Consider the following 113,245-nt stretch of genomic DNA (forward strand, 5'->3'; position numbering starts at 1 on the left):
GCAGCGTCGAGGAGCTGATCGGCACCAGCACGACCTACCGGGTCAGGCTGGCCGACGGCACCGCCGGGGCGGAGACGCTGCGCGCCGTCGGCATGGCCGTGCGGGCCGAGGCCGACCACCTCGTGGTCGACACCGACTCCCCTCCCGACCTGATCACCCGGACGCTGGCCGACCGCGGGCTCTACGTCGCCGAGCTGACCCCCGTCCGGGCCGACCTCGAGTCGGTGTTCCTCGAGCTCACCGGCGACTCCACGCTCGGGGCCGGACCCGACCTCGGGAAGCAGGCCGACCAGTGAGGCTGCTGAGGGTGGAGCTGACCCGGCTCCGCTGGCGGCGCGCGGTCGTCGTACTCCTGGCCGGGTGCCTCCTGCTGCCGGCGGTGCTCTGGGCCGGGCTGGCGTGGAACACCCGCCCGTTCTCCGAGGCCGACGTGCGGGAGGCGCAGGCCCAGCTCGACCAGGAGCTGGCCCAGCCCTACATCGACCGGGAGATCCGTCGCTGCACGCGGAACCCGCAGGACTACGGGCTGCAGGACGCTCCCGACGTCGAGGAGGCCTGCGGGGTGGCGCTCGGTCCCCAGCTGGACTGGTTCCTCTACCGGCCGCAGCTCGACGTGGCCGAGCAGGAGCGTGGCACCGGCCTCGGCGTGGTCACCGTCCTGGTCGCGCTGGTCCTGCTGCTCGGCACGACGTTCGCCGGCCACGACTGGAACAGCGGCTCGATGAGCAACCAGCTGCTGTTCGAGCCACGACGGCTCCGGTTGTGGGTGGCCAAGGCCGCGGCGGTGCTGCTGACCGGCCTGGTGGTCGGCGCGCTCGTCCTCGCGGCGTTCTGGGCGGGGGTGTGGCTGCTCGCGGAGTCCCGCGACGTCCAAGGGACGGCCGCGGCCTGGGCCTCGATCCGCGGCTCGGTGCTGCGGGCGGTGCCGCTGGTCGCCCTGGCCGGGGTGGGTGGCTACGCGCTGACGATGTTCTTCCGCAGCACGGTAGCCACCCTGGGCGTCATGTTCGCGGTGACGGTCGCGGGCAACCTGCTGGTCGCGGCCCTGCTCGGCGACGGCAGCTCCCGTTGGCTGCTGCCGGTCAACGTCGCGGCCTACCTCTTCGACGGTGTCGAGTACTACGACCCGGGCCGGTGCACCAACCCGGTCGTCGAGTGCGACCCGACGAGCATGCTCAGCCTGACCGCCGGGGGCACCTACCTCCTGGTGCTGCTGGTCGCCGCGGTGGTGCTGTCGGTGTGGTCATTCCGCCGCCGCGACGTCCCCTGAGCCTCCGCCCGAGGCGCCACCCGAGGCCTCGGAGGCGGTCCGGGCCTCGATCCGGTAGTACTCCTGCATGGCCGGGTAGTAGTCACGGTCGAAGTCGATCGCGTCCACGTCGCCGCCGCCCAGCGCGGCGACCAGCCGGTCGAGGTAGAACTCCCAGCCGGGGCCGATGCTCTCCGCGCCGACCGGGTCGATGTCGGGCTGGAGGAAGGTCAGCGTGGTGACACCGTCGAGCTCGACCAGCTCCAGGTCCAGGAGCCAGCGGGCGTCGCCGACGTGGGAGGTCAGCTTCAGGACGTGCGGCGGCTCGCACTCCCGGATCTCCATCTCCTCCTCCTGGTGCCCCTCCTCCGCGGTCATCCGAAACCTCACCTGCCCCTCCTCGGGGTCGCCGGACCAGGTGCCGATCCAGCGCTCGAGCCGGGCCGGCTCGGTGAGGGCCGCCCAGACGTCCTCCCGCGGGGCGGGGAACGCCCGGGTGAGGACCAGGGTGGGGCTCCCCACCACGTCGACGATGCGTCCGGTGGGTACGACGTTCATGCGCTCTCCTCCTGGGTGTCACGGCGGCCGGCGGCCCCCGTCGTACGGCGTTCGCGGCCGGTGCGTCGGACCTCTGTCTCCAGCGCGTCGAGGGCGCCCGCGATCCGGCCCGCCGGCGCGCCGACGGAGTCCGACCCGCGGGCCAGCTCGGCGAGCAGCGCGCTCACCGGGCCGAGACCCTCGGGGCGCAGCCGGTAGTGGCGCTCCCGGCCGCGCTCCTCGACCTCGACCACGCCGGCCTCGACCAGCAGCCGGAGGTGCCGGCTGACGGCGGGGCGGGAGACCTCCCGGCCGGCGGCCAGGTCGACCACCCGACGGGGTCCGCCGACGACCTCCCGGAGGAGGTCGCGGCGGACCGGGTCGGCGAGGGCGGCGAACGGGTCCATGGCTCGAATGGTAACGAACTGTTGACCAATTGACCAGGGTCATCGACCAGGGCTGGGCGGCCGCCCGGCCGGCCGGCGACCGATTGGGGTGCGCCTGCGCCGCCGCGTAGCATGACCAGCGTGACTTCCACACCCACCAGGCCCACCGCTCCCGACGGACGCAAGCTGCTGCGGCTCGAGGTCCGCAACGCCGAGACGCCGATCGAACGCAAGCCGGAGTGGATCAAGACCCGGGCGAAGATGGGCCCGGAGTACCAGCAGCTCCAGGCGCTGGTGAAGTCCGAGGGGCTGCACACGGTGTGCCAGGAGGCCGGGTGCCCCAACATCTTCGAGTGCTGGGAGGACCGCGAGGCGACCTTCCTCATCGGCGGCGACCAGTGCACCCGTCGCTGCGACTTCTGCCAGATCGACACCGGCAAGCCGCAGCCGCTCGACCGCGACGAGCCGCGCCGGGTGGCCGAGTCGGTCCAGAAGATGCAGCTGCGCTACGCCACGATCACCGGCGTCGCCCGCGACGACCTGCCCGACGGCGGCGCCTGGCTGTACGCCGAGACGGTCAAGCAGATCCACGAGCTGAACCCCGACACCGGCGTCGAGAACCTGATCCCCGACTTCAACGGCAAGCCCGACCTGCTCCGGGAGGTCTTCGAGTCGCGGCCCGAGGTGCTGGCCCACAACGTCGAGACGGTGCCGCGGATCTTCAAGCGGATCCGCCCGGCGTTCACCTACGAGCGCTCGCTCGACGTGATCACCCAGGCCCGCGAGTTCGGCCTGGTGACGAAGTCGAACCTGATCCTCGGCATGGGCGAGACCCGCGAGGAGGTCAGCCAGGCGCTGGCCGACCTGCACGGCGCCGGCTGCGAGCTGATCACGATCACCCAGTACCTCCGCCCCTCGGTGCGGCACCACCCCGTCGAGCGGTGGGTCAAGCCGCAGGAGTTCGTGGAGCTCGCCGACGAGGCCACCGAGATCGGCTTCTCCGGCGTGATGTCCGGGCCGCTGGTCCGTTCGTCCTACCGGGCCGGGCGGCTGTACCGTCAGGCGCTGGAGAACCGCTCCGAGCACTCCCCCGTCACCACGTCCTGAACGAAGAGGCTGCGCCGCATGTCGACCCCCGTTGAGCCCGAGAAGATGAAGCGACGTCAGCAGGTCGTCGCCACCTACCGGATGGCCAAGAAGGACGACAGGTTCCTCGGCCTCTGGCTCCTCGGTGCGTTCCTGGTCGGCGCGGCCCTCGGCTACGGCCTGTTCTGGGTGCTCCCCGGCAGCGGAGCCATCGGCCTGGCCATGTCGATCGTCGGCGCGCTGATGTTCGGCATCATGGCGGCCACGATCATCTTCGGGCGCCGCGCCCAGGCCTCGGCGTACCGGCAGATGGACGGCCGGCCCGGGTCGGCCGCCTCCGCGCTCGGCATGCTGCGCCGCGGCTGGAAGCTGGACTCCGCGGTCGGCTTCACCAAGCAGCAGGACGTCGTCCACCGCGTGGTCGGCCCGCCCGGCATCGTGCTGGTCGGCGAGGGCACCAGCTCCTCGCGGGTGCGGCAGCTGCTGACCACCGAGCGCCGCAAGCACGAGCGGGTCGCCTCGGAGGTGCCGATCCACGAGGTCGTCTGCGGCCACGGCGACGGCGAGGTGCCGCTCCCCCGGCTGGTCAAGCACGTCACCAAGCTCGGCAAGAACATCAAGGGCGCCGAGATGACCGACCTGCTCTACCGGATCAAGGCGCTTGATGCCCAGCGCGGGAGCATGCCGATCCCCAAGGGTCCGGTGCCGACCAGCATGAAGGGCCAGCGCGGCAACATGCGCGGCCGCTGAGGCCGAGCACTGGGGCATCCGGGGCATCCGGGAGATCCGGCGCATCCGGCGCCAGACGGCCCGGGCTCAGGCCTGGGGGCCGCCGGAACGCAGGTCGTGCAGGCTGACGGTGCGGGAGCCGGCGACCATGTCGTGCAGCCCGCGACCGTCCGGCCGGAACACCAGCGGCGGGATCACCACCGCCACCATCGCGCTGCGCAGGAGCGAGCGCAGGAGGTCCGGTGGGCGGCCGCTGCCGTCCTCGCGGACGACGCGGAGCCGGGTGGCCAGCTTCCCGAACGAGCCGCCGACGGTGGCGGTCAGCACGGCCGACTCCACGACGAACACCAGCAGCGTGTAGAAGCCGGCGAGGGGGTCCTCGGACCAGCCCCCCGGGCCGATCGCCAGCAGCACCACGAGGGTGGAGGCGATCCAGTCGACGACGAGAGCGAGCACGCGCTGCAGCCAGGATGCTTGGTCGGGCACGCCCGAACCCTAGCCGGGCCCCCGCACCGTCGGAGCGCTCGGGCGGGACCCGTGGGCGGTGGGTCGGCTGGCGGTCACCCGTAACACGGGCGAAACAAACCCGATACGGTCGAGTAATCGCTCCCGACTACCTTGCACGGGAGTTCTGGTGCAGAGTCGCACCAAGAAGGCATCCGCACAGACTTGCGGTCCGGCCGGCGGCCGTGGCCAAGGAGGACAGGAATGTTCGCAAACAGCGAAGAGCTGCTGAAGTACCTCAAGGACGAGAGCGTCGAGATGGTCGACGTCCGGTTCTGTGACCTCCCGGGCGTGATGCAGCACTTCACGGTCCCCGTGTCCTCGTTCGACCAGTCCGTGTTCGACGACGGCCTCGGCTTCGACGGCTCGTCGATCCGCGGCTTCCAGGCGATCCACGAGTCGGACATGTCGCTGTTCCCGGACCCGACCACCGCCTACATCGACCCGTTCCGGGTCGCGAAGACGCTGGTCGTGAACTTCTTCATCCACGACCCGATCACCGGTGAGGCCTACTCGCGCGACCCGCGCAACATCGCCCGCAAGGCGATGGCCTACCTCGCCAGCACCGGCATCGGCGACAAGGCGTTCTTCGCCCCGGAGGCGGAGTTCTACGTCTTCGACAACGTGCGCTTCGAGACCAAGGCCAACACCGGCTTCTACCACATCGACTCCGAGGCCGGCGCCTGGAACTCCGGCGCCGAGGGCGACAACCGCGGCTACAAGGTGAAGTACAAGGGCGGCTACTTCCCGGTGGCGCCGTACGACCACTTCGGTGAGCTCCGCGACGAGATGGTCATCGAGCTGGAGAAGTCCGGCCTGCAGGTCGAGCGCGCCCACCACGAGGTCGGCACCGCCGGCCAGGCGGAGATCAACTACAAGTTCGACGAGCTGCTCAAGGCCGCCGACGATGTCATGAAGTTCAAGTACATGGTCAAGAACGTCGCCTGGCGCAACGGCAAGACCGCGACCTTCATGCCGAAGCCGATCTTCGGCGACAACGGCTCGGGCATGCACTGCCACCAGTCGATCTGGAACGACGGCGAGCCGCTGTTCTACGACGAGACCGGGTACGCCGGCCTCTCGGACATGGCCCGCTACTACATCGGCGGCATCCTCAAGCACGCCCCGTCGCTGCTGGCGTTCACCAACCCGACGGTGAACTCCTACCACCGGCTGGTGCCCGGCTTCGAGGCCCCGATCTCGCTGGTCTACTCCCAGCGCAACCGCTCCGCGTGCGTGCGGATCCCGATCACCGGCTCGAACCCGAAGGCCAAGCGCATCGAGTTCCGCTGCCCCGACCCGTCCGCGAACCCGTACCTCGCGTTCTCCGCGCTGCTGCTCGCCGGCATCGACGGGATCAAGAACAAGATCGAGCCGGCCGAGCCGATCGACAAGGACATCTACGAGCTGCCGCCGGACGAGATGGCCGAGATCGCCCAGGTGCCGACTTCGCTCAACCAGGTGCTCGACTCGCTCGAGCGTGACCACGACTTCCTCACCGAGGGCAACGTGTTCACCCCCGACCTGATCGAGACCTGGATCGAGTACAAGCGCACCGAGGAGATCCTCCCCGTGCAGCAGCGGCCGCACCCGCACGAGTTCGAGCTCTACTACGACATCTGACAGAGCGCGTAAACCGAAAGGGCCCCTGACCTGCACTTTTGCAGGCTCAGGGGCTCTTTCCGTTGCTCTGAAATCAGCCGGATTCCGCAGGGCATTCCGCAGGAGATCCGCTCGAGCTGTTGACGATGGCCTCGCGACGGTCGCAGCCAAGGTCTCATTGGCGAATAGTCGGCGTCCCAGACGAACGCGCCGACACGCTGTCGCACTGTCTGAAGGACGCATGGACTCTGCGTCACAATGGAGACATGTCAGAACCGTCGTCGACCAACGCCACGCCTTCCTCTGCCGAGACTCGCGAAACCGCCGCACTCACGGGATCCGGCGAACTCCGCCATGGCGTACAGGCAATCACGACGACCGGTGTGCCCGCTGGCTATGAACCCCCGTCAGCCGCACTTCTGCAGCCGGCCGCCTCCGAGCCGGCTCCCCCGCCGGAGAACCCAGCCAGTTAGGTTGTAGCTCCCTGTGGTTCCGACCGGCGTCGCCGCGTTCGTGTCGCTCGTCGCCCTTATCCCAGCGTGGTTCTACGGTCGCCGGACGGAGGCGGTTCAGCCACGAGGCAGCCGATCCAGCCTGACTGAGTTCCTCGAGTATCTTGCCGTCGCTGCACTTACTACCGGGCCGCCCGCGCTGATCGCCGCGCTGGCACCGGATTGGTGGCGAGCACACGTCTTCGACCCAGCTGAGTGGCTGAGGTCCGGCACTCCATACCTCGCCGACCACCTGCGTGGAGCAGCCTGCGAGTTGACGCTCATCCTGGTGCTCGCGCTACTCCTTGCCGAATGCCTCGCGCGGCTCGCTCAGAGGGGCGTTCCCGATGAGTTTCACCCGGCAGGAGCGGTGTGGAGTCGCGCACTGGCTGAACGACCCGACGGCACCTATCCGTGGGTAGGTGTCATGCTCCAGGACGGCACCCTCGTTGAGGGCGTCTTGAAGACCATCGACCTCGGCTCGACCGGCGACGACCGCGACCTTGCATTGGCAACCCCAGTTCGCGTGACACCTCCCGGCGGCGTCGCCCAGCGCCAGCCCTACCTCCACCGAGTGGTGATCCCGGCGCGCGAGATCCGCTGGATCAGCGCCATGCATCTTCCTGAACGATTCGAATAGGAACCTGACCGGACACCACCTTCACTCGTCGAGCGGGTCGCACCAGTCCTCGTAGGAATCCTCGGCGGCCTGCTCGGCTTCCTCGCCCAGCAATTCTTGGAGGCAGACCCAGCCGGTCTGTCGGTCGCCCTCGAACTTCACAACCCGAGCGAATCCTCCGATCTCGTCGCAGTCGACCGAGACGACCTGTCCGATCTCGACAGGGACGAAGACGTCCGCTCGGCGCGCTCGGATGAGGCCGTCGGTGTCCGCCTCGAAGGAGTCGACGAAGACTCCCGTCTCGTAGAACCCCATTGTTCTTCCCTTTCCTGGTAGACGGCCGCGACCGCGGCTCGTGACGTGTCGTCCCTGTCCGGCCAGAGGTGGCCGTAGGTATCGAGGGTTGTCTTCGCCGAGGCGTGCCGTAGCCGGGCCTGGACGACCTTGACGTCTAGCCCGGAGGCGATCAGCAGCGAGGCGAAGTAGTGCCGAAGGTCGTGGAACCGGAAGTCGTCGGGCAGGCCGACCTGAGTTCGGGCTGCGCGGATCGCGCGTTCGATAGTCCAGGGCCCGCCGGCGTTGCCCCACAGGTCACTGACGATCTGGATGCCGTTGCCCAGCGGGATCGCCTCGGCGAGGAACTGCGACATCTCGGCCGGGATCGGAATCGAGTGACGCGCGGTGTCGGACTTCAGTGGCTTGTTCTCCCACTGAACCGACGGCGTCACGACGCCGGTGGCGAAGTCGACGTCGGTCACCCGCAGTGCAGCCGCCTCGGCGAGGCGCAGCCCGGCGTGGGCGCCGAGCAAGATCGCAGGCCGTACGCCGGGCGGCACCGCGTCGTACAGCGCCCACACCTGGCGCGTCGTGGCCACGTAGGGCCGTTGCTTGCCCATGCCGGGCGAGGTCCGGCGCGAGCACGGATTACGGGCGACGATCCCGTCGTGTACGGCGTCGGTGAAGATCTGGGAGAAGCGGGAGTAGATCGCGTAGATGTAGGAATCGGCTCGCCCCTCCTTCTTGAGCACCACCGTCCAGGCCCGCACGTCCGACGGCTTGATTGCGGACATCGGCACCGAGCCGAAGTGGGCCTTGATGATCTTGACGTGGACCTCTGCCTGCCGGACGGTCGATGCCCTTCGGGTGCCGTAGCCGGCCAGCCACGTGTCGCACCACTCCCCGACCGTCGTCTTCGCGTCGCTGGGGGCGACATGGTCGCCACGCACGAGTGCGGCCAGCTGCTTGTCGAGCCACTGCTGGGCCTGGACCTTCCGGTCGAAGTGCCGGGTGTGCTCGCGACCAGAGTCGTCGACGTACCGGGCGCGCCAGCGCGTCACTTGGCCTGCAACCGCCGACTCGACCTCGACGCTGTTGCCGTCGGCATCCTTGATTCGCTTGCACCAGCGATCCTCGACGGACCCTCGCTGGGACCGCCGCTGCTTGGGTGGGGGTTGCTTGCTCATTGGCTCGCCGTAGCACGGCACGCCGCCAACCGGGGCGGTCGAGCGTTGCTACTGTGGAGGACTCAGGCCGCGCCGCGCCCTGTTGCCTCGCGCTGCTCGTCGAGCCAGTCGAGAACGTCCTGCCGGAAGTAGCGCAGCCGGCGTCCGAGGATGAAGCCGCGTGGCCCAGTGCCGAGCACCCGCCAGTAGCGGACGGTTGCCAGCGGCATCCGCAGCAGCTCGGCAACCTCCTCGATGGTCATCAGCGCGTCGATACGCTCGGGCTCGGGAGTGGTGTGGTCGGTCATGGTCGGCTCCAGGGAGTTGAGGTTGGTCCTACCCTCAATGGCCGAGGGGGGCGGGCCGAGTGGCCAGGGCACCCGAACGAGAGAAGAGATCGGCAGAAACCGGCAAAGAACGGCCCCGGTCGGCACTAGGGTTCGGACGGTGACCGAACCCTGGGTGTCCGCCGACGTGATCGCCGGGTACCTCGGCGTGACCAAGGACAGCATCTACGCCTGGATCGCCAAGAAGGACATGCCCGCGCACCGGGTCGGGCGTCTCTGGAAGTTCAAGGTCACCGAGGTCGACGAATGGGTGCGCAGCAGCGGCGCCGACGAGACCGCGAAGCCCCCGAAGAAGGGGGCGCGCTGATGGAGATCATCGACAATCTCAACCGCCTGCTCGGCGACGACATCAAGGTCACCCTCACTCGCGGCTCCAAGCTCCGGATCGCCGCATCGACCTTCTCGATCTACGCCTTCGAGGCGCTCCGCAAAGAGCTGGAGGGTGTCAAAGAACTGGAGTTCATCTTCACTGCTCCGACGTTCGTCGCCAGCCAGGCGACCGACAAGGTCAAGAAGGAGCGTCGGGAGTTCTACATCCCCCAGACCAAGCGGGAGTCCAGCCTCTACGGCTCTGAGTTCGAGATCCGGCTGCGCAACAAGCTGACCCAGCGCGCGATCGCCCGGGAGTGCGCGGACTGGATCAAACGCAAGGTCACCTTCAAGTCCAACAAGACCGGCGCTCCGATGCAGCAGTTCGCCGTGGTCGACGATCGGGCCGCATACATGCCGCTCCAGGGCTTTACGTCGGCCGACCTCGGCTACGAGCGCGGCGACTCGGTCTCCAACCTCGTCAACAAGATCGATGAGGCCCCGCTCGCGTCGGCCTACCTCCAGACCTTCGACCAGATCTGGTCGAGCCCGCAGCAGGTCGAGGACGTTACCAAGGTCGTCCACGAGCACATCGCGAGCGTGTACGCCGAGAACAGTCCCGAGCGGGTCTACTTCCTGATCCTCTACAACCTGTTCTCCGAGTTCCTCGAAGACATCAGTGACGACGTGCTGCCTGATGACCTCACCGGGTGGCGCGACTCGGAGATCTGGAAGAAGCTTTACAACTTCCAGCGCGATGCCGCGGTGGGCATCATCAACAAGCTGGAGACCTACAACGGCTGCATCCTCGCCGACAGCGTCGGCCTCGGGAAGACGTTCACGGCGCTGGCGGTCATCAAGTACTACGAGAGCCGCAACAAGTCGGTATTGGTGCTCGCGCCGAAGAAGCTCGAAGACAACTGGACGACCTACAACAGCCCCTACGTCACCAACCCGTTCTCGGCAGACCGCTTCAGCTACCACGTCCTGGCGCATACCGACCTGTCCCGGGACAAGGGCTACTCCGGCCAGATGGACCTGAGCAAGGTGAACTGGGGCAACTTCAACCTCGTCGTGATCGATGAGTCCCACAACTTCCGCAATGCCGACTACTCCGAGGACAAGGAGAGCCGCTACCAGCGGCTCATGCGCAAGGTCATCCAGAGTGGCGTCAAGACGAAGGTCCTCATGTTGTCGGCCACCCCCGTCAACAACCGCTTCAACGATCTCAAGAACCAACTCCAGCTTGCCTATGAAGGCGAGTCAGAACAGCTCTCGGCGAAGCTCAACATCAACAAGTCGATCGAGCAGGTCTTCCGCGAAGCCCAGGTCGCCTTCAAGAGATGGTCCGAGCTCCCCGCCGAGGAGCGCACCACCGACGCGATCCTGCGCATGCTGGACTTCGATTTTTTCGAGCTCCTGGACGCGGTCACCATCGCCCGATCCCGCAAGCACATCCAGTCGTTCTATGACACCGCCGACATCGGCGCATTCCCGAACCGCCTCCAGCCGGGATCGATACGCGAGCCGCTCACCGACCTGCCGCAGGCGCCGACGTTCAACGAGATCTTCGAGCAGCTCCAGGTCCTCAACCTCGCCGTCTACACGCCGCTCTCGTATGTCCACCCAAGCAAGATGCAGAAGTACGTCGACCTCTATGCAGTCCAGGGCGGAACCGCACGGGGCAACCTCGGCATGGCCGGCCGCGAGCAGGGCCTCAAGACCCTGATGACGGTTAACCTGCTCAAGCGCCTGGAGAGCTCGGTTGAGGCGTTCCGGATCACGCTCCGCAAGGTCGAGGCCGCCATCGACCACGCTCTGCAGGATCTGGATGACAAGGACGGCAAGATCGCCGACATCGGCGCGGCCTTCGGAGACATCGAGGCCGATGACGACGACTTCGAGGTCCCCACCGCTCCGTCGGTCGGCAAGAAGTACCAAATCGACCTCAACGACATGGACGCCACCTCATGGCGCAACGACCTCTGGCACGACCGTGAGACCATCCGCGAGCTCGTCGAGGCGATGGACCTCATCACCCCGGAGCACGACCGCAAGCTCCAGCGACTCCGGCAGGTCATCAGCGCGAAGGTCAAGCACCCCCTCAACGGCGACAACAAGAAGGTGCTGCTCTTCTCAGCCTTCGCCGACACCGCCCGCTACCTCTACAGCAACCTGGAGCAGACCGTCCACGCCGACCGCGCACTCGAACTCGGCCTGATCACTGGTTCCACACAGCCCAAGACGACCCTCGGCGACGGCTTCGACTTCCAGAAGCTCCTGACGTTCTTCTCCCCCCGCTCGAAGGACAAGGCAGTCGTCTTTCCGAACGAGCCCGGCGAGATCGACCTGCTGATCGGCACCGACTGCATCTCGGAGGGGCAGAACCTCCAGGACTGCGACTTCGTCGTCAACTACGACATCCACTGGAACCCGGTGCGGATCATCCAACGCTTCGGCCGAGTCGACCGCATCGGCTCGAAGAACTCCGTGATCCAGATGGTCAACTTCTGGCCCGACATCAGCCTCGACGAATACATCAACCTCAAGGAGCGCGTCGAGAACCGCATGGTCATCGCCGACCTCGCGGCCACCGCCGACGACAACCTCCTCACCCAAGAGTCCAACGACACCAAGTTCCGCAAGGAGCAACTCCGCCGCCTCCAGGACGAGGTCATCGAGCTGGAGGACGTCCGCACCGGCGTCTCGATCACCGACCTCGGGCTCAACGACTTCCGCATGGACCTGCTCACGTACATGGAGCAGTACGGCGATCTCGCGTCCTCGCCCAAGGGTCTCCATGCAACCGTCCCCGCCAATCCCGAACGTGGCCTTCGCCCCGGCGTGATCTTCGCACTGCGCAGCGTCGATGAGCAGGCGGAGATCAACCGTCACAACCGCCTGCACCCGCACTACCTGATCTACCTCGACAACGACGGCAACGTCGTCACCGACCACACCGAGGTCAAGCAGCTCCTCGACCTGGTTCGGGCAAGCTGTCAGGGAGTGCATGAGCCGATCCCTGCCGCGTACCACGTCTTCAACCAGCTCACGAGCGAAGGCGCCGAGATGCGCGTCTACTCGAACCTGCTCAACGAGGCCATCAACTCCCTCATCGATATCACCGAGCAGCGGGACATCGACAGCCTCTTCGCAGGAGCGAAGACCACCGCATTGCAGCAGAGCTTCGAGGGGCTCGACGACTTCGAGCTGATCGCCTTCCTCGCCATCGTCGAGCCCGAGGCGACCGATGGCTGACCTGATCCAGTGGCCCGAGACGGCGAAGGTCGACCGGGTCATCCCGAAGGAGCGTCTGTACGCCGAGGCCAGCGCGGGTGCTGCCCTCAAGCAGCGGTTCGTCGACGAGGTCCAGCGCGTCCGATGGGCCTACAAGTTGGGCGATGAGTCGCTGCGCCTCGCGCCCGGTGAGACCGTCACCGAGATCCAGGTCTTCGTCCTCGACCTGAAGGGCTCCAGCCTCGACAACTCCGTGCTCGCCTCCATCGACAAGGCGATCCCCAGCCAGATCATTTTCGAGTTGCGGCGCGAAGACGGTCTGTGGTCCGAGCAGGCGATGACCGCGGCCTACAAGCGTGCCGGCGGCAAGACCAAGGGCACCGACTACTTCCGCACCGGCTGGATCGGCTCTGATCAACCGCGCATCCCGCTGCCCGCCGCCCTCGACATGGACGGCCTCTACGCCCAACTGCTGGGCCGTCTACTCCCCCATCCCATCAGGCCGGTCGAAGGACTGTCGGACGCCCTGGACAGAATGGGACGCATCCGCAGGCTCACCCGCGAGATCTCGACCCTGGAGAGACATATGCGCACCGAAGTGCAGTTCAAGCGCAAGGTGGAGTTGCGCCACGACCTGCGCGCCAAGCAGGCCGAGCTGCATGAACTGACAAAGACTGAGGACCACATGACTGGGGACGCCAAGTGGAGAAACTGAAGATGCACTCGTCCGACCTGACCGAACGCAACATCGGCAAGCTCGCGGAGCTGTTCCCCCAGGTCATCACAGAGACGACCGATGCCGACGGCAATCCCATCCGGTCCGTGGACTTCGACCTGCTCCGGCAAGAGCTTGCCAGCGAGGTGGTGGTCGTCGAAGGCGCGGCCGAGCGATACCAGCTGGATTGGCCTGGCAAGCGATTGGCGGCCTTCGCCGCCAATACCCCCATCGCCAAGACTCTGCGTCCCCTGCGCGAGGCATCGGTCGACTTCGACATCACCAAGAATCTCTTCATCGAAGGCGACAACCTCGATGCGCTGAAGCTGCTCCAGGAGTCCTTTCTCGGCAAGGTGAAGCTCATTTACATCGACCCGCCCTACAACACGGGTCGGGACTTCGTGTACGCCGATGACTTCGCTGAGTCGCGCGCAGACTACCTCCGGCGCTCGGGGCAGACGACGGACTTGGGTGGGCGCCTGGTCGCCAACCCAGACTCCAACGGTCGCTTCCACTCAGACTGGCTCAGCATGATGTACCCGCGGCTCAAGCTAGCGCGGAACCTGCTTCGGGACGACGGTGTCATCTTCGTCTCCATCGATGACAACGAGGTGGCCAATCTTGTGAAACTCTGCGAGGAGGTCTTCGGCGCCGACAACCACCTGGCGACTTTCATCTGGAAGAGCAAGTCCGGCGGAGCCAACGACAGCGGCGAGGTGGCAGTCGACCATGAGTACGTCGTGTGTTTCAGCAGAACCAACAGCGGCCACGCGCTCGGCCTCGATCCTGGCGCCGTCGCCACCACCTCCTATAACAACCAGGACGAGCACGGGCGATACGCGCTCGAGCGACTCGACAAGCAGAACCTTCAGTACTCGGCCTCGCTGGACTATGACCTGGTCGGACCCGATGGCTCGATCTACCAACTCGGGCACAAGGATCCGTCGCGCCCCAACGCCGTGTGGCGCTGGGCCAAATCGCGCGTTGAGCGAGACATTGACCAGCTGGTGTTTAAGGGTGGGCACGTCTACACCAAGAACTACGAGAAGGCCGGGGGGAAGCCGCGCTCGCTCTTCGTCGAGGAACGATTTGGGCGCACTCGGACCGGAAGCACCGAAGTCCGCGAACTCCTCGGCGGAAGCTACTTCGACAATCCCAAGCCGACGAAACTCCTTTCAACGATTGCCGCGATCGCCGCTTCGGACGACGCGGTCGTGCTCGACTTCTTCGCTGGCTCGGGCAGCCTCGGTCACGCCGTCATGGACCTCAATGTCAAGGACGGTGGAAGCCGACGCTTCATCCTGGTCCAACTGCCGGAGCGCACCCCAGACGGCTCGGACGCCCGCAATGCTGGGTTCGAGTCACTCGCCGACGTATCGCGTAAGCGCCTTGAAGTCGCAGGCTCCAACATTCGATCGAGCCTCACAGGCCAGCAGACTGACGTGGGTTTCCGAACTCTCAAGGTTGACTCCACCAACCTCGCCGATGTGCTGCGTTCTCCGGTGGACACAGCCCAGTCCACGTTGACGGCGTTCGAAGACAGCATCAAGCCGGAACGCACAGGAGAGGACCTCATGTTCCAGGTGATGCTCGAGTGGGGTCTCGACCTGTCACTGCCGATCAAGACCGACGTGATGGCGGGGTGCCCGATCTTCGACGTGGACGACGGCGTGCTGCTGGCGTGCTTCAACTGCGCCATCACGACGGACTTGTTAAAGGCACTGGCCAGCCGTCAGCCTCTGCGAGTGGTCTTCCGCGACTCGGACTTCGAGTCAGACGCGGCGAGGATCAACGCCGAGCAGATCTTCAAGGAACTGTCACCCGCGACCGAGCTAAGGAGCTTCTGAGACGTCGATGAGCCATTTTGATGTCATTGCCCAACCCGCGGGTTCGACGGCCTCGGATGTCCTTTACGCCGCGCTCGCTGACAACCGCTTCGACGAGCTGCGGGCTGCCGTGGCCTACATCACGGCATCGGGAGTCCAGGAGCTCCAGCAGGGCTTGGCCGCCTCAGCGCTGAAGAGGTCATGGCTCACGTCCTTCGATTGGTGCCGCTCAGACCCGGCGGCGCTCTCCGCTCTCCAGCAGCAGAGTCTGTCATCGGTCAAGGTCCACGATGGCAAGCGAGTGGTCCTCCGTCCGGGCTGCCGGCCGACCACCTCATTCCACCCAAAGTCGTTTCTCTTCACGGGACCTGACCACGCCCTGCTCTTGGTGGGATCCGCGAACATGTCGCGCAACGGACTTCGGCACGGAGTTGAGGTCGACGCCGCGATTGAGGTCGCCGGCCACAACAAGAGGACCGAAGCCGCGTGGCGTCAGATTGACTCTGCGCGCACATGGTTTGACGCCGAGTGGAGCCAGGCGCCTAGCTTCGCCGGACTGACGTCGGCGTACCAAGCTCAGTACGACCGGCGCCCTCCGTCGTCCGCCGTGCTCGAGTTCGGCGACACCAGCTCATTCATCCGGCGAGGCTTCACGGCGGAGCAACTGGCACAGGTGGCGCACGCCCAAACGATGTGGATCGAAGCGGGCCGTCTGACCGCCCGCACCAGTGCTGCTCCGGGACACCAACTCATGATGCGTCCACTGACTCGAGTGTTCTTTGGCTACCAGCCGCTCGCGATTCCCAGGAAGACCCAACTGGGATCGGTGCTGATCAGATTCGACGGCACCATACACGCCAACCGCACCCTTGAGTTCGCCCACAACTCCATGGATCGGCTCAACCTGCCGACGAGCGGAGCCAGCGGGGCAGTGCGATATGACGGCAAGATCCTCAGGTTCACCAAGATCGCACTGGGCGGCAAGGTGGCCTACGAACTGTCCATCATCGCCAAGCGCGAACGGAATTCGTTGAAGGCGGCCAGTCGACGTCTCGATCTCAGCTTCACGATGCCCGGCGGCCGAGCCTTCGGCTTCAACTAAGGAAGCTGGTCATCATGAAGCTCCAGTTCAAGGTTCAGCAGTACCAGACCGAGGCCGTCGACGCCGTGGTCGACGTGTTCGCCGGGCAGCCGTATGCCGACGGAGTGAACTACCGAATCGACCCCGGCAAGGACGCGGTTATGACCCTGCTGAACGAGGCTGGTCTCCGTAACGCTGATATTCAGGTCACGCCGACACGGCTCCTGGAGAACGTTCAAAGGGCTCAGGCTGCCCGCGGACTGACGCTGTCGAGGGAACTGGTCAGATCACCTGCAGCGCCGATCAACCTCGACATCGAGATGGAGACGGGCACAGGGAAGACTTACGTCTACATCAAGACGATCATGGAGCTCAACAAGCGATACGGCTGGTCAAAGTTCATCGTCGTCGTGCCGTCGATTGCGATCCGCGAGGGTGTGAAGAAGTCGTTCGACATCACCGCTGAGCACTTCCAGCAGCACTACGGCACCAAATCGCGAACCTTCGTATACGACTCATCTCGCCTCCACGAGTTGGAAAGGTTCTCATCCGACTCCGGTGTCCAGGTCATGATCATCAATGCCCAGGCGTTCAACGCAGCCGCTGACGCGGAGCAGAAGGCCGCCGAGGGCAAGCAAGCATCCGAAGCAGCTCGGCGGATTTTCCGAGAGCTCGATGACTTCCAGTCGCGCAAGCCGATTGACGTGATCGCGGCGAACCGTCCGATCCTCATCATCGACGAGCCCCAGAAGGTCGAGGGAACAGGGAGGAACGCGTCCAAGACGCTCAAGGCGCTCGGTCTCTTTCGGGCGCTCTTCGCGCTGCGCTACTCCGCGACTCACAAGATCGAGCGCACCAAGGTGCATCGGCTCGACGCGGTCGACGCCTACAACCAGAAGTTGGTGAAGAAGATCGCGGTGCGCGGCATCACCGTCAAGCACCTGGCCGGCAGCTCCGCCTACCTGTACGTGGATGGGCTAGAGGTCGGCAAGGGCGCAGACTTCCCCAAGGCACGCGTCGAGCTGGAGGTGCAGACCGCGCAGGGCATCAAGCGACAGGTCAAGCGCCTAAGCCAGGGCATGAACCTGCACGACATCTCCGGTGGCATCGAGGCATACAAGGGCCTGTTCGTGCGGGATGTCGACGCGAATCGCGACACCCTCGAGCTGAGCAACGGCGACGTCATCGGCGCCGGCGAGGTGACCGAGGACGTGGCCGAGGACCAGAAGCGTCGCATCCAGATCCGCGAGGTTATCCGTGCCCACCTAGACAAGGAGCGCGAGTTGTTCGCGCAGGGCATCAAGACACTGTCGCTGTTCTTCATCGACGCGGTCGCCAAGTACCGCGACTACGACCGCGAGGGCTCCCTTGGCGAGTACGCCCGCGTCTTCGAGGAGGAGTACGAGGTGGTGCTAGCTGACTACCTCGGCCAGCTCGACTTCGACGAGGCCGCCGAGCGGTACCGCAAGCACGTCGAGGCGATCCCGGTGCGGGCGACGCACGAAGGTTACTTCTCGATCGACAAGAAGACGGGCCGCTCGATTGACGGCAAAATCGCAGCGCGTGGTGACTTTGCGGGCCAGTCGGACGACGTCGCTGCCTACGACCTGATCCTGAAGGACAAGGAGCGACTGCTGTCGTTCGAGGAGCCGGTCCGGTTCATCTGGTCGCACTCGGCGCTGCGCGAGGGCTGGGACAACCCGAACGTATTCGTCATGGGCATGCTCAAGAAGAGCGACAACACCACCACGCGGCGGCAGGAGATCGGCCGCGGTCTGCGCCTCTCGGTCGACCAGCACGGCGAACGGATGGACAACCCCGTCACCGTCCACGACATCAACGAGCTCACAGTCGTCACCGACGAGTCGTACACCGAGTTCGTCGCCGCCCTGCAGAAGGAGATCATCGAATCGCTTTCGACCCGCCCGCGCAAGGCCAGCGTCGTCTACTTCACCGGCAAGCAAATTGCGCTCGCCGACGGCTCGACGAGCGTGCTAGAGAAGGGCCTGGCGCAGGCTCTGTACAACCACCTGATCCGTCACGACTACATCGACGACGATGGCTTCGTCACCCAGGCGTACAAGCACGCCCGTGCTGACGGCGCCCTCGCCGCACCCACGGCCGAGGCGCTCAAGCCGGTGATCGACTTCGTGTGGCCGCTCGTCGACGCGCTTTACCTCGACGTGCCCAAGCCGACCGACGGCCGCAAGCCGAAGAAGATCCCGTTCAACGAGGCTAACTTCAAGAAGCGCGAGTTCCAGGAGTTGTGGAGCCGCATCAACCACAAGGCTGTCTACCAGGTCGAGTTCGACTCGGCCGAGCTAATCCGCAACTGCATCCGCGTGCTCGACACCTCCTTAAACGTGACCGTCATGCAGTACCTCGTCGAGGCCGGCAAACAGGTCGTGGGCTTGGAGGTCGAGCAACTCGAAGCGGGAACCGGGTTCAAGGTCTCGGAGACCAAGGTCGAGCACTCGGCCGTATCGGCGGGGTCCACCGTCAAGTACGACCTGCTCGGCGAGATCGCGGAGAAGACCCAGCTCACCCGCCGAACCTGCTCCGCGATTCTCACCGGCACCAACCCGGGGACGTTCGCGAAGTTCAAGCAGAACCCCGAGCAGTTCATCACCGAAGCCTCCCGGCTCATCAACGAGCAGAAGGCGACCGTCATCGTCGAGCACCTGAGCTACGACCCGCTCGACAACCGGTACGACTCCTCGATCTTCACCGAGAACCAGACCGCCCAGGACCTGTCGAAGGCGGGCGACAAGCTGAAGAAGAGCGTCTACGAGTACGTCGTCACCGACTCGAAGGTCGAGAGGTCGTTCGTCGAGAAGCTCGACGTGTCCGACGAGGTCGTCGTCTACTCCAAGCTGCCGCGCGGGTTCTTCATCCCGACACCGGTCGGCGACTACAACCCCGACTGGGCCATCGCGTTCCGCGACGACGTCACGCAGATCAAGCACGTGTACTTCGTCGCCGAGACCAAGGGCTCCATGTCAACCCTCCAACTTAAGGGCGTGGAGAACGCCAAGATCGAGTGCGCCCGCAAGTTCTTCGCCAGCCTCAACGACAAGTCCGAGCACGACGGCGTGAAGTACGACGTTGTGAAGGACTACGACACACTCTTACAGCTTGTCGCTGGATAGGTTCGCGCACTCGCCGGCACTATGAGGAAACGAGGGAAAGGAATCGTGACGGTTGCGTCGTTCTCGGACCGTACCTCGTGTCTCGCACCGTCGCTCGCGTGAGCAAGAGAACTCGACGCGGGCGCGTGATCGCGACGTAGAAGGTTCGAAGTTCGTCACGTAATGCCGAATCGGACGTTGCCCTGAAGTCGGGGAACTGACCGTCGTTCAAGCCAACAACGCCAACGGCCGCATATTCGCGCCCTTGCGACTTGTGCACGGTAAGAAGGCGGACGCCAGATGCGAGGTCATCCCCACGTTGCGCGCGTGAGCAGTGCAGTTTGAAGTTTCCCCAGGTCAGGTCAGACCGTGCTGTTAGCCCATCGAACTGAGCCCAACTGGTCGAGAACTGGAGCACGTCGGTCTGCCAGTTCGCCGCCTCTGCGTCAGCCACGCCAGTCGGCAACTCCATTCCCTGGAGGAAGGGGACGAGCTCGGCGACATCAGTAAGGTCGACTACGCCCGCGACGGCACGGATCAACTTGTCATCGGATGCAAAGACGGCATCTCTGACTGCATCTGTCGACTCCTCAGCAAGATCGACACCAAGGAGCCTGCCCAGCTCCCAGTACGTCGAATGATGATCAGGCGCTGCCTTCAGCGACACTGCCTCAAGAACGACCCGGCCGGCCACGGTCGTGAGCCATTCATTTGGCGTGCTGGACAGGGCGAAGGGAATCTCCCGCTCGGCCAATGCCGACGCTACAAAACGAAGACCGGCCGCCGACCTGGATAGCACTGCGATGTCTTCAGCGTGGAGCGAGTTGTTCTCGCCGGTGCCGAGCGCCCCCTCGGGAAGCCCGCTCTCCAGGAGGCCTTCGACCCAGGCCGCCACCCTCTCGCCCTCCTTGGCCTCTGTCGCGAGCGCCTCGATGTCGATCCTGCCTGGAGCCGCAAATGCCGCCTCTTCGCTGACCGCGTGGCCGAGTGCAGCCGCGACCTTGCTTGACGCAGTGGCGAGCACCGTGGCGGACCGGAAGTTGCTGTGGAGCTCGTGGTGTTCGGCAACGAAGGCTTCTGTGAATACTCCTATGAGGCGAGGATCTGCCCCGGCGAAGCTCACGATCGATTGCTTGTCATCACCGACCAGCATCGTCGGGATGACCACCTCACCTTGGTCCGATACCAGCTCAGTGAGCAGGTCGTACTGCGCCTTAGTCAGGTTTTGAGCCTCATCGACGACGATGGATGTGTAGAGGCGTCGTATCTGGCGCCGCGCCGAGCTCACCGTCAGCAGCTCGGTGGCACGCGTAAGAAGAGCCGGATAGTCGAGAGCGCCATTGTCATCGAGCGCTTGCAACCAGTCGTCCAGCCCGTCAGTGCGTTCGCCCTTGGCACGTGCCAAGTCGAAGCCCATGAGAAGGTTCTTGAGATCTTCTGGCTCCGCGTCGCCGCGATCTCCCAGCCACGAACGAAAGAGCTCCACGCGGTCCTCGTCGCGAGCCAACAACTCCGGCTCAAGCGGAAGCCCGATTCGAGTTCCATGGGCGCGAAGCAAGCTGTGCGCGAACCCGTGGATGGTCTCGCTGTCGACCCGACGTGCGAGCGCTCCAAGTCGTGAATCGAGCCTGGCGCGAAGCTCGTCTGCTGCCTTCACCGTGTAAGTCAGGGCGAGCACCCGCCCATGGCCACCGGAGTCTTCAAGGAGCAACCGTTGGATCCGCCGAGCGACCACTTCGGTCTTGCCGCTTCCCGCACTCGCCACCACCACAAGCGCACGCGCGTTGCTGTCCACAGCTGCCTGTTGCTCGGGACTCAGCACCGGCTCGTTGAAGTCGTCGGTCGTGGTCATGAAAGGGCTCCGTCGATAGCTTGGAACAGTTCCTGGACCGGCGACGGCCACGTGGTGGAGTCCTCGTGGCGTTCGAGCAAGACGTCTGCCAGGGTCTGCCCGATCGATCCCTTCAAGTCCTTCATAGTCGATAGGACATTGGCGACGGGCGCGAGATCGGGACGCACTCGTTCGCACGCGGTTCTACCGACGTCCTCGTCGAAGTCCACGATCATCGCCTCTATCGCTCCAGAGACGCCCTTGGCCGCGGCGCTGTCCGGCTTGCCGACCCAGATGACAGTCGCCGTTGAAGTTCCCGTTGTAGCAAGATTCTCAACAGCGGCAACGCCAGCAGGATCGCTGTCAGCGAAGATGAACCAGGGGACCCTGATGGCATCCGCGAACTTGGCAACCGCGCGGGCGGTCTGTGTCGCCATCGACTCGGGGTCGATGACGCAGACCCCGTGGGCCTTTGCGCCGAGGGCGTGCCTCAAAACTGGCGGCAGGAACCCGCGTTCCGTCGCACCGTCCCCGACCACGATGGCACTCGCGAAGAGGATCTCACCGAAGGGTCGTTCGGCGAGCCTCTTGAGCTTCTCCATCTCCTCGGTGTGGTGGCTCGGGCGAAAGGGCCGTGGCGTGCCCGGAGCATTGCTGGGGGCGGGACCGAGGTCCACTACGGCCAGCGAACCTCCGTCTTCCCGGAAGAGCCGGATCGCTCTTGGATCCGAGGCTGTGACGACCTGGCTGGAGTGCGTGCTTGCAACGACCTGCCCGCGGATCGACTGCAGCAGGTGCGGCAACTCAGACGCCGCCTGCGGGTGCAGGTGCGCTTCAGGTTCCTCGACGAGGGTTACAGGATGTGGGCGGAGCGAACCGCCGTCCGCACCGAGCAAACGTTCATACAGCACGCCTTGGATCTGGAGCGAGGCCAGACTCCGCGCACCAGCGCCATGCATTCTGATCGGAAGCGCCCCATGTCCGCTGTCAAGATCGATCGACAGCGAGCGAGCCAGTTCCTCGAGGGTGATGGGGATCGGGTTGATACCGGGAGCTCCGATGCTCCCAACGGCGCGGTTTAGCGCATCCAGCGACCGACTAACCGATGCGAGTGTCCCGCTTCCCGCGACGATGTCGGCACTGAGACCCGCCAAGCGGAGCTCCAGATCGGCCCGTGTCACGTCGTCAACGTCCAAGTCGCTGAGCACCTTGCGAACACCCGAGCCACGACGACCGAGTTCCTCCATCAAGTCGCGCCCAGTGTTGACAAGGTCCGACGCCACAAGCCCCCGAGCATCCCGTCCAAGGTCCTTTGCCCCAGAGCGCTCGACCCAATTGCCGCTGGCGGCGTCGAACGTCAGGATCTTGAACTCGGATCGAGCGCCAAGCCCTTCGGCCGAGCGTCGGACGTGGGCGCGCCAGGCGAAGCGCTCACGAAATGGGGGGTCGCTGATCGTCTGTGCATCGCCGCCCATCAGCCGACCTTCGTCGTCCTCGAACGCTTGCTCGTCTGTGGATGCAGGAGGCGGACTGGGCGCGAGGACGACATCGATCTCGGGTTCCGCAGACGATCCGACGGTGAAGTCGTCCACGTCAGCGACACGACCGCCCAACGCTAGGTGCAAGGCAGACAGAACCCTGGACTTGCCGACATTGTTCCGCCCAACGAGGAGTGTGAGGCCAGGCTCGAACTCGACTTCACACGACACGATTCCTCGGAAGTTCCGAATCGTGACTCTCTCGACATACAGCGCCGCGTGCCTCGTGGCTGGGGCGACGGCAGCGGTAGTCACCCTCCCACGCTAATGCTCGTTCCGTTCGCGCTCCGGACTCCACGCCGAAGCGCCAGCACGACTCCTCCTCTTCTGCCGGCGGCGGCCCCTCGTCTCTGTCATGTCCGTCCTCCTTGTCGTCCGTCCTCCTTGTCGTCCTCCTCCTGCTCGTCCTTCTACTGCTTCCCGTCTTCCTCACACACCTCTTTCATCCACGGCCCGTCCCGTGGCCACTCGCGTTCTGCGCGCGGCCGTTTGGGATGTGACCATGACGCTTCACAAGCTCTCGGCGGGGTCGGGGTATGAGTACCTGACCCGGCAGGTCGCCGCGCTTGACTCGACGGAGAAGGGCGCCATTCCCTTGGCCGACTACTACTCAGCGAAGGGCGAGTCGCCCGGGCGCTGGGTCGGCTCCGGACTCGTCGGCGTCGACGGCCTGGAGACCGGCGACGTGGTGACAGTCGAACAGATAAAGCATCTGTTCGGCACCGGGTCGCACCCGCTCACGGCCGACCCGCTTGGTGCGGCGTACAAGGTCTACGACAACACCGGCGTCGACGGGTTCAACGCGGAGGTCGCGCGACGGGTGCGGGCTTCGACAGGCTCAACCACCGAGGGCGGATCAACCGACGGGGAGCCACCGTACGACGTGGTCGCCCGGGTGCGCTCCGAGGTCGCGCGTGAGCGGTTCGTCGCCGCCCACGGGCGCGAGCCGAAGACTGCACGGGAGCTGTCGGATGCGCTGGCTCGCTACTCCCGGCCCCGGCAGACGGCGGTGGCTGGGTTCGACCTGACGTTCTCGCCAGTGAAGTCGGTGTCCGCACTCTGGGCGGTTGCGACCGTGGAGGTCGCCCGGGCGATCGAGGAGGCGCACGGTGCCGCCGTACGCGACGCCCTGGCCTTCATCGAGCGTGGGGCGTTGTTCACCCGCGAGGGGCGCAATGGTGCCCGGCAGGTCGAGACCCGCGGGCTCGTCGCTACGGTGTTCACCCATCGCGATTCCCGGGCCGGCGACCCCGACCTGCACGCCCACGTCGCCGTCGCCAACAAGGTGCAGACGCGATCGGGCAAGTGGCTGTCGATCTACGGCACCGTGCTGCACGAGCACGTCGTCGCCGCGTCGGAGTCCTACAACACCGCGTTGGAGCGACGGCTGGTCGAGGCGCTCGGGGTGGTGTTCGTCGAGCGGCCGGGTGGCGCGCGGGACAAGCGGGCGGTACGGGAAATCGACGGAGTTCCTGCCGACCTGTGTGAGCGGTGGTCGGAGCGGCGCAAGGCGATCACGGCACGGCAGCGGGAGCTGGCGCGGGAGTTCAAGCGGGCGCATGGTCGGCCGCCGACGCCGGTGGAGGCGGTGGCGTTGGCTCAGCAGGCGAACCTGGAGACCCGGGAAGCCAAGCACGAACCGAGGTCGGAAGCCGAGCAGCGGGCGACGTGGCGGGCCGAGGCGGTTGAGGTGCTGGGCTCGGCGAGGTCGCCGTACCGGCTGAACGGGTGGCCGAGGTCGTCGAGTGGATCGTCGACGACGCGATCGGCCGGTTGTCGGTCAACCTCACCCCCGACGTCGACCCGATCCCCGAGCCCGCCGGGTTGCGTCGTTCGGACGGCTCCAGCGTCTACCGGCACACCGGCCGGGACCACTACACCAGCCACCGCGTGCTGGAGGCCGAGCAGCGCATCGTCGCACTTGCGGGCCGGCACGACGGGCTGGCGTGGTCGCCCGATGAGGTCGAGCTGTCGGTGCTTGCTGCCGTGCTCGAGGGCGTACGGCTCAAGCGTGGCCAGGAGGTGCTGCTGGTGAACGCGATGGCCACCAGCGGCGCGCGGGTGCAGCTCGCGCTGGCTCCGGCCGGATCGGGCAAGACCACCGCGATGAAGGTGCTGGCGAGTGTGTGGACCGAGGGCGGCTGCAACGTGCTCGGGCTGGCGCCGTCGGCGGCGGCTGCTTCCGCGCTCGCCGAGGCGACCGGCGTGCCGTGCGAGACGCTGGCCAAGTTCACCCACGACCTGGCCGTGCCTGACTCCGAACTGGTCGGCTCGATCAGGCCGGGCACGCTCGTCATGATCGACGAGGCTGGCATAGCCGACACCCTCACCCTCGCCTCCGTCATCGAGCTCGCGGTGACGCGGGGCGCATCGGTGAGGCTGATCGGCGACGACCGGCAGCTCGCCGCCATCGGCGCCGGTGGACTGCTGCGCGACATCGCAGCCACCTACGGCGCGATCCGGCTCGACGAGCTGGTGCGGTTCACCGATGCAGGCGAGGGTGAGGCGTCGCTGCCTCTTCGCGACGGCAACCGGGCCGCGCTGGGGTTCTACCTGGACAACGACCGCGTCCATGTCGGCGACGCGGCGTCGTGCCTCGACGACGTCTTCGCTGCTTGGTCGCGGGAACGTGCCGGTGGGCGCGACTGCCTGATGCTCGCGCCGACCCGGGAGCTGGTGCGTGAGCTGAACCTTCGCGTGCAGGCATCGCGAGGTGTTGTGGGCGGGCCGGTCGGTCTCGCCGATGGCTGCTCGGCGCATCGCGGTGACGTGGTGATCAGCCGCCGCAACGACCGGCGGCTCGGGGTGAGCGGCACCGACTGGGTGAAGAACGGCGACCGCTGGATCGTCACCGACGTACGGGCCGATGGCGCCCTGTCGGTGCGGCACGCCACGTCGCGGCTGCACGCAACGCTGCCCGCGGCATACGTGAGCGAACATGTCGAGCTCGGCTACGCCTCCACCGTCCACACCGCCCAGGGCATCACCACCGACGTCGTCCACGGGATCGTCACCGGCACCGAGGACCGCCAGATGCTCTACACGATGCTCACTCGCGGCCGGGTCGCGAACCACGCCCACATCGTGCTCACCGACGAGCCGACGCACGCGCTGCCGTCGCCGACGGTCGAGCGGGCGATGACGGCGACCGAGGTGCTCGAAGGCATCCTCGCCCGCGACGGAGCCGCCGTCTCCGCCACGTCGACCCGAACCCGTGCCACGTCGCCCGCCGCGCAGTTGCAGGACGCCGTCGCTCGGTACGCGGACGCAGTTGCGCTCGCAACATCCCAGTTGCGAGCAAACCCCGACCTCGCCGAGCCCGGTCCACTCCCCTGGCTCGCCGGCATCCCTTCCGAGGCGGCAGCGCACTCGGCTTGGGGCCGCTACCTCGCAGCTCGGTCCCGCCGAGTGTCGTCGCTGGCTGCCGAGGTCGGCGAACGATCCCGTGCTGCCGGAGTGGACGGCGAAGTACGACGACGTCCTCACCAGCGAGCTGCGCCGCGAGCTGGCCGTCTGGCGAGCAGCCACCGGCGTCGCCGAGGACGAGCGAACGATGGCCGGCCCGATGCCACACGATGACTGGGAGGCGGGGTACCACCGCAATCTCACCGGCCGGATCAACGCCCGCTACGGCGAGGCTGTGAAGACCTGGGCCGACCGCATCGTCGAGTACGTAGGCAAGCGCGACCAGCAGACCGGTGAGCTCGCGAGGTACCTCAACCAGCTCGCCCGCAAGGGCATCGACGCCGAGCGCCTCCTTGACCTCGCCGCCGCCCGAAATCCGCTGCCCGTTGACCACCCCACTGCCGCGCTGGGCTACCGGGTCAAGGATCTCGTCACGCCTCGGATGCAGCGCAGGGCGGTGCCGTCGATCGACCCATTCCCGCGCCCGAGCCAACGGCAACCCGGCCCATCGCTGGGGCTGTAGATCGGCGAAAGCCTCAGCGCGGCAGATACGATAGAGACATGTCCGAGACAGCAGCGCCCGCCCGAAAGCCGCTCAGCGGCCCCACGGGCCAACGCGTGGCCGCCCGCCGTGGCGAGCTGCTCGAGGTGCTGCGCCGCCATGGCGTAACGAACCCGGAGATCTTCGGCAGCGCCGCACGGGGCGACGATCGCGAAGACAGCGACGTCGACCTCCTTGTCGACTTCCCGGCCGGGACCGACATCATCGACATGATCGGCATCAAGCGCGAGCTGGAAGACGTGCTTGGTGTGCCCGTCGACTTGGTGCCGCGCAACGGCCTCAAGGAGCGCGTGCGCGCACGCGCCGCGAAGGACTTGCTGCCACTGTGAGCCGCTCCGACGCTGACATCCTCGACGACATTGCCACAGCTATCACGTCGATCCACTCGCACCTCCAACATGGCCCGATCTCTGTTGAGATCGTCATGGACGCCGTGGCTATGCGTCTCCTGGAGATCGGCGAAGCGGTGAAAGGAATCAGTCCCGAGCTGACAGCGACGGAGCCCGACGTCCAGTGGAGTGACATCGCGGGCATGCGCGACTTCCTCGCTCACCACTATTTCGCGACGAATCCCGAGATCATCCAGTCACGATCGACAAGCGCCTGGCGCCTCTCGCCGACGCCGTCGAGCGCTTGAGGGGCCTCCTGCCGCCCGAGGGCTGACGGCTCACATCGCCAGGTGCCCGCGCTCGGCCTCCTGCCGCATGGCCTTGATTGCGCCGGCTGCGTGACGACGGATCGAGCGGGAAGACATCCCATGGGCTTCCTCCACCAGTTGCGTGACCGCCGGCGTCATCAGCCCCCCTCGGCCGCGGCGCCCCGGCGCGTCGATCTGCTCAGCTGCATGAGCGAGGTCGAGCAGAAGGTCACGATCGTTCTCGGCCAGCTTGCCGGAGTCGATCCCGCGCTGGAGGAGATCAGCGAGCACCTCCCTGCGTGCCACCTCATCGTCCGCGGGTCCGGCTGGGAGGGACTCATCGAAGGCGTCGACGAGCACCGTCATCGCCCACGCCTCGTCACGACGCTTGGCGAGATCGCCGACGCCGAGCTCGGCCATCGACTCCCGGTAAACGCGGTCGAGGATCTTCTTGGCGACGTACCTGTCGTCTGCAGGGTCGTGTCCGCAGATCTGGACCCAGAGCTGGCCGGCCACGACCTCGTCGATCTCGTCGGCCAGGCGGGTGATGCGGCCGGCGACTCGCGCGGCACCTGGCATTAGGAGCCAAGCGAGCGCCTCGTACGCCCGTCGGTCACCCTCGGCAATCCTCCGGAGAGCCGTGAGCACTTGGTCGCGTTGGGTCGGCTCGGCGTCCTGCATCCAGCGCGGCAGGTCCTTCAGGTCGGCGACATCAGGTCAGCTTCACCGAACACCCGGCTCCGCCGGGATTCCGATTCCCGTTCACCGTCCCCGACCGGCTGTGGCGCCTCGAAACCCCCGCGTGCTTCCGCACGATCAAGTTCTTCGACCTCATTGACGACGACAACGACAAGTTCTGGTGGGACCTCTCCATCCGCGCCGACAGGAAACTCGTCTACGAGCGGCTCCTCACCTACGGGTCCGAGGCGACCATGGTCCTCTACCTCGACGGCGCGCTCCTCATCGACCTCTGGAACGAGATGGAGGTACCCGAGCCGATGCGCACCCACTGGGCCACGGTCGTCAAGGCCACGCTCCACGCACCGATTGCCACGGACTCAGAGCAGTACCGCCGCGACGACGACACCCGACGCACGCCGCTGGACGTCGTGAGGCATGCCGACTCGTGACCAGGGGCATGCGGCCAAGCCCGACGCGCCGCCGTCTGAGAAGGGTCGAAGACCTGCCACTCGGGGATCGTGGCTGCCTGCTCCGCGGGCGTCGGTGCCGGAGACGCAGTTCTGCCCAGGTCATCGTCTCCGAAAGGGCTCGCGTCCACCGTCACGTCAGAATGGTCGGACAGCCTCCAGGCCAGCGGGACCATGCCTCCGGTACTTCCCCTCACCTTCCGCGGCGCCGTACAGACGTTCAGAGGCCTGCCTCGACCAGCGCGGTCACCAGACGGGCACCGACCTCGATGCGATCCTCGGTGTCGAGGAGCTCCTCACCTCGAAGGCGCTGCTGGATCGCCAGCAGCCCGTCCACGACACCGACGGCTCGGCACACCTCCTCAAAGGTCTCGGCGAGGTCCGGGTCTTGCGGTGCGTCCACCTCGAAGCCGGCCTGGACGCACCGGACTCCCGTCTCGGAGTGGGTGGTGCGCATCCACCGGGGCGCGGCCGGGCTGCCCAGGTTGTAGGTGGGGGCCAGCAACCCGTCCTCCAGACCGCTGTGCTCTCGGACCGCCATCAGGAACGGGTCGTGGTAGGTCGCGCCTCCACCGAAACCGCCTGACTGCGTCGTCATGAGGCACATGGAGTAGAACCACAGCCCGGTCTCTTGGAGGAACTCGCCCTGGTACACCCCCCGCGGCGCTGAACTCATGATCGGGTACGTCACCAGGTAGTAGCGCCAGTCGAACACGGGTTCCTCCCCGCCCCGCGCGTCCTCCAGGAACGCGTCGATCACGGCCTGAAGCGCACTCGCGGGATCGGACTCCTGACCAGAAACCCTGTCGAGGAGCTTGGCGAGCGAGGTGCGGAGACCCTCGTTGTTCTTGCGGCCGTACCGGGTGAGGACGTCGCGCCAGGAGGCTCCGTACGTCGGGTTCACGGTCCCGAACTGACGGAGGTTCCAGATCCGATAGCCGTAGTCGCCGGACGAGAGCAATGCCCTCGTGAGCAGCGGCCAGTGCTCGCTCGGGGTGATCGCCTGGAAGGCCTTCGTCCGAGCCGGTAGCCGGTCCCAGCCTTCGGGCGCCAGGTCGAACGGGAAGATGCGACCGCGCAGTAGGACGTGGTCCTCGAGTGCAAACACCGTCGCCTGCAGAGCGCTCGCATCGGGGAACAGGCTGAGTTTCTCCCGCTCGTCGGCGATCCGGTCGGGGTTGAAAGTCGTGCGCGACTCCATCCATTCGAGCGCCGCATCGATCGACTCCGCGGACATGAGCTGCTCTACGGCGGCGACCAGGTCGGGCATTCGCGCTTCGATGACCTCGTTGCCCGCGGTGTCCGTGAGGTTCCGGAGAACGCGCAGCCGCCGTTGCACGTCTGCTTTCGGCGACTGCCGGTGGATCAGCACCGCGAAGAGCACCAGGGTCTGCGCGAGGGTGAACAGTCGGTTCTTCCCTCCCAGTCCGTACCGGTCGCAACACTGCCTGAACAGGTCGACGTCCCGGGACTCCTCGAACAGGACGACGCGATCGCCGATCGCGGTGCCCGTCTCCGCCGTGCTCGCGAAGTGAGAGGCGAACACAGCGCCGGTGTCGATCGGCTCGACGCGGCCGACTGAATCCTCTGCCGTCCAGGTGTCGAAGGCGTGAAAGAGGAAGGCCAGGTTCCGCTTCACTTTGTCGCCGTCCCCCGCGAGGACTCGCTCGGCCCGGTCCAGCAAGGCTCCGTCCGCAGGGGTGCCGTCACGCCACTCGCCGACTTCGATGATGAACTCGAGGTAGCGCTCGAACTCCTCGTCCACGCGCCAGTCCCCACCATCCGCTTCGAGGCGCCAGAGCACGTCGGTCCAGATGCCGTCGATCCGGCGCACGAACTCGCTGAAGTTGGCCTCAGTGAGCGAGCCTGACACAAGCTTCTCGAGGCGGGGCTTCAGGTTCTCCCAGCTCGTCAGGGTCTTACCGCGCGAGTTCATCTTGATGTAGAGCTCTTCACCTGATGGCATGTCGTCGATCGGGAGGAAGTAAAACCCGATCGCCGGGTCTCCCTCGGTCGACGTCAGGGCCTGCCACACCGCATCGAGATCCACCTGGGGGTCGCCGAGACGCCGGTGGATGGCGTCAAGCACGTTCAGCATGGACGCCACCGTCGGGTCATGACGCCAGGAGTAGAGGTACCAGGGCTGGTCCTTGATCCACTCCTGGGGCTCCCGCGCCGAAAGCGCATCCGCGGGAAGGTTGTCCGGTTTCACCAGCTCTCGGCAGAAGAGCTCGGCGGTGGGTCGTGTGGCGTAGGCGAATTGCAGCCAGGGCTGCGCCTCGGCGACGCGGTCGAGGCGTGCGGCGACGTACCAGTGCAACAGGAACAAGGTCGTTAGGCGTTGTTGACCGTCGAGGGGTCGCAGGGTTCCATCCTCGATCTCGCCGTAGACGAAGTCGAGACTGATGGGCTTCCCGCCCGTGAGCGCGCTCACCAGGGCGTCCAGAAAGTCGTCGCGGATCAGCGTGACTGCAGGAACGTCGCGTCCTTGGGCGTAGTCGCGCTGGATGATCGGGATCTCGATGAGCCGTAGTGCCGGCAGCTCATCGTTGGTGCCCGTGAACATGCCCACGTAGGAGGTCAGCTGGCCCTTCATTCGACACTCCCGTCCGCGAGGAGGTATTCGCGTTCGCTCAGGACCCGGACCATCTCCGCGAGGTAGTCCTCCCGATCTGCGCCACTCCAGTAGTAGAGCTGCTGGTCCTCGGACTTGGTGTAGTGCTTGAGGAACACATTCCGCGTGCAGGCGGGTATGTACGAGCCGTCCCTGTCCCGTACGAGGAGCTCCCGTCGCTTCGCGGCGAACGTAGAGTTGCTCAGGGCACTGTTGTCGCCACCGTCGAGCAGCGCGAGGTTGCTGATCGAGTGGACGCTCACGTCGGCTCCTACCGACGGGTCGGACAGCGCCATCTCGACCCGGCTGCGCACGGCGTTGAACCGGGGCGCGAGACCGCCACGGCGCTTCTCGTCCTGGGTCGCCTCCCAGACGTCGGCAATCTCGTCGAGCAGCTCGTCGCGGTGAGCCGGGTCGAGGTCGCGAACTGCTAACAGCTCCTTGCGTTGACGGTCCAACCACTCCGCCCAGAGCTTGTAGTCGCGCTTCATCTCGCCCGCGTTCTGGGCGTGGATGTGCTCCAGCGTCCAGTCACCAGTCGCGTGGGCTCGGAACGAGTACTTTTCGGACGAAGTCGCGCGCTGACGTACGGTCTCGACGTTCATGAGGAGGAGCACGTCGCGGGCCTTCGCATAGTTCTTCTCGAAGTCGAGGCCCTTCAGGTCGGACACGGTCAGTCTGAGGTGCTTCCGGACGAGTCCGTCCAGAAAAGCGTGGAGCTCCGTCTTGGTCTTGCCCGCGGCACTCTCGACCAGCTCAGGAAAGGCGCGTCCAATGGCCACGAGATACCCAATCTTGTGGAAGAGGTCGCGGTCGTCGAACCAGCCCGTGATCAACGAGTGCAGCTTGACCACGTCGTCCCAGAAGCCCTGGGGGTCCTCTACGATCCACTCACGAAGCGTCTCGAACGTGTGGTGGCTGGGCCTGTGCGGTCCCTTCGGCTTTTCGATCCGGTCAGCGAGGGTGTCCAGGAGCAGCTCGATGTGCGTCGCCTCGTCCTGGTGCTTCCGCGTCACGAACGCCCACAGCTCAGGCTCGCGCAGGTCACGCTCGATCCCGTCCCACTGCGCAGCGATCTGGTCGCTGCGGTCAGCGAGACCGGTGCGGCCCTTACTGCTCGAGAGAAGCCGCGCCTTCACCAGCTCCGCGTCTGTCAGCGCGATGCGCCCCACGTTCAGTCTTCGGAACAGCTCGATCGAGTCGAGCGACTCGGTCGCCTGGTACCAGATGACCTTGACGCCACGCTTCGGGTCAGGATCCAGCAGATAGTCGTAGATGCGCCCGGCTGCGTGCTCGGCGCGGTTGCCGTGCTTCGAGAACCAGGCGTCGATGCTCTCGTAGGCCATCCAGATGTGGTGGAAGTCGATGTTGCTGGGGGCTAGGTCCTTGGTCGGCTGCAGGAGGAAGCCCGCGCTACCCGGGCGTGTCTCGTACTCGAGCTCGTAGTCGGCACCCGACCGCTTCCACCCTCGCTCCGGATCCTTCATGTACTGGAAGATGAGGAAGAGGGTCGTCAACCGCTGTTGACCGTCGATGAGCTCCCAGGAATTGCGGTCCGCACGCCACTTCACAACGACCGGCTGCAGGTAGTACGCCTTGCCCTCGCTCGCCCAGATGTCATCGAGCAACTTTTGGACCTCGCGCGGGCCCCAGCGATAGCCGCGCTGGTAGGCAGGCACCCAGAACGTCGCAGGCTCGCCGTCGGCCCCTCTCAGGTCACCGACCGACAGCGGCTCGAGGATCGCCTCGTCCATCTGACTTCTTCTTTTCCGTGGACCTGGTACCGCGCCGACGTGCCTATCAAGCAGACGGCGCGTTGACGAGTTCCTTGACAGGTCCGCGGCGGCTCCGAAGTTCGTCGCGCTCATACTCGGGAAGGTCCATCGACTCCGCGAGGATCGCAGCGAGGGCATCCACCTCGCTCGCGTCAACATCGGACCCGAACTGCCACTCGTGGTTTCGGTCCTTGGTGATGAGGTCAACCCTTCTAGCCGTTGCCTCACCTTGGACTGGCAGGGAACGGACGTAGCGGACCGTGTCGAGGCCGTCGTCGTAACGGAACTCGGCTCGCTTCAAGAACGCGTGAGTGTCCGTCGTTAGAACTCGCCGGTCTGTGCCGACGACCAGCAGCTGAGCCGGGTCCTTGTCGAGGGTCGAGGTGATCTTGTCCTTCGTGGCACCGACCAGGGCTGCGACCTTCCCCTGAGCGTGGGCATCCTTGCCGATACCGAGGAATCGCACCTCTTCATCGGGTTCCAACATCCACCGAAGGATCCGCAGGTAGGGGTCGACTCCGGCGTCGGCAGACGCACAGAGCACGTCAGGAGCCTCAAGCGGTTCGCGCGGTGGCAGGAGAGCATCGGAAAGCGGTGCAATCGCGGCCAGAACACTCTCTGAAATCCTGCGCGCAGCCTCAGCATCCTTGCGCTTGGTCGACAACAGTATGGTGGTCGGGCCGGGAAGCTCGGCAATGATGCGCAGTTCGCGGGTCAGCGACCCGACGACCCTCGTCGCCTCGGTCATGTCGGCCTCGAAGTCCCGGCGCGTGTTGGCGACAATGGAGTCGAAGTGCTTCGCCTCTGCTGGGCTGTCTGCGCCGGCTTCGCGAGCGACGGCGGCAGCGATCGCCTGGTATCCGGTCCAGGCCTTCAACGTCGACAGGAGGGCGAAAGCGTCGAAGACGACCGCCTGCGCATTCGTCTGGAGGTACTCCCGTCGCTGATGCAAAGTCGCGTTGGTGACCTTCTCGATGTGGGCCTCGACGTGCGAGCGGTACTTCTTCCGCTCGGCATCCAGGTTGGCCTTTTTGCTCGCGACCGTTTCCCACAGCGACCGAGGAACCGAGCCCGCTGCGCGCGCATCCTCGAGTGCCTGGTCGACCGTGTCGACCAGGCTCATCAGCGTGGCCCGCTCGGTGCGGCGGGAGGCCTCGATCACCTGGCTGGTCAGCTCGATGTTCTTCTGGACCAGGCTGCTGACCTGGTTCAGCTGAGCCTGGAGAGCCAGCATCGCTAGCGCCGGTCCGATGGCAGCTGCCGTCTGTGCGGCAGTCAACCCGGCGGCAGGCGTGAAGCGCGCTTGGGCGATTCCCTTTTCTACGCCCTTCGGCAGCAAGATGGTGCCGAGATTCTTGCCTTCCTTGGCCGCGAGCTTTCCGCCGGCTTTCAGCAGCGCCTGGCTCTCGTCAGCCATCTTGTAGAGCCCCTGCATCCCCATTGCAGCCTGGGCCAGGTTCCCGCCGACAGTCGCACCATTGCCGAGAACCGACAGGGCGTTGTTGACGTAGTCGTGATCAAAGACGGACAGCAGGCCCGCGTTCAAGGGTTCGAGGACGTGCTCGAGCTCCGTGGGAAGGACCCCGAAGACTGCGACGACGTTCGGGAAGACCTCGACGAGCTCGGTCGTGTATTCGACCTGCTCAAGTTCGGCGCCTAACTCCTGCTCCGATTCTGTCGCACCTTGGCCATCGGCTGAGGCAGGGTCACCCGACTGGGGAGGAGGTACCGTGGCGTTCATCTAGTCTCCTGGCAGAGTTACGAGCAACGAGGCGTCATCGTGCCCCGCCGATATGGGAACTCTAGGCGGCAGACCCGACATGTGCCGGGCGTTGGGCACTGCTCAACAGTTCGGACTACGGAGTCAGTCGTCCGCGCGGGCTTCAAACTGCGACACCGGCCTGATGACGGGTTCAAGTCCCATTACTCAGCACCCATCGCTTTCGCACAGGATTCGCACTAACCGGCACCCTCGCGGTGTTCTTGGAGATCGCGCTCGAAGACTCCGCCGAGGACCCGAGTGCCGTTCCGCATGCCCTGGGCATCATCGCCCGGTCGCAGAACATGAGCGAGCTAGCGCGTCGAGTGGGCATGAGCCGCGACGGCCTCTACAAGGCCCTCTCCGAAGAAGGCAACCCCACCTGGTCGACGATCCTCAAGGTGACCAATGCACTCGGCCTGCGCTTCGAACTTCACTCGGTCGCCTGACCCTCCAGATTCCGCAGGGATTCCGCAGGAGATCCGTTCGAGGCCCAAATCAGCCATCATCGACCGACGATCGAAATCAGCGTTTGCGCAGGTCAGACCGTGTTTCTACGAGTTGATCACGACCTGCCAGCACCGCTTGTGGTGTTCGAGCTCTACTACGACATCGAAGTCGTCAGTCTGCTGTTCGCTCCACGATGGCCCCGGGGGCTCCCCGGGGCCATCGCTCTCTCTAAAGCGCGGGGGTCGCCGGAGGTCGCCACTCGAATTCGCCACCCGCGGTTCCACACTTGGGCAGAGACGAGTTCGACGTCGGCGCGGCCCGATGTCTCCACGAGACGGAAGCCGTCGACCGGGCTCCCGCCTTCCTCCAGACTCGCCAGGGATACGGCGATCGCACCGTCCGGCTACGACGCCGCCGACGACTCGACGGAGGCCGTCACGCGGGCGCCTCGAGCACCTCGGCTGCGGTACGACGGCCCGAGCGGACCGCACCCTCCATGTAGCCGTTCCACTCCACGGCGTACTCCGCGCCCGCCCAGTGGATGCGACCGACGGGGTCGCGCAGGACGTCGCCGTAGCTGGTCCACACGCCCGGGGCGAAGTGCGCGCCGTAGCAGCCGCGGGTGAACTCCTCGGCGCTCCAGTCCTTCTCGAGGTAGGCAGTCGGCTGCGACGCCTGCGGACCGAAGTAGCGGGTGAACGAGCCGAGCACCTGGCGGCGCCGCTCGGCCTCGGGGAGGCGCTGCCACCGCCGAGCTTCGCCGCCCTCGACGAATCCCAGCAGCACGCCGACTTCGGCGTCCGGTGGCGAGACGTCGAAGGCGACCTTCACCGGACCCTGGTCGCTGATGGCCTGGCCGTTCCACCCGGCGTCGCGCCAGAAGGGCGTCGGGTACGCCGCGAAGCACTTGGCCACGGTGCCGGCAGGGACGCGCTGGGTGAGCTGGTCGCGCCACGCGGGGAGGATGGGCTGGTAGTCGATCCGCCCGGCGAGGGTCGGCGGGATCGCGACCACGACCCGCGCGGCAGAGAGGGAGTCGCCGGCGCGAGTTGTCACCACGACCCCGGTCTCGCTCTGGACCAGCCGGACCACGGGCGAGTCCAGGCGCACATCGAGCTTGCCCGCGAGGCGCTCCGAGACCAGCACCGCTCCCCCGACCACGCGGTCCTTCTGCGCGCCCTTGTCGGTGGACGCCAGTGTCTCGAGGTCGCCGTTGCTCACGGTGTAGAACAGGGTGTGCAGCAGGGACATGTCGGAGCCGTCGGCGGAGTAGAGCGCCTCGGCCAGCACCCGGAAGTAGCTGCGTCCGGTCGGGGTCCGCAGGTTGCGCCGCACCCACGACTCGTAGGTCTGGCCGTCGAGCTGCTCGGCCTTCGGGTGCGCCCACGGGCGGGCCGGGTCGACGCTGCGTGCCAGCTTCTCGTAGCGCGCCAGCCCTTGGGCGAGATCGGCCAGCGCGATCGGGTTGACCTTGGGAGTCGCGCCCTTGTGGCTGGGCAGTGCTGACTGCTTGCCGGCGAGGTCGAGCAGCAGCTTGCCCGCGTCGTTCCACGTGGGGAACGTCGCCAGGCCGAGCTGGTCGACCAGGGCGTACATCTCGCTGTGACCCTCGCCGATCCAGGTGCCGCCCAGCTCGATCGGCGCGCCCTCGAGCTCTCCGCCCTGGGTGCGGCCACCGACGCGGTCACGCGCCTCCAGCACGACGACGGAACGCCCCGCCTCGGTCAGCCTCTCGGCAGCGGTGAGCCCGGCCAGGCCGGCTCCCACGACGACGACGTCCACATCTGCCACCACGGTTCCTCATTTCCGGTCGGTTGTCCGACTTGAATATAGGATGCTGGTGGCCACCGTGCAAGAGTTGGCCCAGGACTCCAGACCCCCGGAACGGAGGAGAGCAGCGTGGGATACCTCAAGGCCGCCGACCGCGAGCAGCAGATCGTCGAGGCGGCGATCCGCGTGCTCAGCGACGTCGGCGTCCCGGGGACGACGCTGCGGGCCGTCGCCGCCGAGGCCGGCATCCCGTTGGGCACCCTGCACTACGCCTTCCCGTCCAAGGACAAGCTGCTCCGTGCTGTCATCGGCGTGGTGACCGACGAGATCGCCACGACGCTTCGCCAAGGGCTGGTGCTGGACCGAGGGGTCGAGCACGCGCTGCGACACGGCGTCCTCAACTTCTGGAACACACTGGTCGAGAGTGAGATCGGGCTCCAGATCATGCAGTACGAGCTCACCACCTATGCCCTGCGCAGCGAAGGCCCGGGAGGCCTGGCAAGCCTCCAGTACGAGCGCTACACCTCACTGGTGACGGAGTTCTGCGAGCAGGCCGCCAAGGCCGCCGAAGAGCGGTGCGCCATCGGTTTCGACAGCCTCGGCCGTGTCACCCTGGCACTGATCGACGGGCTCATCCTGCAGTACGTCGTGCGGCCGGACCACGACCGTGCCCTGCGCGACCTCAACCACGCGCTCGACATGGTGATCGCGCTGGCTGACCCGCGACCGGTCGCCTCAGAGCGCCGCCGGGCCTGAGCAGCCGGCCCCGGCGCCCCCCCTCGGCGCGCCTGCGACGTCACCTACCTGTTCCCGGACGAACGTACGACTTGACCTCAACTGCCTTGGTCACGGAGCAATCCGGTGGCCCAGGCAGCCCTGGGCCGCGACCGCGCGTCACACACCGAGTCCATGTGAGCAATGAGAGTCACCTCTACCGATGCGTTGTGGTCGCCCACGGGGTCGGTTCTCCAGTCGCCGTCAGCTGCCCGCCAGGTCAGTCTGAACGGGCGTGCGCTCGGGGTCCACATGGAGGCAAGCTCACAGTCGCGCGGGGCGATCCTGATCTGCACCTGCTTGGGCGGGTCCCCAGCAGTCAGGCTCACTGGCAGATCGGGGACCCGGATCCTCAGGCTTCTGCCGGGGCGATGGACTCTGGTGACGATGGCAGCGCCGCGCTCCCCCATGTACATGAGCACGCCGTCCAGCCATAGCGCCCGCTTCTGGGCATCGGCCTTCATCGGCTCTGCTCGGGAATGGTCCGCCACGCCCGTGATCACCAGCTGCACGCTCGCACGTGATGCCGGCGTCCGGTCCTCGTACTGGCTCTCGCTCACGTACGCACCCGCACCGGCGGCCCCAGCGAGCGCTCCACAGGTGAAGACGGTGGCCAGAACGGCCACGCGCCGGGTCGCAGCGCCGAACGGGTCGATCGATGCAGGCCCGGAAGGGCCACCCTGAAGCGTCTCGTGAAGTGGCAACGGCACCGTCCCGGTCGGTTCTGCCATTGAACACCATGGGCCCGGGGGGGTGCCACGAGCAGCGGCGTGCTACCAGTCGCAGTCCTCAGGCTCCTCGTCCGGGTCGACCGGGTCGGAGCCGCAGACCCCGAGCTCGACGTTCGAGGAGGCGGTGTACCGGCGCCCGCCGGTCTCGTAGGTCACCTCGAACCCGTCGACCACGACCGCCCGGTCGACGGCCTCGGGGAGCTGCACCGCGAACTCCAGGGTCGGGAGCCCCTCCCCGCAACCGGCGACGGACCCGCGGGACCCCACCGCCTCTCCGAAGGGCTCCTCGAGCTGCTCGAGCCTCCCGGCCCCCAGCTTCAGGCGCTCGTCGGGCCCCGGCCACGCCGCGGTGAACGTGATCGTCTCTCCCCCGGAGACCTCCAACGGCGCCAACGACACGATCTCCACGTCGTCGACCGGGCCGTCGGACCCGCAGGCGGGGATCGCGAAGAACGTCGGCCCCGTGATCGGGGCCAGCAGGTTCGTCATGTCCTGCGCCAGTTCGATCGGACCGCCGCCGGTGCGGTCCCCGCTGGGCGGCCCGTCTTCGTCGCCCTGACAGCCGGCGGCCGCGACCAGCAGGAGTCCTGCCACCGCGGCCGCGGACCGCCGCCTGCCACGGTTCACCTGCCGGCCACCAGCTGCGCGCCCGGCGGGTAGTCGTTGTTGCCGCACAGGGTCTTGCGCCTCCCGAGCTTGTACTCCAGGCGGACGTGGTTGTTGTAGCCGGTCTGCGCGTTGACGTGCAGGACGCCCCACAGGGTGGCGCCCTTCTGGTAGGTCCAGGCCCGGGCCGAGGACGCGGCCCACCGGCCACGCGGGTAGCTGCGGCAGTACCGGTACGACGGCCGGCTCCGGTCCGTCTTGTAGTAGCCGCCGGTGTGCGCCTCGGCGCGGGCGGAGATCGCCTGGGTGCACGTGTTCTGGTAGTTGCGGTACCGCCACTTGGTCCAGGCGACCTTGTCGGGCCGCCAGAACACCGGTGAGACCTGCTCGCTGCTGGACCGCCTGACCGTCCCGCCCTCCCGATATCTGCCGTTGGCCATCTTGATGCCGACGCCGATGTTGTGGGAGGACCCGATCCTGTAGGTGATCCGGCCCTTCATCCTGCGCTTGGACGGCATCACGTCCCCGATCTTGACCCGCCGATGGTGGGTCTTGGACGTCTTGATCACGTTGCAGATCGGATCCCTGGCGGCGATGCCGGACCTCTCGTCCCCGGCAGCCGTCCGGCCGGCGGCGGCCACCACGGACCCGGCTCGAGCGCGCCCGGCTCGGTCGCCCGTCACGGCGACCAGGTCGCTGGGGCGCTGTGCCGGGCCGGTCCGGCCCTGGGCCCGGAGGCCGGCGACGACCGGTGAACGTCGCCACGCCGCCCCGTCCCGCCGGACCGTCTCGCTGTAGGAGTCCTCGACGCCGGCGCCGTCGACCGCCGTCACCTCGACGTCCACCCCGTCCCTGCTGCGGTACTTCGCGGGCAACGTCGCGGGGTCGACCCGGACGGCGTAGGAGCTGCCGTCGATGTCGATGTCGGTGACCGGCAGCAACGGCACCGTCGCGCCGGCCGGGAGCGCGTCGAGCGCCTGCTGGTCCGGCCACACCACCGCGGACACGGTCAGCACCGAGTCGGCCGACTCGGCGAAGAGCCGGCCCTCGACGGCCACCGGCGGCCGTTCGGGCCCCGCGGGCGGCTCCACGGCCGGCGGCGCCGCGGCCGAGGAGAGGGTGCCTGCCACAGCGACCGGCGCCGCGAGCGCGAGCGCCAGCAGATGCCGGAGGTGACGGCGACCCGTGCGGGACGAGGCACCACGTCGGTCAGGAGGTCGAGCCCTGCGCGACCCGCGCCCGGCGAGCGGGATCACGCGTGGCGATGCGATCGGGAGATGGCCATCGGATTCGGTCTGGTAGTCCATGGCGCACAGGCTGCGACACCCGGATCGGATCTCCAACGCACGCGAGGGCGGGCTGTGGACAGCGCCGATGACGGCGCGATCGGTGCCGCCCCGCGCTCAGTCGTCGCCGGCGACGTCCCGCCCGTCGGCGGTGTGCGGGTCGTCGTCGATCGCCCGCACGGCCGGCGTCCGCGGCGACTCGACACCCGTCGGGCGCCGGTCGAGGTGGACGCCAGCGATCATGCAGCGCACCGAGCCGCCCGCCAGCTCGATCGTCGGGATGTCGATGTCGACGACGTCGCAGGACTCCTCGATCACCGCCACCTGCTCCGGGTGCAGGCTCCGCCGGGCCCGCGTCGACATCGCCATGATGTGACGGCTGCGGCCCTCCGGCGTACGGCCGCGGAGCTCCACCGCGTTCCCCGCGAAGTCGCGGATCTGCTCCTCGGTGAGCTCCACGATCCGCCGGCCGTTGACGGTCAGCCGCTCCCGCACCGCGGCGCGGCGTACGGGGTCGGGGATCATGTCGAGGGCGATCATCGCGACGTCGGTGCCGATGCAGGCGATGACGTTGGTGTGGTAGACCGGCACGCCCGCGGAGTCGACGGCGTCGAAGGCCATCGGCTCGTAGCCGAAGTCGGTGCAGAAGCGCTCCAGGACGTTCGTGTCGGCGCGGTGGCTCAGCGCCGTGTAGGCGACCCGGGACACGTGGTCGAGCACCATCGCGCCGGTGCCCTCGAGGAAGATGCCGTCGGGCTCGAGCCCGGAGTAGTCGATGATCGTCTGCACCCGGTAGGACGACTTGAGCATCTCCAGCACGTCCGCGCGGCGCTCGTGACGCCGGTTGGAGGCGTACATCGGGTAGACCGCGACGTTGCCGCCGGCGTGCGTCGAGAGCCAGTTGTTCGGGAACACGCTGTCCGGCCGGGTGTGGTCCTCGTCGGCGAACACGTGCACCCGGACGCCGGCCTCGCGCAGGGCGTCGGCCACCGCATCCATCTCGGCCAGGGCCATGGCGGAGGTGACGTCGGCGGACTGTCCCTGCGGCGCATCGGCCTGGAAGGCGTTGTCGGCCGCGGTGTGCGGGTTCGGGACGAAGCGTCCGGCACGGATCAACACGACTGCGGAAGGGGCTTGAGCGCTCACGACGGGAATCTAGTCCAAGCCCCGGGTGCCCGGGAGCGGACCCCCGGACCCCACGACGACCGGTGCGGCGCGACGTAGGGTGGGGCTGCCCATGCCAGCCCCCGACTCCCCTCTGCTGCTCGTCGTCGACGCGCCCTCGCTGCTGCACCGCAACCACCACGCCCGGGTGGACTCCGGGCTGCGGGACGCCGGCGGGCGGCCGGCCTGGGCGCTGCACGGGATGCTGCGCCAGATCCTCGAGGTCATCGACCAGTTCGCCCCCGACGCCGTGCTGTTCGGGCTCGACGACCGCACCGCGTCGGTGCGGGCCGAGCGCTACCCCGCCTACAAGGCCGGTCGCGCCGCGAAGGACGCCGCGCTGATCGACCAGCTGGAGCGCGCGGGCGCGCTGCTCGACGCGCTCGGCCTGAGGACGCTGACCCCTCCGTCGCTGGAGGCCGACGACGTCAGCGCCTCCGCGGCGGCCTGGGCGGAGCGGCGCGGGTGGAACTGCGTGATCGTCACCTCCGACCGCGACTCGTTCGCCCACATCAGCGAGCGGACGCAGGTGCTCCGGCTGATCAACGGCGGGGTCAACGCCTCGCCGCTGCTCAACCCGGCCCGGCTGCGGGCGATGTACGGCATCGCCGCCGAGCACTACCTCGAGTACGCCGCCCTCCGCGGCGACGCCAGCGACAACCTCCCCGGCGTCCCGGGCATCGGGGAGAAGACGGCGCCGGTCCTGCTGGCCCAGATGGGCTCCATGCAGGCGGTGTGGGCCGACATCGACCACGACGCCGGCGCGACGCTGGTGGCCACCCTCGACTCCTACTGCGAGGAGGAGGGGCTGCGCCGCATCGGCGCCGGCCTGTTGAAACGGCTGGCCGACCCGGCCGCCAGGGAGCGGTTCGAGTTCAACCTCGCGATCATGTCCGGGCGCACCGACCTCGACCTCGGCCTCACCCCCGAGGTCCCGGGCACGCCCGGCCTGCTCCCCCTCGACCCGGACCGGGTCGCGCGGGTGGTCGGGCACCTCGGCGTACCGGCCACCACCGACCTCGCGCTGCGGGTGCTCACCGAGCCACCGGCCTCACAGACCTGATCCCGGTCGCTCACTGCCCCGCCACCTCGAACCTATCGCGTCGCGGGGGGCTTGCGGCAAGACCCCCGGGCGGCCCCAGACTCCAGGATCATGCCGAGGGGAAGCGGAGCCGAGATGCTGGACGTCGTCATCGCCGGAGCCGGGCCGACGGGGCTGATGCTGGCCGGGGAGCTGGCCCTGGCGGGGGTCGAGCCCACGGTCCTCGATCGGCGCCCCACGCCGGAGCTGGTGGGCTCCCGGGCCGGCGGGTTCCACTCCCGGACGATCGAGATCCTCGACCAGCGAGGCATCGCCGACCGGTTCCTCGCGGAGGGTCAGATCACCCAGACCACCCGGTTCGCGAGCACCACGCTGGACCTCGAGGCCTTCCCCACCCGGCATCCCTACGGTCTCGGGCTGTGGCAGAACCACATCGAGCGGATCCTGCTCGGCTGGGTCGAGGAGCTCGGGGTCACGATCCGGCGCGGGACCGAGGTCGCCGGCCTCGACCAGGACGACACCGGTGTCCACGTCCTGCTCGCCGGAGGAGGGTCGCTGCGCACCCGCTACCTGGTCGGGGCCGACGGCGGGCGCAGCGCCGTCCGGACCGCGGCAGGCATCGCCATGGTGGGAGCCGAGGCGACCCGGAGCAACCTGATCGCGGAGGTCGAGGTGACCGAGGAGACCCCGGTCGGCGTGCGCATCGACGACACCGGCATCCACGGGCTCCACGTGATGGAGGACGGGCGCACCGTGCGCGTGGTCGTGACCGAGCGGCAGCTCGGCCCGGCCACGGAGCCGACCCTGGCCGACCTCGGCCGGGCTCTGAGGGCGGTGTTCGGCACCGACTTCGGGATCCACAGCCCGACCTGGATCTCGAGGTTCACCGACGCCACCCGGCAGGCGACCGCCTACCGGCGCGGGCGGGTGCTCATCGCCGGCGACGCCGCGCACGTCCACAGCCCCGCAGGCGGGCAGGGCATCGGCCTCGGGGTGCAGGACGCGGTGAACCTCGGGTGGAAGCTGGCCCAGGTGGTCCGGGGGGTCTCCCCCGACGACCTGCTCGACACCTACCACGCCGAACGGCACCCGGTCGGGGCGCGCGTGCTCAAGCACACGATGGTGCAGTCCGCCACCCAGGGCGGCGACGCCCGGAGCGAGGCGCTGCGGGACACGCTCGACGAGCTGCTGGCCTTCGACGGGCCGAGGACGGCGTTCACCGGCCTCCTCTCCGGTCTCGATGTCGCGTACGACGTCGGCCCGGGGCACCCGCTGCTCGGGCGCAGGGTGCCCGACCTCGACCTGGACACCGCCGACGGCCCGCGGCGGGCCTACGACCTCCTCCACGAGGCCCGGCCCGTGCTGCTCGACCTGGGTCCCGGAGGCCTCGACCTCGGCGGGTGGGCGGATCGGGTGCGGCACGTCGCCGCCGGCTGCCCCGGGCCGTGGGAGCTGCCCGGGGTCGGGGCCGTCGTGGCGCCCCATGCCGTCCTGGTCCGGCCGGACGGGCACGTCGCGTGGGTGGGTGACGGCTCGCCGACGGGTCTCCCGGAGGCGCTCACGAGGTGGTTCGGCGAGCCGGTTTCCGGGCGCAGGGGATGATGGGCCGGTGAGCGACGACGTGAGCCTGACCCAGGTGCTCCTGGCCCTCGGTGTGTTCGCCGGGGGCATCGCCGTCGCCGCGATGCTCCGGGTCCTCCTGGTGCGCCTGCTCGACCGCGGGGACGCCGACCGGTACGCCGGCAAGCTGGTCGGGCGCTTCGTGGGCCTCGTCGTCGTCATGATCGGTGCCGTCTACGCGCTGGGGCTCGTGGGCATCCGGGTGGGTCCCCTGCTGGGCGCCCTGGGCGTGGGTGGGATCGCCCTGGCCTTCGCGGCGCAGGACATCCTGCAGAACTTCGTCGCCGGGGTCCTGCTCCAGGTGCGCCGCCCGTTCCGCGTCGGCGACCAGATCCGGAGCGGGGAGTTCGACGGGGTCATCCGCGACGTCAACCTGCGCACGGTGGAGCTGACCACCTACGACGGGCTGACCGTCTACCTGCCCAACGCCGAGGTCCTGAAGGCGCCGATCGTCAACTACACGCGCACCCCCAACAGTCGGACCTCCCTGACCGTCGGCGTCGCCTACGACACCGACCTCCGGCAGGCCCGGGAGACCCTGCAGGAGGCCTGCGCCTCGGCCGAGGGCGTCCGGGAGGATCCTCCGCCGGAGGTCTGGGTCGAGGAGTTCGCGGACTCCAGCATCAACCTGGCCGTCCGCTACTGGCACCGCGCCGACATCGCCAGCATGTGGCGGGTGCGCAGCGCGGTGGCGATGGCGGTCAAGGAGGCCCTCGACCGGGCCGAGATCACCATCCCGTTCCCGCAGAGCACCCTGTGGTTCGGTCCTGGCTCCACCACCCTGCACGTCCGGCAGCCCCAGGACGGCGCGGACCCCGAGGCCTGATCAGGAGCCCGGCAGCACGCCGGCACCGTCGCGCAGCTCGAAGACCAGCTGGGTCTCGGTCTGCCGGACGACGCGGTGCACGGTCACGTGGCTGAGCACGAAGTCGCGCAGCGCCTCGGGGGTGTCGACCGCGACGTGCAGGTGGAAGTCGTCCTCCCCCGCGACGTGGAAGGCCTGGATGACACCGGGCGCCTCGGCCAGGGCGGCGTACAGCTTGTCCACGTGCGCCCGGTTGTGGCTGCCGAGCCGGACCTTGATGAAGGCCTGGATCGGGTACCCCAGCGCGGGCAGGCTCAGCCGGACGCTGGTGCCGGTGATGACGCCCCGGTCGCGCAGGGCGCGCACCCGGTAGGCGCAGGTGGACTCGGCCAGCCCGAGCCGGGTCGAGAGCGCCTTGTTGGTGAGCCGGCCGTCGGCGGCCAGGGCCCGCAGGATCCGGAGGTCGACGTCGTCCAGGTCGGCCGGCTCGACGCGTTGGGTTTTCGGCAACGGGACTCCCGCTTCCACGCTCGTGGTTGTGGTCTTCGGCCAGTTCACCACATCTGATTGCTGATTCGACAGCACAACTGGTGGATTCCTGCGCCATCCCCCAGCCTAGCGTCATGAGCACCCTTGGCCTGCGCCCCGACTCCGTCGCCGTCCACAGTGGCCGCGAGGACCTCAAGGAGCTCGGCGTGCACGCGCTGCCGATCGACCTGTCCTCGACGAACCCGCTGCCCGACATCGAGTCCGGCGGCGACTCCTACGAGTCGATGGCGACCGGTGGCTACCCGGTGCCCGAGGGCGGGTCGGTCTACTCCCGCCTCTGGAACCCCACCGTCGCCCGGTTCGAGACGGCGCTCGCCGAGCTCGAGCACGCCAGCACCGCGGTCGCCTTCTCCTCCGGCATGGCGGCCATGACCGCCGCGGTCCTGGCCAGCACCGCCTTCTCGCAGCGGCGGCACGTCGTCGCGGTCCGCCCCCTGTACGGCGGCACCGACCACCTCCTCGACTCCGGTCTCCTGGGCGTGGAGGTGACCTTCTGCGACGAGCAGGACGTCGCCCGCTCGATCCGTCCGGACACCGCGCTGGTGATCCTCGAGACCCCGGCGAACCCCACCCTCGACCTGGTCGACATCCGCGGCGTGGTCGCCCAGGCCGGCGACGTGCCCGTGCTGGTCGACAACACGTTCGCCACCCCGATCCTGCAGAACCCGGTCACCCTGGGTGCCGCGATGTCGCTGCACAGCGCCACGAAGTACCTCGGCGGCCACGGCGACGTCACCGCGGGCGTCATCGCCTGCGGCGAGGAGACCGCCTCGGCGCTGCGCCGGGTCCGGGCCGTGACCGGCGGCCTGCTGCACCCGATGGGCGCCTACCTGCTGCACCGCGGTCTCACCACGCTGCCGATCCGAGTCCGGGCCCAGCAGGCCTCGGCCCGGCAGGTCGCCGGCTGGCTGGCCGGGCACCCGGCCGTCAAGCGGGTCCACTACCCCGGCAGCGAGGGCGACCCGCGGTCGCTGCTCCAGCACCAGATGCGGGGCTCCGGCGCGATGGTCGCGGCCACCCTGCGGGGCGGGTACGACGCGGCGCACCGGCTGACCACGTCCGTGGACCTGTTCACGCACGCCGTCTCCCTCGGCGGGGTCGACTCGCTGGTGCAGCACCCGGCCGCGCTCACCCACCGACCCGTCGCGCCCGAGGCCCGGCCCTCGGCGAGCCTGGTGCGCTTCTCGATCGGCCTGGAGGATCCCGAGGACCTGATCGCCGACCTCGACCGGGCCCTGGTCTCCCACCCGGGCCAGCAGGCTCTGCGTTCGGCAGGCTCCGGGCTCCGGGAAGCTGCGGACCGCAGGGCCTGAGCCGACCCGTACCCCTTGCCACCTCGGGCGGCTTGGGGTTTGGATGAGTCCCGGCCCGCAACAGCGGGTCGATCGACTATCTCGGGAGTCACAGATGCGCCTGCGCACGATCACCGCTGCCACGGCCGCCGTCATCCTCGGCGCCGCCGGCACGCTCGCCACCAGCAGTCCCGGAAGCGCCCACCCGGATCACGACGGGACCGGCAAGGAGGCCGGGTTCGACCTGGTCGTGGAGGATCCCAGCCCGGCCGGCGTACCCATGCAGCGGATGTCGGACATCCGTTGCGAGGACGACATGGCCGGGATCTTCCCCTGCCACAAGACGGACCTGAAGTCCTTCGTGCCGCTCACCGAGTTCGACTCGGTGTGGGCCAACGACGTCTGGGGGTGGACCGACCCGCAGACCGGTCGTGAGTACGCGCTGGTCGGCCTCTTCGAGGGCACCGGCTTCGTCGACGTCACCAACCCCTCGGACCCGACCGTGCTCGGCGTGCTGCCGACGCACACCGCCGTCGGCAGTGGCGGCGTCTGGCGCGACATCAAGGTCTACCGCGACCACGCCTACATCGTCAGCGAGAACGCCGGCCACGGCATGCAGGTCTTCGACCTGACCCGGCTCCGCGGCGCCACCGAGCGGCAGACCTGGACCGAGGACAACTGGCTGGGCGGCTTCGGCCAGGTGCACAACCTGGCCGTCAACGAGGACTCCGGGATGGCCTACGTCGTCGGCGCCCGACGGGACACGACCGCCTGCCCCGGCGTGAACGGCGGCCCGATCCTCATCGACCTCGACGACCCGGCGAACCCGGAGGTGGCGGGCTGCTACGGCGGCGACGGCTACACCCACGACATCCAGTGCGTGACCTACCACGGCCCAGACAGCGACTACACCGGGCGTGAGATCTGCAGCGCCTCCAACGAGGACACCGTCACCGTGCTGGACGCCACCGACCCGACCGACGTCCGGATGATCGCGCGGGTGCCCTACGACACCGCGTCCTACACCCACCAGGGCTGGTTCACCGAGGACCACGCCTACTTCCTCATGGGTGACGAGCTCGACGAGCTCCGGGGCACCGTCGAGGAGACCACGACGTACATCTTCGACATGAAGGACCTCGACGACCCGCAGCTGACCGGCACCGGCAGCAGCGGCTTGGACTCGATCGACCACAACATCTTCATCAAGGACAAGGTCGTCTACGAGTCCAACTACACCAGCGGGCTGCGGATGTTCGACTCCTACAAGCTCGACCAGGGCCGGATGAAGCAGATCGGCTGGTTCGACAGCTACCCGCAGGACGACGAGACGAAGTTCGCGGGCACCTGGAGCAACTACCCCTACTTCGACTCCGGCAACGTCGTGATGACGGGCACCGAGGAGGGGCTGTTCGTGGTGCGGCCGCGGGTGAAGTCGTCCGCGCCTCGCCGCTGACACGCTGACCCACGACGGGGCGTCAGTCTCTACGTTCTGCAGGATTCCTGACCTCAGAACCTGCAGAACGTAGAGACTCGCCCGTCCGCGCCACGATCGCGGGCCCTACCATTCCCCGGTGACCACCACCGACGCCGCAGCCGGGCCCGCAGGTGACCCCGCGGCCGACCCCGCGCCGGGGACCAACCAGCGCATCGACCCCGACGACCTGGCGACCACCGTCCGGGTCCTCCGCCAGCTCCACCACCTGCCCGACGGGCACGCCGACGTCCGGACGGTCAAGCACGCCGCGTCGCACATGTACAAGGCGCTCAAGCGGGAGCGTCGCACCCGCAAGCGAGAGGCCGAGCTGGCCGCCGACCGGGCGGTCACCGAGGCCACGGCGACCGGGTCCCCGATGCGGATCGACGACGAGACCCGGGGCATCCCGCTCACCTCAACCGCGCCGGGTGCCTTCGCCGGGGAGCTGATCAACCCGCGCGGCTGCTACATCTGCAAGCACGACTACACGCTCGTGGACGCGTTCTACCACTGGCTGTGCCCGTCCTGCGCGGCCTTCTCGCACGCCAAGCGCGACCAGCGCACCGACCTCACCGGCCGGCGGGCGCTGCTCACCGGCGGCCGCGCCAAGATCGGCATGTACATCGCTCTGCGGCTGCTGCGCGACGGCGCCCACACCACGATCACGACCCGGTTCCCCAAGGACGCGGTGCGCCGCTTCGCCGCCCTCGAGGACTCCTCGGACTGGCTGCACCGGCTGCGGATCGTCGGCATCGACCTGCGGGACCCGACCCAGGTGCTGTCACTGGCCGACGAGGTCGCGGCGGCCGGTCCCCTCGACATCCTCATCAACAACGCCGCCCAGACCGTACGCCGCTCCCCCGGCGCCTACGGTCGGCTGGCCGACCTCGAGGCCGCGCCGCTCCCGACCGGGGTCGCCCTGCCCGAGATGATCACCTTCGACCGGATCAGCGAGGCGCACCCCGCGGCGCTGGCCGGGACGCTGCGGCGTCAGCAGGTCGCGCACCACGACGGGGAGTCGGTGGCCGACGCCCTGGCCGCGCACGACGCCGCCACCCTGTCCACGCTCCCCCTGGCCGCCGGCGGGGCCAGTCTGGCCGCCCACCTGGACGGCTCCGCGGTGGACGCCGGCGGGCTGCTCCCCGACCTGGCCCGCGAGAACTCGTGGACGCAGAAGGTCGAGGACGTCGACCCGCTGGAGCTGCTCGAGGTGCAGCTGTGCAACGCCACCGCGCCGTTCCTGCTGATCTCCCGGCTGCGTCCGGCGATGCGCGCGGCGCAGGCCCGGCGCCGGTACGTCGTCAACGTCTCCGCGATGGAGGGGCAGTTCTCGCGCACCTACAAGGGGCCGGGGCACCCGCACACGAACATGGCGAAGGCCGCGCTGAACATGCTGACCCGGACCAGTGCCGGCGAGATGCTGGAGACCGACGGGATCCTCATGACCGCGGTCGACACCGGGTGGATCACCGACGAGCGGCCGCACCAGGAGAAGCTCCGGATCGCCGCGGAGGGCTGGCACGCACCGCTGGACCTGGTCGACGGCGCGGCCCGGGTCTACGACCCGATCGTGCGCGGCGAGGCCGGCGAGGACCTGCACGGCTGCTTCCTCAAGGACTTCGCGCCCAGCCCCTGGTGACCGCGTCCCTGGTGACCACCCTCGGTGGTGACCCGGGCGCGGGCCACCACCGAGGTCCGCTCAGGCGGCGTTGAGTCGCTCGGAAAGCCACGGGACACGGCGCACGACCAGCAGGTCGAGGGCCAGGACCAGCGCCAGCGAGAGCCCGAAGAACGGCAGCAGCACCCCGAGCACGACCAGCCCGCCGAGCAGGACCGGTGAGGACCGCACCGGCATCCGGCCCCGCGGCGCGCCCACCGAGCCCGCAGGTCGGCGGCGCCACCACATGGTCAGGCCGCTCACGCAACTGGTGATGACGGCGACGCACATGAGCGCCGCGCCCCAGAAGGACCACAGGCCCAGGCTGCGGCCCTCGTGCAGCCCGATCCCCTGGGAGACCACCTTCGCCAGCACCGGGTAGTCGGAGAAGCCGTACGACGAGACCACGTCGCCGCCGAACCGGTCCACGTGCACGGTGCGCTCCTGCGAGGGGGCGTCGAAGGCGTAGCCGATGACCGAGAACACTCCGTCGTCGGCCTCGGGCAGGGCGACGGTGACCGGGTGCCGCAGGCCCTCCCGATCAGCGACGGCCACCGCGGTGTCGACGTTCGCCCTGGAGCCGTCCCCGGCCGACTCACCGGACGCCGAGCCCCGACCGCCGGGCACCTCGCTCTTGCCCATCCCCCACGGCACCTCCCGGGCGTGGCTGTGCGGCAACGACTCGTCGAGGGTGCTGGTCGGGTCGGAGATCGCACCGGGGTCGGTGCTCCACAACGAGCCTCCACGGTCGGTCGCCAACTGTTGGGCCTGGGCTCCCCAGAAGCCGGTCCACGGAAGCCCCGAGACCAGCAGCAGGAGCAGGCCGAGTCCGACCACCGAGCCCACGGCCGCGTGCCTGGACCGCAGCCGGGCGCCGGGCGCGCGGCTCCGACGCCGTGCCGCCCGCCCCTTGAAGAACAGGAAGTAGCCGGTGAGCGCCATGACGATCGCCCAGCACGCGGCCAGCTCGATCAGCCGGTCGCCCCACACTCCCGACATCAGGTCCGCGTGCAGCCGCACCGCGGTCCCGGACAGCGTGGTGTCCGGATCCAGGCTGCCGAGGACGTCCGCGCGCCACGGGTCGACGTACACGTCGTGGCCGGAGCCGTCCGCGCGGACGACGGAGAACCGGGTGCTCTCGTCCGGGCCGCCGGGCTCGGTCATGGCCACGACGGTGCTGTCGGGGAGCTCGCGCTCCACCGCGGCCTGCTGGACGGCGTACGGCTGGGTGATGTCGACGTCCGCGGGCTGGTCGACCCGCAGGAGGTCTGCGTGCATCAGGGGCTCGAGCTGGAAGCGGAACAGGTAGATCAGGCCGGTGGTCGCCAGCACCAGCAGGACGGGGACGACGAGGAACGCGGCGTAGAAGTGCCAGCGCCAGAATGCCCGGAACCACCCGGGCCGTGCAGAGGTGGACATGTCTCTCCTCGGAGGATGCAGGATCGCCACCGCACGCGGGCACGCCGGAGCGGCCGCGGAGGCGGCGGAGGGAACGGATGCGATCAGCCGAGGCGAGCCGGGGGCCCGCGGCGTACGACGCTGCGCGCCAGCGTCGGGAGGTGCGGTGAGGAGGGGACCGAGCCTGGGTCGGGCACTGGTGCCGGTCGGGATCCCGGCGGCGCCACGAGCCCGAGTCGCGGGACGAGGGCGCGCACCGCGAGCGCCAGGAGAGTGCACAGGGCGCGCTCGCCGATGGCCAGCCACAGTCCGACGACCACCGCGGCCGCCAGGTGGGCCGCCATCATGGAGGTGTTCTGGGTCAGGTCGGCGGCGAGGTGTCGCACGGACGCCGGCACCACGAGCTCGGCGTCCACCTGCGGCCGACTGTCGAGGTAGTGGTCGTGGAACGAGCCGCCTGACGCGGGCGGGGACGGCGTCGGGTGCACCGGCACGGGGCGGGCCGCGACCGGCCCGTCGCCGGCGTGCCCGGCGGACATGGTCAGTGCCGCGTGGACGAGTGTCTGCCCGCCCACCGTGAGGGCCACGACCCGCGCCGCCGAGGCGGGGGCACCCAGGAGGGAGGCGGCGCCGAGGAGGCACAGCAGGAAGAGGGCCACCAGGGACCCGACACCCGGGAGCAGCCCGTCGGCCTGCACGTGCCCGGTGAGCCCGGCGAACATCGCCACCGAGGCCAACGCCGCGGCCCGCGGCCAGCGCCACGCCGTCACCGATGCCCCCACGCCCGAGATCCTCTCAGAACAGCTCAGTTGAGCACCCGCATGGTGGGCGGCACTCCCCCGCCCCGCTGGACCTCCTCGACCAGCTCCTGGAGCGCGGTCAGCGCGACGTTCTGCGACATCGGGCCGAACGAGACCCGGGCGACGCCGAGCTCCTCGAGCCGGGCGAGGGGCGGGGTGCCGGGGATCGCGATCGTCGTCAGCCGCTGCGGGCCGAACGCGTCGACCAGCGTCGTGACCTGCTGCTCGTCGAGCCGGGCCGGCACGAACACGACGGGGGCACCGGCGTCGAGGAACGCCCGGCCCCGCTCGACCGCGTCGGCGAGCACCTCCGCCTTGTCCCGGCCGCGCCCGAGGGCGAAGGCATCGGTGCGGGCGTTGAGCACGAAGTCCGGGACGCCCTCCGCCTCCGCGGCGCGCATGATCGCCTCCACCTGCGCCGCTGCCTCGGCGACCGGCTTCATCTGGTCCTCGATGTTGGCGCCCACGACACCCAGCCCGATCGCCCGGCGCACGGTCTCGGCGGCGTCGCCGTAGCCGCCCTCGAGGTCGGCGGAGACCGGCAGGTCGGTGCTCGCCACGATCCGCCCGACCGCCTCGAGCATGAGGTCGACCGGGATCCGCTCGCCGTCCTCGTAGCCGAGCGACGAGGCGATCGAGTGGCTGGCCGTGGCGAGGGCACGGGTGCCGTCGACGGCGGCCACCACCTCGGCGCTGATCACGTCCCAGACGTTGACCACGCTCAGCAGAGCCGGGTCCCGGTGCAGCCGGAGCAGCTCCGTGGCCCGGGCCGGCGTACCGTCTGCGGTTTCCTGCACCATCGGTCCTCCTGTGGGGCGATCGGGCATCGGGCCCGTTCCACGCGTGTGGCGACTGTAGCCGCCGAGGTGCGACGGTTCAGTCCCAGAAGACGCGGTCCACGACCGTGCGCGCCCGCCGGGTGGTGCGCAGGTAGTCGTTGACCATGGCCTCGCTCCGACCCGGCGGGTAGCCGAGCACCGCGGCGACGCCGGCCCTCTCCGCGGGGTCGCTGGGCACCTGGTCGGCCTGCTTGCCGCGCACCAGCGTCACCGCGTTCCGCACGGCGCTGACCAGCCGCCAGGCGCGCTGGAGCACCTCGCCGTCCGCCTCGGAGACCAGACCCGCCTCGTGGGCTGCCCGGAGGGCCTCCAGCGTGCGCGGGGTGCGCAGCCCCTCGTGCTCCCCGGCGTGCTGCATCTGCAGGAGCTGGACGGTCCACTCGATGTCGGCCAGGCCGCCCCGACCCAGCTTGAGATGGGTGTTCGGATCCGCCCCGCGCGGCAGCCGCTCGTCGTCCACGCGGGCCTTGATCCGGCGCACCTCGATCACGTCGTCCGAGCTGATCCCGCCCTCCGGGAACCTCAGCGGGTCGATCAGCTCGGTGAACCGCCGCCTCAGGTCGGGGTCCCCGACGACGGCGTCGGCGCGCAGCAGCGCCTGGAACTCCCACACCCGGGACCACTTGGCGTAGTAGGCGGCGTAGGACTCCAGGCTGCGCACCAGGGGACCCTGCTTGCCCTCCGGCCGCAGGTCGGCGTCCACCTCCAACGGCGGGTCGGACGCCGGCGCGCTGAGCAGCCGGCGCATCTCGTTGGCCACGGCCTGCGCGTAGCCGGCCGCCGCCTGCGGCTCGACGTCCGGGAGCGGGTCGTGGACGAACATGACGTCGGCGTCGGAGCCGTAGGACAGCTCGAAGCCGCCGTACCGGCCCATCGCGACCAGCGCCATCCGGGTGGGCGGCTCGGACAGCGACCGCTGCTCGCCCACGGAGGCACCCACCACCGCCAGCGTGGCCTCCAGGGTGGCGTCGGTCAGGTTGGACAGGCCGGCGCCGACGGCGACCACGTCGAGGTCGCCGGCCAGGTCCCCCGCCGAGATCCGGACCAGCTCCCGGCGGCGGACCGCGCGGATCGCCCGCACCTGCTCCTCCAGCGACTCCTTGCGGCGTGCCGAGGCGAGCATCTCGGTGGTCAGGGCGTCGGAGGTGAGCGGTCGCAGGTCGCCGCCGAGCAGCTTGACCCCGTCCGGCTCGCGCTCGAGCAGCGCGGTGGTGTAGCGCGAGGTGGCGAGGATCTGCGCCAGCCGCTGGGCGACCTCGCCCTCGTCGCGCAGCAGCCGGAGGTACCACGTCGTCGAGCCCAGGGCCTCGCTGATCCGCCGGAAGCCGAACAGCCCGGCGTCCGGGTCCGGTGCGTCGGCGAACCACTCGAGCATGACCGGCAGCAGGGTCCGCTGGATCGAGGCGGTCCGGGAGACGCCGCTGGTCATCGCCTCCAGGTGCCGGAGCGCGGCGGCCGGGTCCTCGTAGCCGAGTGCGTGCAGCCGGGCCTTGGCGGCGTCGGTGGAGAGCCGCACCCCCTCCCCCGGGATCTTCGCGACCGCGCTGAGCAGGGGGCGGTAGAACAGCTTCTCGTGCAGCCGGCGGACCTCGCGGCGGTGGTGCCGCCAGGCCCGGTCCAGCTCGGCGACCGGGTCCTTGAGATAGCCCAGCGACCGGCCGAGGCGGCGCAGCGACGCGTCGTCCTCGGGTACGACGTGGGTGCGGCGCAGCTGGTAGAGCTGGATCCGGTGCTCCAGCGTCCGGAGGAACACGTAGGCCTCGTGCATGGCCTGCCCGTCCTCGCGTCCGACGTACCCGCCCCTGGTGAGCTCGGCGAGCGCGCTGAGCGTCGTGGCGACCCGGATCCGCTCGTCGCCGCGGCCGTGCACGAGCTGCAGGAGCTGCACGGCGAACTCGACGTCGCGGAGGCCGCCGGAGCCGAGCTTGAGCTGGCGCTCGGCCTCGTGGGTGGGGATGTGGTCCAGGACCCGCCGGCGCATCGCCTGGACCCCCTCCACGAAGCCGTCCCGGCCGGCGACCGACCACACCATCGGCTCCACCATCCGGGCGTACTCCCGGCCGAGGTCCGGGTCACCGGCCACCGGGCGGGCCTTCAGCAGCGCCTGGAACTCCCAGGTGCTCGCCCACCGCTCGTAGTAGCCGCGGTGGCTGGCCAGCGTGCGCACCAGCGGGCCGGCCTTGCCCTCAGGACGCAGGGCCGCGTCGACCGGCCAGATCGTGCCCTCGGCGGTCTGGTCCGAGCAGACCTGCATGAGGTACGACGCGAGCTGGGTCGCCACCCGGGTGGCGCCGTTCTCGGTGGCGCCCTCGGCGGGCTCGTGCACGAAGATCACGTCGACGTCGCTGATGTAGTTCAGCTCGTGGCCGCCGCACTTGCCCATCGCGATGACCGCCAGCCTGGCCTGTGCGGCGGCCTCCCCGACGTGGGCGCGGGCCACGGCGAGCGCGGCGTCGAGGGTGCCGGCCGCCAGGTCGGAGATCTCGGCCGCGATGTCGTCCAGACCCACGTGGTGGGCGAGGTCGCGGGCCGCCATCCGGAGCAGGATCCGGCGGTACTCCACCCGCAGCGCGTCCTTGGCCTCCCGGTCCGGGACGGTGGCCACGGGCGCGTCGGCGTCGGGATCGGCACCGACCGCGCGCAGCAGGCAGGCCCGCACGGCGTAGGCGGCCGGGCGGGTGGAGCCCAGGTCGGGGTCGGTCAGCTCGCGCCACTGCTCGGGGTGCCGGTGCAGGTGGTCGGTGAGGGCGACGCTGGCGCCGAGCACCGACAGCAGCCGCATCGCGGTGCCCTCGTCGTCGACGATCTCGGCGAGCACCGCTCGGCCGTCGGCGCCGAGCGCCTCGACCAGCCCGACCAGCCCGGCCAACGCCTGGTCGGGGTCGGCCGTGCGACCCAGGATCGCGGTGACCGGGGCGGTGTCGAGGTCGAGCTCGGCGAGCCGGGCGGCGGCGGTGGCCGGGTCCTGGAAGCCCAGCCCGAGCAGGGCGGTGCGGCTGGTCGGCCGCCCGGAGGCCCGGCTCACCGCGCTGCTCCCGCCAGTGCGGCGAACGCGAGCGCCATCGGCCGCCAGGCGTCGGCGAGCTCGTCGGCCGCGGCCTCGAGCCGGGCCAGCTCGCCGTCCTGGTCGATCCCCCGCTCCAGGTGGTCGTCGCGGTCCCCGTCGGCCCAGGACTGGACCAGGGCGCGGTCGACCTCCGGGTGCATCTGGATGCCCCAGGCCCGCGCCGCGTAGCGCACCACCTGGGGCTCGTGCTCGGGGGTCCGGGCGAGCAGCACGGCCCCGGCCGGCAGCTCGGTGACGATGTCGCTGTTCCAGTGCAGGCCACGTCGGGGCGGCACGATCCCGCCGACGAGCTCGTCGTCCGCGGCCTCGGGCAGCCAGCCGACGTCGAGCAGCCCGACCTGCTGGCCCCGGGGGTTCGCCCGCACCTGCCCGCCCAGCGCGGCCGCGACGACCTGGTGGCCCAGGCAGACCCCGAGCGTGGGCACCTCCGCGGCGACCGCCTCCCGGACCAGCTGCCTGAGCGGGCCGAGCCAGGACACCTCCCGGTCGTCGTTCGCGCCCATCGAGCCGCCGAGCACCAGCAGCGCGTCGTACGGCGCGAGGTCGGGCAGGGCGTCTCCGGCATAGGGACGACACACCTCGAGCGTGCAGCCGGCCTCCTCCAGCCACCGCCCCAGGTGGGCCGGCGGGCAGGCCGCCTCGTGCTCGACCACCAGCACCCGCGGACCCCCGGCCGGAGCGGCCCGGGCCAGGTGGACGAGGGCCGCGACGCAGGCGAGGGTGACGGTGACGGCCGGGACCAGCGCCCCCCAGCCGGCACGCGGGTCCTCGACCGGGGTGACCAGGCCGAGCCGCCAGGCCTCGGCGAGCCCCGCCAGCCCGGGGTACACCAGCAGCACGACGGCGAGTGCTGCCAGGCCGATCCGGACCTCCGGCCGCGGGGTGGGGCCGCGGTCCGCCCCCCAGGGTGCCGGTGAGAGGCTCAGCAGCCCCAGCCCGGCGCCGACCAGCACGGTCGGCAGGGTGAGGAACTCACCGCCCACGACCCCGGACCAGGCGGCGCTGGTCACGAGCAGCGCGAGCGCGGTGAGCGCCGCGCCGATGCGGGCGGAGGCGTAGTCCAGCAGGCGCGCCGCGAGGGTCGGCACCGCGGTGCCGATCACGGCGACCACGCTCAGCGAGGCCCGGAGCGCGACGTCGGTGTCGACCAGGGCTCCGGGGCGCTCGCCGTGCGCGCGCAGGTCGAGGAGCAGGAACAGCCACAGGGCGCCGCTCCCCACGGCCGCCCACAGGAGTGCCTCGGTGCCGGCACGGAGGGTTCGCATCTCAGAGCACGGGCAGCATCCGGTCCCGCTCGAACGGCGAGACCTGGCCGCGGTACTCCTCCCACTCCGCGTGCTTGTTGCGGAGGAAGAAGTCGTAGACGTGCTCGCCCAGCGTCTCCGCCAGCAGCTCGGAGTTCTCGGCGATGTCGATGGCGTCGTGCAGGCTCTTGGGGAGTGGCTGGATGCCCAGGCTCCGGCGCTCCCGCTCGTTGAGCGACCAGACGTCGTCCTCGGCCTCGCGGGGGAGCTGGTAGTCCTCCTCGATGCCCTTCATCCCGGCGGCCAGCGTGACCGCGAACGCGAGGTAGGGGTTGCACGCGGCGTCGATCGTGCGCAGCTCGACGCGCGTGGACTGGCCCTTGTTGGGCTTGTACATCGGGACCCGGATCATCGCCGACCGGTTGTTGTGGCCCCAGCTGATGTACGACGGCGCCTCGCCCCCGCCGATCAGCCGCTTGTAGCTGTTCACCCACTGGTTGGTGACGCAGGTGATCTCGCTGGCGTGCCGCAGGACGCCGGCGATGAACTGCCGCCCGGTCCGGCTGAGCTGGTACTCCGCGCCCGCCTCGAAGAACGCGTTCTGGTCCCCCTCGAACAGCGAGACGTGGGTGTGCATGCCCGACCCGGGGTGGGTGGTGAACGGCTTGGGCATGAAGCTCGCCCAGATGCCCTGGTTCAGCGCCACCTCCCGGATCACCGTGCGGAAGGTCATGATGTTGTCGGCGGTGCTCAGCGCGTCGGCGTACCGCAGGTCGATCTCCTGCTGGCCGGGACCGGCCTCGTGGTGGCTGAACTCGACCGAGATCCCCATCGACTCCAGCATCGCGATCGCCTCGCGACGGAAGTCCGCGCCCTGCGACTGCGCGGTGTGGTCGAAGTAGCCGCTGCGGTCGACCGGGACCGGGTCGTCGCCGGCGTTCGGGGTGTCCTTGAACAGGTAGAACTCGATCTCGGGGTGGGTGTAGAAGGTGAAGCCCTTGTCGGCGGCGGCCGAGAGCGTCCGCTTGAGGACGTAGCGCGGGTCGGCGTAGGACGGGCTGCCGTCGGGCATGACGATGTCGCAGAACATCCGGGCCGTGGAGGGCCCCTCGCCGCGCCACGGGAGGATCTGGAACGTCGCCGGGTCGGGCCGGGCGAGCATGTCCGCCTCGTGCACCCGGGCGAAGCCCTCGATGGCCGAGCCGTCGAAGCCGATCCCCTCGTCGAAGGCGCCCTCGAGCTCCGCCGGGGCGACCGCGACCGACTTGAGGAACCCGAGCACGTCGGTGAACCAGAGCCGGACGAACCGGACGTCACGCTCCTCGAGAGCGCGGAGAACGAAGTCTTCCTGCTTGCCCATGGGCCCCACTATGGACCATCGGCGGGCACCGGTCCGCGACCGACTCAGCCCTCGGGCGCAGGCCCCGGCTGGTCGGGGACGTTCTCGATCTCGGCCAGCCAGGCGGCAGCGCCGGCGTCCGAGGGCATCCGCCAGTCGCCGCGCGGCGACATGGTCCCGCCGGCGCTGACCTTGGGCCCGTTCGGCAGCGCCGAGCGCTTGAACTGGCTGGCGAAGAACCGGCGGGTGAACACCTGGAGCCAGTGCCGGATCGTGGGCAGGTCGTAGGCCACCCGCCGGTCCCGGTCGAAGCCGGGCGGCCAGGCCCCGGCGGCGGCGTCCCGCCAGGCGTGCCAGGCCAGGAACGCGATCCGGCTGGGCCGGCGGCCGTGCCGGATCACCTGGTGCAGCGTGAAGTCCTGCAGCGCGTAGGGCCCGACGGCGTCCTCGGTCGCCTGTGGGCGGTCGCCGTCCTCGGTGGGCACCAGCTCCGGGGTGATCTCCTGGTCCAGGATCTCCTGCAGCACCTCCTCGGCGTCGCCGCCGAGGCCCTCGCTGGAGATCACCCACCGGATCAGGTGCTGGATCAGGGTCTTGGGCACCCCGGCGTTGACGTTGTAGTGCGACATCTGGTCGCCCACGCCGTAGGTGCACCAGCCCAGCGCGAGCTCGGAGAGGTCGCCGGTGCCGAGCACGATCCCGCGGCGGTGGTTGGCGAGCCGGAAGAGGTAGTCGGTGCGCAGGCCGGCCTGGACGTTCTCGAACGTGACGTCGTAGACGGGCTCGCCGTCGGCGTAGGGGTGGTCGAGGTCGTCGAGCATCCGGCGCGCGGCGGGCCGGATGTCGATCTCCTCGAAGGTGACGCCGAGCGCCTTGGCCAGCCGGGTGGCGTAGGACTTCGTGGTCTCACCGGTCGCGAAGCCCGGCAGGGTGAATGCGTGGATGTCGCTGCGCGGCCGACCCAGCCGGTCCATGGTGCGGGCCGCGACGATCAGCGCGTGCGTCGAGTCCAGTCCGCCGGAGACGCCGACCACGACCTTGGGCTGGCCGATGGCGTGCAGCCGCTGCTCGAGTCCCGCGACCTGGATGTGGTAGGCCTCGTAGCAGTCCAGCGCCAGCCGCTCGGGGTCGTCGGGCACGAACGGGAACCGGTCGACCTTGCGCCGCAGCCCGAGGTCGCCGCCGGGTGGGTCGAGCGTGAACGGCACCGTCCGGAACCCCCCGTCAGCCGGTCGAGCGACCGTGTCCGGTGGTCGAGCAGGTCGCGCAGCGACCGTGTCGAGACCCGTCCCCCGCCGGTTGTCGTCGAAGGTCCCCTGCCGCAGCCGCTCCTGCCGGATCCGGTCCAGGTCCACGTCGGCCACGCTGCGCCGCGGACCCTCGGGGAAGCGCTCGGACTCGGCGAGCAGCTCGCCCACCTCGTAGACCATCGTCTGGCCGTCCCACGACAGGTCCGTGGTCGACTCGCCCTGGCCGGCGGCGGCGTACAGGTACGCCGCGAGGCAGCGCATGCTGGCACTGCGCACCAGCAGCCGGCGGTCCTCGGCCCGGGCCACCGTGATCGGGCTGCCGGAGAGGTTCGCCAGCACGGTGGCCCCGGCGAGTGCGGCCTCGGCGCTGGGCGGCACCGGCACCCACATGTCCTCGCACACCTCGACGTGCAGTCGCAGTCCCGGCACGTCGGAGGCCGCGAAGACCAGGTCCGGGCCGAGCGGTACGTCGTGCTGCCCGGCCAGGTCGATGAGGCTCCCCCGCCGGTCGTCCCCGGGGGCGAACCAGCGGCGCTCGTAGAACTCCCGGTAGGTCGGCAGGTAGGACTTCGGGGCCACGCCGAGCACCCGCCCGCGATGGATCACCACCGCACAGTTCAGGAGCCGGGTGCCGTGCACGAGCGGGGCACCGACGACCAGCACCGGGAGCAGGTCGGTCGAGGCGGCCACGATCTCGGCGATCGCCTGCTCGACCGACTCCAGCAGCGTGTCCTGCAGGAACAGGTCGTCGATGGAGTAGCCGCTGAGCACAAGCTCGGGGAAGACCGCGACCGCCACGCCCTCCTCGTGACAGGCCCGGGCCTCGGCGAGCACCGCGGCCGCGTTGCGGGGCGGGTCCGCGATCGCGACGGGCACCGTGCAGGCGGCGACCCGGGCGTAGCCCTGGGCGTAGGCCGAGTAGAAGTCCACGTCCCGAGTCTAGGGCCCGGCACACTGGTCGCATGAGCATCGCCGAGACCCCGGAGCCGCCGTACACCGCCGTGATCTTCACCTCGGTGCGCAGCGACCGGGACGAGGGATACGACCAGACGGCGGCGCGGATGTTCGCCCTGGCCGCCCGGCAGCCCGGCTACCTCGGCGTGGAGAGCGCGCACGACCCGCTCGGGATCACCGTGTCCTACTGGGTCGACGCCGCGGCCGCGGCCGCGTGGAAGCGGGTCGCCGAGCACCTGGTCGCCCAGCGTCGCGGTCGGGATGCCTGGTACGCCGACTACCGGGTGCGGGTCTGCACGGTCGGGCGTGACTACGGCCGCCGCGGTCCGCCGCCCGGCGACCCCGGTTCGGAGGCGCCGGGGATGGGTACGGTCCGGCCATGAGCCACGACGACAAGCCACAGGGCCCCACCGACCCGCACGGCCCGGGCGGGCTGGACGCCCCGGCACCGCCCGGTGGGCCGCAGCGCACCGACGACGCCCCCGCCGCGGCGCCGACGCCCGGCACCCCCGCCCCGGACCCGGGCCCGGAGACGACCCGGGTCACCCGACCCGAGGGCACCGACCAGCCGCCGGCCCCCACCGAGGACCCGGAGGCACAGCAGGGTGCGTCCGAGCGGGAGGCCCAGCAGCGCAACGCGGGCACCGCCGGCGAGCAGCCGTCGACCTGACCGGGTCGGCTCAGTCGGAGCACCGCCGCCGCAGGCCCGCGGCACCGGCGAACAGCGCCACGGCCAGGGCCGTCTCCACTCCGAGGAAGAGCTTGGTGACGGCACCCGGAGGCTCGGCCTCGATCGCCACCGAGGCGAGTCGACCGGCCGCCATCCCCGCGCTCAGCACGCCCATGGGGAGGGCGGTCCGCGACGGCGCCGCCACCAGGCTGGCGGCGATCGCGAGCGGCAGCCCGCCGTACACGGACCGGATCTCGGTGCGCGCGTCGACGGTGTCGGCCGAGCCCCCGAACAGCACCGGCACCAGCTCCGGCCGGACGATCGCGACCGCCCCGATCACGGCGTAGGTGGCGGCGGCCTTGTCGATCAGGGAGCTCATGACCGCATTCTGCCCGGGATCGGTCCCCCGCGGCACCCGCGGCGTGAGCGGCGCCACAGCCGCACCACCCCTCCGCGGGGCTAGCCTGAGTCGAGGTCCGGGGACTCCGCGAGGAGCCACGAGAGCGACGAGGAGACACCGATGAGCGAGATCAAGCGGATCCGCACCCAGCACCTGCGCGAGATGAAGGAGCGCGGTGAGCGGTTCACGATGCTCACCGCCTACGATATGTACACCGCGGCCACGTTCGACGAGGCCGGCATCGAGGTGCTGCTGGTCGGCGACTCGGCCTCCAACAACGTCTACGGCAACGAGACCTCGCTGCCGGTCACGGTCGACGAGCTGCTCCCGCTGACCCGGGCCGTGGCCCGCTCCGTCACCCGCGCGCTGGTCGTGGGCGACCTGCCGTTCGGCTCCTACCAGGCCTCCCCCGAGCAGGCCTTCCACACCGCGGTGCGGTTCATGAAGGAGGCCGGCGCCCACTGCGTGAAGCTCGAGGGCGGACGCGAGATGGTCCCCCAGATCGAGCTGATGGCGCAGGGTGGCATCCCGGTGATGGCGCACATCGGCTTCACCCCGCAGAGCGAGCACAGCCTCGGCGGCTACCGGGTCCAGGGCCGCGGCGAGGCCGCCGCGAGGATCCTCGCCGACGCGAAGGCGGTCGAGGCCGCCGGCGCGTTCGCGGTGGTCATGGAGATGGTCCCCGGCGACGTGGCGGCCGAGGTCACCGAGGAGCTGACCATCCCCACGATCGGGATCGGTGCCGGCAACCGCTGCGACGGGCAGGTGCTGGTCTGGCAGGACGCGTTCGGCCTGCGCACCGGGCGGATGGCGACGTTCGTCAAGCAGTACGCCGACCTGCACGGCGTCCTGCTCGACGCGGCCCGGGCCTACGCCGACGACGTCCGCGGTGGCACGTTCCCCGGACCCGAGCACACCTTCTGAGGGCGGCGTCCGGCCTGTCGCGGCGCGGTCGCGACGTACGCTGTCCCATGCGCAGTCTCGTGGCAGTCGCCCTCGTCGTCCTGACCGCCGGCCTCCTGGCCCCCGCCGGATCGGCCCCCTCCGAGGCCGCGCCCCCCGAAGCCGCGCCCCGCGAAGTGGCGACCACGACGCGGGAGGCGGCGGCCTCCGCGCAGGTCGCGGCCCGCGCGCCCGCGCTGCGGGTCACCTCGCTCGCCACGGGGCTGGCCGTGCCGTGGGACGTCCAGCCGATCGGCACCGGGGAGTTCCTCATCACCGAGCGCAGCACCCGACGGCTGTACCGGGTCCGGAACGGCCGCCGCACCCGCGTCCGGTTCCCCAGCGGCTCCGTCTGGGCGGCCGGCGAGACCGGGCTGATGTCGCTCGAGGTGGACCCGAGGTTCCGCGAGAACCGGCGCTTCTACACCTGCCAGGGCGGCTACCGCGCCGGTGGCGGCAACGACGTCCGCGTGGTCGCCTGGCGGCTCGGCGACGCGGGCGCCCGGGCCCGCAGGATCGAGGTGCTGCGCGCGGGGATCCGGGCCGGCACCGGCCGGCACGGCGGCTGCCGTCTGCTGATCACCCGCGGCGGTGCGCTGCTCGTCGGCACCGGCGACGCCGCGGTCGGCACCACGCCGCGCGACCGGACCTCGCTGGCGGGCAAGGTGCTGCGGCTGAACCGGATGACCGGCAGGCCGCACCCGAACAATCCCCTCATCGACGCCGAGAGCCGCAGAAGCCGGTTCGTGCTCACCTACGGGCACCGCAACGTGCAGGGCCTGGCTCAGCGCAAGGACGGCAGCCTGTGGTCCGTCGAGCACGGTCCGGACCGCAACGACGAGGTCAACCTGCTCAAGCCCGGCGGCGACTACGGGTGGCACCCGGTCCCCGAGGGCGGCGGAGCCGGCTACAACGAGTCGGTGCCCATGACCGACCACGAGCTCCCGGGCCGGCAGCGCCGGGCCCGGTGGCGGAGCGGGTCCCCGACGATCGCGACCTCGGGCGCCGCCTGGGTCAGGGGCGAGGAGTGGGGCAGGCTCGACGGACGCCTCGCCGTCGCCGCCCTGAAGCGGCAGCGGATCGTGTTCATGAAGTTCGACCCGCGCGGCCGCCTGGTCTCCACGGTGGCCCCGCGGGCGCTGCGCGGGATAGCCCGGCTCCGGTCGGTCACCCGGGCGCCGAACGGGAGCCTGCTGGTCACCACCTCCGACAGCACCGACGGCAGGCGGGTCGACCGGGTCCTGCGGGTCACGCCCCGCTGAGCCGAGGTCAGCTCGACCAGCCGAACGCCGCGGCTCCCCCGGTGACCAGGCCGAACCAGAGCACGGTCGCCACCACGGGGACCGCCGCGACCCGGGTCGGGTGCGGGGTCCACCACCGGCAGGCGGCCACGAACTGGACCAGCCACAGGGCCATGAGCAGCAGCACCGCCCACCAGGGGACGACCAGGCCGGAGGCGGCGTACAGGAAGAAGGTCGCGGCCATGCCCGCCATGCCCACGAACGGCCACGGCGAGGTGGCGTTGCGGTTCACCACGGGCTCACCACGGCCGCTCCGGCGACCCCATGCCCGACCTCAGTCCTCGAGCGCGTCGTCGTTCCAGGCCGGGTCGTTGTCCCACGCCTCGTTGCGCTCCTCGACCGTCTGCAGGGCGCGGGCCGCCTCGGCCTCGGTCGGGTAGGGACCGAGCCGGTCCGCGTTGCGGCAGCCGTGCTCGCCCTCGACCCGGTGGTGCTCGAGGCAGAACCAGTACTCGTCGCTCATGAGGCTGAAACTACACTCGCCACCATGTCCACGCAGCAGGTCACCGTCGCCCCCGGCACCGTGTCGCCCCGGCGCCCCGTCCCCGCGCACATCCCGCGACCGGAGTACGTCGACAAGCCGGCGCCGGCCCCGTTCACCGGCAGCGAGGTCAAGGACGCCGAGACGGTGGAGCGGATGCGGGTCGCCTGCCGGCTGGCCGCCCAGGCCCGCGACCTGGTCGGCTCGCACGTGGCCCCCGGTGTCACCACCGACGAGCTGGACCGGATCGGCCACGAGTTCCTCTGCGACCACGACGCCTACCCCTCCACGCTGGGCTACCGGGGCTTCCCCAAGTCGCTGTGCACCAGCGTCAACGAGGTGGTCTGCCACGGCATCCCCGACAGCCGGGTGGTCGAGGACGGCGACGTCGTCAACATCGACATCACGGCGTTCCTGGACGGCGTGCACGGCGACACCAACGCCACCTTCCTCGCCGGCGAGGTCGACGAGGAGACCCGGCTGCTGGTGGAGCGCACGAAGCAGGCCCTCGACCGCGGCATCAAGGCGGTGAAGCCGGGGCGGCGGATCAACGTCATCGGCCGGGTCATCGAGTCCTACGCCCGCCGGTTCGGGTACGGCGTGGTCCGCGACTTCACCGGCCACGGCATCGGCACCCACTTCCACAGCGGCCTGGTGATCCCGCACTACGACGAGTCGTACTACGACGACGAGATCGAGGTGGGGATGACCTTCACCATCGAGCCGATGCTCAACCTCGGCACCCACGAGTGGGAGATGTGGGACGACGACTGGACCGTGGTCACCCGGGACAAGCGGCGCAGCGCCCAGTTCGAGCACACGCTGCTGGTGACCAAGGACGGCGCCGAGGTGCTCACGCTGCCCTGACCGGCCCGGCCCAGGTCAGGTCAGGTCAGGTCGTCGAAGGACGTCTGCCCGGTCTCGGCCAGCCGCCGCTCGACCCGCAGCACCGCGGCCTCGTGCTCGGGGTCGCCGGACATCGCGGCGGCCAGCCGCAGGTGCGGCAGCGCCTCGTCGAAGCGCGACTGCCGCTCCAGCGCTCGGCCGAGCGTGTGCCGGGCCCACACGTCGGAGGGGTCCTCCTCGACGATCACCCGCAGGTCCGCCTCCGCCCGGGTCAGCTGCACCCGCATGAAATAGGCCCAGGCCCGCAGCGATCGCAGCGACCGGGCCTGCGGCTCGGCCTCCACCGCCGGCTCGAGCACGGCCAGCGCCTCTCGGGGCGCGCGCTGCTCCAGCAGCTCCCAGGCCCGCTGGAACGCCTCGGACGGGTGCCCGACCGGGCCCGGGAAGAGCACGGCGGGGGTCGGCAGCTCGGAGAAGTCGTCACCGTCGTCCATGTCCCCGACCGTAACGCGTATCCTGAGCGTGCGGAGAGGCTGGCCGGGCGACCGCGGCGACCGCTTCACGGCGGTGGTCGAGGAAGGTCCGGGCTCCACAGGGCAAGGTGGTGGGTAACACCCACCCGGGGTGACCCGCGGGACAGTGCCACAGAGAACAGACCGCCTCCCGGCTCCGTTGTTTCGGGGCCGGGCGGCAAGGGTGAAACGGTGGTGCAAGAGACCACCAGTGTGCCGGGTGACCGGCACAGCTAGGTAAACCCCACCTGGAGCAAGATCGAGAAGCCGCGACTCCGGTCGCGGTGCGCACGTGACCGAGGGCGGCCCGCCCGAGCGTGCGGGTGGATCGCACGAGGCGGCCGGCAACGGTCGTCCCAGATGGATGGTCGCCAACTGCGGGGTCGCGAGGCCCCGCAGCGAACAGAACCCGGCCTATGAGCCAGCCTCTCCGCACCTCATCATGGCCGGGCCTCAGCCGGCGATGGCCGTGGGTCCACCCTGCGACATCGTGTCGAGCAGGTGGAGATGCTCGGTCAGGCTGCGTCGCAGCTGGCTGCGGTGGTCGCTCTCCAGCTGACGCAGCGAGGCGATCTCGGCCTCGAGGGCCGACTTCTCCTGGGCCAACGACGCCAGGGCGGCGGCGCGCTCGCGGTCGAGCCCGGCGGCCTGCTCCTCATGGGCGCGAGCCAGCTCGGCGGCGGCCCGGTCCGCCTCGTCGCGACTGGCCTCGGCGATCGCGTCGGCCTTGGTCTGCGCGGTGGTCAGCAGCGACGCGGCCTCCGCTCCCGCGTCGTTGACGAGTCGATCGGCGGTCACGGCCGCCATCTCGAGCATTCGCGCGGCGGCGTTGGTCGGCGTCTCCTGGACTGCCTCCGGCACTGCCGCCGACGGCTCGACGGTCTCGTCCACGTCGTTCTCGAAGCTGAGCATGTCTCCCCCAATATGGTCTGCGTCCCTGCTCGTAGTGTGCGCGACGAACCCGCGCTGTGATGCCCGAATGCGCACTTTCGAGGCGACGGCAGCGGGGAGGGTCGGGGGCGTCCCCGCCTACGCGCGCTGGATCTCGGCGTCGTCCGAGGTGTCCTCCTCGCCCTTGCCGAGGACGGCACGACCGGCCTCGAGCCGGGCGACCGGGACGCGGAACGGGGAGCAGGAGACGTAGTCCAGGCCGGCCTGGTGGAAGAAGTGGATCGAGTCGGGGTCTCCCCCGTGCTCACCGCAGACCCCGGCCTTGAGGCCGGGTCGAGTGCCGCGACCTTCCCGGGTGGCGATGTCGACCAGCCTCCCCACGCCGTCCACGTCGAGGCTCTCGAACGGCGAGACCGTGAAGACGCCCTTCTCGAGGTAGGCCGCGAAGAAGGCCGCCTCGACGTCGTCGCGGCTGAAGCCCCAGGTGGTCTGCGTCAGGTCGTTGGTGCCGAAGGAGAAGAAGTCGGCCTCCTCGGCGATCCGGAAGGCGGTCAGTGCCGCCCGCGGCAGCTCGATCATGGTGCCGACGGGGATCTCCAAGTCGACCCCCTCGGCCTCGGCGACCTCCGCGAGGATCCGGGTCGCCTCCTGGCGCACGAGGTGCAGCTCCATCAGCGAGCCCACGAGCGGGACCATGATCTCGGGCCTCGGATCATGACCGGCCTTGACCCGCTCCGCCGCGGCCTCGGCGATCGCCCTGATCTGACCGGCGAACAGGCCGGGCACGGCCAGGCCGAGCCTGACCCCGCGCAGGCCGAGCATCGGGTTGGACTCGTGCAGCCGGTTGACCGCTGCGAGCAGCCGCGTGTCGTCGTCGCTGGCCGCACCCTGCTCCTCGGCCCGGGCGACCTTGACCATGAGGTCGGCGCGGTCCGGCAGGAACTCGTGGAGCGGCGGGTCGAGCAGGCGGATCGTGGTCGGGAGACCGTCCATCGCGGCGAGGAGCTCGACGAAGTCCGCACGCTGTGGCGGCAGGAGCGCGACGAGGGCGTCGGCGCGCTCCGCCGCGGTCTCGGCGAGGATCACCCGCTCGATGAGGACGCGGCGGTCTCCCAGGAACATGTGCTCGGTGCGGCACAGGCCGATCCCCTCCGCGCCCATGCGGCGGGCCCGCTCCGCGTCCTGCCCGGTGTCGGCGTTCGCCCGGACCTGCATGGTGCGCACGGCGTCGGCGTGGGCGAGAAGCCGGTCGACCGCCTGGATCAGGTCGGCGGTGCCCTCGTCCACGCCGACGAGCGCCGCCTCCAGTCCCTCCTCGAGGTAGGTCACGACCGGCGAGGCGACGACCGGCAGCCTGCCGACGAAGACCTCACCGGTCGACCCGTCGACGGAGAGCACGTCGCCTTCGTGCATGGTCACGCCGTCGGCGCGGGCCACCTGCTGCTCCTCGTCGACGTCCAGGGACTCGGCACCGCAGACCGCGGTCTTGCCCATGCCCCGCGCCACCACGGCGGCGTGCGAGGTCTTGCCCCCGCGACTGGTCAGGATCCCGGTCGCGGCGATCATGCCCTCGAGGTCCTCGGGGTTGGTCTCCTTGCGCACCAGCACCACCGACTCGCCACGCGCGGCCCAGGCGACCGCGGTCGCGGAGTCGAAGACCACCTTGCCCACGGCGGCGCCCGGCGAGGCGGCCATCCCCTGGGTGAAGCGGGTGCGCTCGGCATCGGTGTCGAACTGGGGGAACATCAGCTGGGCCAGCTGCGCGCCGCCCACGCGCTCGAGCGCCTCGTCCATGGTGATCAGCTGCTCGTCGACCAGCTGGGTGGCGATGCGGAAGGCCGCCGCGGCGGTCCGCTTCCCGACCCTGGTCTGGAGCATCCAGAGCTTGCCGCGCTCCACGGTGAACTCGATGTCGCACAGGTCGCGGTAGTGGGTCTCCAACCGCCGCATGATGGTGCGCAGGGACTGGTAGGAGTCCGGGTCGACCTCTGCGAAGTCGTCCAGGGACAGGGTGTTGCGGATCCCGGAGACGACGTCCTCGCCCTGGGCGTTGACGAGGTAGTCGCCGTACACCCCCGGCTTGCCGGTCGAGGGGTCGCGGGTGAAGCAGACGCCGGTGCCGGAGGTCTCGCCCAGGTTGCCGAAGACCATGGTGCAGACGTTGACCGCCGTGCCGGCGTCCTCGGGGATGCGCTCGCGGCGTCGGTAGACGCGGGCGCGGTCGGTGTTCCAGGACTCGAAGACCGCCCTGGTGGCGAGATCGAGCTGCTCACGCGGGTCCTGGGGGAAGCTGCGCCCGCTCTTCTCCTCGACCACGGCCTTGAAGTCCTCGACCAGCTGTCGGAGGTCCTGGGCGTCCAGCTCGAGGTCGCTGGTGACGCCCTTGGCCTGCTTGGCCGCCTCGATCACCCGGGAGAAGTCCTCGCCCTCCATGCCGAGGACGGTCTTGCCGAACATCTGGATCAGTCGCCGGTAGGAGTCCCAGACGAAGCGCTCGTCCCCCGACGCCTCGATCAGCCCCTTGACCGAGAAGTCGTTGAGGCCGACGTTGAGCACCGTCTCCATCATTCCGGGCATGGAGTACTTCGCGCCGGAGCGCACGCTCACCAGCAGCGGGTCGACCGAGTCGCCGAGGCGGCGACCCACCTCGTCCTCCAGCCGTCGCAGCGCCATGGTGACCTGCACCCTCAGGTCGTCCGGGAGCCTGTCGTGCTTGAGGTAGTGCCGGCACGCCTCGGTCGTCACGATGAAGCCGGGCGGGACCGGGAGGCCCAGCCGGGTCATCTCGGCGAGGTTGGCGCCCTTGCCCCCCAGCAGGTCCTTCTGGTCCTTGTTGCCCTCGCTGAACTGGTACACGAACTTGTCCATCGCTGGATCACTGCCTTCCGGGTCGACGGGTGGGGCTGCTGTGGGGCACCGAGGGTTGCGGCTGCACGGGGATCACGCGGTCTCACCGGCGTGTCGGAGCACCTTGTTCAGGGCGTGGTCGCTGCTGACCTCTCGCACGGTGCCGCTCTGCGAGCGCATGACCAGCGACCTGGTGCGGGCGCCACCGCTGGAGTAGCGGACCCCCGGGAGCAGGTCGCCGTCGGTGATGCCGGTCGCCACGAAGAACGTGTTGTCGCACGACACCAGGTCGTCGAGCTGGAGCACCCGGTCGAGGTCGTGGCCGGCCGCGAGCGCCCGCTGCCGCTGCTCGTCGTCGGCGACGTGGAGGCGGGCCTGGATCTCGCCGCCCATCGCCTTCATCGCGCAGGCCGTGATCACCCCCTCCGGGGTCCCGCCGACGCCCATGAGGACGTCGATCCCCGATCCCGGCCGGGCCACGGCGATCGCGACCGCCACGTCGCCGTCGGGGAAGAGCTTGATCCGGGCGCCGGCCGCGCGCAGCCGGGCGATGAGGTCGGCGTGCCGGGGCCGGTCCAGCACGGCGACCGTCAGGTCGGAGACCGAGCCACCCTTGGCCTCGGCCACCACGCGCAGGGTCTCCTCGGTGGGGGCGGTCACGTCCACCTTGCCGGCGGCATCGGGCCCTACGACCAGCTTCTCCATGTAGTAGACGTCCCGCGGGTCGAACATGCTGCCCCGATCGGCCGCCGCGATCACCGCGATCGCGTTCGGCATGCCGTTCGCCAGCAGGGTGGTGCCGTCGACCGGGTCGACGGCGATGTCCATGTCGGGACCGGTCCCGTCACCGAGCTGCTCGTCGTTGTGCAGCATCGGCGCCTCGTCCTTCTCCCCCTCGCCGATCACGACGACCCCGCGCATCTGCACGCCGGCGAGCACCTGGCGCATGGCGTCGACGGCGGCGCCGTCACCGCTCTCCTTCTCGCCGAGCCCGGCCCAGCGGCCGGCCGCCATCGCCGCCGCCTCGGTGGCTCGCATCAGGTCGAGTCCGAGGTTGCGGTCGGGCAGCTGGTAGGGCCCGGCATGTGTGGCGGCTGTCGTCATCTCGAATCGCCCTTCGACTCCGGAACCCGGTGTGATCTACGTCTCTATCTGTGTGTTCCTTTATATCCCTTTGTTTATGTGGCGTCAAGGGGTCTAGAGCCACATAAACAAACGTGAATCAACATCCGCGAGGTGGTGGGGGCGGCCACGGGGACGGCCTCACGTCAGGGGGGCGAGCAGGTCCTTCCTCCCCTCGAAGGCGAAGAGCAGCAGGTCCGGCATCGTGAACCGGCCGTCCACCGCCCCCAGACTCGGCCGCCAGCCGGGGTTCCGGACGATCGAGTGCCGACTGCCCTCCATCGCCCGATGGAAGGTCTCCGCGACGACCCGGGCCCCGACCCCGGTGAGCCGGCCGCCGTTCAGCTCCGCCTCGCGGAGCACGTAGAACCAGAGCGGCGTGTGGTCGAGGAAGAGCTCGAGCTGGGTGGGCGTGAGGGCGGTCAGGGAGGCCCCGTCACCCGAGCCGACCCGGATCTGACGTCTCGTGAGCCTGGTCGACGAGACGCCCGAGGCGCTCAGCAGGTCGGCGGTCTGCTGGCCGCTCGGCAGCCGGACCATGCTGGCCCGGGTGAGGTTGCGGAAGGCGAGGTTGGCGCGGATCGTGAACGCGTCCGACCCTGGTCCCCCGAAGGACCCGGGCGGTAGCACCGCCAGCGGGTCGACCAGTCCCGTGTCGATCCTGCGGGCCGGGTTGAACGCCCCGGTCGGCGGCTTCAGGTCCGCACGACCGGCCTGGTCCAGCCGGTACATCCGCCGCCAGTCGGCGATCCAGTTGCTCGGCAGCCGCCTGTTCCCGCCGAGGTCACCGGAGGTCCCGGAGAAGGTGAACAGGAAGTCCAGGGACCCCGACCGTCCCGGGAAGCGCGCGTTCCAGTCGTAGGAGGCCCGCACCATGGAGTGGCCGAAGCGGAACGCCCCGACCGAGAACTCCACCGGCATCGTCGGCATCGAGAACGGGTCGGCTCCCACCTCGAAGACCTTCCGGCCGTTCGTGAACACGTCGTCCACCACGGCGCGGTCGCAGATCCGGGACAGGTAGTCGGTGCGCAGCATCCACTGGTAGTGCAGGACGACCCGACGGCGGGCCCGGCGGAACCGCGCCGCTTGGGGCGTGGAGGCCGGCAGGGTGTCCAGAACCCGGTTGTGGAACCGGATCATCGCGGCGTGGTGCTGTGCCACGGCGAGGTTCTCGTCGTTGCGGAGGTCGGGGATCACGGCCCGGCGGCGGGCTGCGGCCGAGCCCGTGCCGCGCCGTGGCAGGTCGAAGCCCGACATCGCCGGGTCCGGCGGCGTGGCGACGGTCCGGCCGGTGCGGAGGTGGCGTCCGTCGGACGCGTAGAAGAGCGCGGAGACCGGGTCCGCCGGACCGGCGCCGTAGAGCGAGTCGAGGTCCAGCGTCGGCGACCGCCCCTGCAGCAGGTCGGCCGGCGAGACCGCCTCGCCGAGCGCGACGGTGGTCGCGTCGAAGGTCAGGTCGTGGTCCACGAACTGGCCGAGATAGGTGTAGCCGGCCGGCGGCCCGCCTCCGCGTCCGGTCGCGTCGGTCATGGCCCGGCCGACCTTCGTCCGGATCGCCTCCGGCAGCCGGCGTCCGCGTGGGCCCAGGCGGGAGAAGCGGAAGGGTGGAGGCGTGGTGCGGGCCGCGGAGTCCTCACCCTCGATGACGAACTCCTCGCGGCGGTGCCGCTGCGGTTCCTGGTCGGGCATGTCGGTCCTCCCCGTCGAGCCGGACTCCCCGGGTGACCGGTGCCGCACCGGCCCCCGTCCAGTATGGGCGCGACGGGCCCGGGCGGATACCCCAGCAGCCGGGGCTCAGGCGAGCTCGAACCCGACCGCACGCGTCGCCGGGTCGGCGGTCACCAGGCGCACGATGACCTCCTCGCCCAGCGGCAGCGGGGTCGAGCCGGAGACCCGAGCCTCGACGGCCGGCTCGGCGAGGCTGACCTCGCCGCGGGTCTGGTCCTCGGGGTCGACCTCGACCACCACGCCCGGGAACGACTCCCCCAGGTGCGGCTCGAGCGTGGCCGCCTCCACGAGGTTCACGATCGCGTTCTCGTAGCGGTTGGCGCGCTGGCGCGACGACTGCATCAGGCCGGGCAGGTCCGGCAGCCGCTCGGTCACCCAGGAGGGCACCTCGGTCCCGGCGCACAGCGCCACGCAGACCTCTCCCGCGTAGCGGTCCACCAGCCGGCGCAGCGGCGCGGTGACGTGGGCGTACTCCGCCGCGATGGCCGAGTGCTCGGTCTGCTCGGGCAGCTCGCCCTCGAAGCCGGCGTACCCGCTGCCGCGGAGGAGCCGCGTGCAGGCGACCACCATGGCGGCGTGCCGGGGCCGGACGGGGTCGAGCCCGCGGATGAAGGCCGGGTAGTCCTGGTCCCGCGGCCAGTCGATGCCCAGGGACCGCGCGGTGCGGCGCAGGCGGCGTACGTCGCGGGGGTCGGCCGGCGGCAGCGTGCGGAGCAGCCCGACCTTGGCGTCGACCATGAGGGAGGCGGCGGCCATGCCGGTGAGCAGGGAGATCTGGGCGTTCCACTCCTCGACCGGGTGCAGGGAGCGGAACTCCAGGTGCCATCGGACGCCACGGACGTCGATCTCCTGCTCGGGAAGGGGCAGCGAGATCCCGCCTCGGGCGGCCTCGCGGGCCAGCCGGAGCCGACCGACCTCGCCCAGCAGCGTGAACACCTCGTCGGCGGTGCCGTCGTCGAGGGCGGCCTGCACCTGGTCGTAGGTGAGCTGGGCGCGGGAGCGGACCAGGGCGCGCTCGACGTGGACACTGGTCCCCTCGCCGGTCGCGTCCAGCTCCATCGTCCACAGCAGGGCCGGGCGGACCTGGTCCGGCAGCAGCGAGCCGGCGTCCTCGGAGATCGCCCGCGGGTGCAGCGGGATCTTCGAGTCGGCGCCGTAGAGGGTCTCGCCGCGACGGTTGGCCTCGGCGTCGACCGGGTCACCCGGGGTGACGAACGCGGCCACGTCGGCGATCGCGTAGTGGACGAGGTAGCCCTCGCCGCGGCGCTCGAGGTGCAGCGCCTGGTCCAGGTCCTGCGCGCCGGCCGGGTCGAGGGTCACGAACGGCAGGTCGGTGCGGTCGAGGTCGGGGAGCCGTGGCTCGGCGGCCGCCCGCTCGGCGGCCGTGTCCACCTCCGGCGGGAAGTCCGCCGTCAGCTCCATCTCCGCTCGGATCGCGGCGATCCCCTCGCGCAGCCGGTGCGCCGCGACACCGTCGTCGCCGGCCCGGACCCTGACCACCCTCATCGACATGGCAGCCACCCTAGTCGGGAGTCCGACAGCGTAGGGCCCCGTCTACGCTGAGCCGGTGCTGATCCTGCTTCCCCCCAGCGAGGGCAAGGCCGCTCCCCGGCGCGGCCGGCCGCTCGACCTCGCCACGCTCGGCTTCGGCTCCCTGACCGCCGCCCGCGGCCGGGTCCTCGACGCCCTCGTCGACCTCTGCGCCACGGACGTCGACCGGGCCGCCGCGGTGCTCGGGCTCGGGGCCACGCAGACCGAGCTGGTGCTGCGCAACGCCGAGCTGCGGGACGCGCCCACCGCCCGTGCGGACCGGATCTACACCGGGGTGCTCTTCGACGCGCTGGACCTCCCGACGCTCTCCCCCGCCGCCCGTCGCCGGGCCGCGACCCGGGTGGCGGTCACCTCGGCCCTGTTCGGCCTGCTCCGACCCACGGACGCCGTCCCCGCCTACCGGCTCTCGGGCGACACCACGCTGCCCGGACTCGGCGGGGTCGCCGGCGTGTGGCGCCAGCACCTCGGCCCGGCGGTCACCGACGCCCTCGGCGCCGGGCTGCTCGTCGACCTGCGCTCGACGACGTACGCCGCGTTCTGGCGGCCGGAGCCCGCGCTGGCGCCGCGGGTGGCCACCGTCCGGGTGCTGCACGAGCACGGTGGCACCCGGAAGGTGGTCAGCCACTTCAACAAGGCCACCAAGGGCCGCATCGTGCGGGCCGTCCTCGAGGACGGCGGCAGGCCGCGCACCCCCGGCCAGCTGGCCGACCTGCTGCGCGACCTCGGCTGGAAGGTCGAGGAGACGCCCCCGGGCCGGCACGGCGTGCAGCTCGACGTCGTGGTCGACGAGGTCTGACCCGCCCGACGGCCGGCGACAGCCGGGGTCAGCCGGGGTCAGCCGGGCAGGATGTCGCTGCCCGGGCGGCTGTTGAACAGCCGCATCGAGGCCACCGTCCGGGGCACCCGGGGACGCGACGACTCCCCCGGCTCGTCCTCGTCTGCGGTGAAGTAGGAGAGCACGCTCACCGAGGCCGGTGCCAGCTCCATCCGGAAGACCGCCTCCAGGGGGGCGCCCATGGCGTGCGCGACGAGCGTCTTGATCGGCGTCACGTGGCTGACCACGACCACGGTCCGCCCGGCGTGCTCGGCCAGCACCCGGTCCAGGCCCGCCAGCACCCGCTCCTCGACCGCACGGAAGGACTCCCCGCCGCCGGCGGGGACCTCGAGCGAGCCCAGCCAGGCGTCGAGGTCGGCCTGGTGCCGCTCGGCCACCTCGGAGAACGTCAGGCCGTCCCAGGCCCCGAACTCCATCTCGGCGAAGCCCGGCTCGACCCGCACCTCGTGCCCCAGCGCCTCGGCGAGGATCTCGGCCGACTCCATCGTGCGCCGCACGGGCGAGGCGACGACCGCCTCCACCCGGTCGGCCAGGGGCGCCAGCCACTCGGCCGTGCCCCGGACCTGGTCCCGCCCCTCGTCGCTGAGTCCGGGGTTCGCGCTGGCCAGGCCACCGGAGAACCGCTTCTCCACGGTGTGGTCGGTCACCCCGTGCCGCACCAGCACCAGCGTCGTCGCCGGCCCGCCGTGGGGCGACCAGCCGCGCGCACCCGAGGGCCGGGCGGCCCGGGTGCCGGCCGCGCTCTCGACCTCCTCGATGAGCGAGTCCGGCTCGTCGAGGGCGATCGGCGCCGCGGGCCCGCCACCGACGGTGACCCCGTCCCGGGTCCCGTCGAGCGCCTCGTTGGCCAGCCGGTCGGCGTGCTTGTTGCGCTCCCGCGGGATCCACGTGTACGTCGTCCCGAACGGCGCCAGCCTGGTCGCCTCCATCGCCAGCGGCCGCATGTCGGGGTGCTTGATCTTCCACCGCCCCGACATCTGCTCGACGACCAGCTTGGAGTCCATGCGGACCTCGATGTCGGCGTCCGGGGCGAACTCCTCGGCCAGCCGCAGGCCGGCGATCAGCCCGGAGTACTCCGCCACGTTGTTCGTCGCGGTCCCGATCCGGGTGCCGTCCTCGGCGAGCACCTCACCGGTGTCGGCGTCCTTGAGCACCGCGCCGTACGCCGACGGGCCGGGGTTGCCGCGTGAGCCGCCGTCGGCCTCGATCAGCACCCGGCGCGGCCCGCTCCGGGCCCCGGTCACAGCCCGGACTCGGAGGTCCGCACGAGGATCCGCGAGCACTCCTCGCAGCGGACCACCTCGTCGGAGGGGGCCTTGGCGATCACCGCGAGGTCGGAGGCGTTCAGCGTCAGCCGGCAGCCCCCGCACTGACGGGCCCGCAGCGGGGCGGCCCCGACGCTCTTGCTGCCGCGGATCCGCTCGTAGAGGCTCATCAGGTCGGTGGGCAGCCCCTCGGCTGCGGTGGACCGCTCCGCGCTCACCGTGCCGAGCTCGGCGTTGATGGCGGCGGCGCGGTTGTCCCGCTCCTGCGTGGCGGCGGCGAGCTGCTGCTCGGTGTCGGCCAGCTCGGCGGCGACCCGGTCCAGCTCGGCCTGTGCCTCCTCGAGCTGCTCCATCACCTCGAGCTCGGTGTCCTCGAGGTCGGAGATCCGACGCTCCAGGGACCCCAGCTCGTGGGACATCCGCTCGAGGTCCTTGGGGCTGCTGACCTGGCCGGAGTCCATCCGGCTGCGATCGCGCTCGCGGCGGGCCTTGACCTGCTCCACGTCCGCATCGGCCTTCCTCTGGGCGCGGGTCAGGTCGTCGACGAGGATCCGGGCGTCGCGGGCCCGGTCGGTGAGCTCGCCGAGGGCGGAGCCCAGCGTGGCGATCCGCCCGTGCTCGGGGAGCGCGTCGAGCTGGTGCCGCAGCTGGTCGATGCGGGCGTCCAGCTCGGCGACGTCGAGCAGCTTGAGCTGGGCGAAGGGGTCGGCTTTCAGCGTCGTCTCCTAGGGAGTGCGGAACGTCCAGGGGTCCGTGGGCAGGGTGCTCACACGGGTCTCCACCGTAGCGCCCGTGGCCGTCACGGCGTCGGCCAGCCGCCCGCTGACCACCGGCAGCCAGGTCCACTCCGCGGCCCAGTGCGCGACGTCCACCAGGGCCGGGCCCCGCCGCTCGAGGAACTCGGCCGCCGGGTGGTGCCGCAGGTCGCTGGTGAGGTAGACGTCCACGTCCGTGCCGGCCAGCCGGTCCAGCAGGAAGTCGCCGGACCCGCCGCAGACGGCCACCCGCCGCACGACCCGGTCCGGGTCGCCGGCGACCCGGACCCCGTGCGCGGTCTCGGGCAGCACCGTGCCGACCCGGGTGGCGAACTCACGGAGGGTCACCGGCTCCACGGTCCCGATCCGGCCGGTGCCGGTCAGCGTGGCCTGGGGGTCGGCCAGCTCGACGATGTCGTGGGCCGGCTCCTCGTAGGGGTGCGCCGCGCGCATCGCTGCCACCACGGCCGCCCGCAGGTGTCGCGGGAGCACCGCCTCGATCCGGTCCTCCTCGACCACCTCGACGTCGCCGACGGTGCCGATGGCCGGGTCGGCCCCCGGCAGCGGGCGGAACCGGCCCTGCCCCGCGGTCGAGAACGAGCAGTGGTCGTAGTGGCCGATCGCACCGGCACCCGCCTCGGCGATCGCCGCTCGGACCGGGGCCGAGGCGTCCCGCGGCACGAACACCACGAGCTTGTCGAGCGGGTCGGCGGACATGGGGAGGATCGGGTCCAGCCCGGTGAGGCCGAGCGCCAGCGCCAGCGCCTCGGACACCCCGCCCTCGGCCTGGTCGGCGTTGGTGTGCGCGGTCAGCAGGGCGCACCCGGCGCCGGCGAGGGTGGCGAGCGTCCGACCCTTGGGCGTGGTCGCGGCGAACCCGTGCACGGGCTTGAGGAACAGCGGGTGGTGCACGACGAGCAGGTCGGCGCCCCACTCGGCCGCCTCGGCGGCCACCTCGGGGGTCGGGTCGACGGCGAACATCACCTTGCGCACCGGCGCCGCGGGGTCGCCGTACACGAGTCCGACCGCGTCCCAGTCCTCGGCGGTCTCCGGCGGGTACCAGCCGTGCAGCAGGTCGACGACGTCGGTGAGCAGTGGCTTCGACTCGGGCATGGCCCGAGGCTAGGCCATGGGCGCGGTCAGTTCACCTGGCGGTCGCGGCCGCTCCAGTAGGGCTCGCGCAGCTTGAACTTCTGCAGCTTCCCGGTCGCGGTGCGGGCCAGCTCGTCGCGGAACTCCACGCTGGTGGGCGCCTTGTAGCCGGCCGCCTTGTCCTTGCACCAGGCGATCAGCTCCTCCTCGGTGACCTCGCCGCCCTCGGCCAGCACCACCAGCGCCTTGATGGTCTCGCCCCACTTCTCGCTGGGCACGCCGATCACGGCGACCTCGGCGACGGCGGGGTGGGAGAAGATGACGTCCTCCACCTCGATCGAGGAGACGTTCTCCCCCCCGGTGATGATCACGTCCTTCTTGCGGTCGCTGATCGTCAGGTAGCCGTCGTCACCGATGTCGCCGCCGTCACCGGTGTGGAACCAGCCGTCGGCCAGGCACCGGGCGCTCTCCTCCGGCTGCTCCCAGTAGCCCTCGAGGACCACGTTGGAGCGGGCCAGCACCTCCCCGCTCTCGGAGGTCGACAGCGTCACGCCGATGGCCGGCGCGCCGGCGCGGACCAGCTTCGCGGCGCGCTCCTCGGTGCTCAGCCCGTCCCACTCCGCGCGGGTGCGGTTGATCGTCAGCAGCGGCGAGGTCTCGGTGAGGCCGTAGATCTGGATGAACTCCCAGCCCAGCTCCTCCTCGACCCTGGCCACCGTCTTCGTCGGGGGCGGCGCCCCGGCCATGATGATCCGGACCCGGTCCCGCCCGGGGATCTCGCCCTCCCAGTCCTGGGCGGCCTCGAGCACGGCGGCCGCGACCGCCGGCGCGGCACACATCACGGTGACCCCGTGCTCCTCGACCCGGCGCAGGATCTCGGCGCCGTCGATCTTGCGGATCACCACCTGCTTGACGCCCAGGCCGGTCATCGTGAACGGCATCCCCCAGCCGTTGGCGTGGAACATCGGCAGCGTGTGCAGGTAGACGTCGCGGTCGGTCACCGCGGCGTGCAGGCCGAACGTCACGGCGTTCACCCAGATGTTGCGGTGGGTGATCTGCACGCCCTTGGGCCGGGCGGTCGTGCCCGAGGTGTAGTTGATGCAGGCGGTGGCGTTCTCGTCCGGCTCCCACGGGCGCGGCTCGGCGCCGCCGTCCTCGGGCCGGGCGGCGTAGAGGTCGCTGTCGTCGCCGAGCAGGAACCGGTGCTCTGCCTTGACCTCGGCCAGCTCGGCGTCGAGCTCGGGGTCGACCAGCAGCACCCGGGCTCCGGAGTGCTCGACGATGTAGGAGACCTCGTCGGGACGGAGCCGGAAGTTCACCGGGACCAGCACCCGGCCGGAGCCGGCCACGCCGAAGAAGGAGGTGAGCAGGCGCGCGGAGTTGTGGGAGACGATCGCCACCCGCTCCCCCACGCCGATGCCGAGCTCGTCGAGCCGGGCCGCCTGGCGGCGGGCCAGGGCGTCGATCTCCCGATAGGTCAGCGATCCGAGCGAGGGAGCCGGCTGGTCCGGCTCGTCGACCACCCCGATCCGGTCGCCGTAGACCCCGACGGCCCGGTCGATGAAGTCCGAGACGGAGAACGGGACGAGCATGTGGCCTCCTCGTGGCGGGTGTGGCGGGACTCACCTCACTGTAACGAGGGGGTGTCGGGCCTCGCCCGGGTCGACCGGCGCGGTTCGGTGAGCGGGCCGACTGGCGCGACGGGCGGTCCGCGCAGGGGGACGGGGGGCCGCGGGGGTGGGCGCAGAGGGGATCGAACCCCCGACATCTTCCTTGTAAGGGAAGCGCTCTACCGCTGAGCTATACGCCCCGGAGCGCCGCACAGACTACGTGAACGGGAGCCGAAATAGGTTACGACCGCTGGCGTCTCGGGTCACCAGCGGTCGTAACAACTACAAGTTTGCACCATCGCCCAAAACTTGTCACCGTTCCCACCCGATTTGCCCGGTTCCGGTGGTGCAGGTCTAGACGAGTGCCCGCAGCTCCCTCAGGTGCTCGTCGAGGTCGCGCCCCTCCGGCATGGCGTTGTGCACCGACCAGCGCAGCCGGCCCTCCTTGTCGACCAGGTACGACGACCGGCGCGGGCAGCCGCGCTCCTCGTCGAAGGCGTCGTACGCCGTCGCGACGGCGCCGTGCGGCCAGAAGTCGGAGAGCAGCGGGAAGTTCAGGCCGTCGGCGTCGGCGAAGGAGCGCACCGCGTAGGTGGGGTCACAGGAGATCGCGAGCACCTCGGTGTCGAAGGTGAGGAACTCGTCCAGCCGGTCCCGGATCCCGGTCAGCTCGCCGGTGCAGACGTTCGAGAACGCGAACGGGTAGAAGAAGATCGCCACGGCCTTCTGCCCGCGGTAGGACGACAGCTGCACGTCCTGCCCGAACTGGTCGCGCAGCGTGAAGTCCGGCGCGGCGTCGCCGAGCTCGAGGTCACTCACCGGTGGTCCTGTCCTCACCTCGTGACGGCCTGCTCGGCCGTCGGGAACGTCTGGTCGGCGCCCATCCTCCCACCCGGGTCCGAGCCGTCCGCCGGGACCTCCGAGGGCCGGATCAGGCGTCGCTGGAGGCGTCGTGCTGCGCCAGGTCGCGCTTGAGCACCTTGCCGGTGGCGTTGCGGGGCAGCTCGTCGAGGAAGACGAACTCCCGCGGCACCTTGTAGCGCGCGAGGTTGGCCTTGACGTGCTCCTTGAGGTCGTCCTCGGTGACCTCGCCGGAGCCGACCACGAAGGCCCGGAGCCGGGTGCCGTACTCCTCGTCGTCGACGCCGATGGCCGCGGCCTCGACCACCGCGTCGTGCCGGGCGAGGCAGTCCTCGACCTCCTGGGGGAAGACGTTCTCCCCGCCGGAGACGATCATCTCGTCGTCGCGCCCCTCGATGAAGAGCCGGCCCGACTCGTCGAGCCTGCCGACGTCCCCGCTCGACATCAGGCCGTCCACGAGCTCCTTGTGCCCGCCGCCGGTGTAGCCCTCGAAGAGCAGCCCGTTGCCGACGAAGATCCGCCCGGAGCCGCCGGCCGGGACATCGCGGCCGTCCTCGTCGAGGATCCGGACCACGGTCGCGTGCGGCGGCCGGCCGGCCGTGCCCGGCGCCTCGCGCAGGTCGACCGGGTCGGCCACCGACGCGTAGGCGACCTCGGTCGAGCCGTAGACGTTGTAGAGGGTGTCGCCGAACCGGTCCATCCACTCGGTGGCCAGGTCCCCGGGCAGGGTCGAGCCGGAGGCGGCCACGGCCTTGACCCGTGACAGGTGGTGCGCGTCGAGGGTCTCGTCGGGGAGCTGCAGGATCCGCTGCAGCATCACCGGGATCACCACGAGCGAGTCGCAGTCGTGCCGCTCGGTCACCTCGAGGCAGCCCTCGGGGTCGAAGCGACGCGTGAGCACCACCGTGGAGCCCAGCAGCATGCCGAGCGCGAGGTGGGCGTAGCCCCAGGTGTGGAACAGCGGTGCCGCGATGTGGGTGCGCCAGCCGTGCTTCAGGGGCATCCGCGAGAGCAGGGAGACCGCGGCGTCGACGCCGGCCTCGTTGCGCGGCGCCCCCTTGGGCGTCCCCGTGGTGCCGGAGGTCAGGATCACCACCCGCCCGTGCCGGGTCGGGGGGTCGAGGTCGTCGCGGTCGGTTGAGGCGATCAGGCCCTCGACGGTGTCCGGCTGCCCGTCAGCGGCCCGGTCGGGTCCGCCGTCGGTCCACGCCAGGACCCGGTCGGCGACCTCGGCTCCTTCGAGGAGCCCGGCGAACTCCTCGTCGTGCACCACGCAGGCCGGTCGTTCGCGCTCGAGCACCTCGACGAGCTGCGGCCCGGCGAAGGCGGTGTTGAGGTAGAGCACGTCGGCGCCCAGCTTGGCCACGGCCAGGCTGGTGTCGACGAAGCCGCGGTGGTTGCGGCACATCACGGCCACGCTGTCGCCCTCGCCGACGCCGCGCTCCCGCAGCGCCCGCGCCAGCGCGTTGCTGCGCGCGTGCACCTCCCCGAAGGTGAGGCTGCCCAGGTCGTCGACGAGCCCGACCCGGTCCGGGTAGCGCAGGGCGAGTGTGGCGAAGCCACCGGCGGGGCCGGTGCCCCACCGCTTCACCGTCCAGGCGATCCGGGCCAGCGTTCCCGGAGAGTAGGGCCGGACGACCCCCGTCCCGGCCAGCACCCTGACCGACGTCACGCAGGAGCTGACCCCGGCACGCAGCCGGTCGACGGCGTCGGCCACGTCAGTGGACGGTCTTGGGCGCGACCAGCCGGGTGGCGGCCCAGTCCTTGCTGACCGCCGCGGTCGTCGTCTGGGAGAGGCCGGCGACCGGGGCCGCCTCCGCGATGTCGGCGGGGTCGACCGAGCCGCTGCGACCGACCTTCGGGGTGAGCAGCCAGATGGCGCCTCCCCCGACGAGGTCGGTGAGCGCGTCGACCAGGGCGTCCACGAGGTCGCCGTCGTCGTCACGCCACCAGAGGACGACGGCCTCGACCACGTTGCCGTACTCGCCGTCGACCAGGTCCGCGTCGATCGTGTCCTCGATGGCGACCCTGAGCTCGTCGTCGACGTCGTCGTCCCAGCCGAGTTCCTGGATCACCATGCCCTTCGTGAAACCCAGGCGTGCTGCAGCACCGGAATGCTGGGCGGCCTCGCCACCCGTGGTCGAGCTCAACTGACTCCTCCAGATCGCGTGCGAAGAAACGTGCCCGTAGTCCACCGGAGTTAGTGGCCCGGCGCAACCCTGGGGCGCGGGGTGTCGCCTGCCGGGACGGCCGGACCCCCGTCGTGGGACTACTCATCGGTAGATTTCGCGGTAGCCGTGGGCGTGCAACGATGAGCCGGTGAACGACGCGCAATCCGCCTCCCCACAGTCCACCGGCAGCCCGGTCATCCACGAGGGTCTGCCGACCCAGCTTCCCGACATCGACCCGGAGGAGACCTCCGAGTGGGTGGAGTCCTTCGACGCGATGCTCGAGGGACGCGGCCGCGAGCGGGCCCGCTACGTGATGCTCCGGCTGCTCGAACGGGCCCGGGAGAAGCAGGTGGGGGTGCCGGCGCTGCGCAGCACCGACTACATCAACACCATCCCGCCGGAGCGCGAGCCATGGTTCCCCGGTGACGAGGACGTCGAGCGCCGGATCCGCGCCTTCCTGCGCTGGAACGCCGCGGTCATGGTCTCCAGCGCCAACCGCAAGGGCCTCGAGGTGGGCGGCCACATCGCCACCTACCAGTCCTCGGCGAGCCTCTACGAGGTCGGCTTCAACCACTTCTTCCAGGGCAAGGACGCCGAGGGCGGCGGCGACCAGATCTACATCCAGGGCCACGGCTCCCCCGGCATCTACGCCCGCGCCTACCTCGAGGGCCGGCTGACCGAGGAGCAGCTCTACCGGTTCCGGCAGGAGGTGCAGCACGGCGTCGGCGCCGGCCTCCCGTCGTACCCGCACCCCCGCCTGATGCCGGAGTTCTGGGAGTTCCCGACCGTGTCGATGGGCCTGACCGCCATCAACTCGATCTACCAGGCGCGCTTCAACCGCTACCTGCACAACCGCAACCTCAAGGACACCTCGCAGCAGCACGTGTGGGCGTTCCTCGGCGACGGCGAGATGGCCGAGCCGGAGTCGCTCGGCGCGATCGGTGTCGCCGCGCGCGAGGAGCTCGACAACCTCACCTGGGTCATCAACTGCAACCTCCAGCAGCTCGACGGCCCGGTGCGCGGCAACGGGAAGATCATCCAGGAGCTGGAGTCCCAGTTCCGCGGCGCCGGCTGGAACGTCATCAAGGTGGTCTGGGGCCGCGAGTGGGACGACCTGCTCGCCCGCGACGTGGACAGCGTGCTGGTCAACCGGATGAACACCACGCCGGACGGCGCGTTCCAGACCTACTCGGTCGAGGACGGCGCCTACATCCGCGACAGCTTCTTCGGCAGCGACCAGCGGCTGCGCAAGATGGTCGAGCACATGAGCGACGAGCAGATCCGCAAGCTCCCGCGCGGCGGCCACGACTACCGCAAGGTGTACGCCGCCTTCGAGGCCGCCAAGCAGCACGTGGGACAGCCGACGGTGATCCTGGCCAAGACCATCAAGGGCTGGACCATCGACGCGCTCGAGGGCAAGAACGCCACCCACCAGATGAAGAAGCTCACCCCGGACGACCTGAAGAAGTTCCGGGACCGGCTCTACCTGCCGATCAGCGACCGCGACCTGGAGCGCTCCTACGAGGAGACCGGGGCGGCGCCGTTCTTCCACCCCGGCAAGGACGCCCCCGAGATCGAGTACATGATGGAGCGTCGCAAGGCCCTCGGCGGGGCGGTCCCCCGCCGGGTGGACCGGTCCTCCTCGCTCAAGCTGCCCGGCGACTCGGCGTACGCCGCCCTCAAGGAGGGCTCGGGCAAGAACAAGGTGGCCACCACGATGGCGGTGGTCCGGCAGCTGAAGGACTGGATGCGCGACCCCGAGATCGGGCAGCGGATCGTCCCGATCGCGCCCGACGAGTACCGCACGTTCGGCATGGACGGCATGTTCCCGACCGCCAAGGTCTACAACCCCGGCGGCCAGCGCTACGAGGCCGTGGACCGGAACATGCTGCTGGCCTACAAGGAGTCCGCGCAGGGGCAGATGCTGCACGAGGGCATCTCCGAGGCCGGGGCCATGGCCTCGGCGACGGCGGCCGGCTCGGCGTACTCCACGCACGGCGAGCACATGATCCCGTTCTACATCTTCTACTCGATGTTCGGCTTCCAGCGCACCGGCGACTCGATCTGGGCGATGGCCGACCAGCTGGCCCGTGGCTTCCTCATCGGCGCCACCGCCGGGCGCACTACGCTGACCGGCGAGGGGCTGCAGCACGCCGACGGCCACTCCCCGCTGCTGGCCGCGACCAACCCGGCGGTCGTGCACTACGACCCGGCCTTCGCCTACGAGGTCTCGCACGTCATGCGCTCCGGCCTGGAGCGGATGTACGGCGACGACCCGGAGGACGTCATCTTCTACGTGACGGTCTACAACGAGCCGGTCTCGCAGCCGGCCGAGCCGGAGGACGTCGATGTCGACGGCATCCTGCGCGGCATGCACCGGGTCTCGGTGGCCGACGGCGACGGACCGCGGGTGCAGCTGATGGCCTCCGGCATCGGCTTCCCCTGGGCCGAGGACGCCGCCCGGATGCTGGCCGAGGACTGGGGGGTGCAGGCCGACACCTGGTCGGTGACCTCCTGGAACGAGCTGGCCCGCGATGCCGTCTCCGCGGAGGAGTGGAACCTGCTGCACCCGGGCGAGTCACCCCGGTCGGCGTACGTCACCGACAAGCTCGAGGGCGCCACCGGCCCCGTGGTCGCGGTCTCGGACTACATGTGCGCGGTCCCGCTGCAGATCGCCCGCTGGGTGCCCGGCGACTACCGGGTGCTGGGCGCGGACGGGTTCGGCTTCGCGGACACCCGACCGGCGGCACGGCGCTACTTCCACATCGACGCCGAGTCGGTGGTCGTCCAGGCGCTGCAGGCGCTGGCCGACGCGGGCGAGCTGCCGAGGGAGAAGGTCGTCGAGGCGTTCGAGAAGTACCGCATCGAGGACCCGACCGCGGTCTCCGGCGTCACGCAGGAGGGCGGGGACGCCTGAGGCCCCCGCGGGTCGCTAGGCGCCGCTGAGCTGCTGCACCGGGGCCACCGGGGCGTCCCCCGCCTCGGCCTGGCGCACGACGGCGGGCGCCCCCTCGGCCAGCAGCCGGCGCATGCGGTCCCGGTCGTAGACGGAGGGCTCGGTGCTGCGCAGGAAGTCCTTGAGCACCTTGACGAAGCGCTGCGGGTGGTCCTTGTGCGGGAAGTGCCCGGCGTTGGGGAACACCTCGACCCGGGCCTGCGGCGCCAGGGCTGCCACGTTGCGGGCCTGGTGGGCCGGGAGGACGTGGTCCTGCTCGCCCCAGACGACGCACAGCGGCATCGCCTCGGTCAGGTAGGCACGGTCGCTCATCGTGACGACCTGCCCGCGCCAGTCCACGACCGCGCGGGTCAGGTGACGCACGGCGGCCCGGACCCGGTGGTCCTGCCAGGAGTCGAAGATCGCCGCCGCCTCGGCCAGGTCCCGGGTGGCGGGGAGGCCGGTCCGGTGCAGCGCCCGCATGCCGGCCACGCCGAGGTGGCGGGCCCCGGGCAGCGTGAGCAGCCTCATCAACTGGTCGAAGCCGGGGGTGGTGATCGCCCGGATCGCCGGCGTCACCTCCGGGCCGACGCCGCCGGGCGCCACCAGGACCAGCCGCTCGGTGCGCTCGGGGAACTGGTAGCCGAACTGCATGGCCACCCCGCCCCCGAAGCTGTGGCCGACCACCGTGGCCCGGTCGATGCCGAGCACCGTCAGCAGGTCGCGCATGCCGTTGGCGTAACCGCCCAGGGAGTAGTCGGCGCGCGGCTTGTCGGAGCGTCCGTGCCCGAGCAGGTCGGGGGCGATCACGCGGTACCGGCGGGACAGCTCGCGGATCACGGGGTACCACGTCGTGTGGTCGCAGCCGAGGCCGTGCAGGAGGAGGAGGGTCGGGCCCGAGCCCACGGAGACGAACGCCCGGCGGTGTCCGTGGACGGTGACGTGCTGGAGATCGAACTCTGGAGCACCCACGACGCACCTCCGGGTCTCGACTGGCCTCCCGAGCAGGCGGACAGGCAGTCGAGTGTAGGCGGGCCGACCGCCCGCACCCGCCTGCCCCCTCGTGTCTTGAGGAATTCTTCTGGCGGGGAGGGCTGCGGACCGGACCCTCGCTAGCCTCGGACCGTGCCCCCGTCCCAGCCCCCGACGCCCCCGTCGTCCTCCGGCGCCCCGTCCGGTGCGCTCTCACCGCGGGCGGAGGCCTCCGCGGTGCTCCTGCGGGCCGTGGGCACGCTGAGCACGGCCGCGATGGCCCGCATGGACAGCGACAAGGAGTGGTTCCGCGACCTCAGCGCGCAGGACCGCTCCTGGGTCGGGATGATCGTGCAGGCCGGCATCCAGGGCTTCATCCACTGGTACCGCGACCACGCCGAGTCGTGGACGCTGAGCACCGAGACCGACTCCGCGATCGCCGCCGAGGTGTTCGGCGCCGCGCCCCGGGCGCTGGCCGGCGTGATCAACCTCCAGCAGACCGTCGAGCTGGTGCGGCTCACGATCGACGTCGTCGAGGAGAACCTCGACGAGCTGCTGGGGCCCGACCTGGTCGCCTGGGTGCACGAGGGCCTGCTGCGCTACGGGCGGGAGCTGGCGTTCGCCACCGCCGAGGTCTACGCGCGGGCGGCGGAGGTCCGTGGCGCCTGGGACGCCCGGCTGGAGGCGCTGGTCGTCGACGCCGTGCTCCGCTCGGACACCGACGACTCCGTGCTCTCCCGGGCCAGCGCCCTCGGGTGGGGCGGCGAGGGCGACGTCGTCGTGGTCCTCGGGGCGGCCAGCGACGCCCCCCGGGTGACGGTGTTCGACGACGTCCGCGGCTCCGCCCAGGCGGCCGGGATGGACGCCCTCTGCGCGGTCCAGGGCGACCTCATGGTGGTCGTCCTGGGCAACGTCAGCGACCCGGGCCGGGCGGCGAGCCGGGTGGAGCAGCACTTCGCCGCCGGGCCGCTGGTGCACGGCCCTCCCGCGGCGGACCTGCGCGCCGCGCACTCGTCGGCCACCGCCGCGATGTCCGCCTTCCGGGCCGCGGCCGCCTGGCCGGGGGCGCCCCGCCCGGTGGCCGCCGACGACCTGCTGCCCGAGCGGGCCCTCGGCGGCGACGCGGCGGCGCGGCAGCAGCTCATCGACGAGGTGTACCTGCCGCTCCGCGAGGCGCGGGGCACCCTGATCGAGACGCTCGACGTGTGGTTCGCGCAGGGCACCTCGGTGGAGGGCACGGCGCGGCAGCTCTTCGTCCACCCCAACACCGTGCGCTACCGGCTGCGGCAGGCCGCCGACCTCACCGGCCTGACGCCCGGGCAGCCCCGGCACGCGCACACCTATGCGGTCGCACTGACCCTGGGTCGACTGGCCGGACTCCCCACCGACGAGTAACCATCTTTTGTGGGAACCCTACAAAGAACCGGGCGGCTATTTCGTGGGCGCGGCAGGCGCACCCCCTGGCCCGGGCACGGCACAGTAGGGGTGTGCTCGTCATCGTCGCCCCCGGACAAGGTGCCCAGACTCCCGGATTCCTCGAGCCCTGGCTCGAGGATCCCCAGCTGGCCGCCCAGCTCGCCACGCTGTCCGCCGAGTCCGGCCTCGACCTCGCCGCTCACGGCACGACCTCGGACGCCGACACGATCCGCGACACCAGCATCGCCCAGCCCCTGCTGGTCGCCTCCGCCCTGGTCGCGGCCCGGGCGCTCCTGCCCGTCGACGCCGACCCCGCCGGTGGGTCGGGCGGCGCCTCCGCCGTCTCCGGGCACAGCGTCGGGGAGCTGGCCGCCGCGGCGATCGCCGGGGCGCTCACCGCGGAGCAGGCGATCGTGCTGGTCCGCGAGCGCGGCCGGGCGATGGCCGAGGCGGCCGCCCGCACCCCGACCAGCATGACCGCGGTCCTCGGCGGCGACCGGGACGAGGTCCTGGCCTCGCTCGCCGAGCACGGCCTCACCGCCGCCAACGACAACGGGCCGGGACAGGTCGTCGCCGCCGGCACGGTCGAGCAGCTGGAGGCCTTCGCGGCCGCTCCCCCGGCCCGGGCCCGCCTGATGCCGCTCTCGGTCGCCGGCGCCTTCCACACCGAGCACATGGCTCCGGCCGTCGACCACCTCTCCTCGCTCGCGGCGAGCTCCTCGACCGGGTCGCCCCACACCCCGGTGATCTCCAACGCCGACGGCGAGCTGGTCCGGGACGGCCGCGAGGTGCTGGACCGGATCGTCGCCCAGATCAGCCGCCCGGTCCGGTGGGACCTGTGCATGGCCACCATGCTCGAGCTCGGCGTGACCGGACTGCTCGAGCTGCCCCCCGCCGGCACCCTGACCGGGATCGCCCGGCGCGCGATGAAGGGCGTGGAGACGTTCGCGCTCAAGACCCCCGACCAGCTCGATGACGCCCGCGCGTTCGTCGAGCGGCACGGGTCCCCGCAGGACTCCGCCACTTCCGGCCCGTCGAACCCCGAGGGAACAGCATGAGCACCCCCATCCAGGCCACCACCGGCCCCGCCCACACCGCGGTGCTCGGCCTCGGCGCCTACCGGCCCAGCCGGCTGGTCTCCAACCACGACATCGTGGACCGGATCGACTCCAGCGACGAGTGGATCCAGCAGCGCTCCGGCATCAAGACCCGACGCTTCGCCGAGCCCCACGAGACCGTGCAGATGATGTCGGTCGAGTCCTCGCGGATCGCCCTCGAGCGCGCCGGCATCGCCCCCGAGCAGATCGACTGCGTGATCGTGGCCACCGTGAGCCACATGCTGCAGACCCCCGCCGTCGCCACCGCGGTCGCGCACGAGCTCGGGACGAACCAGGCCGCGGCGTTCGACATCTCCGCCGCCTGCGCCGGCTTCTGCCACGGGGTGGCGATGGCCTCCGACATGGTCCGGGCCGGGTCGGCCGGGCACGTCCTGGTCGTCGGCGTCGAGCGGCTCTCCGACATCACCGACCCCTACGACCGGGGCACGGCGTTCATCTTCGCCGACGGCGCCGGCGCCGTCGTGGTCGGACCGGCCGAGACCCCCGGCATCGGGCCGGTCGTGTGGGGCTCGGACGGCGAGCAGTTCGACCTGATCCGGCAGCGCGAGGACTGGCGCGACGTCATCGAGTCCGACGCGCCGACCATGCCGCACCTGGTGATGCAGGGGAACGCGGTCTTCCGGTGGGCGTCGTACGCCATGGCCAAGGTCGCCCAGCAGGCCCTCGAGGTCGCCGGCATCACCGTCGAGGACCTGGACGTCTTCGTCCCGCACCAGGCGAACATGCGGATCATCGACGCGATGGCCCGCTCGATGAAGCTGCCCTCGCACGTGGCGATCGCGCGCGACGTCGCCGACCAGGGCAACACCTCCGCGGCCTCGATCCCCCTTGCCCTCGACCGCATGATCGCGGAGGGTGAGGCCAAGAGCGGTGACACGGCCCTGCTGATCGCCTTCGGCGCCGGCCTGGCCTACGCCGCGCAGGTCGTCACCGTCCCGTAGCCGGACCGCAGCACCCACAGAGTTCAGCTCGACCCAACCCACAAGGAGAACACCGAGAGATGGCCACCACCGAAGAGATCCGCACCGACCTCGCCGAGATCGTCAACGAGGTCGCCGGCATCCCCGCCGAGGACGTCCAGATGGACAAGTCGTTCGTCGACGACCTCGACGTCGACTCGCTGTCCATGGTCGAGGTCGTCGTGGCCGCCGAGGAGAAGTTCGGCGTCTCGATCCCCGACGACGAGGTGAAGAACCTCAAGACGGTCGGGGACGCGGTCACGTTCATCGAGCGCGCCTCCAGCTGACCCACCACCCGCGAAGGAATCCCATGTCTCACACCAGCGTCGTCGTCACCGGACTCGGGACGACCTCCCCTGTCGGAGGCGACGTACCCACCACGTGGGCCGCCCTGCTGGACGGCCGTTCCGGCGTCGCCCCGCTCGAGCACGAGTGGGCCGAGCAGCTCGGCACCCGGATCGCCGGCGAGGTCGCCGTCGAGCCCGGTGACGTCCTGGACCGGGTCAAGGCCCGGCGCCTGGACCGGTCCGGCCAGCTGGCGATGGTGGCGGCGCTGGAGGCGTGGGCCGACGCGGGTCTGAACGCGGACGACGCCGACGTCGATCCCGAGCGCCTCGCCGTGGCGATGGCCTCGGGCATCGGCGGCGTCACCACGCTGCTGTCGAACTACGACAGCCTCAAGGAGAAGGGGCCGCGGCGGGTCTCCCCCCTCGCGATCCCGATGCTGATGCCCAACGGGCCGGCCGCGGCGATCGGGCTGGCGCTGGGCGCCAAGGCCGGCGTGCACACCCCGGTGTCGGCGTGCGCCTCCGGCAACGAGTCGATCTCGCTCGGCATCGACATGATCCGGCTCGGCCGGGCGGACGTGGTCGTCGTCGGCGGCACCGAGGCCGCGGTGCACCCGCTGCCGATCGCCGCCTTCGGGCAGATGATGGCGCTCTCCAAGCGCAACGACGAGCCCGAGCGTGCCTCCCGCCCCTGGGACAAGGGCCGCGACGGCTTCGTCCTCGGTGAGGGTGCCGCCGTGCTGGTCCTCGAGTCCGCCGAGCACGCCGCAGCCCGCGGCGCGCGGGTGTACGCCGAGGCCGCCGGTGCCGGCATCACCGCCGACTCCCACGACATCGCCCAGCCCGACCCGGCCGGCCTGGGGGCCACCCGGGCGATGAGGATGGCGCTGCGCGAGTCCGGTCTCGAGGCCGGCGACATCGTGCACGTGAACGCGCACGCCACCTCGACCCCGCAGGGCGACCTGGCCGAGGCCGGGGCGATCCGCAACGCGCTCGGCGCCGCCGCGGACCGGGTGATCCTCACCTCGACCAAGTCGATGACCGGGCACCTGCTCGGCGCCGCCGGCGCGCTGGAGTCCCTGGCCACCGTGCTCGCCCTGCACCACCGGGTGGTGCCGCCGACCATCAACCTCGAGGACCCCGAGGACATCGGCTTCGAGGTCCCCGAGAAGTCCCGCGAGCTGCCCGCCGGCGACCTGGCCGCGCTGAACAACTCGTTCGGCTTCGGCGGTCACAACGTGGCCCTCGCGTTCCGGACCGTCTGACCCCGGCCCCACGGCGTACCCGCGGCTCGTCCGCGGTGACCAAAGAGCCGCAATTGCGGCCGTTTGACATGATCTCGCGCTGATTCACTGTCGAACGGCCGCAATTGCGGCTCTTCGGCGCGTTCCGGGAGAGCCGATGTGTCACAACGGCGCAATTGCGGCCGTTGGACATGTTCTCGGGCCGAATCTCTGTCACAGGGCCGCAATTGCGGCCGTACGGCGCGGGTCAGGCGAGCCGACGGATGCCCAGCACCTGATGGTCCGGAGCGGTGTTCTCCCGCTGGGCGCCGCAGGTGAGCAGGTGCTCGCCGGAGCCGGGGACGGTGCGGATCCGGACCTCCCAGCGTCCGTCGGGGGCCTCGAAGTCGGCCACCAGGTCGGCACCGGTACGACGGCGGGTGAGCGGCCGCACGGCCCCCGACCGGGTCTCGCCGAGCTCCCGCCGCAGCGCGATCTCGGCCGCCTGCACGGCCATGGGGATGCCGGACCGGCCGCGGAGGTGGTCCAGGTCGAGCTCCCCGGCGAGAGTGGCGTCCGCCAGTGACGGGGCCTGCTGGGGGTCGATCCGCCCGTAGTAGAGCCCGTCCGGGAGCACCAGCAGGTTGGCGGCGAACCGGTCGCCGCCGATGTGCGAGCACTCCCAGGTCTCCTCGGGGTGCGACTCGCACAGGGCCGCGGCGACCGGTCGGCCGCGCTCGGCGCAGCACACGTCGTGCCGGCCGTGCGTGCACACGCACAGCAGCGGGCCGTCGGCGGGCTCCAGCCCGGGCGACCTGCCGGCGCCGAGGGCGGCCAGGTCCAGGTCGAGCAGGCCCTCGGGCTCGGGGAGCAACGCCGTCTCCAGCCAGGGCGAGACCGGGTCGGCGTACGCGGCGAAGACGCGGCACCCGTCCACCGCCGCCCCGCGCCGGGCGTGACGCCGGATCAGCAGGACCCGGACGCCGGCGGCCCGCGCGGCCCGGGTCAGCCCGGAGCGCACCCGCTCGGGCAGCCGGCTGTCCCGGAGCGCGTCGACGCCCCAGGGGCCGGGATTCTCGACCAGGAGGAACGCCCGGACGGTGGAGGCGGTGCCCGTGAGCGGCTCGTCGCGGTCGAGGCTGGCGCCCGCGCACCGGAACGCTGCGCTCACCCGACCACCTCGAGCAGCCCCTCGCGCACGAGGCGGCGGCACAGCACGAGCCGGCTCTGCTCGTCCAGCGGCAGGTCTCCGGGGCGCAGCGTCGGGTCGGCGCGCACCCGCTCCAGGGCGGGGCGGAGCCAGCCGGGTACGGCGAGCTGGCGGTCGCCGAGCAGCACCCGCACCCGGTCCCCGTCGTCCACGAGGACGCAGGGATGCCCGGGCCGACGGCGCAGCAGGCTGTCGTCGCTCAGGGTCCGCACGGCGAGGACGTCCTTCAGCCCGCCCCGCTGCCGGGTCGGCCGCTCGGTGAGGAACCGCTCGCTCTCGGCCCGGGCCGCGGCGGGTACGTCGACGGCCCGGACGGCGTCGGCGAGCGCCTGCAGGCGGTCGGCCAGGCCCTCGGTGAGCAGGTCGGGTTCGTCGGGGTAGCCGGCCGGCAGGTGCCCGTCGTCAACGGCGTCGACGACCTGGCGGAGGGTGCGCTGCACCAGACCCTTCCAGGTGCGCTGGTTGATGCCGATGGTGACGTGCAGCGACGCCGTGTCCTGCGTCCGGGCGGCGTGCGGCGTGCCGGTCGGCAGGTACATGCTCAGCCCGGGCTCGAGCAGCACGCTCTCCGCGCCGTCCTCGCCGTGCACCTCCCACAGCTTCGTGCCGTGGGTCTGGAAGACGAACACGTCGTGGCCGTCGGAGTGCACCGCGAAGCCCTGCGACCCGGGCGGGGTGAGGTAGGCGTTGGCCTGGCACGGGTGTCCGAGCTCGGCCTCCAGCTCCGCGACCAGGTCGGTCAGGGGCTGCCAGTACCGGTGCAGCCCCTGGAGCACGATCGTGCCGCCCTGCTCGAAGAGCTCCAGGGCCCGGCGGGCGTCGACGAGACCGGTCAGCGGCCGGCCGGCGAGGGTGGCGCCGCGACGGGTGTAGGCGGACTCCGCGAGCACCGAGCCGTCCCTGGCCACCCGGATCGCGGGGGTGCGCAGCGCGGTCGAGGTGAGCAGGTGGTCGACGTCGTCGAGCGAGAGCAGCGCCGTGAGCCGCGACGGGTCCGTGCGGTGCTGGTGCACGCGTGACGCCCAGACCTTCGTCACGAAGGTCTGGGCGTCACCGCTGAGCAGGTCGAGAGCGGTCAGCGTGCCGCTCCGTCGGTGCCGTCGGCGTCCGCGTCACTGGCGTCCGCGTCCGCGTCGCTGGCGTCGGCATCCGCGTCACTGGCATCGGCATCCGCGTCACTGGCGTCGGCATCCGCGTCACTGGCGTCGGCGTCCGCGTCGCTGGCGTCGGCGTCCGCGTCGCTGGCGTCGCTGTCGGTGGTGTCGCCGTCCGCCACGTCGGTGGCGTCCCCGTCGGTGCCGTCCGCGTCGGTGCCGTCCGCGTCCGTGGAGTCGACCGGCCCGGGGCCGCCGGCCCCGGCGGTGGTGGTCATATCGTCGTCGCTCAGCGGTGAGTCGGGCGTGTTGGTCATCGAGGCCTCCTGTGCGGCACGGCGGACCCTCCGCCGTCGTCCTCAGACCGTACCCAGCGGGTCAACGCGCAAGCACCCCGCTAGCCTCGCTCGCATGCGCTCCGAGACCCCCAGCCCGCAGAGGCCCGACTACCAGACCATCCGCTACGAGGTCGCCGACGGCATCCTCACCCTGACCCTGGACCGACCGGATGCCCTGAACGCGTTCACCGTCGAGATGGCCGACGAGCTCGAGGACGCGTTCGAGCGGGCCAGCCTGGAGGACGAGGTCCGGGCGATCGTCGTCACCGGCGCCGGGCGCGCGTTCTGCGCCGGGATGGACCTCTCGGCCGAGGGCAACGTCTTCGGTCTCGACGAGTCGCTCAACCCGACGATGGAGGACATGAGCGACCGGATCGACGATCCCGAGATCCACCGCGGGGTCCGCGACACCGGCGGACGGGTGACGCTGGCGATCTTCAACTGCCTCAAGCCGGTCATCGGCGCCGTGAACGGTCCGGCGGTCGGGATCGGGGCGACGATGCTCTGCGCAATGGACGTGCGGATGGCCTCGGAGAAGGCCAGGGTGGGCTTCGTCTTCGGCCGGATCGGGATCACCCCGGAGGCGGCCTCGACCTGGTTCCTGCCCCGGATCGTGGGCATCTCCCGGGCGCTCGAGTGGGTCTACTCGGCCGACGTCCTCACCGCGGACGAGGCACGGGAGGGCGGTTTCGTGCGCTCGGTCCACCCCGACGACGAGCTGCTGGACGAGGCCTACGCGCTGGCCAGGAAGTTCACCGCGAACCGCTCCCCCGTGGGTACGGCGCTCGCACGGCACATGATGTACCGCAACTCCGCGCAGCACCATCCGCTGGAGGCCCACCGGGTCGACTCGCTGGCGATGTTCTGGACCAGCGTCGGCGACGGCAAGGAGGGCGTGGCCGCCTTCCGGGACAAGCGCGACCCGGAGTTCACCGGCAAGGCCTCGGAGATGCCTCCGTTCTTTCCCTGGTAGGTCTCACGGGGCGCGCGCCCACGCGCCTCCGACCGCGTCCGAGGCTCGGCCTAGCGGCGTTGGACGAGGCGACTCACCTCGCGCAGGGTCTCCACGAGGCCCCACGCAGCCAGCAGCAGGAGGAGTCCGGCCAGGCCCCACAGGAAGCGGCGATTGCCCAGTGGCTCGTCCGGCCCGGCCCACGACAGCGCCAGCACCGCGAGGCCCCCGAGCACGACGAGTCTCAGGATGCCGCGTGCCACGGCACCGCCCGGGGTGCTCGCCGCCCCCGGGGCAGGCATCGGGCTCACCCCACCTGGTGCAACCAGCGGACCGGCGCGCCCTCACCGGCGTGCCGGAAGGTCTCGAGCTCGTCGTCCCAGCGCTTGCCGAGAAGCTTGTCGATCTCGTCGAGGACGGTGGTCTCGCCCAGGGCGGCCTTCACCACGGCGGCCTTGACCCGGTCCTCGGGGATCATCAGGTCGCCGTGCAGCCCGGTGACGCCGTGGAAGATGCCGAGCTCGGGAGTGTAGGAGTAGCGGGCGCCCTCGGTGCCCGGGGTGGGCTCCTCGGTGATCTCGAAGCGCAGGTGGTTCCATCCGCGCAGCGCCGAGGCGACGGCGGCGGCCGAGCCGGCGTCTCCGGTCCAGGAGAGCTCGGCCCGGTAGGTGCCTGCCTGAGCCGGCTGGGGCGTCCAGTCCAGGCTCACGGCAACACCGAGCACCCCACCCACGGCCCACTCGATGTGAGGGCACAACGCAGAGGGCGAGGAGTGCACGTAGAGCACACCCCTCGTCACCGTGTTGCTGATGGTGCGGTTCGCAGTCGTGGTCACCGTGACCTCCTTCATCTCCGGCGTCGAGGTGACGCCTTCCCCAGCGGTCTCGACGGAGATGTCGGTGCAGTCAAAGTGACAGATGTGTAGTTATGACTCCATTGTGGCGCACGTTCCAGCCGAAAGCCAGCAAATCGCCGCAACCACGGCTCAGTGGGCGGTGGCGTGCCCGGTGCCCGCGATGTTGGCGGGGTCCCGGACCGCTCCCAGCAGCTGCCCCACCAATGGCTCGCCGGGAGCGCCCGTCACCGGCGGACCGTCCACCACGTCGAGGACCAGGCAGGTGACGTTGTCGAGGCCGCCCCGGTCCAGCGCCTCCTGGACCAGGGCCGCCGCGGCCGCCTGCGGCTCCGGCACACCCAGCAGGTCACCGATCCGGTCCGGCGGCACCAGGTCGGTCAGCCCGTCGCTGCACAGCAGGATCCGGTCCCCCGGCTGCGCGTCCAGGTCGACCAGGTCGGGGTGCTCCAGCGGCCGGGCCGGCCCGCCGTGCAGCGACCGGAGCACGACGTTGCGCCAGGGGTGATCCCTGGCGGCGGCGGGATCGAGGTGTCCGGCGTCGACGAGCGACTGCACGTAGGTGTGGTCGGTCGAGACCTGGTGCAGCATCGCGTCGCGGAGCAGGTAGGCACGCGAGTCGCCGACGTGGGCGAGCACGACCCGTGCGCCGTCGGTGGCGACCGCGGTCAGGGTCGTGGCCATGCCGGCCAGCTGCAGGTCGGCGTCCACGGCCAGGCGCAGCGCGGCGCGGGCCTGGCCGGTCGCGTCGCGCAGGGCGAGGGCGGGGTCGCCGTCGAGGAGGCCCGCGATCCGCTCGAGCAGCACGTGGGTGACGGTGGCCGAGGCCACCTCGCCGGCGGCCGCGCCACCGACGCCGTCGGCGACCAGCGCGAACTGCGGACCCAGGAACCCGGAGTCCTCGTTGTTGTCGCGCCGACGGCCCACATCGGTCACACCTGCTCCGGTGAACCGCAGCACGAGGCACCTCCTAGCGGACGCCCACCCCGGGAGGCAGTAGACCCGACCCGTCCGCGCCCGTCAACCACCATCATCCCCCGCCACCGAAGCCCACCACCGGAGACCGCCGCCGGCGGCTCGGTTCGGGTCCTGCGCCGCGGGCCACCTAGGATCGGGTCCGTGGTCAACGGAGAGGCTCCATGAGCCAGGTCATCGCGCAGCGCTACGAGCTCGACCGGGAGATCGGTCGCGGCGGCATGGGCGCGGTCTACCTGGGCCGCGACCTGGTGCTCGGCCGCGCCGTGGCGCTGAAGCAGGTGGGGCTCCTCCCCGGCGCCAACCAGGCCGACCTGGAGCGGGTCGAGCGCGAGGCCCGGGTCTCGGCGATGCTGCACCACGAGCACGTGGTCTCGGTCTTCGACCTCGTCAACGACGGCGACCAGCACTGGCTGGTCATGGAGTACGTCGAGTCCCACACCCTCGCCGAGCTGGTGCGGGACCGCGGTCCCCTCTCGCCCGACGACGTGGCCGCCCTGGTCTCCCAGGCCGCGGTCGCCCTCGGCGCCGCGCACCGGGCCGGGATCGTGCACCGCGACGTGAAGCCCAGCAACATGCTGGTGACCGACGACGGTCGGCTCAAGCTCAGTGACTTCGGCATCGCCCGCACCAGCGCCGACCCGACCCTGACCCAGACCGGACTGGTCACCGGCTCCCCCGGCTACCTCGCCCCCGAGGTGGCCGCCGGAGGCGCCGCCACCTCCGCCAGCGACGTCTGGTCGCTGGGCGCCACGGTCTTCCACGCGGTGGCCGGCCACCCGCCGTACGACACCCGAGAGAACCTCATGGGCGCGCTCTACCGGATCGTGCACGAGGAGCCGCCGCGCACCGACGCGGCCGGGTGGCTCGACGAGATGCTGCGGAACACGATGCACCGCGACCCGGAGGCCCGGTGGAGCGCGGACCAGGTGGCGGCGTTCCTGCGCAACGGCCCTCAGCACGACGACGCGACCGCGGTGATGGCCCCGGCCGCGGTGCCGGCGAACCCCTCACCCCCGGCCCAGCCGCCCCTGGCGTCCGAGACGACCCAGGTGGTGCCGGAGCCGGGTCGTCGGCGGGTCCCGGTCGGCGTGCTGGCGGCCCTCGGCGCGGCGCTCGCCGTGCTCCTGCTGATCGTCTGGCTGGTCAACCTCGGGCCCGACGACCAGCAGCCGACGGCCGGAGGCGACGACCAGAGCTCTCAGCCTCCCTCCGAGGAGCCCGACCCCGAGCCGAGCCAGGAGCCCGACACCGAGGAGCCGGCGCCGACGGAGGACGAGATGGAGGAGTTCGTCGAGTCCTACCTCGACGCCGCCGCCGACGACCCCGCGACCAGCTGGCCACGACTCACCCCGAGCTTCCAGCAGCAGAGCGGCGGCTTCGGCTCCTACTCCGGCTTCTGGGGTCCGGTCGAGTCCGCCAAGGCCAAGGACATCTCGGCGGACCCGGACGCGCTGACCGTGAGCTACGAGGTCGACTACAAGTTCGAGGACGACCGGGGCAAGCCCGACCCCGAGTCCGTGACGCTCGAGCTCGTGGTCGAGGACGGCGAGCTGCTCATCAACGGCGAGCGCTGATCGTCCACCTCCACGTTGTGGATCAGCCAGGCCGCCACGGACGCGGTCACCACTCCGACCACCGCGATCCCCATCACCATCAGCGCGATCGCGACGAAGCGGCCGGCGGTGGTCACCGGGTAGTGGTCGCCGTAGCCGACAGTGGTGACCGTGGTGGTCGCCCACCAGAGGGCGTCGCCGAACGTCGTGATGTTGGCGTCCTGGCTGCCCCGCTCGACGTCGAGCATCGCCAGCGCACCCAGCCCGATCGAGAGGATCGCGGCGCCGCCGACGTAGGTGCCGACCCGGCCGGCGAGGGTGCCGGCGGCGGTGCGGTTCAGCACCCGGACCAGGACCAGCAGCCGCAGCAGTCGGAGCGGGCGGAGGAACGGCAGCACGACCAGCGCGGCGTCGTACCAGTGCTCGACGACGTACCGGCGGCGCCGCTCGGCCAGCCGCACCCGGACCGCGAAGTCGACCGCGAACAGCAGCCAGACCAGCCCCGAGAAGCCGATCAGGACCCGTTCGAGCGTCCGGTCCAGGTCCGGGTCGAGGATCGGCCACGCGTAGCCCACCAGGAAGGCGAGCGCGAGGACCAGCAGCGGGATCTCGGTGCGGCGCTCCCACCGCTCGACGTCCATGCCGCGAGGCTATCCCCGCGCCCGCCCGCTCCCCGGCACATCCGGCCGGCGTGCGCCGGGTCGGCTCAGGAGGCGCAGCAGGCCGCCGCACCGGAGGCGGCCTCCTCCTGCTCACCGAAGTACGTCGGGCTGTCGGCGAGCACGGTGTAGATCTCCCACTGCTCGCCGTCGGGGGCCCCCTCGACCCAGAACTTGTCCTGGCTGGCGTAGCAGCAGGTGACCTCGCGCTCGTCGGCCGAGGACAGCCCGGCGGCCCGGAGCCGGCTCTGCTCGGTCTCGACGGTGTCGGTGTCCGCGACCTCGACACCGAGGTGGTTCAGCGAGCCGCCCTGGCCGGGGTTCTCGAGCAGGACCAGCTTCAGCGGCGGCTCGGCCACCGCGAAGTTGGCGTAGCCGGGTCGGCGCTTGGCCGGCTCGACGCCGAACAGCCGGCTGTAGAAGCCGACGGCGGCGTCGACGTCGTCGACGTTGAGGGCGAGCTGGATGCGGGACATGATGACTCCTCCTGAGTAGACATAGATGCTGATCGATGTTCAGAGTGGCACTACACATCGACATCTGTCAATGTGTAGGCATGGTCGATTCCCAGCTCACGCTCACCCCGGTCGAGACCGTCGCCTGCTGCTCGCCGCTGACCGCCGAGCCGCTGTCGGCCGAGCGGGCCGAGCGGGTGGCGCCGCTGCTCAAGGCCCTGGCCGACCCGGTGCGGCTCCGGCTGCTGTCGCTGGTCGCCTCGCACGCCGACGGCGAGGCCTGCGTGTGCGACCTGAACGACGCGTTCGACCTCTCCCAGCCGACCATCAGCCACCACCTCAAGGTGCTCCACGAGGTCGGCCTGCTCGAGCGCACCAAGCGCGGGGTCTGGGTCTACTACGCGGTCCGCCCGGCCGCCCTGCGCGACCTCGGCGCGCTGATCGGCGGCGTCGCCGCGTGACCTCCACCCTCGCCCGGCGGGCGGGCGCCGAGCTGGTCGGCACCGCGTTCCTCCTGATGGCGGTGATCGGCTCCGGGATCGCCGCGGTCCGGCTCTCCCCCGACGACACCGGCCTGCAGCTGCTCCAGAACAGCGTCGTCACCGGTGCCGCGCTGGTCGCGCTGATCCTCGCCCTCCAGCCGGTCTCGGCCGCCTTCAACCCGGTCGTGACCCTCGTCGAGCGGGCCTTCGGCTCGCTGGGCAACCGCGAGACCGCCGCCCTGCTCGCCGCCCAGGTGGCCGGCGGCATGCTGGGTGCGGTGCTGGCGAACCTGATGTTCGACCTCGACGCGGTCAGCATCGCCACCCGGGACCGCTCCGGCGGCGGACTGTGGCTGGCCGAGGCCGTCGCCACCTTCGGGCTGGTGCTGGTGATCTTCGGCGGCCTGCGCTCGGGTCGGCCCGAGACCGTCGCGTTCGCGGTCGGCGGCTACATCACCGCCGCCTACTGGTTCACCAGCTCGACCAGCTTCGCCAACCCCGCGGTCACCCTCGCCCGGATGCTCTCCGACACCTTCACCGGGATCGCTCCGTCCTCGGTGGCCATGTTCGTGCTCATGCAGCTCGTCGGCGCCGGCCTGGCCGCCATCGTCGTACGAGCCCTGTATCCGGAGGCAGCGCGCAGCCTCCCCGTCGAGAGGAGCGCCCGATGAGCGTGCCGTCCCGTCCCAGCGTTCTGTTCGTCTGCGTCCACAACGCCGGTCGGTCGCAGATGGCGGCCGGCTGGCTGCGGCACCTGGCCGGTGACCGGGTCGAGGTGCGCTCCGCCGGGTCGCAGCCCGCGGAGGGCGTCAACCCGGCCGCGGTCGAGGCCATGCGCGAGGTCGGCATCGACCTCGGCGCCGCGACCCCCCGGGTGCTAACCACCGAGGCCGTGGAGCTTTCGGACGTGGTGATCACGATGGGCTGCGGCGACGCCTGCCCGTTCTTCCCGGGCAAGCGCTACGAGGACTGGGTGCTCGAGGACCCCGCCGGCCGGGGACTCGAGGCGGTGCGCCCGATCCGGGACGAGATCCGCACCCGGGTCGAGGCGCTCCTGGCGAGCCTCACCTCGGCGGAGCCGTCGCCGTGACCGGCCCGGTCGTCCTGCCGATGACGCGGGAGCACTGGCCGCAGGTCGAGGCGATCTATGCGGCCGGGATCGAGTCCGGGCAGGCGACGTTCGAGAGCGGGCCGCCCACCTGGGAGTCCTTCGACACCGGCCGGCTCCCCGACCCGCGCCTGGTCGCCGTGGACGGCACCGAGGTCCTCGGCTGGGCGGCGGTCACGGCGGTCTCGGACCGCTGCGTCTACACCGGGGTCGTGGAGCACTCGGTGTACGTGGCTCCCGCGGCGCAGGGCCACGGCGTGGGACGGCTCCTGCTCGGCGCACTCGTCGACCGCTGCGAGGACGCCGGGATCTGGACCCTCCAGGCCGGCATCTTCCCGGAGAACACCGCCAGCCTGCGGCTGCACCTCGACCTCGGCTTCCGGATCGTGGGCACCCGGGAGCGGGTGGGACGGATGACGACCGGGCCGCTTGCCGGCCAGTGGCGGGACGTGACGCTGGTCGAGCGCCGCAGCGACCGGGTCGGGGTCTGAGCGACCCGGCGCCGCTCAGGCCAGGCGCTGCTCAGGCCAGGCGCCGCTCAGGCCTGGGGCGCGTCCTGGCCGGCGAGCTCGACCAGGTCGGCGACCGACTCGATGACCCGGGTCGGCCGATAGGGGAAGGTGTCGACCTGGTCCGGCCGGGTCGAGCCGGTCTGCACCAGGAACGTGCGGATCCCCGCCTCGAGGCCGCTGATGATGTCGGTGTCCATCCGGTCCCCGATCATGATCGTGGTCTCCGAGTGCGCCTCGAGCCGGTTCAGGGCACTGCGCATCATCAGCGGGTTCGGCTTGCCGACGAAGTACGGCTGGCGGCGGGTGGCGGTGCTGATCAACGCCGCCACCGACCCGGTCGCCGGGAGGGTGCCGTGCACGCTCGGGCCACTCGGGTCCGGGTTGGTGGCGATGAACCGGGCTCCGCCCTCGATCAGCCGGATCGCCCGGGTGATCGCCTCGAAGGAGTAGGTCCGGGTCTCCCCCAGCACCACGTAGTCGGGATCCCGATCGGTCATCACGTAGCCGACGTCGTGCATCGCCGTGGTCAGCCCCGCCTCCCCCACGACGTACGCCGTGCCGCCGGGGCGCTGGTCGTGGAGGAAGTCGGCCGTCGCCAGGGCCGAGGTCCACAACGCGTCCTCGGGCACGTCGATGCCGCTGTTGAGCAGCCGGGCGCGCAGGTCGCGCGGGGTGAAGATCGAGTTGTTGGTCAGCACCAGGAACCGCTTGCCGGAGGCCTTGAGCGCCTCGATGAACTCCTTGGCGCCGTCGATCGGGTGCTCCTCGTGGACCAGCACCCCGTCCATGTCGGTCAACCAGGTCTCGATGGGCCGGGGTGTGTCCATGGCGGCATCCTCGCACGCGAGCGGCGCGGCCCCGGCGCCGTCCGCGGTCAGACCGACCAGCGCACGGCGTCGACGAAGAACTCGGCCGCCGGGCTCACCCCGTGCAGGTCGTCGCGCTCCGCGAGCAGGTCGGTCACCGCCCGCGCCCGGCGGCTGATCCTGGTCAGCCGCTGGTCCGACTGCTGCTCGAGCTGCTTCTCGTCCATGGTGCACTCCCCCGGTCCGGTCGACCCGCCGACCGGGTCGCGAGGCAGCAGCGTGCACGACGCGTGAGGCGCGATGATGTCCGTGGGGTTACGGGCGTGTGAGCACGACCGGGCGGATCCACGCCGTCGTCGCCCGCGTCGACCACGCCGAGGCTTCAGCCGGGCCCGATCCGGGTACAGGCGGGGCAGGAACCGACAACAGGAGGCTCAATGAGATCGCTCATCGGCATCGTGCTCGTGGTCTGGCTGCTGATCGGGGTCGCCGCCGCCTTCCAGCGCGGCTACTTCGGCGACGACCGCGAGGTGAACTGCAAGACCACCAGCGACACTGCCCTGACGGTCGTGGCCGGGCCGCTCAACTACGTGGGGGTCAACCCCAAGGTCGACTGCACGACCCCGCAGCCCTCGGAGTAGGAGCGTTCGCATGGGGACCGACGACCCTCCGTGGGAGCCCCCGCTCGCGGGCACCGAGGTCGAGCACCTCCTCGGTGCCCTGGAGCGGTTGCGCGCCACGTTCCGCTGGAAGGCCGCGGACCTCGGCCCGGCGGAGCTGGCCGCGGGCATCCCGTCGTCCGGGCTGACCCTGGGCGGCCTGCTCAAGCACCTTGCGTGCGTCGAGGACGTGACCTTCGCCGCCAAGCTGGCCGGGGTCGCGCCCGGGGAGCCGTGGCAGTCGGTGGACTGGGACCGGGAGCCGGACTGGGACTTCACCTCCGCCGCCGACGACTCGCCCGAGGAGCTGTACGCCTTGTGGGACGGCGCCGTGGCGCGCTCCCGGGAGCGGGTGGCCGCCGCCCTCGCCGACGGCGGCCTCGACCACCCGGCGCAGGTCGTGGTCGACGGGGTGCACGCCAGCCTGCGCCGGCTGGTCTGCGACCTGGTCGAGGAGTACGGCCGGCACACCGGGCACGCGGACCTGCTCCGCGAGGCGATCGACGGCCGGGTGGGTGAGGACCCACCTCCCGAGATGCCGTGGTGACCGGCCCCGGGTCCCCCGGGGGCGCCGTCCCTCAGCCCACCGACTCCGAGATCTCCACCAGGTGCCCGTCCGGGTCACGGGTGAAGGCACGCACCTCGGCACCCCAGTCGTACGGCGGCGCGAGGAACTCCGCTCCCCGGTCCCGCAGGGTCTCGTAGGCGGCCCGGCAGTCCGGCACCTTCAGCGTCATGGCGTGACTGACCCGGTCCGGCTCACCCGGTGCGGCGAGCGCCACCCCGGGCTTGTCCGGCGTGGGGTCTCCTCCGGTCACCAGGAGCAGCCAGGTGCCGGCGAACCGGAGCACGGCACTCGTCCCGCCGTACTCCCGGTAGAGGCTGGCACCGAGCACCTCCACCCACCAGGCGCGGGACCGGGCGAGGTCGGTGACGACCAGGATCTGGGTCACCGCCACCTCTGGACCGGGGAAGGGGTGCTCGGGGTCGGTCATGCTCGCCTCGCTCGGGTCGACTGGCACCAGTGTGTACCCGTCCCTCATTGCCCGCCCCCGCGCCGAGGCGGATGATCGGAGTCAGGGGGCGAGTCTGCCGGGCCGCGACGGCGTGGGTCCGGCAGGGCATGCGCAGGAGAGGACGAACCGATGAACCACTCGCTACCGCAGCTCGGCGGGCAGGTCTTCCTCAGCGAGGCGGGCCTCGAGACCGACCTGATCTTCCACCACGGCTACGAACTGCCGCACTTCGCGGCGTTCCCACTGCTCGAGTCCCCCGACGGGCGCCGACTGCTCACCGACTACTACCAGGCCGTGATCGAGATCGCGCGCAACGCCGGCACCGGGGCGGTCCTGGAGACGCCGACCTGGCGGGCGAGTCCCGACTGGGGCGGGCTCCTCGACCATCCCGCCGACCGGCTGGACGCCGCCAACCGCGACGCGGTCGGGTTCCTCCAGGGGCTCCGGGCGGCCAATCCCGACGTGACCGTCGTCGTCAGCGGCAACCTCGGCCCCCGCGGCGACGGCTACGTGACCGGCGAGCTCATGTCACCGGAGGAGGCGGCGGCCTACCACCGCACGCAGATCGACTCCTTCGCCACCGCCGGCGCCGACCTGGTCACCGTGCTCACCATGACCTACCGAGAGGAGGCGATCGGCATCGTCATGGCGGCGCGAGAGGCGGGGCTGCCGGTCGTGGTCTCGTTCACCGTGGAGACCGACGGCAGCCTCCCCTCGGGCCAGTCGCTGGCCGAGGCGATCACGGAGGTGGACGAGGCCACCGACGGGTACGCCGCCTACTTCATGCTGAACTGCGCGCACCCGGACCACTTCGAGGCGGTGCTGGCCGGCCCGGGCCCGTGGCACCGGCTCTGCGGGCTCCGGGCGAACGCGTCCCGCATGAGCCATGCCGAGCTCGACGACGCCACCGAGCTCGACCGGGGCGACGAGGCCGAGCTGGCCGCGGCGTACGCGCGGATCCGGGACGTGCTGCCGCAGCTCGCGGTCGCGGGCGGGTGCTGCGGGACCGACCTCGCCCATCTGCGGGCGATCAGCCACGCCCTGCACTGACCGAGGGCACGGGGTTCACGCGAACCGGGGTCGACCCCGGGATCCGTGGCGACGCTCTACGATTTGCAGGTTCTGGGGCCCTGAAACCTGCCGAACGTAGAGCCTCGCGGATCGGCGCGAGGGTCCGGCTCACGTGGCTCAAGCTGCGCCTGAAGCCGAACCACACCCGGCAACACCAGCCGGGCGGTCGCCTGCAAGCAGCCGACCCACCTGACCGGCGCCGCCGAACCACGTGTGCTGGTGGGGCGGGTGGGGCTCGAACCCACGACCCAAGGATTATGAGTCCTCTGCTCTGACCGACTGAGCTACCGCCCCGCGCCGCCGAGCGCGGGTACGCCGACGGGCAGGGCGACTGTATCGGCCGACCACCGGCGCCGGTCCCGGGCGTAGTCTGCGCGCCATGACCGGATCCATCCTGGGCAACGCCGTCCCGCGCGTCGAGGACCCCGACCTGATCCGGGGCCGAGGCACCTTCGTCGACAACCTCCGCCTCGACGGCACCCTGCACACCGCCTTCGTCCGGTCGCCGTACGCCCACGCGACGCTCGCCGGCATCGACACCGGCGACGCGGCTCAGGCGCCGGGCGTGGTCGCCGTACGCACCGCCGCCGACCTCGGCCTGCGGCCCGGCTTCCCGTTCGTGCGCACCGACCCGCGCTGCGCCCGGCCCCCGCTGGCCACCGACCGGGTCCGCTTCGTCGGTGAGGCGGTCGCGGTGGTGGTCGCCGAGACCCGGGCCCAGGCGGTCGACGCGGCCGAGCTGGTCGACGTCGACTACGACGACCTCGAGCCGGTGGTCGACATGGAGGCCGCGCTCGCCCAGGGTGCGGCACAGCAGTTCGACGACGTCCCCGGCAACGTCGTGCAGTCGGTCCGCAGCGGGCAGGACGGTGCGCTGGACGGCGCCGAGCGGGTGGTCCGGGCCAGGATCCTCAACCAGCGGTTGGCGGTCGCCCCCATCGAGGGCAACGCCGTGGTCGCGGTCCCCGGCTCGCCCGACGACCAGCACGACCTCACCCTGCACATGTCCACCCAGATGCCGCACGTGGCCCAGCGCGCCGCGGCCCGCGCCCTCGGCCTCGAGGTCGGGCGGGTCCGCGTCGTCGCCCCGCACGTCGGGGGCGCGTTCGGCGGCAAGGCCGGGCTCCCCGCCGAGCACGTCGTGGCCGCGGCCGTCGCTCGCCAGCTCGGCCGCCCCGTCGCGTGGACCGAGACCCGCTCCGAGGCGATGCTCTCGATGCACGGCCGCGGTCAGGTGCAGTACGCCGAGCTCGGGCTCAGCGCCGACGGCCGGATCACCGGACTGCGCTGCCGGGTGGTCGGCGACTGCGGGGCGTACGGCGGCTTCGGGGGCACCCTGGCCGGCGGCCCCACCCTGTCGATGGCGGCAGGGGTCTACGACATCCCGCGCATCGACTACTCCGCGATCGCCGCGGCCACGAACACCACCCCCAACGGCGCCTTCCGGGGAGCCGGCCGCCCCGAGGCGACGGCGATGATCGAGCGGATGGTCGACCTCGCCGCCGACGAGCTGGGCCTCGACCCGGTGGAGATCCGGCGCCGCAACCTGCCGGCACCGGAGGACTTCCCGTTCACGACCGCGGTCGGCACCACCTACGACACCGGCGACTACGCGACCGCGCTCGACGAGGCGCTGCGGCTGGCCGACCACGACGCCCTGCTCCGGGAGCAGGCCGAGCGTCGAGAGCGCGGCGACGTCGTCCAGCTCGGCATCGGCCTGGCCTGCTACGTGGAGGTCACCGGCGGTGGCGGCGGCGAGTTCGGCACGGTCTCGGTCGAGCAGGACGGCACCGTCGTCGTGCGGGCCGGCACCTCGGCGCACGGTCAGGGGCACGCCACGTCGTTCTCGATGCTGGTCGCCGACCGACTCGGGGTGCCACTGGAGTCGGTGCGCTACGAGCAGTCCGACACCGCCCTGGTGCCCCGCGGCGAGGGCACCGGCGGCTCCCGGTCATTGCAGCTCGGCGGCAGCGCCGTGCTCGGCGCCGCGGACGAGGTGCTCGCCCGGGCCCGGCAGGTCGCCGCCGACCTGCTGGAGGCCAGCGTCGACGACATCGAGCTCGCCGACGGCATCTTCGGCGTCGCCGGAGCCCCCGGCACCGGCGTCGGGTGGGCCGCGGTGGTCGCGGAGGCGGATGAGCCGCTGGCCGCGGAGCACGACTTCGCGCCGGCCGGGGCGACGTACCCGTTCGGCGCCCACGTCGCCGTCGTCGAGGTCGACACCGAGACCGGCCGGGTCCGGCAGCTGCGCCACGTGGCCGTCGACGACTGCGGGCGGATCGTGAACCCGACGATCGTGGCCGGCCAGCAGATGGGCGGCCTCGCGCAGGGGGTGTCGCAGGCGCTGTTCGAGGAGTTCCGCTACGACGAGGCCGGCAACCCGGTCACCTCGACGTTCGCCGACTACCTGATGCCCAGCGCCGTCGACATCCCGCCCATGACGCTGGCCAACACCGTGACCGAGACGCCCCGCAACCCGCTCGGAGCCAAGGGGATCGGCGAGTCGGCCACGGTCGGCGCCACCCCCGCGGTGCAGAACGCGGTCGTCGACGCGCTCAGCCACCTCGGGGTCCGCCACCTCGACCTGCCCCTCTCCCCCGCCCGGGTCGCCAGCGCGATCCGCGCCGCAGCGGCCGGCGAGCTCCCCGACCCCTGGTCGGAGCCGCCGGCGGCGTTCGAGGGCCTGGAGCTGGAGCAGGTCGCCGCCGAGGAGGGCGGCAACATCTGACCCTGTCGTGCGGCCCGACCGGGGCGGGACCTTCGGCTCTGGGCCCGCGTCCGGTGGGGGTGCACGCTCAGGGGAGGACGGGGACGCACCCCGTCGAACGAGGCAGGTGGACGAGGCGATGTGGGGCTTCGACGGCATGGGGTACGACCACGACGGCGGCTGGGGACCGGGCGCCTGGATCCTGATGGGCCTGTTCATGCTGACCTTCTGGTCGCTCCTGCTGCTCGGGGCCTACCTGGTCCTGCGCGGGCTCGGGGGTGGCCGGGGCGACCGGGGCGGCGTCGCCGGCACCGAGAGCGAGGCGGAGCGCCTGCTGGCCCAGCGGTTCGCGCGCGGCGAGATCGACGCCGACGAGTTCAGCCGGCGCCGCGAGCTGCTCCGCTCGTCGGGCTGACCCCGGCCGCTGCGGGGCTGCCGGCACCCGCCCCGAGGTGGGATGCTCGACGGATGAGACCCGAACCGCTCGAGCCGCTGGACGAGACCTGGGAGCGGGCGCTGTGCGTCGTCGCCCACCCCGACGACATGGAGTTCGGCGCCGCCGCCGCCGTCGCCCGCTGGACCGGGCAGGGCAAGCAGGTCACCTACTGCATGGTGACCAGCGGGGAGGCCGGCATCGACGGCCTCGAGCCCGACGAGTGCCGTCGGGTCAGGGAGGCGGAGGAGGTCGAGTCCGCCCGGATCGTGGGCGTCGACGTGGTCGACTTCCTCGGCCTGCCCGACGGGATCCTGGAGTACGGCGTCGCCCTGCGCCGCGAGCTCGCCGCCGTCGTACGCCGGCACCGCCCGGACATCGTCATCACCGGGAACCTGCGTGACACCTGGGGCGGCAGCAACCTCAACCAGGCCGATCACATCGCCGTCGGCAAGGCGGTTCTGGACGCGGTGCGGGACGCGGGGAACCGGTGGATCTTCCCCGAGCAGGTCACCGACGGCGTCGAGCCGTGGGGCGGGGTCCGGGCGGTCTGGGCGTTCGGCTCCCCCGACTCCACCCACGCCGTGGACACCGGTGACACCTTCGACGCCGGGGTCGCCTCGCTGGAGGCGCACTCGGCCTACATCGAGGGGCTGGGCTGGGAGGACTGGGACGCCCGGGAGTTCCTCGAGGGGATGGCCCGCCCCACCGGCCAACGACTCGGCGTCGCGCTGGCCGCCCCGTTCGAGGTGTTCCCGATGGGCTGGGGCTCCTGATCCGGACCTCCGCCCGAGACCGTCCCCGAGAGGGTGGGGCGGTGCCCGCCGCTCCGGTGCACCCCATGTGACACCGGGTCAGGTCGGCGGGCACCGTGCCGGTCGTGGTGGGAGGGATGGGATTGACCGACACACACCCTTGCCCGCACAACGAGCCCGGCCCGGAGGCGGTTACGGCGGTCTGGACCACCGAACCACCGGACCGCCGGCCCCTCGGGCCCTAGCCCTGGAGCAGCGGACGCCGGTGCAACGGGGCCAGCTGGAACGAGTGACGCCGGGCCGGACGGACCCGCTCACCGGCGATGAAGCGCTCGCACCACGTGCGGAACTCGCGCTTGCTGCGACGGGGCCCGAAGCGGTCCGCGGACGAGACCGGGCCGAGGTACTGCGGCTGCGGGAAGAGCATCCGCGCCTCCGGCTCACCGCCACGACGGGTCTGGCGGAGCGCGTACACCGCACCACCCTCGTCGACGTACGTGAACTCCCACACCCGGCCAACCCCTGCAGCGTGCATTCCAGCCATTGTCTCTACCCCCGTCTGATGAGTGGTTCGTGCCGGGGTCAACGACGGAGCCGGGGGGAGGTCTCGGCCAGGCCCGAAAATGCCGAACCGGGCCTAGACCACTTGCGGTGATCAGGCCCGGTTCGTCTCTGGCTCCCCCGGCTGGACTCGAACCAGCAACCCTCCGGTTAACAGCCGAATGCTCTGCCAGTTGAGCTACAGGGGACCGTGTTGGCAGCGAGGGAGACGATAGCAAGGACGAGCCGGGCGGGCGAAATCGGTTCTCAGTCGCCGACCTCGCCGCGGGCGACCTCGAGCGCGGCCTCGGCGAGTCGGGCCACCTCCGGGTCCTCCGGGTCGATCCCCTCGTCGAACTCGTAGAGCCAGGTCAGCGTCGCATTGCCGCCTGTCGGCGCCCGGCGGGCGATGACGTAGAACCCCCGACGGCCCTCGACGGCCACGTGCCGCTGGAGGACGACGCTCGCCGTGACCCGCTCCCGGACCAGCTGCAGCAGCCGGCCGGGGTCGGGCAGCTCGAGGTCGTACGTCGGTCGCGGGTCGCCCCACGACCCGACCCCGAGCACGTGCAGGGTGGAGGTCTCGGCGTCCCAGTCGGCCCGTTCCACGCTCTCCCACGGGATCCGCCGCTCGCCGACGTAGAGCGCCTCCCGGGTCCCGACCGCGGCGCTGCCGTCGGCCAGTGCGGCTCCGGCCAGCGCCTTCTCGCCGCTCCGCACGGGGTGCCGGCGCAGGAGCTCCTGGCCGCGGCCGGACGGCTCCTGGTCGCGCCGGGCGATCCGGCCGATCACGAGCCCATCGCCCGCTCCCGCAGCTCGCGGCGGTGCTGCTCGAGGGCGACCAGCTCGCCGAACATGCGGTTGTAGTCGGTGGCGTGCTCGACCGGGTTGGTGCGCTGCAGCTTGCTCTTCAGGTCGGTGATCCGGCGCAGCGTGGTGAGCTCCTGGAGCCGGTAGACGTACTTGTGGACGTAGCCGGTGTCCGGCTCCTTGGCGGAGAGGATCGGCTCGACCGCGAGCGCGCTCAGCGCCGAGGAGGTGGCCGGGTCGGTGGTCCGGTCCCGCAGCCGCGCCGCCCAGCCCGGGTCGGCCACGCCGGCGTCCACGCCGCCCTCGGCCTCCAGGACCGCCCACACCGCGCGGTAGGTCGGATGGGTGAAGTCGTCGGCGTCGACGTCCTTCGCGGACCGCCCGACCAGCCCGGGGTGGTGCAGGACCAGCTTGAGGGTCTCCCGCTCGATCGAGAAGCGCGGGTCCCGCAGGTCGGGCACGGGTGGTGCCGGCGGACCGGCCGGCTCGGCGGCCCCGGGCTGCCCGGACTGACCGGACTGACCGGGAGCCGTGCCGGACCGGCCGCGCGACTCGGGTCGGGACCCGCGGGCGGTGGCCCGGCGCACCTCGGCCCGCGCCTCGTCGACGTCGACGCCGATGGTGGAGGCGATCTCACGGGTGAACGCGTCGACCTTGGACCGGTCCCGCACGCTGCTCACCAGCCGGGCCGCCTCGCGGAGCGCGTCCACGCGGCCGTCCGCGCGGTCGAGGTCGTAGCGGGTGAGCACGTTGGAGAGCACGAACCGGTAGAGCGGCACCCGCCGGGCGACCAGCTCGCGCACCGCGGGGTCACCCTGCTCGAGCCGGAGGTCGCAGGGGTCGAGGCCGTCCGGTGAGATCGCGACGTAGGTCTGGGAGACGAAGTTCTGGTCGCCACCGAACGCTCGCAGCGCCGCCTTCTGGCCCGCGGCGTCGCCGTCGAAGGTGAAGATCACCTCCCCGCGGAACTCCTCGTGGTCGTGCAGGAATCGGCGCAGGACCCGGGCGTGGTCGTCGCCGAACGCCGTGCCGCAGGTGGCCACCGCGGTGCCCACGCCGGCGAGGTGGCAGGCCATGACGTCGGTGTAGCCCTCGACGACGACCGCCTGCGAGGCCCGGGCGATCTCGCGGCGGGCCAGGTCGATGCCGTAGAGCACCTGCGACTTCTTGTAGATCGGCGTCTCGGGGGTGTTGAGGTACTTCGCGTCGATCCGGTCGTCGTCGAAGATCCGCCGCGCGCCGAAGCCGATCGTGTCGCCGCTGGCGTCGCGGATCGGCCACACCAGGCGACCACGGAACCGGTCGTAGAAGCTGCGACCCTCGCCGACCAGCCCGGCGGTGACCAGCTCGGTGTCGCTGAACCCCTTCTGGCGCAGGTGCTTCAGCAACGCGTCGCCGTCGCGCGGGGCGAACCCGACGCCGAAGGTGCCGGCCGCCTCCTGGTCGAACCCGCGGGTGTCGAGGAACTGCCGGGCCACGATCGCGTCCGGGCCGGCGAGTGCCTCGGCGTAGTACTCCTGCGCCAGCCGGTGCGCCTCGATCAGCCGGGCCCGGGGCGGCCCCTGCGGGCGGGACGACGGTCCCGGGCCGTCCTCCCGGCGCAGCTGGACGCCGTACTTCTCCGCCATCCGCTCGACGGCGTCGATGAAGGTGATGCCGTCGATCTTCATGAGGAAGCTGAAGACGTCGCCGCCCTCCTGGCACCCGAAGCAGTGGAAGAACTGCCGAGCCGGGGTGACGTGGAAGGACGGGGACTTCTCGTCGTGGAACGGGCACAGCCCCTTCATCGACCCGCCACCGGCGTTGCGGAGCGTGACGTAGGACGAGACCACCTCGTCGATGGCCGCCTTCTCGCGGACCTCCGCGATGTCGTCGTCCCTGATCCGCCCTGCCACGTCGCGGAGTCTACGTCCCGCGGTCAGGTGCCGCTCGGGGTGCCGCACAGGCGTGCGTGCCGGCTGACGGCGGAGGCGTCGGTGAGGGAGGCGACCTGGTCGACCACCACCCGCAGCCGGCCCGCGTTGTCGGCGGCACCGTGCCAGTCGTCGGCGAAGGGCGCGTCGAGGGCGTCCGGCCCGCGCTCGAGCAGCACGCCGACCAGCTCGGCGAGCAGCTCGCGCTGCCGGACCATGAGCGCGACCCGGTCGTCGGTGGCCATCACGTAGTGCGCGGCGATGCCCTTGAGCAGGCCGATCTCGAGCCGGGTCCGCTCCGGGACGACCAGGGAGGCGGCGTACCGGACGAAGGGGCCGTCGGCGGCGGCGAACGTCGCGGCCTGCACGTCGCCGCAGAAGCGGCCGATCAGGTCGCTGGTGAGGTTCTTCAGGGCAGCCAGCGAGCGCCGGGTCCCGTCGTACGCCGTCTCCGGCCAGCTGCCCTGCCGCCGCAGACCGGCCAGCACGTCGTCGAGGAGGTCGTCGTCGGCCTCGGGGAGGTACCAGCCGCGGACGGTCTGCCAGGCGGCCGCGGTGTCCAGCCGGGTCAGGTCCACCTTGCCGGCCACGATGCCGTCCTCGACGTCGTGCACGGAGTAGGCCACGTCGTCGGCCAGGTCCATCACCTGCGCCTCGAGGCACTGCCCCGGGCCGGCGACGCCCCGCCTGACCCAGTCGAAGACCGGTCGGTCGTCGTCGTAGACGCCGAATTTGACCACCACGCGGGGTGAGCCGTCGGCCTGCACGCCCTGCGGGGCGTCCGCCGCGGACCGCGGCCAGGGGTACTTCGTGCAGGCGTCCAGGGTGGCCCGGGTCAGGTTCAGCCCGACCGAGCGACCGTCCGGGTCGAAGGTCTTCG

106 protein-coding genes, 3 tRNA genes and 1 other RNA gene (2 of these 110 cut by a window edge) are annotated in these 113,245 nt (G+C 70.7%); 51 read left to right on the forward strand and 59 right to left on the reverse strand.

The genetic code is table 11. The annotated features are described in order from the left end of the window. Both IE331_RS09565 and IE331_RS09570 read left to right on the forward strand, forming a co-directional pair. Positions 1-296, forward strand: the end of a protein-coding gene (locus tag IE331_RS09565) for an ABC transporter ATP-binding protein (protein WP_192142843.1). It extends 655 nt beyond the left edge of the window; 296 of the gene's 951 nt are visible here — the last part of the coding sequence; its start codon lies off the left edge, out of view; its stop codon occupies positions 294-296. Next, positions 293-1,270 carry an ABC transporter permease subunit gene (locus IE331_RS09570; RefSeq protein WP_192142845.1) on the forward strand — a complete coding sequence of 326 codons (978 nt, stop codon included), beginning with the start codon at positions 293-295 and terminating at the stop codon, positions 1,268-1,270. Before IE331_RS09565 ends, IE331_RS09570 begins: the two co-directional genes overlap by 4 nt. Here IE331_RS09570 and IE331_RS09575 read toward each other — a convergent pair. Together IE331_RS09575 and IE331_RS09580 are read right to left on the reverse strand one after the other, a co-directional pair. Beyond that, entirely contained in the window at positions 1,244-1,807 is a 564-nt protein-coding gene (locus IE331_RS09575; RefSeq protein WP_192142847.1) for an SRPBCC domain-containing protein, read from the reverse strand. The two genes, IE331_RS09570 and IE331_RS09575, sit on opposite strands and share 27 nt — an antisense overlap. Beyond that, complete coding sequence (locus tag IE331_RS09580) at positions 1,804-2,193, reverse strand: ArsR/SmtB family transcription factor (RefSeq protein ID WP_192142849.1); 390 nt, start codon at positions 2,191-2,193, stop codon at positions 1,804-1,806. Before IE331_RS09580 ends, IE331_RS09575 begins: the two co-directional genes overlap by 4 nt. Positions 2,194-2,313: 120 nt before the next feature. Here IE331_RS09580 and lipA point away from each other — a divergent pair, with 120 nt between their 5' ends. After that, positions 2,314-3,279, forward strand: coding sequence for a lipoyl synthase (gene lipA, locus IE331_RS09585; protein WP_318646804.1), 966 nt, complete (start codon positions 2,314-2,316; stop codon positions 3,277-3,279). Between the two features lie 18 nt (positions 3,280-3,297). After that, positions 3,298-4,008 (forward strand): DUF4191 domain-containing protein, encoded by a 711-nt coding sequence (locus IE331_RS09590; protein WP_192142853.1) that lies wholly within the window; start codon positions 3,298-3,300, stop codon positions 4,006-4,008. A 66-nt stretch (positions 4,009-4,074) separates the two neighbouring features. Here the strand turns inward: IE331_RS09590 and IE331_RS09595 are convergent, their stop codons facing one another. Beyond that, entirely contained in the window at positions 4,075-4,473 is a 399-nt protein-coding gene (locus tag IE331_RS09595) for an RDD family protein (protein ID WP_192142855.1), read from the reverse strand. 222 nt (positions 4,474-4,695) lie between these two features. On the opposite strand from IE331_RS09595, the gene glnA (IE331_RS09600) reads away from it, so the two are divergent. Both glnA (IE331_RS09600) and IE331_RS09605 read left to right on the forward strand, forming a co-directional pair. Next, on the forward strand, positions 4,696-6,114 hold the full coding sequence (glnA, locus tag IE331_RS09600; protein WP_192142857.1) for a type I glutamate--ammonia ligase: 1,419 nt from the start codon (positions 4,696-4,698) through the stop codon (positions 6,112-6,114). Between the two features lie 465 nt (positions 6,115-6,579). Further along, positions 6,580-7,224 carry a DUF6338 family protein gene (locus IE331_RS09605; RefSeq protein WP_192142858.1) on the forward strand — a complete coding sequence of 215 codons (645 nt, stop codon included), beginning with the start codon at positions 6,580-6,582 and terminating at the stop codon, positions 7,222-7,224. Positions 7,225-7,361: 137 nt separating this feature from the next. Here the strand turns inward: IE331_RS09605 and IE331_RS09610 are convergent, their stop codons facing one another. Further along, entirely contained in the window at positions 7,362-8,666 is a 1,305-nt protein-coding gene (locus IE331_RS09610) for a site-specific integrase (protein WP_192142860.1), read from the reverse strand. A gap of 62 nt (positions 8,667-8,728) precedes the next feature. Then, positions 8,729-8,953 carry a helix-turn-helix domain-containing protein gene (locus IE331_RS09615; RefSeq protein ID WP_192142862.1) on the reverse strand — a complete coding sequence of 75 codons (225 nt, stop codon included), beginning with the start codon at positions 8,951-8,953 and terminating at the stop codon, positions 8,729-8,731. A 139-nt stretch (positions 8,954-9,092) separates the two neighbouring features. Between IE331_RS09615 and IE331_RS09620 the strand changes: the two genes are divergently transcribed. From IE331_RS09620 to IE331_RS09645, 6 genes are read left to right on the forward strand one after another with little or no spacing between them, the layout of a single operon-like run. After that, positions 9,093-9,299, forward strand: a complete 207-nt coding sequence (locus IE331_RS09620; protein WP_318646805.1) for a helix-turn-helix domain-containing protein — start codon at positions 9,093-9,095, stop codon at positions 9,297-9,299. Then, positions 9,299-12,559, forward strand: coding sequence for a helicase-related protein (locus IE331_RS09625; protein ID WP_192142866.1), 3,261 nt, complete (start codon positions 9,299-9,301; stop codon positions 12,557-12,559). Before IE331_RS09620 ends, IE331_RS09625 begins: the two co-directional genes overlap by 1 nt. Continuing rightward, positions 12,552-13,253, forward strand: coding sequence for a DUF4391 domain-containing protein (locus IE331_RS09630; protein WP_192142868.1), 702 nt, complete (start codon positions 12,552-12,554; stop codon positions 13,251-13,253). The genes IE331_RS09625 and IE331_RS09630 overlap by 8 nt, the downstream gene beginning before the upstream one ends. Then, positions 13,241-15,100 carry a site-specific DNA-methyltransferase gene (locus IE331_RS09635; RefSeq protein WP_192142870.1) on the forward strand — a complete coding sequence of 620 codons (1,860 nt, stop codon included), beginning with the start codon at positions 13,241-13,243 and terminating at the stop codon, positions 15,098-15,100. Before IE331_RS09630 ends, IE331_RS09635 begins: the two co-directional genes overlap by 13 nt. Positions 15,101-15,107: 7 nt before the next feature. Beyond that, positions 15,108-16,181 carry a phospholipase D family protein gene (locus IE331_RS09640; protein ID WP_192142872.1) on the forward strand — a complete coding sequence of 358 codons (1,074 nt, stop codon included), beginning with the start codon at positions 15,108-15,110 and terminating at the stop codon, positions 16,179-16,181. A gap of 14 nt (positions 16,182-16,195) precedes the next feature. Then, a complete protein-coding gene (locus IE331_RS09645; RefSeq protein ID WP_192142874.1) occupies positions 16,196-19,309 on the forward strand; it encodes a type III restriction-modification system endonuclease in 3,114 nt (1,037 codons plus the stop codon). 19 nt (positions 19,310-19,328) lie between these two features. On the opposite strand, the gene IE331_RS09650 is transcribed toward IE331_RS09645, so the two are convergent. Together IE331_RS09650 and IE331_RS09655 are read right to left on the reverse strand one after the other, a co-directional pair. Continuing rightward, complete coding sequence (locus tag IE331_RS09650) at positions 19,329-21,140, reverse strand: ATP-dependent helicase (RefSeq protein WP_192142876.1); 1,812 nt, start codon at positions 21,138-21,140, stop codon at positions 19,329-19,331. Further along, positions 21,137-22,912 (reverse strand): ATP-dependent nuclease, encoded by a 1,776-nt coding sequence (locus tag IE331_RS09655; RefSeq protein ID WP_192142878.1) that lies wholly within the window; start codon positions 22,910-22,912, stop codon positions 21,137-21,139. The genes IE331_RS09650 and IE331_RS09655 overlap by 4 nt, the downstream gene beginning before the upstream one ends. A 247-nt stretch (positions 22,913-23,159) precedes the next feature. Between IE331_RS09655 and mobF the strand changes: the two genes are divergently transcribed. Genes mobF through IE331_RS16530 form a run of 5 tightly spaced genes read left to right on the forward strand, consistent with a single transcriptional unit; the run spans position 23,160 to position 27,261 of the window. Then, positions 23,160-24,692, forward strand: a complete 1,533-nt coding sequence (gene mobF / locus IE331_RS16525; RefSeq protein WP_225579697.1) for a MobF family relaxase — start codon at positions 23,160-23,162, stop codon at positions 24,690-24,692. A gap of 5 nt (positions 24,693-24,697) precedes the next feature. After that, complete coding sequence (locus tag IE331_RS09660) at positions 24,698-26,236, forward strand: AAA family ATPase (RefSeq protein WP_263863358.1); 1,539 nt, start codon at positions 24,698-24,700, stop codon at positions 26,234-26,236. Further along, the gene (locus IE331_RS09665; protein WP_192142881.1) at positions 26,211-26,585 is read left to right on the forward strand and encodes a hypothetical protein; all 375 of its coding nucleotides are present in this window, start codon (positions 26,211-26,213) and stop codon (positions 26,583-26,585) included. Before IE331_RS09660 ends, IE331_RS09665 begins: the two co-directional genes overlap by 26 nt. Positions 26,586-26,623: 38 nt before the next feature. Next, the gene (locus IE331_RS09670) at positions 26,624-26,953 is read left to right on the forward strand and encodes a nucleotidyltransferase family protein (protein WP_192142883.1); all 330 of its coding nucleotides are present in this window, start codon (positions 26,624-26,626) and stop codon (positions 26,951-26,953) included. Continuing rightward, positions 26,950-27,261 (forward strand): HepT-like ribonuclease domain-containing protein, encoded by a 312-nt coding sequence (locus tag IE331_RS16530; protein ID WP_201931519.1) that lies wholly within the window; start codon positions 26,950-26,952, stop codon positions 27,259-27,261. Before IE331_RS09670 ends, IE331_RS16530 begins: the two co-directional genes overlap by 4 nt. Before the next feature lie 30 nt (positions 27,262-27,291). On the opposite strand, the gene IE331_RS09680 is transcribed toward IE331_RS16530, so the two are convergent. Beyond that, on the reverse strand, positions 27,292-27,942 hold the full coding sequence (locus IE331_RS09680) for a hypothetical protein (protein WP_192142885.1): 651 nt from the start codon (positions 27,940-27,942) through the stop codon (positions 27,292-27,294). A gap of 251 nt (positions 27,943-28,193) precedes the next feature. Here IE331_RS09680 and IE331_RS09685 point away from each other — a divergent pair, with 251 nt between their 5' ends. Beyond that, complete coding sequence (locus IE331_RS09685) at positions 28,194-28,391, forward strand: hypothetical protein (protein ID WP_192142887.1); 198 nt, start codon at positions 28,194-28,196, stop codon at positions 28,389-28,391. 238 nt (positions 28,392-28,629) lie between these two features. On the opposite strand, the gene IE331_RS09690 is transcribed toward IE331_RS09685, so the two are convergent. The 3 genes from IE331_RS09690 to IE331_RS09700 are packed head-to-tail and all read right to left on the reverse strand — an operon-like array spanning position 28,630 to position 34,539. Continuing rightward, complete coding sequence (locus tag IE331_RS09690) at positions 28,630-31,005, reverse strand: DUF262 domain-containing protein (protein ID WP_192142889.1); 2,376 nt, start codon at positions 31,003-31,005, stop codon at positions 28,630-28,632. Continuing rightward, positions 31,002-32,777, reverse strand: coding sequence for a DUF262 domain-containing protein (locus IE331_RS09695; RefSeq protein ID WP_192142891.1), 1,776 nt, complete (start codon positions 32,775-32,777; stop codon positions 31,002-31,004). The genes IE331_RS09690 and IE331_RS09695 overlap by 4 nt, the downstream gene beginning before the upstream one ends. Before the next feature lie 46 nt (positions 32,778-32,823). Further along, positions 32,824-34,539 carry a hypothetical protein gene (locus IE331_RS09700; protein ID WP_192142893.1) on the reverse strand — a complete coding sequence of 572 codons (1,716 nt, stop codon included), beginning with the start codon at positions 34,537-34,539 and terminating at the stop codon, positions 32,824-32,826. A 236-nt stretch (positions 34,540-34,775) separates the two neighbouring features. Here IE331_RS09700 and IE331_RS09705 point away from each other — a divergent pair, with 236 nt between their 5' ends. Then, entirely contained in the window at positions 34,776-35,006 is a 231-nt protein-coding gene (locus IE331_RS09705; protein WP_201931521.1) for an addiction module antidote protein, read from the forward strand. 436 nt (positions 35,007-35,442) lie between these two features. Here the strand turns inward: IE331_RS09705 and IE331_RS09710 are convergent, their stop codons facing one another. Beyond that, entirely contained in the window at positions 35,443-36,798 is a 1,356-nt protein-coding gene (locus tag IE331_RS09710; protein WP_192142895.1) for a flavin monoamine oxidase family protein, read from the reverse strand. Positions 36,799-36,906: 108 nt separating this feature from the next. Here IE331_RS09710 and IE331_RS09715 point away from each other — a divergent pair, with 108 nt between their 5' ends. Further along, positions 36,907-37,533: a TetR/AcrR family transcriptional regulator gene (locus IE331_RS09715; protein ID WP_192142897.1), complete on the forward strand. Its 627-nt coding sequence runs from the start codon at positions 36,907-36,909 to the stop codon at positions 37,531-37,533. Between the two features lie 77 nt (positions 37,534-37,610). Here IE331_RS09715 and IE331_RS09720 read toward each other — a convergent pair whose 3' ends face one another. The 4 genes from IE331_RS09720 to ctlX all read right to left on the reverse strand — a co-directional run bounded on the left by IE331_RS09720 (position 37,611) and on the right by ctlX (position 41,320). Continuing rightward, on the reverse strand, positions 37,611-38,282 hold the full coding sequence (locus tag IE331_RS09720) for a hypothetical protein (protein ID WP_192142899.1): 672 nt from the start codon (positions 38,280-38,282) through the stop codon (positions 37,611-37,613). 42 nt (positions 38,283-38,324) lie between these two features. Further along, a complete protein-coding gene (locus IE331_RS09725) occupies positions 38,325-38,876 on the reverse strand; it encodes a hypothetical protein (RefSeq protein ID WP_192142901.1) in 552 nt (183 codons plus the stop codon). A 29-nt stretch (positions 38,877-38,905) separates the two neighbouring features. Further along, entirely contained in the window at positions 38,906-40,018 is a 1,113-nt protein-coding gene (locus IE331_RS09730; protein ID WP_192142903.1) for a hypothetical protein, read from the reverse strand. Between the two features lie 273 nt (positions 40,019-40,291). Further along, complete coding sequence (gene ctlX, locus IE331_RS09735) at positions 40,292-41,320, reverse strand: citrulline utilization hydrolase CtlX (RefSeq protein ID WP_192142905.1); 1,029 nt, start codon at positions 41,318-41,320, stop codon at positions 40,292-40,294. Between the two features lie 91 nt (positions 41,321-41,411). Between ctlX and IE331_RS09740 the strand changes: the two genes are divergently transcribed. The 3 genes from IE331_RS09740 to IE331_RS09750 all read left to right on the forward strand — a co-directional run bounded on the left by IE331_RS09740 (position 41,412) and on the right by IE331_RS09750 (position 44,826). Then, positions 41,412-42,401: a 5'-3' exonuclease H3TH domain-containing protein gene (locus IE331_RS09740; RefSeq protein ID WP_192142907.1), complete on the forward strand. Its 990-nt coding sequence runs from the start codon at positions 41,412-41,414 to the stop codon at positions 42,399-42,401. A 90-nt stretch (positions 42,402-42,491) separates the two neighbouring features. Continuing rightward, positions 42,492-43,982 (forward strand): FAD-dependent monooxygenase, encoded by a 1,491-nt coding sequence (locus IE331_RS09745; RefSeq protein WP_201931523.1) that lies wholly within the window; start codon positions 42,492-42,494, stop codon positions 43,980-43,982. Between the two features lie 7 nt (positions 43,983-43,989). Next, positions 43,990-44,826: a mechanosensitive ion channel family protein gene (locus IE331_RS09750; RefSeq protein WP_192142909.1), complete on the forward strand. Its 837-nt coding sequence runs from the start codon at positions 43,990-43,992 to the stop codon at positions 44,824-44,826. Here the strand turns inward: IE331_RS09750 and IE331_RS09755 are convergent, their stop codons facing one another. Next, positions 44,827-45,315 (reverse strand): Lrp/AsnC family transcriptional regulator, encoded by a 489-nt coding sequence (locus tag IE331_RS09755; protein ID WP_192142911.1) that lies wholly within the window; start codon positions 45,313-45,315, stop codon positions 44,827-44,829. A 113-nt stretch (positions 45,316-45,428) separates the two neighbouring features. Here IE331_RS09755 and IE331_RS09760 point away from each other — a divergent pair, with 113 nt between their 5' ends. The 3 genes from IE331_RS09760 (at position 45,429) to IE331_RS09770 (ending at position 49,762) form a co-directional block, all read left to right on the forward strand. Then, on the forward strand, positions 45,429-46,667 hold the full coding sequence (locus tag IE331_RS09760) for a trans-sulfuration enzyme family protein (RefSeq protein ID WP_192142913.1): 1,239 nt from the start codon (positions 45,429-45,431) through the stop codon (positions 46,665-46,667). A 94-nt stretch (positions 46,668-46,761) separates the two neighbouring features. Continuing rightward, the gene (locus IE331_RS09765; protein ID WP_192142915.1) at positions 46,762-48,102 is read left to right on the forward strand and encodes a choice-of-anchor B family protein; all 1,341 of its coding nucleotides are present in this window, start codon (positions 46,762-46,764) and stop codon (positions 48,100-48,102) included. A 118-nt stretch (positions 48,103-48,220) separates the two neighbouring features. Next, positions 48,221-49,762, forward strand: coding sequence for an SDR family NAD(P)-dependent oxidoreductase (locus IE331_RS09770; protein WP_192142917.1), 1,542 nt, complete (start codon positions 48,221-48,223; stop codon positions 49,760-49,762). A gap of 60 nt (positions 49,763-49,822) precedes the next feature. On the opposite strand, the gene IE331_RS09775 is transcribed toward IE331_RS09770, so the two are convergent. From IE331_RS09775 to IE331_RS09805, 7 genes are all read right to left on the reverse strand, one after another. Next, positions 49,823-51,199 (reverse strand): PepSY-associated TM helix domain-containing protein, encoded by a 1,377-nt coding sequence (locus IE331_RS09775; protein ID WP_192142919.1) that lies wholly within the window; start codon positions 51,197-51,199, stop codon positions 49,823-49,825. A gap of 83 nt (positions 51,200-51,282) precedes the next feature. Continuing rightward, a complete protein-coding gene (locus IE331_RS09780; RefSeq protein WP_192142921.1) occupies positions 51,283-51,960 on the reverse strand; it encodes a hypothetical protein in 678 nt (225 codons plus the stop codon). A 23-nt stretch (positions 51,961-51,983) separates the two neighbouring features. Then, positions 51,984-52,778: an isocitrate lyase/PEP mutase family protein gene (locus tag IE331_RS09785; RefSeq protein ID WP_192142923.1), complete on the reverse strand. Its 795-nt coding sequence runs from the start codon at positions 52,776-52,778 to the stop codon at positions 51,984-51,986. A 76-nt stretch (positions 52,779-52,854) separates the two neighbouring features. Continuing rightward, positions 52,855-55,842 (reverse strand): bifunctional [glutamine synthetase] adenylyltransferase/[glutamine synthetase]-adenylyl-L-tyrosine phosphorylase, encoded by a 2,988-nt coding sequence (locus tag IE331_RS09790; protein ID WP_192142925.1) that lies wholly within the window; start codon positions 55,840-55,842, stop codon positions 52,855-52,857. Further along, positions 55,839-57,149: a type 1 glutamine amidotransferase gene (locus IE331_RS09795; RefSeq protein ID WP_192142927.1), complete on the reverse strand. Its 1,311-nt coding sequence runs from the start codon at positions 57,147-57,149 to the stop codon at positions 55,839-55,841. The genes IE331_RS09790 and IE331_RS09795 overlap by 4 nt, the downstream gene beginning before the upstream one ends. Position 57,150: 1 nt before the next feature. Then, positions 57,151-58,488, reverse strand: coding sequence for a type I glutamate--ammonia ligase (gene glnA / locus IE331_RS09800; RefSeq protein WP_192142929.1), 1,338 nt, complete (start codon positions 58,486-58,488; stop codon positions 57,151-57,153). A gap of 44 nt (positions 58,489-58,532) precedes the next feature. After that, positions 58,533-60,647: an NAD(+) synthase gene (locus IE331_RS09805; protein ID WP_192142931.1), complete on the reverse strand. Its 2,115-nt coding sequence runs from the start codon at positions 60,645-60,647 to the stop codon at positions 58,533-58,535. A gap of 32 nt (positions 60,648-60,679) precedes the next feature. Here IE331_RS09805 and IE331_RS09810 point away from each other — a divergent pair, with 32 nt between their 5' ends. Together IE331_RS09810 and IE331_RS09815 are read left to right on the forward strand one after the other, a co-directional pair. Further along, the gene (locus tag IE331_RS09810; protein ID WP_192142933.1) at positions 60,680-61,054 is read left to right on the forward strand and encodes an antibiotic biosynthesis monooxygenase family protein; all 375 of its coding nucleotides are present in this window, start codon (positions 60,680-60,682) and stop codon (positions 61,052-61,054) included. Next, positions 61,051-61,341, forward strand: coding sequence for a hypothetical protein (locus IE331_RS09815; protein ID WP_192142935.1), 291 nt, complete (start codon positions 61,051-61,053; stop codon positions 61,339-61,341). The genes IE331_RS09810 and IE331_RS09815 overlap by 4 nt, the downstream gene beginning before the upstream one ends. Positions 61,342-61,351: 10 nt before the next feature. On the opposite strand, the gene IE331_RS09820 is transcribed toward IE331_RS09815, so the two are convergent. Further along, positions 61,352-61,720 carry a DUF4345 family protein gene (locus IE331_RS09820; protein WP_192142938.1) on the reverse strand — a complete coding sequence of 123 codons (369 nt, stop codon included), beginning with the start codon at positions 61,718-61,720 and terminating at the stop codon, positions 61,352-61,354. 141 nt (positions 61,721-61,861) lie between these two features. Between IE331_RS09820 and panB the strand changes: the two genes are divergently transcribed. Further along, the gene (panB, locus tag IE331_RS09825; protein ID WP_192142940.1) at positions 61,862-62,665 is read left to right on the forward strand and encodes a 3-methyl-2-oxobutanoate hydroxymethyltransferase; all 804 of its coding nucleotides are present in this window, start codon (positions 61,862-61,864) and stop codon (positions 62,663-62,665) included. A 47-nt stretch (positions 62,666-62,712) separates the two neighbouring features. After that, positions 62,713-63,945: a PQQ-dependent sugar dehydrogenase gene (locus IE331_RS09830; RefSeq protein ID WP_192142942.1), complete on the forward strand. Its 1,233-nt coding sequence runs from the start codon at positions 62,713-62,715 to the stop codon at positions 63,943-63,945. A 7-nt stretch (positions 63,946-63,952) separates the two neighbouring features. Here the strand turns inward: IE331_RS09830 and IE331_RS09835 are convergent, their stop codons facing one another. Both IE331_RS09835 and IE331_RS09840 read right to left on the reverse strand, forming a co-directional pair. Then, positions 63,953-64,216: a hypothetical protein gene (locus tag IE331_RS09835; RefSeq protein WP_192142944.1), complete on the reverse strand. Its 264-nt coding sequence runs from the start codon at positions 64,214-64,216 to the stop codon at positions 63,953-63,955. Positions 64,217-64,258: 42 nt separating this feature from the next. Then, positions 64,259-64,447, reverse strand: a complete 189-nt coding sequence (locus IE331_RS09840) for a hypothetical protein (protein WP_192142946.1) — start codon at positions 64,445-64,447, stop codon at positions 64,259-64,261. A 24-nt stretch (positions 64,448-64,471) separates the two neighbouring features. Here IE331_RS09840 and map point away from each other — a divergent pair, with 24 nt between their 5' ends. Next, entirely contained in the window at positions 64,472-65,332 is an 861-nt protein-coding gene (gene map / locus IE331_RS09845) for a type I methionyl aminopeptidase (protein ID WP_192142948.1), read from the forward strand. Positions 65,333-65,352: 20 nt separating this feature from the next. On the opposite strand, the gene IE331_RS09850 is transcribed toward map, so the two are convergent. Next, the gene (locus IE331_RS09850; protein WP_192142951.1) at positions 65,353-65,805 is read right to left on the reverse strand and encodes a tetratricopeptide repeat protein; all 453 of its coding nucleotides are present in this window, start codon (positions 65,803-65,805) and stop codon (positions 65,353-65,355) included. Between the two features lie 35 nt (positions 65,806-65,840). On the opposite strand from IE331_RS09850, the gene rnpB reads away from it, so the two are divergent. Further along, an RNA gene (gene rnpB / locus IE331_RS09855) (RNase P RNA component class A) lies at positions 65,841-66,256 on the forward strand. 20 nt (positions 66,257-66,276) lie between these two features. On the opposite strand, the gene IE331_RS09860 is transcribed toward rnpB, so the two are convergent. The 5 genes from IE331_RS09860 to IE331_RS09880 form a co-directional block, all read right to left on the reverse strand. Then, entirely contained in the window at positions 66,277-66,735 is a 459-nt protein-coding gene (locus IE331_RS09860) for a hypothetical protein (RefSeq protein WP_192142953.1), read from the reverse strand. Between the two features lie 117 nt (positions 66,736-66,852). Further along, positions 66,853-69,582: a pyruvate, phosphate dikinase gene (gene ppdK, locus IE331_RS09865; protein ID WP_192142955.1), complete on the reverse strand. Its 2,730-nt coding sequence runs from the start codon at positions 69,580-69,582 to the stop codon at positions 66,853-66,855. 72 nt (positions 69,583-69,654) lie between these two features. Next, positions 69,655-70,665, reverse strand: coding sequence for a class II fructose-bisphosphatase (glpX, locus tag IE331_RS09870; RefSeq protein ID WP_192142957.1), 1,011 nt, complete (start codon positions 70,663-70,665; stop codon positions 69,655-69,657). Positions 70,666-70,824: 159 nt separating this feature from the next. Beyond that, positions 70,825-72,372, reverse strand: coding sequence for a peroxidase family protein (locus IE331_RS09875; RefSeq protein ID WP_192142959.1), 1,548 nt, complete (start codon positions 72,370-72,372; stop codon positions 70,825-70,827). Positions 72,373-72,477: 105 nt separating this feature from the next. Next, positions 72,478-73,923 carry an RNB domain-containing ribonuclease gene (locus IE331_RS09880; RefSeq protein ID WP_192142961.1) on the reverse strand — a complete coding sequence of 482 codons (1,446 nt, stop codon included), beginning with the start codon at positions 73,921-73,923 and terminating at the stop codon, positions 72,478-72,480. A gap of 55 nt (positions 73,924-73,978) precedes the next feature. On the opposite strand from IE331_RS09880, the gene yaaA reads away from it, so the two are divergent. Then, complete coding sequence (gene yaaA / locus IE331_RS09885) at positions 73,979-74,758, forward strand: peroxide stress protein YaaA (RefSeq protein WP_192142963.1); 780 nt, start codon at positions 73,979-73,981, stop codon at positions 74,756-74,758. Between the two features lie 38 nt (positions 74,759-74,796). Here the strand turns inward: yaaA and IE331_RS09890 are convergent, their stop codons facing one another. The 8 genes from IE331_RS09890 to IE331_RS09925 form a co-directional block, all read right to left on the reverse strand. Beyond that, positions 74,797-76,041 carry a bifunctional RNase H/acid phosphatase gene (locus IE331_RS09890; RefSeq protein ID WP_192142965.1) on the reverse strand — a complete coding sequence of 415 codons (1,245 nt, stop codon included), beginning with the start codon at positions 76,039-76,041 and terminating at the stop codon, positions 74,797-74,799. Then, entirely contained in the window at positions 76,038-76,778 is a 741-nt protein-coding gene (locus IE331_RS16975) for a CT398-like coiled coil hairpin domain-containing protein (RefSeq protein ID WP_192143224.1), read from the reverse strand. The genes IE331_RS09890 and IE331_RS16975 overlap by 4 nt, the downstream gene beginning before the upstream one ends. Positions 76,779-76,787: 9 nt before the next feature. Beyond that, positions 76,788-77,930, reverse strand: coding sequence for a Nif3-like dinuclear metal center hexameric protein (locus tag IE331_RS09900; RefSeq protein ID WP_192142973.1), 1,143 nt, complete (start codon positions 77,928-77,930; stop codon positions 76,788-76,790). Positions 77,931-77,956: 26 nt separating this feature from the next. Beyond that, positions 77,957-79,501, reverse strand: coding sequence for an AMP-binding protein (locus tag IE331_RS09905; RefSeq protein ID WP_192142975.1), 1,545 nt, complete (start codon positions 79,499-79,501; stop codon positions 77,957-77,959). Between the two features lie 146 nt (positions 79,502-79,647). Next, positions 79,648-79,719 (reverse strand) — tRNA-Val (locus IE331_RS09910). Between the two features lie 154 nt (positions 79,720-79,873). Further along, positions 79,874-80,338 carry a peroxiredoxin gene (locus IE331_RS09915; protein ID WP_192142977.1) on the reverse strand — a complete coding sequence of 155 codons (465 nt, stop codon included), beginning with the start codon at positions 80,336-80,338 and terminating at the stop codon, positions 79,874-79,876. Positions 80,339-80,450: 112 nt separating this feature from the next. Continuing rightward, positions 80,451-82,097, reverse strand: a complete 1,647-nt coding sequence (locus tag IE331_RS09920; RefSeq protein WP_192142979.1) for an AMP-binding protein — start codon at positions 82,095-82,097, stop codon at positions 80,451-80,453. A gap of 1 nt (position 82,098) precedes the next feature. Continuing rightward, the gene (locus IE331_RS09925) at positions 82,099-82,458 is read right to left on the reverse strand and encodes a DUF3052 domain-containing protein (protein WP_201931525.1); all 360 of its coding nucleotides are present in this window, start codon (positions 82,456-82,458) and stop codon (positions 82,099-82,101) included. A gap of 241 nt (positions 82,459-82,699) precedes the next feature. Between IE331_RS09925 and aceE the strand changes: the two genes are divergently transcribed. Beyond that, positions 82,700-85,468, forward strand: coding sequence for a pyruvate dehydrogenase (acetyl-transferring), homodimeric type (gene aceE / locus IE331_RS09930; RefSeq protein ID WP_192142983.1), 2,769 nt, complete (start codon positions 82,700-82,702; stop codon positions 85,466-85,468). A 15-nt stretch (positions 85,469-85,483) separates the two neighbouring features. On the opposite strand, the gene IE331_RS09935 is transcribed toward aceE, so the two are convergent. Next, positions 85,484-86,458 carry an alpha/beta fold hydrolase gene (locus IE331_RS09935; protein WP_192142985.1) on the reverse strand — a complete coding sequence of 325 codons (975 nt, stop codon included), beginning with the start codon at positions 86,456-86,458 and terminating at the stop codon, positions 85,484-85,486. A 153-nt stretch (positions 86,459-86,611) separates the two neighbouring features. Between IE331_RS09935 and IE331_RS09940 the strand changes: the two genes are divergently transcribed. The 5 genes from IE331_RS09940 to IE331_RS09960 all read left to right on the forward strand — a co-directional run bounded on the left by IE331_RS09940 (position 86,612) and on the right by IE331_RS09960 (position 91,503). Then, a complete protein-coding gene (locus IE331_RS09940) occupies positions 86,612-87,853 on the forward strand; it encodes a PucR family transcriptional regulator (protein WP_201931526.1) in 1,242 nt (413 codons plus the stop codon). A 92-nt stretch (positions 87,854-87,945) separates the two neighbouring features. Next, positions 87,946-88,932, forward strand: coding sequence for an ACP S-malonyltransferase (locus IE331_RS09945; RefSeq protein ID WP_192142987.1), 987 nt, complete (start codon positions 87,946-87,948; stop codon positions 88,930-88,932). Then, positions 88,929-89,933, forward strand: coding sequence for a beta-ketoacyl-ACP synthase III (locus IE331_RS09950; RefSeq protein WP_192142989.1), 1,005 nt, complete (start codon positions 88,929-88,931; stop codon positions 89,931-89,933). Before IE331_RS09945 ends, IE331_RS09950 begins: the two co-directional genes overlap by 4 nt. Before the next feature lie 59 nt (positions 89,934-89,992). Beyond that, complete coding sequence (locus IE331_RS09955) at positions 89,993-90,238, forward strand: acyl carrier protein (protein WP_192142991.1); 246 nt, start codon at positions 89,993-89,995, stop codon at positions 90,236-90,238. Between the two features lie 23 nt (positions 90,239-90,261). Beyond that, complete coding sequence (locus IE331_RS09960; protein ID WP_192142993.1) at positions 90,262-91,503, forward strand: beta-ketoacyl-[acyl-carrier-protein] synthase family protein; 1,242 nt, start codon at positions 90,262-90,264, stop codon at positions 91,501-91,503. A gap of 226 nt (positions 91,504-91,729) precedes the next feature. On the opposite strand, the gene IE331_RS09965 is transcribed toward IE331_RS09960, so the two are convergent. The 3 genes from IE331_RS09965 to IE331_RS09975 all read right to left on the reverse strand — a co-directional run bounded on the left by IE331_RS09965 (position 91,730) and on the right by IE331_RS09975 (position 94,082). After that, on the reverse strand, positions 91,730-92,632 hold the full coding sequence (locus IE331_RS09965; RefSeq protein WP_192142995.1) for a sucrase ferredoxin: 903 nt from the start codon (positions 92,630-92,632) through the stop codon (positions 91,730-91,732). Then, a complete protein-coding gene (locus IE331_RS09970; protein WP_201931527.1) occupies positions 92,629-93,684 on the reverse strand; it encodes a JmjC domain-containing protein in 1,056 nt (351 codons plus the stop codon). The genes IE331_RS09965 and IE331_RS09970 overlap by 4 nt, the downstream gene beginning before the upstream one ends. Before the next feature lie 62 nt (positions 93,685-93,746). Next, positions 93,747-94,082 (reverse strand): hypothetical protein, encoded by a 336-nt coding sequence (locus IE331_RS09975; RefSeq protein ID WP_192142997.1) that lies wholly within the window; start codon positions 94,080-94,082, stop codon positions 93,747-93,749. A 94-nt stretch (positions 94,083-94,176) separates the two neighbouring features. Between IE331_RS09975 and IE331_RS09980 the strand changes: the two genes are divergently transcribed. Continuing rightward, positions 94,177-95,076, forward strand: coding sequence for a crotonase/enoyl-CoA hydratase family protein (locus tag IE331_RS09980; RefSeq protein ID WP_192142999.1), 900 nt, complete (start codon positions 94,177-94,179; stop codon positions 95,074-95,076). Between the two features lie 50 nt (positions 95,077-95,126). Here the strand turns inward: IE331_RS09980 and IE331_RS09985 are convergent, their stop codons facing one another. The 3 genes from IE331_RS09985 to IE331_RS09995 form a co-directional block, all read right to left on the reverse strand. After that, a complete protein-coding gene (locus IE331_RS09985; protein WP_192143001.1) occupies positions 95,127-95,357 on the reverse strand; it encodes a hypothetical protein in 231 nt (76 codons plus the stop codon). A 5-nt stretch (positions 95,358-95,362) separates the two neighbouring features. Continuing rightward, positions 95,363-95,890, reverse strand: coding sequence for a DUF3145 domain-containing protein (locus tag IE331_RS09990; protein WP_449866962.1), 528 nt, complete (start codon positions 95,888-95,890; stop codon positions 95,363-95,365). A 150-nt stretch (positions 95,891-96,040) separates the two neighbouring features. Further along, positions 96,041-96,868 carry a PP2C family protein-serine/threonine phosphatase gene (locus IE331_RS09995; RefSeq protein WP_192143005.1) on the reverse strand — a complete coding sequence of 276 codons (828 nt, stop codon included), beginning with the start codon at positions 96,866-96,868 and terminating at the stop codon, positions 96,041-96,043. Positions 96,869-97,047: 179 nt separating this feature from the next. Here IE331_RS09995 and IE331_RS10000 point away from each other — a divergent pair, with 179 nt between their 5' ends. Continuing rightward, positions 97,048-98,460, forward strand: coding sequence for a serine/threonine-protein kinase (locus IE331_RS10000; protein WP_192143007.1), 1,413 nt, complete (start codon positions 97,048-97,050; stop codon positions 98,458-98,460). Here IE331_RS10000 and IE331_RS10005 read toward each other — a convergent pair. Both IE331_RS10005 and IE331_RS10010 read right to left on the reverse strand, forming a co-directional pair. Continuing rightward, positions 98,361-99,080, reverse strand: a complete 720-nt coding sequence (locus IE331_RS10005) for a potassium channel family protein (RefSeq protein ID WP_192143009.1) — start codon at positions 99,078-99,080, stop codon at positions 98,361-98,363. The genes IE331_RS10000 and IE331_RS10005 overlap by 100 nt on opposite strands. 65 nt (positions 99,081-99,145) lie before the next feature. Further along, positions 99,146-99,574, reverse strand: a complete 429-nt coding sequence (locus IE331_RS10010) for an ArsI/CadI family heavy metal resistance metalloenzyme (RefSeq protein ID WP_192143011.1) — start codon at positions 99,572-99,574, stop codon at positions 99,146-99,148. An 80-nt stretch (positions 99,575-99,654) separates the two neighbouring features. Between IE331_RS10010 and IE331_RS10015 the strand changes: the two genes are divergently transcribed. Genes IE331_RS10015 through IE331_RS10030 form a run of 4 tightly spaced genes read left to right on the forward strand, consistent with a single transcriptional unit; the run spans position 99,655 to position 101,634 of the window. Further along, entirely contained in the window at positions 99,655-100,014 is a 360-nt protein-coding gene (locus tag IE331_RS10015; protein ID WP_192143013.1) for an ArsR/SmtB family transcription factor, read from the forward strand. Then, positions 100,011-100,706: an aquaporin gene (locus IE331_RS10020; protein WP_192143015.1), complete on the forward strand. Its 696-nt coding sequence runs from the start codon at positions 100,011-100,013 to the stop codon at positions 100,704-100,706. Before IE331_RS10015 ends, IE331_RS10020 begins: the two co-directional genes overlap by 4 nt. Continuing rightward, the gene (locus IE331_RS10025) at positions 100,703-101,125 is read left to right on the forward strand and encodes an arsenate reductase ArsC (RefSeq protein ID WP_192143017.1); all 423 of its coding nucleotides are present in this window, start codon (positions 100,703-100,705) and stop codon (positions 101,123-101,125) included. The genes IE331_RS10020 and IE331_RS10025 overlap by 4 nt, the downstream gene beginning before the upstream one ends. Then, a complete protein-coding gene (locus IE331_RS10030) occupies positions 101,122-101,634 on the forward strand; it encodes a GNAT family N-acetyltransferase (RefSeq protein ID WP_318646806.1) in 513 nt (170 codons plus the stop codon). The genes IE331_RS10025 and IE331_RS10030 overlap by 4 nt, the downstream gene beginning before the upstream one ends. A gap of 47 nt (positions 101,635-101,681) precedes the next feature. Here the strand turns inward: IE331_RS10030 and IE331_RS10035 are convergent, their stop codons facing one another. Together IE331_RS10035 and IE331_RS10040 are read right to left on the reverse strand one after the other, a co-directional pair. Beyond that, positions 101,682-102,482, reverse strand: coding sequence for an HAD-IIA family hydrolase (locus IE331_RS10035; protein ID WP_192143019.1), 801 nt, complete (start codon positions 102,480-102,482; stop codon positions 101,682-101,684). 47 nt (positions 102,483-102,529) lie between these two features. Continuing rightward, the gene (locus IE331_RS10040) at positions 102,530-102,688 is read right to left on the reverse strand and encodes a hypothetical protein (protein ID WP_192143021.1); all 159 of its coding nucleotides are present in this window, start codon (positions 102,686-102,688) and stop codon (positions 102,530-102,532) included. A gap of 210 nt (positions 102,689-102,898) precedes the next feature. On the opposite strand from IE331_RS10040, the gene IE331_RS10045 reads away from it, so the two are divergent. Continuing rightward, positions 102,899-103,102: a hypothetical protein gene (locus tag IE331_RS10045; RefSeq protein WP_192143023.1), complete on the forward strand. Its 204-nt coding sequence runs from the start codon at positions 102,899-102,901 to the stop codon at positions 103,100-103,102. 10 nt (positions 103,103-103,112) lie between these two features. Beyond that, positions 103,113-103,667: a mycothiol transferase gene (locus tag IE331_RS10050; RefSeq protein ID WP_192143025.1), complete on the forward strand. Its 555-nt coding sequence runs from the start codon at positions 103,113-103,115 to the stop codon at positions 103,665-103,667. 31 nt (positions 103,668-103,698) lie between these two features. On the opposite strand, the gene IE331_RS10055 is transcribed toward IE331_RS10050, so the two are convergent. Beyond that, the gene (locus tag IE331_RS10055) at positions 103,699-104,115 is read right to left on the reverse strand and encodes a VOC family protein (protein WP_192143027.1); all 417 of its coding nucleotides are present in this window, start codon (positions 104,113-104,115) and stop codon (positions 103,699-103,701) included. Positions 104,116-104,265: 150 nt separating this feature from the next. On the opposite strand from IE331_RS10055, the gene IE331_RS10060 reads away from it, so the two are divergent. Continuing rightward, positions 104,266-105,186 (forward strand): homocysteine S-methyltransferase family protein, encoded by a 921-nt coding sequence (locus tag IE331_RS10060; RefSeq protein ID WP_192143029.1) that lies wholly within the window; start codon positions 104,266-104,268, stop codon positions 105,184-105,186. Between the two features lie 238 nt (positions 105,187-105,424). Here the strand turns inward: IE331_RS10060 and IE331_RS10065 are convergent. Then, positions 105,425-105,501 (reverse strand) — tRNA-Ile (locus IE331_RS10065). 85 nt (positions 105,502-105,586) lie between these two features. Between IE331_RS10065 and IE331_RS10070 the strand changes: the two genes are divergently transcribed. The 3 genes from IE331_RS10070 to IE331_RS10080 all read left to right on the forward strand — a co-directional run bounded on the left by IE331_RS10070 (position 105,587) and on the right by IE331_RS10080 (position 109,123). Further along, a complete protein-coding gene (locus IE331_RS10070; protein ID WP_192143031.1) occupies positions 105,587-107,935 on the forward strand; it encodes a xanthine dehydrogenase family protein molybdopterin-binding subunit in 2,349 nt (782 codons plus the stop codon). A gap of 106 nt (positions 107,936-108,041) precedes the next feature. Then, positions 108,042-108,329 (forward strand): SHOCT domain-containing protein, encoded by a 288-nt coding sequence (locus IE331_RS10075; RefSeq protein ID WP_201931529.1) that lies wholly within the window; start codon positions 108,042-108,044, stop codon positions 108,327-108,329. Between the two features lie 53 nt (positions 108,330-108,382). Next, entirely contained in the window at positions 108,383-109,123 is a 741-nt protein-coding gene (locus IE331_RS10080; protein WP_192143033.1) for a PIG-L deacetylase family protein, read from the forward strand. 220 nt (positions 109,124-109,343) lie between these two features. Here IE331_RS10080 and IE331_RS10085 read toward each other — a convergent pair whose 3' ends face one another. The 5 genes from IE331_RS10085 to IE331_RS10105 form a co-directional block, all read right to left on the reverse strand. Continuing rightward, the gene (locus IE331_RS10085; RefSeq protein WP_192143035.1) at positions 109,344-109,637 is read right to left on the reverse strand and encodes a hypothetical protein; all 294 of its coding nucleotides are present in this window, start codon (positions 109,635-109,637) and stop codon (positions 109,344-109,346) included. A gap of 138 nt (positions 109,638-109,775) precedes the next feature. Next, a tRNA-Asn gene (locus IE331_RS10090) sits at positions 109,776-109,851 on the reverse strand. 58 nt (positions 109,852-109,909) lie between these two features. Beyond that, on the reverse strand, positions 109,910-110,434 hold the full coding sequence (locus IE331_RS10095) for a hypothetical protein (RefSeq protein ID WP_192143037.1): 525 nt from the start codon (positions 110,432-110,434) through the stop codon (positions 109,910-109,912). Continuing rightward, complete coding sequence (dnaG, locus tag IE331_RS10100; RefSeq protein ID WP_192143039.1) at positions 110,431-112,347, reverse strand: DNA primase; 1,917 nt, start codon at positions 112,345-112,347, stop codon at positions 110,431-110,433. Before dnaG ends, IE331_RS10095 begins: the two co-directional genes overlap by 4 nt. Before the next feature lie 23 nt (positions 112,348-112,370). Further along, positions 112,371-113,245, reverse strand: the 3' portion of a protein-coding gene (locus IE331_RS10105; RefSeq protein ID WP_192143041.1) for a deoxyguanosinetriphosphate triphosphohydrolase. It continues 409 nt past the right edge of the window; 875 of the gene's 1,284 nt are visible here — the last part of the coding sequence; its start codon lies beyond the right edge, outside the window — the gene reads right to left on this strand; the stop codon is at positions 112,371-112,373.

It is taken from the genome of Nocardioides donggukensis, assembly GCF_014842875.1.
In the GTDB taxonomy this organism is placed as follows: Bacteria; Actinomycetota; Actinomycetes; order Propionibacteriales; family Nocardioidaceae; genus Nocardioides; species Nocardioides donggukensis.

What these genes read in the sequence shown, in the direction of transcription:
- IE331_RS09575 (WP_192142847.1), bottom strand. Translation starts at nt 1,807, where the DNA reads ATGAACGTCGTACCCACCGGACGCATCGTCGACGTGGTGGGGAGCCCC.
- IE331_RS09580 (WP_192142849.1), bottom strand. Translation starts at nt 2,193, where the DNA reads ATGGACCCGTTCGCCGCCCTCGCCGACCCGGTCCGCCGCGACCTCCTC.
- IE331_RS09590 (WP_192142853.1), top strand. Translation starts at nt 3,298, where the DNA reads ATGTCGACCCCCGTTGAGCCCGAGAAGATGAAGCGACGTCAGCAGGTC.
- glnA (WP_192142857.1), top strand. Translation starts at nt 4,696, where the DNA reads ATGTTCGCAAACAGCGAAGAGCTGCTGAAGTACCTCAAGGACGAGAGC.
- IE331_RS09610 (WP_192142860.1), bottom strand. Translation starts at nt 8,666, where the DNA reads ATGAGCAAGCAACCCCCACCCAAGCAGCGGCGGTCCCAGCGAGGGTCC.
- IE331_RS09615 (WP_192142862.1), bottom strand. Translation starts at nt 8,953, where the DNA reads ATGACCGACCACACCACTCCCGAGCCCGAGCGTATCGACGCGCTGATG.
- IE331_RS09625 (WP_192142866.1), top strand. Translation starts at nt 9,299, where the DNA reads ATGGAGATCATCGACAATCTCAACCGCCTGCTCGGCGACGACATCAAG.
- IE331_RS09630 (WP_192142868.1), top strand. Translation starts at nt 12,552, where the DNA reads ATGGCTGACCTGATCCAGTGGCCCGAGACGGCGAAGGTCGACCGGGTC.
- IE331_RS09640 (WP_192142872.1), top strand. Translation starts at nt 15,108, where the DNA reads ATGAGCCATTTTGATGTCATTGCCCAACCCGCGGGTTCGACGGCCTCG.
- IE331_RS09645 (WP_192142874.1), top strand. Translation starts at nt 16,196, where the DNA reads ATGAAGCTCCAGTTCAAGGTTCAGCAGTACCAGACCGAGGCCGTCGAC.
- IE331_RS09650 (WP_192142876.1), bottom strand. Translation starts at nt 21,140, where the DNA reads ATGACCACGACCGACGACTTCAACGAGCCGGTGCTGAGTCCCGAGCAA.
- mobF (WP_225579697.1), top strand. Translation starts at nt 23,160, where the DNA reads ATGACGCTTCACAAGCTCTCGGCGGGGTCGGGGTATGAGTACCTGACC.
- IE331_RS09660 (WP_263863358.1), top strand. Translation starts at nt 24,698, where the DNA reads ATGGCCACCAGCGGCGCGCGGGTGCAGCTCGCGCTGGCTCCGGCCGGA.
- IE331_RS09665 (WP_192142881.1), top strand. Translation starts at nt 26,211, where the DNA reads ATGGCCGGCCCGATGCCACACGATGACTGGGAGGCGGGGTACCACCGC.
- IE331_RS09670 (WP_192142883.1), top strand. Translation starts at nt 26,624, where the DNA reads ATGTCCGAGACAGCAGCGCCCGCCCGAAAGCCGCTCAGCGGCCCCACG.
- IE331_RS09680 (WP_192142885.1), bottom strand. Translation starts at nt 27,942, where the DNA reads ATGCAGGACGCCGAGCCGACCCAACGCGACCAAGTGCTCACGGCTCTC.
- IE331_RS09685 (WP_192142887.1), top strand. Translation starts at nt 28,194, where the DNA reads ATGGTCCTCTACCTCGACGGCGCGCTCCTCATCGACCTCTGGAACGAG.
- IE331_RS09690 (WP_192142889.1), bottom strand. Translation starts at nt 31,005, where the DNA reads ATGAAGGGCCAGCTGACCTCCTACGTGGGCATGTTCACGGGCACCAAC.
- IE331_RS09695 (WP_192142891.1), bottom strand. Translation starts at nt 32,777, where the DNA reads ATGGACGAGGCGATCCTCGAGCCGCTGTCGGTCGGTGACCTGAGAGGG.
- IE331_RS09700 (WP_192142893.1), bottom strand. Translation starts at nt 34,539, where the DNA reads ATGAACGCCACGGTACCTCCTCCCCAGTCGGGTGACCCTGCCTCAGCC.
- IE331_RS09720 (WP_192142899.1), bottom strand. Translation starts at nt 38,282, where the DNA reads ATGGCAGAACCGACCGGGACGGTGCCGTTGCCACTTCACGAGACGCTT.
- IE331_RS09740 (WP_192142907.1), top strand. Translation starts at nt 41,412, where the DNA reads ATGCCAGCCCCCGACTCCCCTCTGCTGCTCGTCGTCGACGCGCCCTCG.
- IE331_RS09745 (WP_201931523.1), top strand. Translation starts at nt 42,492, where the DNA reads ATGCCGAGGGGAAGCGGAGCCGAGATGCTGGACGTCGTCATCGCCGGA.
- IE331_RS09760 (WP_192142913.1), top strand. Translation starts at nt 45,429, where the DNA reads ATGAGCACCCTTGGCCTGCGCCCCGACTCCGTCGCCGTCCACAGTGGC.
- IE331_RS09765 (WP_192142915.1), top strand. Translation starts at nt 46,762, where the DNA reads ATGCGCCTGCGCACGATCACCGCTGCCACGGCCGCCGTCATCCTCGGC.
- IE331_RS09775 (WP_192142919.1), bottom strand. Translation starts at nt 51,199, where the DNA reads ATGTCCACCTCTGCACGGCCCGGGTGGTTCCGGGCATTCTGGCGCTGG.
- IE331_RS09785 (WP_192142923.1), bottom strand. Translation starts at nt 52,778, where the DNA reads ATGGTGCAGGAAACCGCAGACGGTACGCCGGCCCGGGCCACGGAGCTG.
- IE331_RS09795 (WP_192142927.1), bottom strand. Translation starts at nt 57,149, where the DNA reads ATGCGAACCCTCCGTGCCGGCACCGAGGCACTCCTGTGGGCGGCCGTG.
- glnA (WP_192142929.1), bottom strand. Translation starts at nt 58,488, where the DNA reads ATGGGCAAGCAGGAAGACTTCGTTCTCCGCGCTCTCGAGGAGCGTGAC.
- IE331_RS09810 (WP_192142933.1), top strand. Translation starts at nt 60,680, where the DNA reads ATGAGCATCGCCGAGACCCCGGAGCCGCCGTACACCGCCGTGATCTTC.
- IE331_RS09815 (WP_192142935.1), top strand. Translation starts at nt 61,051, where the DNA reads ATGAGCCACGACGACAAGCCACAGGGCCCCACCGACCCGCACGGCCCG.
- IE331_RS09820 (WP_192142938.1), bottom strand. Translation starts at nt 61,720, where the DNA reads ATGAGCTCCCTGATCGACAAGGCCGCCGCCACCTACGCCGTGATCGGG.
- panB (WP_192142940.1), top strand. Translation starts at nt 61,862, where the DNA reads ATGAGCGAGATCAAGCGGATCCGCACCCAGCACCTGCGCGAGATGAAG.
- IE331_RS09830 (WP_192142942.1), top strand. Translation starts at nt 62,713, where the DNA reads ATGCGCAGTCTCGTGGCAGTCGCCCTCGTCGTCCTGACCGCCGGCCTC.
- IE331_RS09840 (WP_192142946.1), bottom strand. Translation starts at nt 64,447, where the DNA reads ATGAGCGACGAGTACTGGTTCTGCCTCGAGCACCACCGGGTCGAGGGC.
- map (WP_192142948.1), top strand. Translation starts at nt 64,472, where the DNA reads ATGTCCACGCAGCAGGTCACCGTCGCCCCCGGCACCGTGTCGCCCCGG.
- IE331_RS09850 (WP_192142951.1), bottom strand. Translation starts at nt 65,805, where the DNA reads ATGGACGACGGTGACGACTTCTCCGAGCTGCCGACCCCCGCCGTGCTC.
- IE331_RS09860 (WP_192142953.1), bottom strand. Translation starts at nt 66,735, where the DNA reads ATGCTCAGCTTCGAGAACGACGTGGACGAGACCGTCGAGCCGTCGGCG.
- ppdK (WP_192142955.1), bottom strand. Translation starts at nt 69,582, where the DNA reads ATGGACAAGTTCGTGTACCAGTTCAGCGAGGGCAACAAGGACCAGAAG.
- glpX (WP_192142957.1), bottom strand. Translation starts at nt 70,665, where the DNA reads ATGACGACAGCCGCCACACATGCCGGGCCCTACCAGCTGCCCGACCGC.
- IE331_RS09875 (WP_192142959.1), bottom strand. Translation starts at nt 72,372, where the DNA reads ATGCCCGACCAGGAACCGCAGCGGCACCGCCGCGAGGAGTTCGTCATC.
- IE331_RS09880 (WP_192142961.1), bottom strand. Translation starts at nt 73,923, where the DNA reads ATGTCGATGAGGGTGGTCAGGGTCCGGGCCGGCGACGACGGTGTCGCG.
- IE331_RS09900 (WP_192142973.1), bottom strand. Translation starts at nt 77,930, where the DNA reads ATGCCCGAGTCGAAGCCACTGCTCACCGACGTCGTCGACCTGCTGCAC.
- IE331_RS09905 (WP_192142975.1), bottom strand. Translation starts at nt 79,501, where the DNA reads ATGCTCGTCCCGTTCTCCGTCTCGGACTTCATCGACCGGGCCGTCGGG.
- IE331_RS09925 (WP_201931525.1), bottom strand. Translation starts at nt 82,458, where the DNA reads ATGGTGATCCAGGAACTCGGCTGGGACGACGACGTCGACGACGAGCTC.
- IE331_RS09950 (WP_192142989.1), top strand. Translation starts at nt 88,929, where the DNA reads ATGAGCACCCCCATCCAGGCCACCACCGGCCCCGCCCACACCGCGGTG.
- IE331_RS09955 (WP_192142991.1), top strand. Translation starts at nt 89,993, where the DNA reads ATGGCCACCACCGAAGAGATCCGCACCGACCTCGCCGAGATCGTCAAC.
- IE331_RS09960 (WP_192142993.1), top strand. Translation starts at nt 90,262, where the DNA reads ATGTCTCACACCAGCGTCGTCGTCACCGGACTCGGGACGACCTCCCCT.
- IE331_RS09975 (WP_192142997.1), bottom strand. Translation starts at nt 94,082, where the DNA reads ATGACCAACACGCCCGACTCACCGCTGAGCGACGACGATATGACCACC.
- IE331_RS09980 (WP_192142999.1), top strand. Translation starts at nt 94,177, where the DNA reads ATGCGCTCCGAGACCCCCAGCCCGCAGAGGCCCGACTACCAGACCATC.
- IE331_RS09985 (WP_192143001.1), bottom strand. Translation starts at nt 95,357, where the DNA reads ATGCCTGCCCCGGGGGCGGCGAGCACCCCGGGCGGTGCCGTGGCACGC.
- IE331_RS10000 (WP_192143007.1), top strand. Translation starts at nt 97,048, where the DNA reads ATGAGCCAGGTCATCGCGCAGCGCTACGAGCTCGACCGGGAGATCGGT.
- IE331_RS10005 (WP_192143009.1), bottom strand. Translation starts at nt 99,080, where the DNA reads ATGGACGTCGAGCGGTGGGAGCGCCGCACCGAGATCCCGCTGCTGGTC.
- IE331_RS10010 (WP_192143011.1), bottom strand. Translation starts at nt 99,574, where the DNA reads ATGTCCCGCATCCAGCTCGCCCTCAACGTCGACGACGTCGACGCCGCC.
- IE331_RS10015 (WP_192143013.1), top strand. Translation starts at nt 99,655, where the DNA reads ATGGTCGATTCCCAGCTCACGCTCACCCCGGTCGAGACCGTCGCCTGC.
- IE331_RS10025 (WP_192143017.1), top strand. Translation starts at nt 100,703, where the DNA reads ATGAGCGTGCCGTCCCGTCCCAGCGTTCTGTTCGTCTGCGTCCACAAC.
- IE331_RS10035 (WP_192143019.1), bottom strand. Translation starts at nt 102,482, where the DNA reads ATGGACACACCCCGGCCCATCGAGACCTGGTTGACCGACATGGACGGG.
- IE331_RS10040 (WP_192143021.1), bottom strand. Translation starts at nt 102,688, where the DNA reads ATGGACGAGAAGCAGCTCGAGCAGCAGTCGGACCAGCGGCTGACCAGG.
- IE331_RS10045 (WP_192143023.1), top strand. Translation starts at nt 102,899, where the DNA reads ATGAGATCGCTCATCGGCATCGTGCTCGTGGTCTGGCTGCTGATCGGG.
- IE331_RS10050 (WP_192143025.1), top strand. Translation starts at nt 103,113, where the DNA reads ATGGGGACCGACGACCCTCCGTGGGAGCCCCCGCTCGCGGGCACCGAG.
- IE331_RS10055 (WP_192143027.1), bottom strand. Translation starts at nt 104,115, where the DNA reads ATGACCGACCCCGAGCACCCCTTCCCCGGTCCAGAGGTGGCGGTGACC.
- IE331_RS10060 (WP_192143029.1), top strand. Translation starts at nt 104,266, where the DNA reads ATGAACCACTCGCTACCGCAGCTCGGCGGGCAGGTCTTCCTCAGCGAG.
- IE331_RS10070 (WP_192143031.1), top strand. Translation starts at nt 105,587, where the DNA reads ATGACCGGATCCATCCTGGGCAACGCCGTCCCGCGCGTCGAGGACCCC.
- IE331_RS10080 (WP_192143033.1), top strand. Translation starts at nt 108,383, where the DNA reads ATGAGACCCGAACCGCTCGAGCCGCTGGACGAGACCTGGGAGCGGGCG.
- IE331_RS10085 (WP_192143035.1), bottom strand. Translation starts at nt 109,637, where the DNA reads ATGCACGCTGCAGGGGTTGGCCGGGTGTGGGAGTTCACGTACGTCGAC.